We start from the raw sequence: 115,057 nt of genomic DNA on the forward strand, positions 1-115,057 counted from the left end.
CCCTCACAAGTAATCGAGAAATAGGAGAAATATGACTGCGAACATCTCAACCACACAGTCCGGCGCGCCCGTCACTTCTGACGCGCACGCACAGTCCGTCGGCGCCGACGGCGCCATCATCCTCACGGACCACTACCTGATCGAAAAGCTCGCCCAGTTCAACCGCGAGCGCGTGCCGGAGCGCGTAGTGCACGCCAAGGGCGGCGGCGCGTTCGGTACGTTCAAGGCCACCTCTGACATCTCCAAGTACACGAAGGCCGCATTCCTGCAGCCGGGCGTTGAGACCGAGATGCTGATCCGCTTCTCCTCGGTTGCCGGCGAAGCAGGCTCCCCGGACACCTGGCGCGACCCCCGCGGTTTCGCCGTCAAGTTCTACACCTCCGAGGGCAACTACGACCTCGTGGGCAACAACACCCCCGTCTTCTTCATCCGCGACGGCATCAAGTTCCCGGACTTCATCCACTCCCAGAAGCGCCTCCCGGGCACCCACCTGCGTGATGCCGACATGCAGTGGGACTTCTGGACCCTGTCCCCCGAGTCCGCACACCAGGTCACCTGGCTCATGGGCGACCGCGGCCTGCCCGCCTCCTGGCGTGAAATGCAGGGCTACGGCTCGCACACCTACCAGTGGATCAACGCCGCGGGCGAGCGCTTCTGGGTCAAGTACCACTTCAAGTCCAACCAGGGCGTCAAGACCATGTCCGGCGACCAGGCTGAAGAGCTGGCCGGCTCGGACGCGGACTTCTACATCCGCGACCTGCAGGACAACATCGCCGAGGGCAACTTCCCGTCCTGGGAACTCCACGTCCAGGTCATGCCGTACGAAGACGCCAAGGGCTACCGCTTCAACCCGTTCGACCTCACCAAGGTGTGGCCGCACACGGACTACCCGCTGATCCACGTGGGCACCATGGAGCTGAACAAGAACCCGGAGAACTACTTCGCGCAGATCGAGCAGGCCACCTTCGCGCCGTCGAACTTCGTGCCGGGCATCGCCGCTTCGCCGGACAAGATGCTGCAGGCCCGCATCTTCTCCTACGCCGACGCACACCGCTACCGCGTGGGCACCAACCACGCGCAGATCCCGGTGAACCTGCCGAAGAACCAGGTCAACAACTACAGCCAGGACGGCGCCGGACGTTACCACTTCAACGCCCCGTCCGTACCGGTTTACGCGCCGAACTCCTTCAATGGCCCCGCTGCCGTTGAGCCGGCTTCCCCGGCCGGCGGCTGGGAGAACGACGGCGAGCTCACGCTCTCCGCACACTCCCTGCACGCCGAGGACGGCGACTTCGGCCAGGCCGGCACGCTGTACCGCGAGGTGTTCGACGACGGCGCCAAGGCCCGCCTGCTGGACACCATCACCGGTGCTGTGGGCGGCGTGAAGCACGCGGAGATCAAGGAACGCGCCATTCAGTACTGGACCAACGTGGACGCCGAACTCGGCGCCAAGCTGCGCGCCAACCTGGGCGCGGGCTCCACCGACTCCGACGCCGAGGCTGCCAACAAGATCGGCTAGTCCGCCTCCCCCGGCCCTCGGGCCACGACACGAAACACCCCGCCACGGATTTTCCGCGGCGGGGTGTTTCGTTGGGTGCCGCCGGGGCTACTCGACGTCCGGACGGCTTGTTGACGTCGAGCCTGCCGCCGAGGGACGGTGGCCCTTCTTGGCGATCTGGATCTGCTCGTACACGTGGTGGCGGAGCTCGGTGAAGCGCGGCAGTGCCCTGGTATTGAGCTGGTCCCGGTCGTCTGGGAGGTCGATCACGATGTCCTCCTGGATAACTGTCGGCGAGGACGACAGGATGATGACGCGTTCGCCGAGGTAGATGGATTCGTCGATGTCGTGGGTGACGAAGAGAACGGTCACGCCGAGCTTCTTCCAGACCACGCGGATCAAGTCCTCCAGGTCCGCCCGGGTCTGTGCGTCCACGGCCGCGAACGGTTCGTCCATCAGCAGGACCTCGGGCTGGTAGGCGATGGCGCGGGCAATCGCCACGCGCTGCTGCATGCCGCCGGAGAGCTGCCAGGGGTAGGAGCGCGGAACGTGGGAGAGGCCCACGGACTCGAGGGCTTCGTCCACGAGCCTGTCGCGTTCAGCCTTCGGCACGCCCTGGTTCTTCAGCGGCAGATCAACGTTTTCCCGGACCCGCATCCAGGGGAACAGCGACCGGCCGTATTCCTGGAACACCACGGCCATCTTCTTCGGCGGTCCGGACACGCGTTTGCCGTCGAGGAGCACCTCTCCTTCGGTGGGGGCCATCAACCCGGAGATGCACTTCAGGAGTGTCGTCTTGCCGGAGCCGGAGGGGCCCACGAGGCAGGCCAGCTCGCCGGCGCGAAGATCGAAGGTGAGGTTACGCACCGCTTCGATGTCACCGCCGTCGGTTTGGTACACCTTCTTCAGGCCGCGGACCGAGAGGATCGCCTCTTGGGCCCGGCGGGTCGTGTCAGGCTGCATTTTCTACCTCTTTCTGGCCGTGGTACCAGCGCAGAATGTTCCGCTCGGCCCACTGGAAGATGAACGACAGGCCCACACCCAGCAGACCGAGCACCACGATGCCGGACCACATTTCCGGAATGGCGAAGGAACGCTGGAACTGGACGATGGTGAAGCCAAGACCCGAGGACGAGGCGAACATCTCGGAGATGACCATCAGGATCAGCCCCAGGGACAACGACTGGCGCACGCCGGCCATGATCTGCGGGCTGGCCGAAGGCAGCACCAGATACCTGATCCGGGCCCAGCCGTTGATGCCGTAGGTGTGCGCCGAATCCGAAAGGACCCCGTCGACGGCGCGGACCCCTTCGATGGTGTTCAGCAGGACCGGCCAGACGCAGCCGGAGATGATGACCGCCACCTTCATGGAGTCCGTGATCCCCATCAGCAGGATCAGGACCGGGACAAGGACGGGCGGCGGGATGGCGCGGAAGAACTCCAGCACCGGTTCCAGCAGGGCACGGAGCCATCTGACCGAGCCGATCAGGACCCCGCCCACGACGCCGATCACGATCGCCGCGGAGACGCCGGCCACCAGCCGGCCGATGCTGGGCAGCACGTCGGAGAGGAAGCGGGGGCCGAACCAGACCTCGCCGAATTTCCCGACCAGCGTGGCCGGGGTGGGAACAAAGAAGTTGACCGCCCCGAGGGTTGAGGCCCACCAGAGCAGGACTAGCAGGACTGGCAGTGCCAGGACGTAGCCGACGGTTTTCAGGGCTCTCACACGATCACCTCGGAACGGACGGAGGAGTGCCAGGACAGCGTCTTCTTCTCGATAAAGCGCATCAGGACGTTGATTAGCACGCCGATCAGGCCGGTGGCCAGCACGAGGGCATACATGCCGGAGATCGCGCCGCCGGACTGGGCCAGTGCGATTTCCCGACCGAGGCCCGGCGAGCCGATCACCAGTTCGGCTGTGATGGCGAGGACCAGCGCCACCGTGGCGGCAAGCCGGACGCCGGTCATCAGGTACGGCAGGGTGGTGGGGAAAACGACGTAGCGGATCCGCGCCATCCGGCCCAGGCCGTAGGTTTTCGCGGTGTTGTTGGCCACCATGTCGACGTCGGCCACACCGTAGAGGACCTGGATCAGCACCTGCCAGAAGGCGGCGTAGGTGATCAGCATGAGGGACGATTCAATCTTGACGCCGAAGAGCAGCACCGCAAGTGGGATCAGCGCCACCGATGGGATGGGCCGCAGGAACTCCACCGTGGAGTTGGTCGCCTTCCGCAGGAAGTCGCTGGAGCCGATGACGAAACCCAGCAGCACCGCAAAGGCTACGGCGATGACGAGGCCCAGGAACCAGGCCGTCATGGTCTCGCCGACCGAGATCCAGAATGCGGTCAGGCCGAAGTCCCGCATCAGAGCCACAATGACCTCGCTGGCCGGAGGGAGGAATCGTTCATCAATAATGCCCAGACGGGGAATGAGCTCCCACGTGGCCAGGAATCCCGCGATTCCGGCCAGGCCGAGCAACTGTTTTACCGGCAGCTTGCGGACCGACCTGCGGTCCCGTCCCACACGTGGGGCGGGACCGCTGGAAGCTGAGGCCTGGGAACTCACGGGAGGAGGTCGCCGGCGTTCGGTGCCTTGGACAGCGTGCCGTACTTCGCCGCGGCGTCACCGAGGGTCTTGAAGGCTTCCTTGTTGAATTCGACGCGGTAGCGCGGCAGGATCATCTTGCCGCGGGTGGCGTCGTCGATCTTGGTGTAGGTGCCCACGATGTCGCGAACCTCCTGTGGGTGCTCCTGTGCATACTCAAGGGACTTGTTCATGGCGCGGGTGAACTTCGCCGTCAGATCGGCTTTGCCCTTGATGGTGTCCGCCTTTGTGAAATAGCCGGCGATGTCCAGTTCCGGGCTCATCTCGACGAAGTTCGAGGAGACGATTGTGCCACCTTCGGCCACCGCCTTGGAAAGGAAGGGTTCCAGAATCCACGCTGCGTCCACCTGTTTGTTGGCCAGGGCCGCCGGGGCGTCAGGGAAGGCCACCTCAACAAACTTCACGCTGTTCGGATCGCCGCCGTCCTTTTCGATGACCGACTTGATGGTGGTGTCGCCGATATTGGAGAGGTTGTTCACCGAGACAGTCTTGCCGGCGAGGTCCTTTGCGGACTGGATACCCGACCCGGCTGGGACCACGACGCCGCCGACATCGTTCCCCTTTTCACCGGTGGTCGATACTCCGTTGGCGACAAACTTCAGGTCGAGACCCTTGTCCTTGGCAACCATGACCGAGATCAGGTTGGAGAACGCGAAGTCGAAGCTGCCGCTGACCACGCCCGGGACGATTGCCGCGCCGCCGGTGGCTGTCTGGATGTCCAACTCCAGGCCCTCATCCTTGAAGAACCCCTGCTTGCTGCCCAGGTAGATCGGTGCGCAGTCCACGATCGGGATGACCCCCACACTGACCTTGGTCAGCTCTCCGCTCCCGGCTCCACCGGCGGGGGCGGATCCAGTGCCGGTAGAACTCGGCGAACCGGACCCGCAAGCTGACAAGCCGAGGACCGATGCTGCGGCAAGCACGGCGATGACACTACGACGCTTCATGTTCACTCCTTTGTGAAGTGGCATGGGAGCGTGACGCCCCCACGCCCAGTTTGTTCGGCGTCCGAACAAACTTTCGAATTAAGTCTGGTTCAGAGAACGCCCGTGGTCAACCGGATTTGGCCATTGTTATCCTCCCGGTACGCGCGTACCGGATCGGGGAGCGACGCGGGGCACCGCGCCATAGGGAGGCTGGTGTCCACGCTTTCCACATAGGGGCCGTTCCCACTGGCTGGAGCTGTTGGCTGTCCCTAGGATCACTGCATGAGTACATTCCAGGGCATCCCTGCAGGGGCATTCGCGTTCTATGCCGAACTTGAGCACAACAACAACCGGGAGTGGTGGCTGGAGCACAAGGACAGCTACAACACCCTGGTGCGGGACCCGGTGACGGCGCTGCTGGCCGAGCTGGAGCCGCGGTTCGGGCCGGGCAAGATCTTCCGGCCCAACCGGGACATCAGGTTCTCCCCGGACAAATCGCCCTACAAGACTGCCCAGGGTGCACTCGCGTCGTCCCAGGAAGGCGTGGGATATTACGTCCAGGTGAGTGCCGATGGGCTGCTGGTGGGCGGCGGCTGCCACACCAGTACGCCGGCCCAGCTGGCCCGCTTCCGGAACTCCGTGGATGCATCCGGGACGGGCGAATCTCTGCGGCACATCGTGGAGACCGTGGCTGCCGCGGGCTTTGCCGTGGAGGGCGAAAAACTCAAGACAGTGCCGCGCGGTTTCGACAAGGACCATCCCCGGGCGGAGCTGCTGAAGCACAAATCGCTGTCCGCCGGCATCGAACTGGGCCAGCCGGAGTGGCTGGACTCACCCGCTGCGGTGCAGGAAATCGCGGCCTTGTGGGACCAGCTGAGGCCGTTGGTGGACTGGGTGGGCCGGCACGCGGCGCCCTGACGCCCACATTATCTATAGACCCTCCTCGACCACGCCACTGCGGGTGTCCACCGGCTCGAAGACGTCGCCAGCCTCCGGTCTCAGCTGCTCACGGGTTAAACGGCAGAGGCACCCTGCCACCAACTGGGGTGGACGGGTGCCTCTGTCGGGTTTTGCAGCGTTGGCAGCTGCGGGGTACGAGCCTACCGGCGGGTGAGTGCCTCGTCGTCGGCGGCATCACTGCCGGCCAGGCCGGCATCCGCATTGGAATCCGTGCTGGAATCAGCGCCGGATTCGGTGGCGTAGGCGCCATCCACGGAAGCCTTCGCCTCTGCGAACTTTTCGTTCAGGCGGGAATGCCGCTGGCCGTAGGCGAAGTAGATCAGGACGCCGATGACCAGCCAGCCGGCGAAGAAGATCCACGTCTGCACGGCGAGGTTCGTCATCAGGTACAGGCAGAGGACGGCGGAAACGACCGGGAGGACCTTGCCGAACGGGACACGGAAGGACGGCTTCAGGTCCGGGCGCTTCTTGCGCAGCACCAGGATTCCCAGGCTCACCACCACAAACGCGGACAGCGTGCCGATGTTGATCATTTCTTCCAGCAGGTCAACGTTGGTCAGGCCTGCCACCAGTGCCACTGCGGCGCCACAGATGATCTGGAGGCGGACCGGCGTCGAACGTTTTTCGCTGGTCTTGGACAGCGAGCGGGGCAGCAGCCCGTCGCGGCTCATGGCCAGCACCACGCGGGACAGTCCCATCAGCAGCACCATGATGACGGTGGTGAGGCCGATCAGGGAGCCGAAGGCTATGACCTTGGCTGCGGTGGTGTTGCCGACGGCCTCGAACGCGGTGGTGAGGGTGGGTGTTTCTGCTGCCGCGAGGTCCGTGTAGGACACCATTCCGGTGAGCGCGAGGGACACCAGGATGTAGAGGAGCGTCACCACGGCCAGACCGCCGAAGATGCCGCGCGGCAGCGTCTTCTGCGGGTTCTTTACTTCCTCCGCGGATGTGGCCACAACGTCAAAGCCGATGAACGCGAAGAACACCAGGGCCGCGCCGGCGAAGATGCCCAGCGTGCCGTACTGGGCAGGCGCGGCGCCGGTCAGGAAGCCGAAGAATGACTGCTTCATGACGTCCGCGGCACCGCCGGCGGTGGGTTCCGCGGCGGGCACGAACGGCGTGTAGTTCTCGAACTTCACATACGTGAAGCCCACCACGATCACAAACAGCACCACGGCGATCTTGATCAGGGTGAAGACGTTGCCCACCCGGGCGGAGAGCTTGGTGCCCAGCACCAGGAGCACGGTGAAGACCGCAACGATCAGGAACGCGCCCCAGTAGAGGTCCACCCCGCCGAGCGAGACCGCCGGCGGCACGTCGGCGCCCATCAGCGCAAACACCTTGCTGAGGTAGATGCCCCAGTACTTGGCGATCACAGCCGCGGCGGTGAACAGTTCCAGGATCAGGTTCCAGCCAATGATCCACGCAAGCAGTTCGCCCATGGTGGCGTACGTGAAGACGTAGGCCGACCCGGCGACTGGAATGGCGGTGGCAAACTCGGCGTAGCACATGATGGCCAGGGCACAGGTGACGGCGGCGATGGCGAAGGACAAGGTCACCGCGGGGCCGGAGAAGTTGGCCGCAGCCTTGGCGCCCACCGAGAAAATGCCGGCGCCGACAGCGACGGCGACACCCATGATCATCAGGTCCCAGCTGCTGAGCGACCGCTTGAGCTTGCGTCCGGGTTCATCAGCGTCGGCGATGGACTGCTCGATGGATTTGGTCCGGAGAAGGTTCATAAGGAGATCCACAATCCTGATAGGGGATGGAAACAGACTTATCAACTTTACTGTCCATCCACTGGACGGTTCCAACCGTTCCGTATCGTGAGACACCCATGATGCCGAAGTTAATTGCGGAAAAAACCTTGAGGCCCTCCGTTTGGAGGACCTCAAGGCTCAAGCATCGAACCAGCTAGACCGGCCAGTCCATCAGCTTTGACCGGATCAGGAACCGTTTGCCTTCCGGCGCCTCAACCGAGAACCCGCTGCCCCGGCCCTGGACCACGTCCACGGTCAGATGTGTGTGGCTCCAGTAGTTGAACTGCTCCCTGGACATCCAGAACTCGAGGGGCTGCGGCTCCAGGCCGTCGGCGATGTCGAACAGCCCCAGGAGGACGTCCGCTTCCGCGGTGATGAACTCCCCGGCCGGATAACACATGGGCGAGGACCCGTCGCAGCAGCCGCCGGACTGATGGAACATGAGGGGTCCGTGCTGGCCCCACAGCTTCCGGAGCAGTTCCAGGGCTTCGGCCGTGAGCGCCACGCGGGAGACATCTTCCCCGGGCAGCGTCACTGCCGCGTCAAGCCTCGCCTCCATCATCAGTACTTGATGACGACGCGGCCGTCGATCTTGGCGTGTTTCATCTCGTCAAGAACGGCATTGACCTCGGAGAGCTCGCGGGTGGATACCGTGGGATGGATCTTGCCCTCGGCGTAGAACTCAAGTGCTTCCTCCAGGTCCTGCCGGGTCCCCACGATCGAGCCGCGGACGGTCAGGCCCTTGAGCACAATCTCGAAGATCGGTGCCGGGAAGTCGCCCGGCGGAAGGCCGTTGAACACAATCGTCCCGCCCCGACGGGCCATGCCGATCGCCTGGCCAAAAGCAGACGGGTGCACTGCGGTGACCAGGACTCCATGGCAACCTCCGGTTTCGCGCTGGATGACTTCGGCGGGATCTTCGTGCAGCGCGTTGACGGTGAGCTCAGCACCGTGCTTCTTGGCCAGGGCGAGCTTGTCATCGGCGATGTCCACCGCTGCAACGCGCAGTCCCATCGCCACGGCGTACTGGACAGCAATGTGTCCGAGTCCGCCGATGCCGGAAATGGTGACCCACTGTCCGGGCCTGGCTTCGGTCATTTTCAGGCCCTTGTAGACCGTGACACCGGCGCAGAGCACCGGGGCGATTTCAACGGGGTCCGAGCCCGCCGGGATGCGGGCGGCAAAGCGAGTATCCACGATCATGTACTCCCCGAAGGAACCGTCCACGCTGTAGCCGGCGTTCTTCTGCACCTCGCACAGTGTCTCCCAGCCGGTGCGGCAGTACTGGCAGTCGCCGCAGGCGGACCAGAGCCAGGCGTTGCCGACGAGGTCGCCGACGGCAAGGTCGGTGACACCTTCACCCAAGGCGACCACTTCGCCTACGCCTTCGTGGCCGGGGATGAACGGCGGCGTCGGCTTGACCGGCCAGTCGCCCTCCGCCGCGTGGAGGTCTGTGTGGCAGACGCCGGTGGTGATGACCTTGACCAGCGCCTCACCCCGGCCCGGGGTGGGAATGGGGAGGGTCTGGATCTGAAGATCCTTGCCGAATTCGGTTACTACTGCTGCTTGCATTGTCGTCGTCATTGGCGAAATCCTTGCGTAGATAAAGCGCTGGTGCGGTGGGGTGGTGCTGCCTTCCTGAGGGGTGGCTTAGAAGAAGCCGAGCTTGTTCTCGTTGTAGCTGACCAGGAGGTTCTTGGTCTGCTGGTAGTGGTCCAGCATCATGGAGTGGTTTTCACGTCCGATGCCGGAGGACTTGTACCCGCCGAACGCGGCGCCGGCCGGGTAGGCGTGGTAGTTGTTGACCCAGACGCGGCCGGCCTGGATCTCCCGACCTGCGCGGTAAGCGACGTTGCCGTTCCGCGACCAGACGCCGGCGCCAAGCCCGTAGAGGGTGTCGTTGGCGATTTCCATCGCGTCGTTGTAGTCGCTGAACCGGGCGACAGACACAACAGGTCCGAAGATCTCCTCCTGGAAGATCCGCATCTTGTTGTGGCCTTCGAAGACGGTGGGCTGGACGTAGTAGCCGCCGGCCAGGTCGCCTTCCAACTCGGCGCGGGCGCCGCCGGTAAGCACCTTGGCGCCTTCCTGCTTGCCGATGTCGATGTAGGACAGGATCTTTTCAAGCTGGTCGTTGGAGGCCTGTGCGCCGAGCTGGGTTTCGGTGTCCAGCGGGTTGCCCTGGATGATTTTCTCCACCCGGGCCACCGCGTCGGCCATGAAGGAATCGTAGATGTCTTCCTGGACCAGGGCGCGGGACGGGCAGGTGCAGACCTCGCCCTGGTTGAAGGCGAAGAGCGCGAAGCCCTCCTGCGCCTTGTCATAGAACGCGTCATCGGACTCGGCAACATCGTTGAAGAAGATGTTCGGGCTCTTGCCGCCGAGCTCCAGGGTGACGGGGATCAGGTTCTGGCTGGCGTACTGGCTGATGAGGCGCCCGGTGGACGTCTCGCCGGTGAAGGCGATCTTGCGGATCCGGGGGCTGGACGCGAGCGGCTTGCCGGCCTCGACGCCGAAGCCGTTGACCACGTTGAGCACACCGGCCGGCAGCAGGTCACCGATGAGTTCCATCAGGACCAGAATGGACGACGGCGTCTGCTCGGCGGGCTTCAGGACCACGGCGTTGCCGGCGGCCAGGGCCGGGGCGAGCTTCCAGACGGCCATCAGGATGGGGAAGTTCCACGGGATGATCTGGCCCACGACGCCGAGGGGCTCGTGGTAGTGGTACGCGGTGGTGTCGTCGTCGAGCTGCGAAAGCCGGCCTTCCTGGGCGCGGACAGCCGAGGCGAAGTAGCGGAAATGGTCCGCGGCGAGCGGGATGTCCGCGTTCAGGGTCTCCCTGATGGGCTTGCCGTTGTCCCAGGATTCGGCGACGGCGAGCATCTCGAGGTTCTCATCAATGCGGTCGGCGATCTTGTTCAGGACCGCGGCGCGCTCGGCAACGGAGGTCTTGCCCCAGGACGGTGCGATCTTGTGGGCGGCGTCCAGTGCCAGTTCAATGTCTTCCGCGGTGCCGCGGGCCACTTCGCAGAAGACCTTGCCGGTGACGGGTGTGATGTTCTCGAAGTACTGGCCCTTGACGGGGGCAACCCACTCGCCGCCGATCCAGTTCTCGTAGCGGTCCTTGAACGTGACCTTCGAACCCTCGGTACCGGGCTGTGCGTAAACAGTCATTGCTAGCTCCTTTGCTGTGCATGAAAGGTGGCGCCTGATGATGGCGTCCGCCGTTGGTTTCAGCGTAGGAGTGTGAAGGTTGCAGTCAGGTTGCGCGGGTGTGAGCCAGCTCACGGTCGGCCCCCACCGGGGGCCGGGGTCAGGCGCTGAGTTCGGCTTCCAGCCGCTCAAGGTCCGCGACGACGGCGGCCCGCTTGGGCGAGCGCGGCGGCAGCAGCTTCAGGGCGGCAGTCCGGACGTCGACGTCGTCCCTGGCCTCCGGGAGGGCCGCGTACTTGAGCAGCGTTTCGGCACTGCCGTCCGTCAGCACCGCCTCGCGCATCAGCGAGGAGACCCTGTCCCGGAGGTCGATGATGCCTGGCGCTTCGGAGCGCGGGAGCACCGCTCCGCGGTAGATTTCCAGCGCAATCCGGTGGGCACCGCGCTGCAGGCAGTTCAGCACCTGCCCGGTGTCCGGGAGCAGGTCCATGGTGAGTTTGTACGGCCGGGATTCCGGGACGGCGGCCGGGTTGAGCTGCTGGAGGATCTTGCGCAGCCGAACCATTTCCGCGCGGAGCGTCATGGTGGGGCCGTCACCCGGGTAGAGCAGGAAGCTGAGCCCCTCGGCGCTCAGCCCGGCGGGGTGGGTGCTGAGCAGGGCGAGGATTTCACTGTGCCGGGCGGACAGCGCCACCGTTTTGCCTTCGATGCTGAGCAGCGCCTGGTCGCGGCCCAGAAGCTGCAGGCTGTTGCGGTACAAGCTCCCTTCCTTCGCGCCGCCCGCTCCCCCGGCCCGCGCCGAATCCGGCCCGGCAGACCGTGAACCTGACGCAGAGCTGGCGTTCCGCCGTCGGGCCGGCCGGCTGGCGAGGGTCGCCGCCAGCTGCAGCCGCTCCACACGGAGCTGCGCCTGAGCGGCAGCGACCGTCGCTTCGACGAGCGATAGGGTGTGGGCCGCCACCGCACTGGCCTTGCCCGTGATGTCCACAACGCCCAGCAGTGCACCCGAATCCGGATCATGGAACGGGACGGCCGTGCAGCTCCACTCGTGCACGGACCGCTGGTAATGCTCTGCCCCGGAAATCTGGATGCCGCGGCCCAGGGCCAGGGCAGTGCCGGGAGCGCTGGTCCCCACCGTGGCCTCTGACCAGTCGGCGCCGGGCACAAACATCATGCCTTCGGCACGGCGCTGCAGGGCGGGATCGCCTTCCACCCACAGCAGCCGGCCAACCTCATCACCCACGGCGACGAGCAGGCCACTGTCGTGGCTGGGCTGGACCAGGAGCTTGTGGATCACGGGCATGATGCTCGCAAGGGGGTGCTGCCGGCGGTATTCCTCGAGCTCGTCAGTGTCCAGAACGAGGGGCGCTTCGGGGTTGTCCGGGTTGGCCTGCAATTTGACGGACCGCTGCCAGGATTCCCGGATCAGCCTGCGCAGGCCGGGGATCTCCGGTGCGCCCGGAAACGCTTGGGCGTCGAGCTGCTCGTGGGCTGCCAGGGCATGACGCTGGGCCAGCGCAGTCGCTTCGCCGCCGGACGCCGGCGGCAGGATCAGGTTCCTCATCGAACTCCCCTCGGTCCTGCCAGTCTACGGGCCGCCGGCGCTGTTCGCTGTGCCAGCTGGAGCTAGGCCCAGCTTTCCGTCCGGTCACGGAGTTCGGCATAACGTGCGTAGACGTGCGGCTGCGGGGTGTCTTCAAAGACCGTGGACTCGGCGCCGCGCCACGCTGGCGGCTGGTCGGCGCCGCTGAGCGCCCAGGCCGCCTGACGGGCCGCGCCAAGTGCCACGTACTCCGCGGGCACCGGGACATTCACTGCGACACCGAAGACCTGCGGGGCAATTCGTCGCAGTGCCTCGGACTGGGATCCGCCGCCGATCAACATGATGCGCCGGGTGGGCACACCGGTTGCCGCTTCGAGGGCCTTCACCGCATCCTGCAGGGAGCACAGCAAGCCTTCGATGACGGCACGCGCTAGGTCATCCCGGTTTGTTGCGGAGGTCAGTCCATGCATGGTGCCGGTTGCGTCCGGACGGTTGGGCGTACGCTCCCCGTCCAGGTACGGCAGCATCACAGCACCGCCCGCACCGGACCGGGCGGACAAGGCCAGCCTGGCAAATTCAGCATGGTCCACTCCCAGCAGGCGTGCCCCGAACTCGAGCACGCGCGCGCCGTTCAGGGTACAGGCCAGCGGCAGGTTCCGTCCTGTGGCGTCCACGAATCCCGACACCAGGCCGGTGCCGTCATGCACGCTCGTATCAACGACGGCCGAGGCCACGCCGGATGTGCCGATGGACACGCACACATCACCGGGGCCAAGCCCCAGGCCGAGGGCGGCTGCCATGTTATCGCCGGTGCCGGCCGCGATGGCCGCGCCGTCGCGAGTAGTGCCGACAACTTCGTTCGGGCCCGCTACTCGGGGCAGGCCGACAGCGTGGCCCAGTGCCAGGTGGGCGAGTTCCGGCACAAACTCCCGTTCCGACGTCGAATAGTAGCCTGTGCCTGAGGCGTCGCCGTGGTCCGTGGTCATCTGCTGGCGGCCGCCCAGCTGCCACGTCAGGTAATCATGCGGCAGCAGCACATGCTCGGTGCGTGCTGCGCTCGCCGGCTCGGCATCCCGGAGCCAGCGCAGTTTGGACGCGGTCAGCGAGGCGACCATAACGCTGCCGACGGCGTCCGCGCACGCCTGCGGTCCGCCGAGTTCGTCGACCAACTGGCGCGCCTGCGGCGCGGAGGAGGTGTCGTTCCAGAGGATGGCGGGCCGGACCACGCGGCGGTCAGCGTCGAGCGCCACCATGCCGTGCTGTTGTCCGGCTACCGAGACGGCATCCGCGCGCGGGAGCAGCTCACCGGCGGAATCCGCCAGTGCCGCGCGCCAGGCTTCCGGATCCACCTGCGTGCTATCCGGGTGCGCCGCGCGGCGCAGGGTATGAACTTCTCCGGTCTCGGCGTCCACCAGCGCGGCTTTGCAGGACTGGGTGGACGAATCAATTCCAAGGACGAACTGGGGGCTCAAGGAAGCTCCTGAAGAATGAAGGGACACTCGGTCCAGACGGTGCCGGGCCTTTACAGTGCAGGCGCGGTATGAATTGTCAGGCCCAGCCGCTCAAGATGGGCCCGGTGCGAGGCAGGCAGGTCCGCCGCGATCACGATGTCGTCAAAAACTTCCAGATCAACCACGTGGTACAGGCCGTTGGATTCGAACTTGCTGGTGTCTGCCAGCAGGACCTTGCGTTCGGCCACTTCGATGATGGCCTTCTTGGTCAGTGCAGCCTCAGCATCCGGGTGGAAAAGAGCGCCGTTTTTCAATGCCGTGGTGGAGACGAACACCAGGTCCGCGGCAATGCGCTTGACCTGGTCCACCACCACGGTCCCAAGGAAACTGTCCGTTTCGGAGTAGTACTGGCCCCCCAGCCCGACAAGCGCGATCGACGGATGCTGCGCGACCAAGCCCATCAGGCCCAGCGAGTGTGTGATCACCGTGGACGGCTGGCGGTCCGCGATGTACTGGCCCATTGCCCCGACAGTGGTGGAATCGTCGAGGCACACGATGGCACCGCTGGGGATTAGCCCAGCGGCGGTGCGGGCAAGCAGGTCTTTCTGGCCCGAGTTCATATGACGCCGGAGCCTGACATCGCGTTCAGCGAACCTGCGCGGGATGGCTCGGGCGCCGCCACGGATGCGTTCCAGCCTTCCGTCCCGGGTCAGCTGATCCAAGTCGCGGTGGATGGTCATGACACTGACGCCGAAGGCCTCGGCCATTGCCTCCAACTTGGCACTGGCGTGCTCCTCCACGAACCGGGCCAAAGCGTGGCGGCGGGCGTCGGGCTGCAGGCCTTGGAGGGCTGTTCCGGCGTTGGATTCCACACCGTGCTGTTCGGTAGTCACATTCCAGATGGTAGATCCAAACCCGAAGTGAATCAAACATCGATGATTACTTCTCACTTCTAACATAATCTATGTTATCTTTGTGAAATTATTGTTAGATTGACCACACGGATTGCAAACGACGCAAGGGAGCGACATGAGATCTGATGCACTGGCCCGGGAGGCCTCCGACGCAACACCAACCACTTTCTTCGACCGGCTGGGGCTCCCCAGGCCGCTGATCTGGGGGTTCGTTGGCCTGACCCTGTTTATGATCGGCGATGGTGTCGAGACGAACATCCTGGCGCCCTACCTGACCGACGCACACGGATTCTCCATCCCGCTGGCAGGTTCGCTGGTCACCGTCTATGGGATCGCCGTCGCCATCGCCGCCTTCTTCTCCGCGGCCCTGTCGGACCTGTGGGGTCCGCGGAAGGTCATGATCATCGGAGCGGTAATCTGGATCGTGTTCGAGGTTCTGTTCCTCGGCGTGGCCCTGGCCGCCAGCTCCAACACGGTCCTGATCTTCATCAGTTACGGGCTCCGCGGCTTCGGATACCCGTTCTTTGCCTACGGATTCCTTGTATGGATCAGCGCCACGGCCAAAGCCAAGCGCCTGGCCATGTCCATCGGCTGGTTCTACGTCGCGTTCAGTGCCGGCCTGCCCACGCTCGGCGCCGCCACGGCCAGCGTCTCCCTGGAAATCTTTGGCCTCTCGTACTACCAAACCCTGTGGATCTCGCTGGTCCTGGTGGTGGCCGGCGCTGCAGTCGCGTTGATAGGCGTCAAGGAAAAGACAGGCCGCGCCCCGCTGGTGGAAAATTCCGATCAGGTCTGGGCCACCCTGACGTTTGGCCTGAAGCTGCTGGCCACCAATCACAGGGCCCTGCTGGTGATGCTCACCCGCATGATCAACTCGATCCCCACGTACGGCATGGCCATCTTCTTCCCGGCCCTGTTCCTCGAGCGTTTCAACTGGTCCGTTGGGCAGTTCCTGATCCTGACCACGGTGATCTACGCAGTGAACATCCCCTGCAACCTGTTCTTCGGCTGGCTCGGCGACCGCCTCGGCTGGAGCCGCACCGTCACATGGTGCGGTGCACTGGTGTGCGCCGTATCCATGCTGGGTCTCTATGTGGTGCCCGACTATGCGGTGGGCCATGGCTGGGCAGCCGCATACCCGCTCACCTTGCTGATCGGCGCCGTCTTCGGCATCGGCCTGGCCGGCTTCGTGCCGCTCTCCGCCATCGCCGTATCACTGGCCCCGAAGCACCCGGGCGCCGCCATGAGCTCCTACAACCTGGGCATCGGCGCTGCAGTGTTCGCCGGACCGTTGCTCGTGGCACTCCTGTACGGCACGCTGGGCGCAGCTGGAATGGTGTATCTCTTCGCGGCCCTCTACCTCGTGGCTGCCGTCTTCTCCCATGCCCTGCGCGGAACACAGCCCGGCTTCGACGGCGTTCCCGCTCCGGTCCCCGGCAGCATCAACACAACACCTCAGCCCGCGGCTACCAGCACCAACTGACCCACCCCACTTCCCATCAGAGGAGAGCACCATGGAACTCAGCAACAGCAACCTGCCACATCTCCCCGAAACGGTGGCGCCGCCGTCGTACGACCGATCCGCCGTTACGGCCGGCATCATCCACTTCGGCGTGGGTGGCTTCCACCGAGCGCATCAGGCCATGTATCTGGACCGGCTCATGAACGCCGGCAAGGCCCTGGACTGGGGTATCTGCGGTATGGGCGTAATGCCATCGGACACAAGAATGCGGGATGCCCTCAAGGCCAGTGACGGGCTGTACACCCTGGTGGTCAAGAACCCCGACGGCAGCCGCGACGTCCGCGTCATCGGTTCGATCATCGACTATGTGTTCGCTCCGGACGACCCGCGGGCCGCCGTCGAACGCCTGGCCGACCCCGCCATCCGGATCGTCTCCTTGACCGTGACCGAGGGCGGGTACAACGTCCATTCCGTTACCGGCGAATTCGACCTCCATAATCCGCAGGTGCAGGCGGACCTGGCCGCGCCAGCGCGGCCGCAAACCACCTTTGGGCTGGTCTGCGCCGGGCTCAGGCTGCGCCGCGAACGCGGGATCGCGCCGTTCACCGTGATGAGCTGCGACAACATCCAGGGCAACGGCGAGGTGGCGCATCGGATGTTCACCGCGTTCGCCACTGCCCTTGACTCGGAATTCGGGGCCTGGCTGGACGCCGAAGTGCCGTTCCCGAACTCGATGGTGGACAGGATCACCCCGGTCACCACCGATGCCGACCGCGCGGACGTTGAGGAGCGCTACGGCATTAACGATGCATGGCCCGTGGTCAGCGAGGACTTCGTCCAGTGGGTGCTGGAGGACAAGTTCGTCGCGGGTCGCCCGGACTTCGAGGACGCCGGTGTCCAGCTCGTGGAGGACGTGGTTCCGTACGAGCTGATGAAGCTGCGCCTGCTCAACGCCAGCCATCAGGGCCTGTGCTACTTCGGCCACCTGGCCGGGTACCGCGCGGTGCACGATGTTGTCCGGAACCCGCTGTTTGCCAGGTTCCTGCTGCGCTACATGGACGAAGAAGCCACACCCACGCTCTCAGCGCTTCCCGGCGTCGACCTGCAGGCGTACAAACACAAACTGATCGAACGCTTCAGCAACGAATACGTGGCCGATACCGTAGCGCGCCTGTGCGCCGAGAGTTCGGACCGCATCCCGAAGTGGCTCATGCCTGTGGTCCGCGAGAACCTTGCAGCAGGCCGGCCGGTGGAACTGTCCGCTGCGATTGTGGCCAGCTGGGCGCGCTACGCCGAAGGAGTGGACGAGGGCGGAGAGCCGATCGCCGTCGCCGACCGCTTGGCCGAACAGCTGACGGAAGCGGCGCAACACAACCGCGGGGACCTGGACGCGTTCATCGCCAACCGTGAGCTTTTCGGCGACATCGTGGACGATGAACGCTTCCGCAGCGCCTACCGTGGCGCGTTGTCTTCGCTCCACACCCAGGGCGCCATCGCCACGTTGGAGACGCTTCTGGGCGCACCGGCGCGCAGCCGGTAGCGGCCGGCCCCGTTGCGGGGGGGTGGTCAGGCGCGGGAGATGCTGATCATTTCCTCGCGCGGGACTACTTTGATGCGTTCACGCACGACGGCGGCGGTCCCGTCGGCGCCAGGCTCGCCTTCCGTCCACGCGGCGCCGAGGGCTGCTTCGTGCGCGTCCAGCTTGATCCAGCCCTCCCACGTGGTGAACTCGATGCCGCGCTCTTCCAGAAGATCGATGATGGCCTGCGGATCCGGGTTCTCGGCCGGGGGAAGCGTGAGCCGGTCCTCCAGCAGGAAGCCGATGGTTTCCAGGGCGTCACCCTTGGTGTGCCCGATCAGGCCGACCGGCCCGCGCTTGATCCAGCCGGTGGCGTAGATGCCGGCGACGGGGTTGCCGCCGGCGTCCAGTACGCGGCCGCCCTCGTTGGGGATCACTCCGCGTTTGGCGTTGTATTCCAGCTCGTCCAGGGGCGAGCCGTGGTAGCCGATGGCGCGGTACACGGCCTGGACGGGGTAGTCCACGAACTCGCCCGCGCCCTTGACGTTGCCGGTGCCGTCCAGTTCCATACGCTCAAACTTGATGCCGGCCACCTGGCCGGACCCGCCGTCGTCGGGGTTTGCATAGACCTCAACCGGGCTGTGCAGGAAGTGCAGGTGCAGGCGGCGCGAGGACGGCTCTTCTGCTTCGGCGTGTTCTTCCACGAGCCAGTTGGTCAGCGTGTTCACCATGGTTTTGATCTGGTTGTTGCTGCGGATGGCGTCGTCGGAGGCCTCGTCGAACTCGAAGTCCTCCGGGTACAGGACAATGTCCACGTCCTTCATGTGGCTCAGCTCACGCAGTTCCAGCGGCGTGAACTTGACCTGTGCCGGGCCACGGCGGCCGAACACGTGCACGTCAGTGACGGGCGAGTTCTTCAGGCCCTGATAGACGTTGTCCGGGATCTCGGTGGTGAGGAGTTCGTCGGCGTGCTTGACCAGCATGCGGGCCACATCCAGGGCCACGTTCCCGTTGCCGATCACGGCGATTTCCTTGGCCTCCAGCGGCCAGTCACGCGGCACATCGGGGTGGCCGTCGTACCAGGACACAAAGTCGGCGCCGCCGAATGATCCGGCCAGTTCGATGCCCGGGATAGCCAGATCGGCGTCCTTGATGGCGCCGGTGGAGAAGATCACGGCGTCGTAGAAGGCCCGGAAATCATGGAGGGTGAGGTCGCGGCCGTAGGTGACGTTGCCCAGGAAGCGGATGTCACCCCGGTCCAGGACCTTGTGAAGTGCGTTCACGATCCCCTTGATGCGCGGGTGGTCAGGCGCTACGCCGTAGCGGATCAGGCCGTACGGGGCGGGGTAAGCCTCGAAAAGGTCGATGCTGACCTCAAAATCGCCGTCCTTCACACCGTTGGACTTGGTCAGGATGTCCGCCGCATAAACACCTGCCGGTCCCGCACCCACAATGGCAACGCGGAGTGGACGCTTGGAGGTGGTTTCGCCTGGGTTGGACACCGGGAGCCCTTCTGGAAGGAGGATTTCGCGCCGGACGCGCTAAGTGCAGTTCGCAGCGCAGTTGCGCACGATGTCCCATTCTAAATGTGTTGCAGCGGCACCACGTCGCCTTCCCGGTACAGCAGCGCCCGGAGTTCGGCTTCGGCGGAGTCCAGGCGTTTGGGGTCGATGGTCTCCCCGGCGGCAAAATGGTCCAGCAGCCGGGGATCAACATAGCTCTTGCGGGCGATCGACGGCGTGTTTCCCAGCACCGCGGCGGCCTCCAGCATGGCCACACTGATGGCGCCCTTCCGCGCCGAGACAGTCTTCTGCGGGCCGCTGCGCGCCAGGCTTACGGCGGCTGAAACTGTTCCGCGCAGCGTGCGGAAGTCCTTGGCGGTGAAGTCCAGGCCCGTCCGCTCCTTGACGTACGCATTGATGTCCGCACTGGTAACGGGCCGCCAGGTCCGGCCGTCCTTGAACGCCAGCAGCCTGGCGTTTCCACCGCGGCGCTTAAGCGTCCGCACCAGGGCGGCGAGGTCGGCGTCGTGGATTTCCGATTCCCAGTCCTTGCCACTCTTGGCCGGAAACTTCAGCTCCAGGCACTCCTTGCGGACGTGGACGTGCGCACACAGCAGCGTGGCCAGGCCGCGGCTGCCGTTCTCGTTGGTGTACCGTTCGGAACCCACCCGCAGGGACCCGCTGTCCAGCATCCGGAAGGCCGCGGCCAACACGCGTTCGCGGCTGGGACCGTCACTGCGCAGGTCCAGGGTGACGAACCGGCGGGCGGTGGGCAGCGACTCCGCCAACTGCAGGGCGCGGTCAAACTTCACGCGGTCTTTCCGCTCGCGCCAGGCGGGGTGGTAAATGTACTGCCGCCGGCCCATCGCATCGAGGCCAGTCGCCTGGATGTGCCCGTTATCGAAGGGCGCAATCCACACGTCCGTCCATGCCGGTGGGATGCCGATGCTTTCCAGCCGGTCCCGGACAGGCCCCGGCGGCAGCGTGGAGCCGTCCAGGTCCCGGTAGCTGAACCCTGTCCCGGCGGGCACGCGACGGTAGCCGCGGCCGTTCGCGTTGCTGCGGCGGAGCCTCATGGGACGGCAACCTGGAGGTTCATCGGTTCCATAAAAGAAAGCGTACTGACTTTTGACTGGAATACGCGTCCAGCAACTGGTGTTATTGGTTAGGTGCCTACTCCCCCTGAAACGAACTCCCTGCCCAAGACCGCTGTCACCGCTCCATCCGGTCTTAAGGCTGTGGACAAGGAGACGACGGCGGGAGTCCTGTTCGGGTTCGGCGCCTACGGGTTATGGGGGCTGCTCCCGCTGTACTTCTTTGCGCTGATGCCCGCCGGAGCGGTGGAGATCGTGGCCAACCGTGTGGTGTGGTCCCTGATTTTCTGCGTCTTCCTCATCACCGTCACCCGGTCCTGGCGTGCGCTGGCCGGAGCCTTCCGAGACCGCTCGGTGTTCGGTTCATTGGCCCTTGCGGCGGCCCTCATTGCCGTGAACTGGCTGACGTACACGTATGGCGTCACCACCGGTCAGGCCGTCGAAGCCGCGCTGGGCTACTTCATCAATCCGCTGGTCTCGGTCCTCCTGGGTGTGTTCGTCCTGAAGGAGAGGCTGCGCCCCCTCCAGTGGGCCGCCGTCGGCATTGGGTTTGTTGCGGTGGGCGTGCTCACGGTGAGCTACGGCAAGCTGCCGTGGATCGCCCTGACGCTGGCCTTCAGCTTCGGCTTGTACGGGTTCGTGAAAAAACGCGTTGGCCCGAGGGTGGATGCGGTGACCAGCCTCAGCGTGGAAACCATGGTGCTGGCCCCGGTCGCCGCGGCCACCATGGTATTCCTGGGCGTCAGCGGCTCGGCCACCCTGGCCAGCCAGGGCCCCGGGCACTTCTGGCTCCTGGTGGCTTCCGGCGTGATCACCGCGGTGCCGCTGCTGTTCTTCGGCGCATCGGCCCGCCGGCTGCCCATGACGACCATCGGGCTGCTGCAGTACGTCGCCCCGCTCCTGCAGTTCATCGTGGCGCTGGTGGTGTTCCAGGAAGCCATGACCGCCAGCCGCTGGATCGGCTTCGGGGTGGTGTGGCTGGCCCTGCTGCTGCTGACCGTCGATATGCTGCGGATGGCAGGCAAGAACTCGAGGAACAGGAAGCGGGCCCGCACCTCATAAAACGGGCGCGCGAACGAACACTTGAGGCCCTGGAATCATCGATTCCGGGGCCTCAAGTGTTCGTTCGCGCCGTTGCGAGGGGACGCTAACTCTGTGGGGTGGGTCCTAGGCGTTGGCCTTGATGGCGGCGGCCAGAACGTCCAGGCCGTCGTTCAGCAGGTCGTCCGTGATGACCAGCGGGGGCAGCAGGCGGATGACGTTGCCGTAGGTGCCGCAGGTGAGGATGATGACACCCTCCTTGAGGCAGGCAGCCGCCACGGCCTTGGTCAGCTCGGGGTTGGGTTCCTTGGAGCCGGCCTGGACCAGTTCGATGGCCAGCATGGCGCCGCGGCCGCGGATGTCACCGATCACTGCGCTTCCGGAGGAGTCCAGCTCAGCCTGGAGTTCCTGCAGCCGTCCGGTTGCGAGCTGCTCGATGTGGCGTGCAGCTCCGGCGAGGTTGTATTCCTCCATGGAGCCGATGGCGGCCAGCGCGGCGGCACAGGCCACCGGGTTGCCGCCGTAGGTGCCGCCCAGGCCGCCCGGGTGGACGGCGTCGAGCAGGTCGGCGCGGCCGGTGATCGCGGACAGCGGCATGCCGCCGGCGATGCCCTTGGCCATGGTGATGATGTCCGGGACAACGCCCTCGTGGTCCACCGCGAACCATTCGCCGGTACGGCAGAAGCCGGACTGGACCTCGTCGGCGATGAACACCACGCCGTTGGCCTTGGCCCAGGCGGCCAGCGCGGGGAGGAAGCCCTCGGCCGGGACAATGAAGCCGCCCTCGCCCTGGATGGGTTCGATGATGATCGCGGCCACCTGGTCGCCGCCGATCTGCTTCTCGATCATGGTGATGGCGCGCTTGGCGGCCTCGGCACCGGTGATCGAGGGGTTCTCCTCGCGGAACGGGTAGCTCATGGGCATGCGGTAGACCTCGGGCGCGAACGGGCCGAAGTTGGTCTTGTACGGCATGGCCTTCGCGGTCAGCGCCATGGTCAGGTTGGTGCGGCCGTGGTAGGCGTGGTCAAAGGCGACGACGGCGTCACGCCCCGTGGCGAGGCGGGCCACCTTGACGGCGTTCTCCACAGCCTCGGCGCCGGAGTTGAACAGCACGGTCCGCTTCTCGTGGCTACCCGGGGTCAGGCGGTTGAGCTGCTCGGCGAGGGCCACGTAGCTTTCGTACGGGGTGACCATAAAGCAGGTGTGGGTGAAGTGCTCAACGGCTTCCTTCACAGCCCCGACGACGGCGGGATCGGACGCGCCGACACTTGTCACCGCGATGCCCGAGCCGAGGTCAATGAAGGAGTTGCCGTCGACGTCGTGGATGATGCCGCCGTCGGCGTCCGCAACGTAGACCGGAACGGTGGAGGCGACACCAGCGGCGACCACTGCCTTGCGGCGCTCGGTCAGGGCGATGGACTTGGGGCCCGGGAAGTCGGCCTGGACACGGCGCTTCTGTTCCAGGCGGAAGGTGATTTCACTTGCTGTGGTGCTCATGGGAGTCTTCTTTCTGCGTGGCGGGGTCTCGACAGGCTCGACCACCGGAACTCTTAATGCGGGGGTGGGGTCTCGACAAGCTCGACCACCGGGAGAGTCGTTAGGCGTCGAGTGCGCTCATGACGTGCTTGATGCGCGTGTAGTCCTCGACTCCGTACATGGAGAGGTCCTTGCCGTAGCCGGACTGCTTGAAGCCGCCGTGGGGCATTTCGGCGGTGAGGAGGATGTGGGTGTTGATCCAGACCGCGCCGAAGTCCAGGTCGCGGCTCATCCGCATGGCCGTGCCGTGGTCGGACGTCCAAACGCTGGATGCGAGGGCGTATTCGACGTCGTTGGCCAGTTCGAGTGCCTCCGCCTCGGAGGTGAACTTCTGCACGGTGATGACCGGGCCGAAGGTTTCCTGCTGGACGATGTCATCAGTCTGCTTGGCGCCGGTGACGATGGTGGGTTCGAAGAAGAAGCCCTTGTCCCCGGCGCGGTGCCCGCCCGTGACAATCTGGCAGTTCTCCGGGAGGTGCTCCACCACGGAGGTGACAGCGTTGAAGTGGTTCACGTTGTTCAGCGGGCCGAAGTAGTTGTCTTCGTCGTTCTGCGAGCCAGTGTGCAGGGTCTTGGTGTGCTCCACCATGGCTGCTACGACGTCGTCGTGGACTGAATCTTCAACCAGTACGCGGGTGATGGCGGTGCAGTCCTGGCCGGCGTTGAAGAAGGCGAACTCGGCGATGGCCGCGGCGCTCTTTTTGATGTCCGCGTCCTTGAACACGATGGCCGGGGCCTTGCCGCCGAGCTCCAGGTGGGCGCGCTTGAGGCCCTTCGCGGCCCCGGAGGCGACGGCGATGCCGGCCCGTACGGAACCCGTGATGGAGACCAGGCCGGGGACCCGGTGTTCCACCATCATCGCGCCGGTTGCGCCTGTTCCGAGGACGACGTTCAGGACGCCAGCCGGAAAGATCTCCCCGGCGAGACGGGCCAGCACCAGAGTGGATTCGGGGGTGGTGTCGGACGGTTTGAGGACCACCGTGTTACCGGCGGCGAGTGCCGGGCCGATCTTCCAGATGGCCATCAGGAACGGGTAGTTCCAGGGGGCAACCTGGGCCACAACGCCGATGGGTTCGCGGCGTACGTAGGAGGTGTGGCCTTCGAAGTACTCGCCCGCGGACTTGCCTTCGAGGATGCGTGCGGCACCGGCGAAGAAGCGGAGCTGGTCGGCGCCGGCGGCAACTTCCTCGGACGCGATCAGCGAGCGCACCTGCCCGGTGTTGCGGTGCTGGGCCTCCACCAGTTCGTCGCTGTTGGCCTCAACGGCGTCGGCGAGTTTGAGCAGCATCAGCTGGCGCTGCCCCGGAGTGACGTGCTTCCACGTCTTGAAAGCATCCTTGGCCGCGGTCATGGCAGCGTCGACGTCGGCCTGGATGGACACAGGCGACTGCGCCACCACCTCGCCGTTGGTGGGGTTGACGATGTCCAGCAGGTCGGTGCCCGCAGGCGTGACGAACTCACCGTTGATGAAGTTCTGCAAGGTTTGAACCACGGTGTACAACCTCTTTCATAAGGGAACATCAGCTGCGAAGCGGATGGTTGCGACTGCCTTGAGCCTATGCCAGCACCTTCACCCCGGGGAATAGCCACCTGCACACCCTTGGCCGCAATGTTTAGTGCGGTTGACCAGCGTCCGTCTATCCTTGGACCATGGCCATTTCCCTCGCCACCCTGCTCGGCGTGCACTCCCTCCACCTGTCCAATGCGGGCCTTGCCGAGACCACCTGGCACGAGGACATCAACTGGGTTGCCGTCACGGAGCTGGAAGACCCGCAGCGCTTCCTCAGCGGCGGCGAACTGGTGCTCACCACCGGCATGCGCCTGCGGTCCGCGCCCGAGCAGCGGCGCTTCGTCCGCCAGGTCCAGCGCGCCGGAGCCGTGGGCATAGGGTTCGGGACAGGGCTGACGCACGACGCCGTCCCGCCGGCCCTGATTGCCGAGGCCAACCGCTGGGGGCTGCCGATCGTCCAGGTGCCTTACGAGACGCCGTTCATTGCCATTGGCAAACTGGTCGCGGAAGCGCAGGCCGCTGATCACGTCGCCAAGCTGGAGCGCCTCATCGCGGGACACCAGATCCTTGCACGCGCCCTCCTCACCGGCGGCGGCCTCGCCCAGCTCCTGAAGCACCTGGGCGGCATGCTGAGGACAGAAATCGCCCTCACCCAGTTCACCGCCCACCTCTACAACAGCAGCGCCGAGCTCCCCTTCGCTGACACCTGGACCTCCTACCCCATCCCCACCGGCCGCCGCGATGCCTGCACGCTGTGGGTCCGCCAGCCCTTCGAGGATTCCGGCATCATCGGCTACGCCCAGAACCTGATCAGCGTGGAGCTGAACAACATGGTCAAGCAGCGCCAGGCCCAGCGCGCCCTGTGCGGCCAGGTGCTGGAGGACGTCATCCACGGGTCCCTGGAGACCAGCGAGGCCCAGCGCCGGCTCGCGGGCGTAGGCCTGAACAGCACGCGCAAGAACGTGGTGCTGCTGGCGGTGTCCGCCGCCCATCACAAGGCCCTGGTGAGCACCTCGGTGCCGCAGCCGCTGGAGAACGCGGTGGCCGCCGTCGTCGGGAAGGACCTGGTGGTGGTGATAAACGACGACGGCGGCGCGGCACCTGCGCTGGCCAGGCGCCTCAGCGACCACCTGGCTGAGGCCGGGATCCATGCGACGATCGGGATCGGCGGCGCATACACCAAGCCGAACGGCCTGCGCTGGAGCTACTTCGAGGCGCGCGATGCGGCCAGCCACGGCCTGCCGGTGAACGAGCCGGAACGCCTGAGCCTGACCTCCCTATTGCTGGCCAGCGAAGACGTTCCGCTGGCCGACATGGCCCACGAGTCGCTGAACCCGCTGCGCGCCTTCGACGCCGCCCACGGTGCGGAACTGGTGACCACCCTGGAAAGCTACCTGAACAACAACGGTTCCGTGGCAGCCGTCGCCGAAGCCCTGACCCTGCACCGGAACACGGTGCGGTACCGGCTGGCGCAGATCACCGAGCTCACCGGCTACGATCCTTCGGTCACCGCGGACCGCGTGCAGCTGTGGCTGGCGCTCGCCGTGTCGCGGCTCGGAGCGCGGCAAGCCAGGTAGCTCCCACAACTGCAACGCGGGGTCACTTCTCGCCCAATTCTCGGCCCCGGAAGGGCGTTGAGTGACCCCGCGTTGATGTGACCGGACTCCCCATCCCATCCGGATTCCGAACAGGTCCGAATACTCCTATGACACCTTCGTGGTGCGTGGAAACTATTTGGCTACCTAACTGGAGATGAACGTGAATAAGACCTTCAAGACCGCAACCCGGATCGCCGCAGGAACAGCACTGGCATTCTCTGCCTTCGCCGTGACGTCACTGCCCGCCCAGGCCGCAGAAGGCGGCCTGATCAACGGCGGATTCCTCAATGGCGGCGTGGTCAACGGCCCCGTCGTTGACGGCCCCCTGGTGGACCTGGGCGACACCGGCCCGTTCCAGTTCGGCCAGTTCCAGTAATCCTCAGGTGACAATCCTGTCCTGATCCTCCCGCAGGCCGGCCGAGACCGCCGGCCTGCGGGAGTCCCTTCCTGCCCAGCCCCGCAATGCGGGTCCATTTGGCGTGCCCGGATGCCCCCGTCCGCCTGCTTTGCCATGCCCGGCCGCCATCCCCTCGAGATACCCGAGAAGGAACATGTCCCCGAACTCCTTGAACTCCCCCGCCCACGACGCCGAAGCAAGGCTGGAACTGACCCCGGCCCAGCGCGGCATCTGGTACGCCCAGCAGCTGGCACCGGAGAATCCGATGTTCCAGATCGGCCAGTTCATCGAGATCGTCGGGCCCATGGACGTGGAGGTGCTGGCAGACGCCCTGCACCAGGCGGTATCCGAAACAGACGCCCTCAATATGGCCTTCGCTGAGGATGACCGCGGGCCGTTCCAGTACCACCGGCGCAAAGCGGCGGTGCTGGACATCACCGATCTGGGCAAGGCCAAGGACCCTGAAGCCGAGGCCAGGTCGCTGATGGACTCCGATCTGGGTCTCCCCCGCAACGCCGCCACGGATGAGCTGCTGCACACCGAGCTGATCAGGCTCTCTGCGGAACGCCACTACTTCTATCAGCGGGTGCACCACCTGATGCTGGACGGCTACTCGGCCGTGCTGGTCCTCAAGCGTGTGGCCGGGCTCTACAACGAACTGCTGGACAACGAACTGCTGGACAATGCACGTCCGGACGGCGCACTTCCGGACGGCGCAGGGACCGGCAGCACCGACGGCGAGCCCCGCTTCGGGCCGCTGCATGAACTCCTCGCCGCCGAAGCCAGCTACCCCGAATCCTCCGCGGCCGCGGCAGACCGCGCGTACTGGGACGCGCAACTGGCCGATGCCCCGCCGGCTGCCGGGCTGGCCGGCAGGCCCGACGCCGCCGCCACCTCATTGGTGCGCGCCAAGAGGGCGTTGCCCGCCTCAGCCGCTGCCGCCCTGGCATCGGCAGCCGGCAGCGCCCCCGCACTGGTCCTCACCGCGGCTGCCCTCTACCTGCACCGGATCACCGGCGAACGCGACGTCTCGGTGGCCCTGCCGGTGACCGCGCGGCGTGGCAAGCTGGCTAAGTCCACGCCGTCCATGCTGTCCAACATCGTGCCCGTCAGGCTGGCCGTGGATCCCGGGGCAACGGTCCGCAGGACCATCGAGGCCGTCGGCGCAACGTTGCGCGGCGCCCTTGTGCACCAGCGCTTCCGCTATGAAGACCTGGGCTCCCAGGGCGGCTACCTTGGGCCGTCGGTGAATATCCTGCCGGTCCTTGACGACGTCAGCTTCGGTGCCGCCCGGGGCACCATGAACATCCTCTCCACCGGACCCATCGATGACCTTTCGATCGTCATCCACGGGCTGAGCGCCAGCGCCGGCACCCGTGCCGGGAGAACGGACGACGGCGCCGGGCAAGCTACCGGAGCGCACGGCAACGCCGGGCAGGCGACCGTCCAGTTCGAAGGAAATACCGCCCTCTACAACACAAATCGGCTTGAGGACCACCTGGGCCGCTTCATCAGGCTCCTGGAGCACGTGGCCACCCAGCCGGACGCCCGCCTGGCCGATCTTGCCGTAACCACCGAGCAGGAGGAACGCGCCTTGCTGGCCGCCGGGGAAGCAGCTGACCTGGCCCTGCCGCGGCACACCATCGTGGAGGAGTTCCAGCTCAACGCCGCAGCGGACAGCTCCCGGACCGCCGTGGTGGCATCCGACGGCGAGCTCACCTTCGGCGAACTGGAGGCGCGTTCCAACCAGCTCGCCCGGTTCCTCCGCGGCCACGGAGCCGGCCCCGGAAGCACCGTCGCGGTCCGGCTGGACCGCGGCGTCCTGCTGCCGGTCGCCATCCTGGCGATCCTGAAGTCCGGTGCCGCGTACCTCCCGCTGGACCCGGACTACCCGGCCGGCCGGGTTGAGGGCATGCTCGACGACGCCGCCCCGGTCCGACTGCTGACCACCTCGGCCTTCACCGGCGAAGGCTCCAGCCACGAAGGACTCACCACCGATGTCCCCGTGTCCGTCCTGGACTCGGCCCTGGTGGCCGCCTGCCTGGCTGGCAAGGACGCCTCCGCGGTGGAGCCCCTGGCCGGCCAGCAGGACCTTGCCTATGTGATCTTCACGTCCGGTTCCACCGGGCGGCCCAAGGGTGTCGGCGTCGAGCACCTTGCCCTGCTGAACCTCTACACCTCCCACCGGGACAGCATCTTCCTCCCGGCGGAAACGCGGCTGCGCCGGAAACTTCGGGTGGCGCACACCGCCGGGTTGTCCTTCGACGCCTCGTGGGACCCCATCCTGTGGCTCATCGCCGGGCACGAACTCCACCTCGTGGACAACCAGACCCGCCGCGATCCCGAAGCACTCAGCAGCTACCTCGCCGGGACCGGCATCGACTCGATCGAAACCACGCCGTCCTTCGCCAAGGTGCTGCTGGCCGGCGGCCTGTTCGACCAGGAGACCCACCCATCAGTGGTGGCCCTCGGCGGCGAGGCCGTGGATGCCCCGCTCTGGAGCGCCCTGGCCGAAAAGGACGGAGTGGTGGCCTACAACTTCTACGGCCCCACCGAAACCACAGTGGATTCCCTTACCGCCGTGATGGAGCCCGGCACCGAACCAACCCTGGGCGGATCGGTCAGCAACAGCCGCCACTACATCCTGGATTCGGGACTGAACCCGGTACCTGTCAGCGCCGTCGGCGAACTGTACGTCGCCGGCGTCAACCTGGCCCGTGGCTACCTCGACCAGCCCGGCCTCAGCGCCGAACGTTTTGTGGCCGACCCGTTCGCCCTGGACGGCTCGCGCATGTACCGGACGGGCGACGTCGTCCGCCGCCTCCCCGACGGAACCCTCGAGTTCCGGGGGCGCATGGATGCCCAGGTCAAGATCCGCGGCTTCCGCATCGAGCTCGCCGAAATCGAGGAAGTCCTCCGCGCCCTGGACGGTGTGGAACACGCGGCCGTTGCGGTGAGCAAGAACCGCGCCGGCTACGACCAGCTGCTGGGCTACGTCACCGCGGCCGCCGGTGCGGGAACGACCGGTGCGGGAACAGTTGGTGGAGGAAGCACAGACGAAACCGGAGCCGCTCTGGACACGGTGGAACTCCGCAAGCAGGCGCGCCGGCAACTGCCGGACTACATGGTGCCTGCTGCGATCCAGCAGATCCCGGCCATTCCGTTGACGCCCAACGGCAAACTGGACACCCGTGCACTGCCCGCGCCGGCCCAGGAAACCGCCGCCACCGAACCACGGAACCGGCGTGAACGGATCGTGGCCGACGCCTTCACGGAAATCCTGGGGCTCCAGGCCGTGGGGCTGGACGACGACTTCTTTGACCTCGGCGGCCACTCACTGCTGGCCACGCGGCTCGTGGCGCTCCTCCGCGACAGGACAGGTGTGGCACCTGCGCTGCGCACCGTGTTTGAAAAGCCCACCGTGGCTGCCCTCGCCGAGTCGCTGGAGCTGGGCGCCGGCAACGCCCATCCGCTCGAACCGGCGGAACGCCCGGCACTGGTGCCGCTGTCCTTCGCCCAGCGGCGGCTGTGGTTCCTGAACCGGTTCGACCCCGAATCCGGTGCCTACAACATCCCGGTAGTACTGGACCTCAAGGGGTCCCTGGATGTGGCGGCGCTGGAGACTGCAATCGGCCGTGTCGCCGGCCGGCACGAGACCCTGCGGACCATCTTCCCGCTGGTGGACGGCGAACCGGCGCAACAGATCCTCCCCGCCGGCGAGCGCCCGCCGGGCCTGCTGGCTGTGCAGTGCACCGCGGACAGCCTGGCCGGTGCCCTCGAGGCCGAAACCACCCGCGGCTTTGACCTCAGCCGCGACCTGCCGCTGCGGGCTGTCCTGTTCCAGCTGGCGCCGGACCACCACGTACTGGCCATTACCCTGCACCATATTGCCGCCGACGGCTGGTCCCTTGCCCCGCTGGCACGGGACCTCTCGGAGGCCTACAACGGACTGGCCTCCGGCCACGACGTCCCGCCGATTCCCCTGCCGGTCCAGTACGCCGACTACACACTCTGGCAGCGCGCCGAACTGGGCAGCGAGGACGATCCCGAGAGTGCCATCTCACGGCAGCTCGAGTTCTGGACCCGCGAACTGCGCGGCGCCCCCGAAGAACTCCGGCTCCCGTTCGACTACAGCCGCGGCGCGCATGGCGAGACAGGGCCGGCGTCGTCCGTTCCCCTGGCCATCCCGCCGGAAACCAGCACCCGGCTCAACGCCCTGGCCCGGCAGCACAACGCCAGCCTCTTTATGGTCCTGCAGGCCGCGCTCGCGGCCCTCCTCACCAAGTCCGGCGCCGGTGACGACATCCCGCTGGGCACGCCTGTGGCCGGACGGACGGACACCCAGCTGAACGAACTGGTGGGCTTCTTCGTCAACACACTGGTGCTGCGCACGAACACATCCGGCAATCCCACGGCCGCCGAGCTGGTGGAGAGCGTCCGGTACACCAACCTGCACGCCTACGCCAACCAGGAAGCGCCGTTTGAACGTGTGGTGGAGGAGCTGAACCCCACCCGTTCCCAGCACCGCCACCCGCTCTTCCAGGTCATGCTCACCCTGCAGAACACTGCCGCGGCCGGACTCGCCATGGACGGGCTGGAAGCCACCGCAGACCTCAGCCAGGAACCCGGCGGGGCCAAGTTCGATCTGCTTCTGGACCTTGCCGAAACGGGTTCCGGCGGAGAAGGTGCCCCGGCAGCTGAAGGCAGCGCTGCCGGCATCCGCGGCTCGCTCGCCTACAACCCCGCACTGTTCACCCGCGCCACGGCCGAGCAACTGGTGGAAGGCTACCTCGCCGTCGTCGAGCAGTTCGCTGCTGATCCGGGCGTCACGCTGGACCGCCTCCGGATCCAGTCGCCCAGCAAGCAGCAACTCGCCCTGGAGCAGAGCCTCCGCAACGGACCCGCCAACACGCCCAACACCCAAGCCGAACAGCAAGGGACCGTGGTTGATGCCTTCTTTGCCACGTCGGCGCGGACACCCCGGGCGTCGGCGCTCATTGACGAGTCAGGGCCGGACCTCGGGATCAGCTTCGGCGAGCTCCACAGCCTGGTTGCCTCCGCCGCCAAGGGGCTCGTGGCCTCGGGGGTGGAACCTGGCGACCGCGTCGCCGTTTTGCTGCCGCGCACCGCCGACGTTGCTGTTGCAGCCCTGGCCGTCCTGGCTGCCGGGGCCGTCTATATTCCGGTGGACCTGAGCTATCCGGCGGAACGGATCGGAATGATCCTGGCCGACGGCGCCCCGGCCGTGGCGATCGTCGCGGCACCCGATGCCTCAGGATCTGAAGATTTTGGTTCCGATGGGTGGCGGACCTTCAGCATGCAGATGCTGCACGACGCCGGCACGGACGTCCCGGACGCGGCACTGGAGCGGCGGCTCCCGGCACCCTCGGATCTGGCCTACGTGCTGTACACGTCGGGTTCCACCGGGCGTCCCAAGGGTGTGGCCGTGGAACACAGTGCCCTGGCCAACCTCTATTTCCACCATCACCGCACGCTGTACGCCCCGCGGTTCGCGGCGGCAGGCGCTGCCCCGGGCACCAGCGCTGCCGCTGCCCCGGTGGCCGTGGCGCATATCGCCGGTCTGGGCTTCGACGCCGCCTGGGATCCGATGCTCTGGCTGGTGGCCGGGGCGGAACTCCACATGGTGGCGGACGAGGTCCGCGGCGATGCGGAGGCGCTGAGCAGCTACTGCCGCGAGCACGCCATCGATGTGCTGGAGACAACCCCGTCCTACGCCGCGCAACTGCTCCAGAGCGGCCTGCTCGACGCCGGTCGGGACCAGCCGCTGCTGCTGGCCCTGGGCGGAGAAGCGGTCCCGGCGGACCTCTGGACCCAGCTCGCGGCCACGCCGCAGGTGGAGGCCTACAACTTCTACGGCCCCACCGAGTTCACCGTTGATTCCGTCACGGCCAAGGTCACGGGCGGCTCGCCCACCATCGGCCGCGGCATCGCCAACACGGATACTTTTGTGCTGGACCAATACCTGGCACTGGTACCGGCCGGCATCCCCGGGGAGCTGTACCTCGCCGGACCGGGCATGGCACGCGGCTACGACCTGCGGCCCGCCGAGACAGCCTCCCGCTTTGTGGCCAATCCGTTCGCGGCCGACGGCAGCCGGATGTACCGCACCGGAGACCTGGTCCGGCGGGCCCACGACGGCTCGCTCGAATTCCTCTCGCGCACGGACGATCAGGTCAAAGTCCGCGGGTTCCGGATTGAACTCGGCGAGATTGAAGCCGTGCTTTCGGCGCACTCCGGCGTTGAGCGGGCCGTTGCCCTTCCCGACGGCGAACCGGCCCACCGCGTGGTGGCGTACTACACAGGAACCACCACTCCAGAGGACCTCCGCCGCGTGGCCGCGGACAGGTTGCCGGACTACATGGTCCCGGCCGTCCTGATGCAGATCCCCGAGTTGCCGCTGACGCCGCACGGGAAGCTGGACCGTACGGCCCTGCCCGCCCCAGTGACTGCCGGCAGTGGCCTGGGCACCGCTCCGGCCACCGCCGGCGAGCGCACCATGTGCGGGATCTTCGCCGAAATGCTGGGCGTGGAGAACGTCTCCATGGCCGACGACTTCTTCGTCCTGGGCGGCCACTCCTTGCTGGCCATCTCCATGATGGGCCGGATCAGGGCTGAATTCGGCACCGAGTTGCCGCTGCGCACCCTCTTTGACCAGCCCACCCCGGCGGGGCTGCTGGATGCCGTGCGCGGGCCCGTGGGTACCGCCGCGTCCGCGGCGTCCACAAGCTCCGAAGTGTCAGCCCCGTCCGACCCGTCCGCCGCATCCGCAGCAACCCTCACAACGCAGAGCGCCCTCGAAAGGGAGGACCTCCCCACTCCCCTCCCGGAGTGGCTGGCCGGCCCCGACGCCGTCCGTCCCGACCGCCTGGAACTGTCCTACGCCCAATCCCGGATGTGGTTCCTGAACCAGCTGGATCCGGGCGCCGCCGACTACAACATCTCACTCGCGGTCCGCCTGTCCGGCGAGCTCAACGAGCCGGCCCTTGCCGCCGCCGTCGAGTCCCTGTTCCAGCGGCACGAAGTCCTCCGCACCGTCTATCCGGCGACCGGCGGCGTTCCGGAGCAGCTGATCCTGGATCCTGAAACGGGAAGCGCCGGTATGGGCCTTTCAATGAGCACCGCGGCGTCGGACCACGACGTCCGGCGGTTCCTGCGGGAGGATGCAGAACGCGGCTTTGATGTCCGCACCGACCTGCCGCTCCGTGCCCGGCTGATCCGCATCGCGTCCGACGGCGGTGCGTCCGACGGCGGTGCGTCCCACGGCAGTCCGTCCCAATGGGTCCTGCACCTGGTGATGCACCACATCGCCAGTGACGGAGCCTCCCTGGCCCCGTTGGCGCGTGACCTCACAGCGGCCTACGAAGCCGCGCTCGGCACGGGTCCCGCGATCGGTACGGAACCGGCGGCCGAACCTGCCCCGCTTCCCCTGCAGTACGCGGACTTCAGCACCTGGCAGCGGCAGCAGCTTGATGGGAAAGCCCTCACGTCCCGGCTGGAACACTGGCAGCACACGCTGGCCGGGATCCCGGCCGAACTCACGCTGCCTGCGGACAACCGCCGCCCCCGCGAATCGCGCCAACCAGGCGCGCAGTTGGGGTTCCGGATCAGTGCCGCCAGCGTCACGGCCCTCCAGACCCTGGCCTCGGCGTCGAACGCGTCCCTTTTTATGGCGCTCCACGCCGGCCTGGCGTCGTTCCTGCACCGCACGGGCGCCGGCGACGACCTGGTGATCGGCTCCCCCACCGCCGGCAGGACGGAGCCTGCCCTGGCCGGGCTTGTGGGGTTCTTCGTGAACACCCTCCCGCTGCGGGTCAGTGCCGCCGGGGATCCCAGCCTCCGGACCATGCTCGGCCGGTCGAGGGAGAGCATCCTTGATGCCTTCGACCACGACGACGTGCCTTTTGAACGGCTCGTCGAAGCGGTCAACCCGGAGCGGGAACTGGGCCGGCACCCCCTGTTCCAGACCATGCTCACAGTGGACAACGAGGCACCGGCCGTCCCGCAACTGCCGGGCGTCATCGTGAGCCCGGAGCCGGAGACCGCGTCCGGGGAGGCCAAGTTCGATCTGTCCTTCACCTTCCGGCCAGAGGACGACGGCGGCCTGGCCGCCACCGTTGACTACAACGCCGCCATGTTCAGCACGGAAACAGCCCAACGGCTCGCGGACGACTTCGGCCGGTTGCTGGACCTCGCGTCCGCGTCCCCGGACAGTCCCCTCGCCGCACTCCCGCTGGTGGGGGAAGCGGAAGCGGCCCGCCTGATGGCCGCCACCGCCGGGTCCCGCTCGGGTTCCGCCGCTGCGGCCGCCGCCTGGGAAGACGAACCCAACATCCTGGCAGCCTTCGCCGCGACAGTCAGCGCAACGCCCGACGCAACCGCACTGGTCGCTGCGGGAACTGGCATTGCCGGATCTGGCAATTCAGGAACGTTCGGAAGCGAAGAAGCGTCCGACGGCGGGACCCTGACTTTCGCCGAGCTGGCAGCTTCGGCGTCCCAGGTCGCTGCCGGGCTCATCACGGCGGGAGTCGGCCGCGGCGACGTGGTCTCCGTTATGTTGCCTCGCTCGCTGGGAACGGTCCAGAGCCTGCTGGGCGTGCTGTCCGCAGGGGCCGTGTACAACCCCATCGATACCGAATACCCGGACCATCGAGCCTCAGCCATCCTTGAGGATGCCGCACCGCAGGCAATCCTGACCACCACGGCGCTTGCCGGCAGGGTGGCGCAGATCCTTGCCGGCCTCGCAGTTTCGCCGCGCGTACTCCTTCTCGAAGATCTGGCCGAGGCGCTGACCGCCGAAGCCCCGGTCCACAACCCGGACCCGCGCGATCTGGCCTACGTGCTCTTCACGTCGGGCTCCACGGGCCGGCCCAAGGGCGTGGAAGTCAGCCACGGAGCGTTGGCGGAGCTGCTCGCCTCGCATCGGGAGACGCTGCTATCAGGCGTTGGCCGCCGGCGGGTGGCACACACCACGGGCGTGGGCTTCGACGCGTCCTGGGATCCGATCCTGTGGATGGTGGCGGGCCACGAGCTGCACCTGATCTCCGACCACACGCGCCGGGACTCCAAGAATCTTGCCGCCTACTTCGCCGGGCACAGCATCAACGCCTGGGAAACCACGCCCGGCTACCTGCGCCAGCTCCTCACCGAACCGGAGTTCGCCGGTCTCCTGGCCGGACACGCCGGCGGCGCAGACGGCGCAGACGGCGCAGATGCCTTCAGCCTGGCCCTCGGCGGCGAAGCGTTCGACGCCGGGCTCTGGGAGACCGTCGCGGCTAACCCGGGAATCCGGGCCTGGAACCTGTACGGACCCACCGAGGCCACCGTGGACACTGCCCTGGCGCGCGTTGGCGACACGGAAGCACCTGTCCTGGGCAGGCCCACCGCGGGGACTCGGCTTTATGTCCTCGACACCAGGATGCAGCATGCCCTGCCGGGCGCGTCCGGCGAGCTCTACATCTCCGGCCGCCAGCTGGCCCGCGGCTACCGCGGCTTGCCCGGGCTGACCGCCGAACGGTTTGTGGCAGACCCGTTCGCGGGCGGCGGCGAACGGATGTACCGCACCGGCGACGTGGTCTCCCGGCACGCCGACGGCCGGCTCGTGTTTGGCGGCCGCAACGATGACCAGCTGAAGATCCGCGGCTTCCGGGTGGAGCCCGGCGAGGTGGAGAACGCACTGCGCAGCGCGCCCGGCGTCGTCGAGGCGGTGGTCCGTGCTGTCGGGAACGACGACGACGGCGGCCTCCGCCTGATCGCGTACGTTGTGCCGGCGGCGGGTGAGCAACCCAACGGCGGTGCCCTGCCCGACGTCGTCCGTCACCACGTGCGGGGGCTGCTGCCGGACTATATGGTGCCCGCCGCCGTCGTGGTCATCGCTGAGGTGCCGCTGACCCCGCATGGAAAGGTGGACACCGCGGCGCTGCCGGATCCCGGCACGGCAACGCGCGGTGCCGGCCGTGCCCCGCGGACCCCGCGGGAAGAAGCCGTGGCCGGCATCTTTGCCGAGGTGCTGTCCCTGGAGCGTGCCGGTGTGGACGAATCGTTCTTCGAGCTCGGCGGCCATTCCTTCCTGGCCCAGCCGCTGATTGCCAAGGTCAACGCCGCGCTGGGAACGGACCTGCAGGTCCAGTCGCTGTTCCGGGCCCCCACGGTGGAGGGGCTGCTCCGGGAGGCCTCGAAGGGGGCTGCCGAGAGCACCTCGGACAGCCTCCGGCAGCTGCTGCCGCTGCGGACCACGGGATCCCGGCAACCTCTTTTCGCGGTGCACCCCGCCTCCGGCATCAGCTGGGGCTATGCCTCGATGCTGGGCCGGCTGGACCCGGAACGTCCCCTGATCGGGCTGCAGATGCCCGGGATGGAGCCGGGCCGGACCCATCCGGTCAAGGCCGCCACGTTGACCGGACTGGCCGATGACTACATCGCGAAGATCCGCTCCGTGCAGCCCCAGGGGCCCTATCACCTGATGGGCTATTCGTTCGGCGGGTCCCTGGTCCACCGGCTTGCTACCAGGCTGCAGGAGCTCGGCGAGGACGTGGCGTTCCTGGCCATCCTGGATGCTTTTCCGGGCCAGGAGGACAACGCCGACGTCGGCACGGGACCGGAACTTTGGGCCAGCTACCTCGACGCCCAGGGCTACGATCTGTCCGGCGAGGACCTGCCGGCCCTGGACGCCGCACGCACCCAAGAAATCCTGCGCGAAAACCACAATCCGTTGGGCAACGTTCCGCTGGATTCGGTCCAGGCCATGGCGGGTAACTTCCCGGCGTTGGCCAGGCTGATCCGCCAGGACCAGCCCCAGGTCTTCGCCGGCGACCTGCTGTTCTTCCGGGCCACCGACGAGGTGCCGGCAGGTACCCCCGGGAGTACGGCCTGGGTGCCCTACGTCACCGGGACCATCACCGACGTCGCCGTGGATGCGCGCCATTCGGAGCTCTTAAGTGACCGGGCTCTCAGCACAATAATGCCGGCGTTGGCCATCCGGCTTGGCAGCGGAGCCGAATAACCAGTGATGCTCCTGTTGCACAAGGGGAGCCAACCCACCCGCCAGAACAGACAGGAAAGTCACCATGACGAATCCATTCGATGACAAGTCCGCAACGTTCTCCGTCCTCGTCAACGACTATCAGCAGCACTCCCTCTGGCCGGCTTTCGCCGCCGTTCCGCAGGGCTGGGTCACCATGTTCGGCCCGGACAACCGTGAGGCCTGCCTCGACTACGTGTCCCGCACCTGGACGGACATGGCTCCGCGCAAGGTCGCCGAGCTCGCCGCCGCGCATTGATCCGGGTCGAGAACGTCACCAAGAGTTTCGGCAGCTTCAAAGCCCTGGACGGCCTTTCCCTGCACGCCCGGGAGGGGACCGTCCTGGGCCTGCTGGGACCCAACGGCTCCGGCAAAACCACCACGGTCAAAATCCTCACCACGCTGCTGTCCCCGGACGGCGGAGACGCGCGGGTGGCCGGGCACTCAGTGCTTTCTGACCCCGACCTGGTGCGCCGGAACCTGGGCTTGTCCGGCCAATACGCCGCTGTGGACGAGAAACTTACCGCCTTCGAAAACCTGCACATGGTGGGCAGGCTCTACGGGATGACCAGGCGCAACGCCTCGGCCCGGGCGAACGAACTGCTGGAAAACTTTCGGCTGACCGACGTCGCGGGCAAACGTTCCGGAACCTTTTCCGGCGGCATGCGCCGGCGGCTGGACCTTGCCGGCGCCATCGTGGCCCGGCCCAAAGTGGTGGTGCTGGATGAGCCCACCACCGGGCTGGATCCGCGCGGCCGGCTGGACACCTGGGACGTGGTGTCCCGCCTCGTGGCAGACGGCACCACAGTCCTGCTGACCACCCAGTACCTTGAGGAAGCGGACCGGCTGGCGGACCACATCGCCGTCATCAACCACGGCCGCGTCATTGCCGAGGGGACCGCCACGGAACTGAAGCAAAACGCCGGTTCGGAACGGATCGACGTCGTGATGCGCAACGCGGCGGACCTCACCGCTGCCGCCGCCGTGCTGGAGCAGGCGGCCGGACCGGGTTGCCGTCCCGAACTGGATTCGCAGAACCTGCGCGTCTCCGTCGCAGCCGTCGGTGGCCACCGTCTCCTGGTCCGGGTCCTCTCCGAACTTGACGCCCGCGCGCTGCCGGTGGAGGAAGCATCGTTGCGCCGTCCCACCCTGGACGATGTGTTCCTGCAGCTCACCGGCCACGCGGCCGCCGCGAAGGATGCGGCCGGGACCGAAACGGATGAAAACCAAGCGGCCGGGACCGAAGCGGCCGCCCGGACGGAAGGGGTGCCGGCATGAGCGCCATCACCGCAGCCGCCAGGGACAGTTCGGTCATTGCCCGGCGCAACCTCCTCAACGTTCTTCGCACACCCGGCGCGCTGGTCACAGGAATCGTGCAGCCCGTTATGTTTGTGCTGCTGCTGGGGTTCGTCTTCGGCGGCGCCCTGGGCGGGGACCAGTACCGCAGCTACCTGATCGGCGGCATCCTGGCGCAGACCCTGACCTTCAACGCGTCCTTTACGGCCGTGTATTTGGCCAAGGACCTGCAGCTGGGGCTGATTGACCGGTTCCGGTCCCTGCCGATGTCTCGCGTGGCCGTCATTCTGGGCCGCACCTCCTCGGACCTGTTCACTAGCGTGCTGTCCGTGATCGTGACGCTGATCTGCGGTCTGGCCATCGGCTGGCGGATCACCACCGGCCTGGCCCCGGCGCTGGCGGCCCTCGCGCTGCTGTTGCTGTTCGCCTTCGCCGTTTCGTGGATCGGGGCCGTGATTGCCCTGACCGCCCGGAGTGTTGAAGTGGCGCAGAGCCTGGGCCTCGTCTGGCTGTTTCCGGTTACGTTCGTTTCCGGCGCCTTTGTGTCCGTGACCTCGCTGCCCGGCCCGCTGCGCACCATCGCGGAATGGAACCCCGTCACCGCGGTGGCGACGGCCACGCGCGAGCTCTTCGGCAATCCTGCCCCGGCCGGCTTCGGTGTGCCGAGCGGCTGGCCCGCGGAGAATGCGGTGCTGTATTCGGTGCTGTGCAGTGTGGGCATCATTGCCGTCTTCGCCCCGCTGGCGATCGCCCAGTACCGGCGCATCAGCAAACGGTGACGGCCGACGACGGCGGTACAGGCTCCGGCGTCGGCGCCAGGTCCGACGTCGGCGGCGGCGCCCCGTTTAGTGTAAGCAGCGGTGCCCGGTCCGGCGCCGACAGCGACGCCCCGTCCGGCGTCGCCAATGGCGCGCGGTCCGGCATCGTATACCTCTGCGTCCCTTCAGGCGACCTTGAGGCGGCCTGCCCTGCCGAGGGCGGGCTGGCCGCCTACCTCTCCGCTGACGAGGTCGGCGCCGCTGGCCGCTTCACCCGGGCCAGCGACCGCCTTGACTACGCAGCCTCCCATGCTCTCTTCAGGCTGCTGGCCGCCTACCGTCTGGGCCTGCCACCGGCTGACGCTGCCAGCTTGGCCGTTGCCCGGCTCTGCTCCGGCTGCGGCAGCCCGGAGCACGGAAAACCGGGCGTGCCTGGCGTCAGCCTCAGCCTGTCCCGCAGCCACGGTGTGGTGATGGCGGCAGCCGCCCCGGCCGGGATGCCAGTGGGCGCCGATATTGAACTGGTTCCGGACACCCTGTTTAAGGCGTTCGACGACTACGTTGCATCCCCTGGCGAGCGTGCCGGGCTCCAGCACCGTGACGTGGACCCACGCCTGGCACTCTGGACGGCCAAGGAGGCTGTGCTCAAAGCCGCCGGGCTGGGCCTGGCCGTGGCTCCGGCCGCGGTGCACCTCGCGCCGGCCGGTGGCCCCCTGCTCCGGGCCGACTGCCCGGACGTTCCCCAGGTCGACGGGCTTTTGGCCACGGCGGTTCCGGCGCCGAAAGGGTACAAAGCGGCGGTCTCGGCCGGTTCGGGGTTCCCTCCGGTCCAGCTCGCCATGTCCGAGGTTTTCGGGTCCGAGGTGTTCGGGTCCGACGCGTTTGGCTCCGACGCGTTTGGCCCTGGCCGCAGCCCTAAATGACCTTGCCCCGGAGGACCTTGCGGGACTTCTTGCGTTCCTTCCGGTAGCTGGCTTCGGCCTCGGCCGCGAGCTGCACCTGCCGGGTATGAAGCGACACGTAGGCCGCCGCGACGTCCTCGGGCAGGTCCGGCGCCGCCGCCAGCTTGGCCAGCAGGTCCCGGGCCACCACGCTGTCATGGAAATCTCCAAGGACCTGCTGCTGGCGGTGCGCGGCCTTGGCGATCTTGGCGGCCCGCTTACCGTGCACCGGCGCTGCGGACTCCGCCACGTGCCGCAGCCGTTTAGCGTCCTTGCGCACGTCGTGAAGGGCTGTCTCGTGGTCCGCTCCCCGGCGTGCACGTTTGGCCGCCCTGGCTGCGCGCTGCAGCCGTTTGGCGGCCTTGGCCACCAGCTTGCCCGCCGCCTTACGGGCGGGGGCTGCACCTTCGGGCCGGACCGGCGGGTGGTCACGGAAGGCTTCCAGGTCATCCAGGAGCCGGAAGTACCGTTCGGACAGCAGTGCCTTCTGGAGTTTCCGGTAGGCGGTGTTCAATGTGTCGCCGAGTTCATCGTCCAGCCGGCCCTTCACTGCCGAGGCCAGTCCGGTCGGCAGTTCGGCCGTGTGCCCTAGCAGGCGAGCCAGCATCACTTCGGCGTCGCGCGGCGATCCCAGCACGCTGCCGAGCCACTTCAGTTCGTCCCTCAGCCGGCGCACAGCCACGGCGCTGTAGAGCCGGCGGTAGGCTGCGAGCGCGGAACGGGAACGGCGGGTGGCCGACCGCAGATCGTGCACAGCCTCCGGTTCCTCCAGGCGGACGCCGGGGTCAAGCGCCAGGATCTCGCGGATCTGAGCGCCCAGGTAGGCGGTCAGGAGATCCGACACCGGTCCCTTCTTGCCAGGACTTACAGGCGCGTCAGCTGCGCCCGGCTCCCGGGCAGGCAGCGCCAGGACTTTAGCCAGCTTGGAGCCGTGCTTCGCCGGGAGCGCCCCGGCGGCGGCCAGGATTTCCGCCGCCGCCGGGAACAGGTCAGCGCTGCCGTGCACCAGCTCGAGTTCCCATTCGCGCCACTGCCGGGTGCGGCCCGCACCGTCAGCCGCGCCGAGCAACTCTGCGCTCACGCGGTCATCGGCCAGGTCCGCCAGGTGGACTCCGTCCGCGCCGTATAACGGATAGGTGGTGCGCCGGGTTTCCAGCCGGACCACCGGGGCGGCATCCTCGCCGCGGAGGTATGCGAGCACGTGCGCCAATAGGCTGTCGGGAACGACGCCGGGCTGGCCCAGGGGGGCGTGCAGCTCACGGCGACGCTGGGGTTCCGAGCCGGAGCCGCCTGACGCGCCAGCGGCCCCGCCGCCGTCGCCGGACGGGGGGCCTTCCGCGGTCAGTTTCAGGTGCCAGCCGGCGTCCACTCCGCCGGTGCGTCGGCGAAGGGTGATATCGCGGGCGGCGAGCGTGTGACCTGCCGTGTCGAAGTACACCGCTTCCAGGGTGTCCACGTGGGGCTCCCCCACGCGGGCCACCCCGGGGATGTCCGCGAGCGCCGGCACCTCGGCGTCCGGACCGACGTCGTACTTCTTTTCGACCTCAACTGCCTGCGAAGCCATGACCGGCCGTCCTTCCATAGTGATGGGCGCCAGATCCAGCTGGACAAGTTCTTACGAGCCCGGGATTGAACTCTCGTGGCCCGAGTCTATGCCCGCAACATTAATAGCCGGGAGAGGTTCGCCACAGAACCCTAGACATCAAACGTCTAACGTCTAACGTTAAGGACATGACTGTTGCCCCTTCCGACACCCCGGCGCTGTCCGACGCGCCGCCCAAGCCGCGGACCGCCGTCGTGTTCGGCGTCATTGCGCTGGTGCTCATAGGGCTGAACCTGCGCGCGGGAATTGCGGCGGCGTCGGCCCTCCTCCACGATTTTCAGCAAGTCCTTGGCTACGGGCCGCTGGTGGCAGCGATCATTCCGTCCATCCCCACGCTTTGTTTTGCGGTGGCGGGGGCCGCGACGTCATGGCTGACTTCACGGCTGGGCGTCGAGAAGGCAATCCTGCTGGCGCTCGGATTCCTGGCCGGCGGGCTGCTGCTCCGGGGGATCCCGGCAACCGGCATGCTGGTCGCGGGCACCGTGGTGGGGATGTCCGGCCTGGCGGTCTGCAATGTGGCCATGCCGTCGTTCATCCGCGAGCACTTTGCCAACCGCACCTCAGCGATGACCGCGCTCTACACCGTCACCATGACCACCGGCGCCACCGTGACCGCGGTCGCCGTCGTCCCGCTGGCGTTGGCACTCGGCTCACCGTCCGCCGCGGTGGGCACGATCGGATTCCTGGCCGTGGCCGCGTTCCTGGGCTTCCTGCCCGTTGTCCTGCATGCGCACCGCAACAGCGTCCGGAACACTGCTGCCCGCATCTCGCCGTGGCCCCTGCTCCGCACCCGGAAGGGCCAGCTGCTCACTGCCCTCTTCGCTCTCCAGGCGCTGCTCGCGTACTCGCTTATCAGCTGGTTCCCGTCGATGTTGATCAACATGGGCATCAGCTCAGCCGACAGCGGCCTGATGTACGGGCTGATGCAGCTGGTCTCGGTGCCGGCCGGCATGGTGCTGATCGCCATCGGCTCGCGGCCCCGGATGCTCCGGCCGGCGCTGTATCTGGTCAGCACCACCATGGTGGCCGGCCTGGCAGCGCTGATGCTCCTGCCGGTGGGCCTGGCCGTCATCCCCACCGTCCTGCTTGGCTTCGGCCTGGGCATTTTCCCGCTGGTCATGGTGATGATCAGCCGGAGCGGGACGAGCACCGCCGAGACCACCGCCCTGTCCACCCTGGCTCAGTCCACCGGCTACCTGCTGGCCACGGCCGGCCCTTTCGGTGCCGGGCTGCTGTTCAGCGGTACCGGCGGCTGGACGCTTCCCCTCGCACTGCTGCTGGGCCTCGCCGTGGTCCAGGTTGGGGTGGCCCATCTGATCTCACGCGCCCCATTGTCCGGCCTGAAGAAGTAGGACGCCATGACCTTGAGCACCTCACACCGCCAGCCCCTCGCCGACGAAGTCACCGCCAAACTCCGGCAGATGATCCACTCCGGCGAGTGGCCCCTGGACCAGCGCATCCCCTCCGAACCGGAACTGATGCAGGGCCTGGGCGTCTCGCGCGGCACATTGCGCGAAGCCGTCAAGGCCCTGGCCCACAGCGGGATGCTGGAGGTCCGCCGCGGCGACGGCACCTACGTCCGCGCCACCAGCGAGATGTCCGGTGCCGCACGGCGGATGTACCAGGACCACACAGACGAACACATCCTCGAGGTCAGGCTCGGCCTGGACACGCAGGCGGCGCGCCTGGCTGCCCGTAATGCAACGCCCGACGACGTCGCCGTCCTGCGTGCCGTACTCGCCACCCGGGAAGTCGCCTGGCACGCCGGTGACTTCGAGGGTTGGGCCCGCGCGGACTGGGACTTCCACGCGCGCGTTGCCCAGGCGTCCGGGAACCCGCTGCTGCACGAGCTCTACGTCAGTTTCGGTGACGTGTTCCACCAGGACTTGCTCAAGCAGCAGCGCAAGGGCCGGTTGGACGGTCTCACGAATGAAGGCCATGGTGCCGTGGTGGACGCCATCGAGGCCCGCGACGCCGACGCCGCGGTGGCAAGCGTCAACCAGAACCTGAACACCTGCGCGGAGTGGCTGCGGGCGTAGGTCCTGCCCTGCGGTTTCGGCACTGACGGGGACATCAGTAGGCTTACTATCTGATGTAAGCAGTCAAGCCCCGGGTGCCATCCGCATCCTGGGTGCACGCCGATGACCAGGAGCTTCCATGTCGCGAGCAACCCACCAGACCCCCAGCGAAAAGACCCCGAGCGAAGCGACCCCAGCGACGCAGCCGACGCGGAAGCCGCCAGCCGCACTGTGGGCCGACGGGCTGGGAAGGGTGGGGATCCGCTCCGCCCAGATCCTGCTGATCCTGGCGGTGGCCGTGGTCTCCGTCTACGCCCTGATGCAGATCAAGCTTCTGGTCATTCCGGTTCTGATCGCATTGATTCTTGCCGCTGCCATCGGCCCGTTCGTCAACGTGCTCCGCCGCCGCGGCCTGCCGGGCGGCGCGGCCACGGGGCTGGCGTTTGTGGCACTCCTGCTCCTGCTGGCCGGCGTTGGTACGGTCATTTACTTCTCCGTCCGGAGCCAGTGGGCCGAGCTGGCACAGCAGGCCTCCTCGGGACTGGACGAGTTGGAGCAGTTCCTGCTCACCGGTCCGGTTCCGATCGACCGGGAGCAGCTGGACCAGGCACGCGAGGGGATCATCCAGTTCGCCACCAGCAGCCAGGTCCGCTCGGGCGCCATCACCGGGCTGTCCGTGGTGACGGAGTTCCTGGCCGGGAGCGCCCTGGTGGTGGTCATCCTGTTCTTCTTCCTCAAGGACGGCGCCAAAATCTGGAACTTCTTCCTGCGGCCCTTCAACGGGCAGCGGGAAGCGAAACTCCGCCGTGTGGGCAGCCGCACGCTCGAAGTGCTGGGCGGCTACGTCCGCGGCACCGCCATCGTGGCCCTGGTGGATGCCGTGGCCATCGGCGCGGCCCTCCTGATCCTTCAGGTTCCGCTGGCGTTCCCGCTGGCCATCATCATCTTTATGACAGCCTTCATCCCGCTGGTGGGAGCCACGGTTGCCGGCATCCTCGCAGCCCTGGTAGCCCTCGTGGCCAACGGTCCGGTGGTGGCGCTGATAGTGGTGGCCGTGGTGGTCGCGGTCAACCAGCTGGAGGGCGACCTGCTGCAGCCCATCGTGATGGGCAAGTCGCTCCAGCTCCACGCACTGGTGATCCTGATGGCACTGACTGCCGGCACGATCCTGGCCGGCATCATTGGTGCCGTCCTGTCCGTTCCCATCGCGGCCGTCATCTGGGCAGTCATTCAAGTGTGGACCGCTGAGGATCCCCACCTCGAGGACATGAATCCGGACCTCCCGCCGCCAAACAGCCAGCCCGTCTGATCTCCCCGATTTCGCCGCACCTTCAAAATCGACGCGCGTATTCCAAGGCGCACTGGAAATATCAGGTGCGCCAAGGAACCTGCGCGTCGCAGGCTGCTTTGCGCGTCGCAAGCCGCAAGGACAGCGCCCGACGGCGGTCCGGCACCTGGGCGCCGAACCGCCGTCGGGCGTTAATGCCGTTAGCTGCTGCCGGGGTTTCCGGGATTAGGAGCGGAGGCCCTGGAAGACGTTCTTGGGCCGCTGCATTTCACCGTGCTTGGCTCCGAGGATAATCACGGCAGCGGCGAAGGCGGGGATGGCCCACTGCAGGATCTTGAGCTGCTGCTGGGCCGACTGCAGTTCCTCGGACGCACCGGGATTCGGCTCAGTTGCCCCCCGCGCTCCCTCGTCCGCGAGCTTCTCCACCTTCTTGCCAAGGACGCCGGCGTACAGCGTCACGGCAGCCCCAGCCACGGTCACGGCCGTTTTGATCACCGTGTCCCGGGCCACGCCGTCCTGCTTCGCGATGCGTCCCTTGTTCTCCCAGGCGATTGCGAGGTCAGCCACGAGGTGCGAGGCGAACGCCGCCGTCTGGATCGGAGCCCATTTCATCCAGCCCGCGCTGGACAGACGGGTTCGTTCAGCTGGGTCCTTGGCGTCCGCAGCCGCGCCGTTCAACCCGATGGCGCCCATCAACGCGCCGCCGAACCACGCCGCAGCGCTCAGATCGTGAACGGACCGGGCAACAAGATTTCCTGCCATGATGTGGATTCCTAACGTCGAACTGGTTCCGAAATGCCGCTGGTGCGGCCTGTACTGGCCTGTCCCATAAGGGTCATGGACATGCCATGGTAAGCACACTTACCAATGTTACGAAACCCCGACTTGCACCGCGGTTGCGCGTAATATCGTCGCCATGGAAACAGGGACTTTGTTCGGCTGGGCATTCGGAGACCCCGCCCGGGAAGATGACGGCGCATACATGGCGGGCCTGAAGAAGGATGCCCTCGAGAACGCCAGGGAGACTGCTGAAGCCAAGGGCGTCACAGTGGTTGCCGGTTCCGAGGTTTGCACGGTTTTGAGCGCAAAGGACAGCCTGGTGGAGCTGGATCACGCTCCGGGCAAGCTGGTGGTCCGCTGCACGGTCCACGTTGAAGGCCCTGGCGCGGGAAAGCTGCACGCAGAAGGACCCATGAACGGTTAAAACATGGCAGACGGGGAATCCAGCATCAGTGAGGCGGCAGACGCCGTCGAGGAGGCGTCCGACACCAAGGCGCTGGACGTTGTGGCGCGCTCCGGATTCGCCGTGATGGCCCTGCTCCACATCATCGTTGGTGGGATTGCCATCGCCCTGGCCTTCGGTCAGCCGGGGCAGGCGGAAGCCACCGGTGCCATCGAGCACCTGGGCGCCAACCCGTGGGGACCGGCCGTGCTGTGGTCCTGCGTGGTGGCGTGCACCGGCCTGGCGTTGTGGCAGCTCAGTGAAGCCACCCTCCGCGCGCGGCATCTTGCCCGGGGGAAGCGGCTGGGGAAGCTGATCTCGTCCGGCTTCCTGGCCGTGGCGTACGGAAGCGTCGGGCTCAGCTTTGCCGGGTTTGCCGTTGGAATGCGCGGCGACTCCGGCGACACCACCCGAGACTTCAGCACCGCACTCCTGGACGCTCCACTCGGGCTGCCTGTACTGGTGGCTGTGGGCCTGACCACCATGGGCGTGGGCGTCTACTTTGTGGTCAAGGGGCTGCGGCGCGGGTTCAAGGAGGAACTCTTCCGCTTCGAGGGCACCCGCCGCGGCAGGCTTATCGACTCCTTGGGCGTCACCGGGCACGTGGCCAAGGGCATTGCGCTGAACCTGGCCGGGCTCCTGTTTGTGATCGCCGCCGGGAAGCAGAGCCCCGAGGAATCCACCGGGCTGGACGGCAGCCTGAAGGCGCTCCGCGACCATCCGTTCGGCCCGCACCTGCTCGTCGCGATCGGGGCGGGCTTCATCTGCTACGGCCTGTTCGCGCTGGTCCGGGCCCGGTTTGGCAGGATGTAACCATCAAGGGAAAGGAAAGCCATGTCAACCGTGAGCCAACTGTTCAACTCCCCTGCCGTTGACGTCTGGACGGTGATCGCCGACGGCTGGCTGTACTCGGGTTGGGTGGTGGGAGCATCCCGCATCCGGGCCGTCGACGCGCACTGGCCCGAGACCGGGTCCAGGCTGCACCACTCCGTGGGCGCCTGGCCGCTGGTGATCAACGACAGCACCAGGGTGGCCGCCGTCGAACCCGGCCGCTCCCTGGAACTCGTGGCGCGCGGCTGGCCGCTGGGCGAGGCCAAGGTGGTGATCACGCTGGAGGATCTGGGCACACAATGCCGCGTGTCCATCGCCGAGGACGCCATCCGGGGCCCGGGCAAGCTGGTCCCCAAGGTGCTGCGCGACGCCCTGATCGGCGCCCGGAACCGCGAAACCCTGGACCGGCTGGAACTCATGGCCGCCGGTGGGGCCGGGAGTTGAGCCGGGGTAGCGCCGCATTCTTCTAGCGGAACGCTGACACACCCGTGATGTGGTTTCCAAGGATCAGGGTGTGCACTTCGTCTGTTCCCTCGTAGGTGCGGACGGATTCGAGATTATTGGCATGCCGCAGCGGTGAATAGTCGAGGGTGATGCCATTGCCGCCAAGAATGGTCCGCGCCTCCCGGCAGATGGCAATGGCTTCGCGGACGTTGTTCAACTTCCCCACGGAGACCTGGACCGGTTCCAGTGCGCCCGCATCCTTCAGCCGGCCGGTGTGAATGGCCAGCAGCGTGCCCTTCTGGATTTCCAACAGCATGTTCACCAGCTTTTCCTGCGTAAGTTGGTAGCCGGCCAGCGGTTTGCCGAACTGCATTCGCTCCTTCGAGTAGCCCAATGCGACTTCGTAGGCATCGCGGGCAGCACCCATGGCGCCCCAGATAATTCCGTAGCGCGCCTCGTTGAGGCAGGAAAAAGGCCCCCTGAGTCCTTTGACTCCCGGCAGTATTGCCGTTCCCGGCAACCGGACGTCGTCGAGGGTGATGTCGCATTGGATCGAGGCCCGCATGGAGAGCTTCGATCCAATGGCGGTGGCGGTAAACCCGGGAGTGTCCGTGGGTACGATGAACCCGCGGATCCCGTCTTCGGTATTAGCCCAGATGACAGCAATCTGAGCCACGGACGCGAGGCCAATCCAGCGCTTTGCACCGTTGATGATCCATCCGCCGTGACCGTCCGGTCTGGCCACCGTAGCCATGCTGGAAGGATCCGAACCCGCACTGGGTTCGGTAAGTCCGAAGCAGCCGATCAGTTCACCGCGCGCCATCGGCGGCAGGTTCTCGTTCTTCTGTTCCTCGGATCCCCACTTGTGGATGGCGGTCATGGCCAGGGATCCCTGGACGCTGACGAAGGTTCGCAGACCGGAATCGCCGGCTTCCAGTTCCATCGCGGCGAGGCCGTATTCGACGGCGGTCCGGCCGGGACAGCCGTACCCTATCAGATGCATGCCCAGGACGCCGAGCTCTCCCAGCTCAGGTACAAGGTCCAGCGGAAAATGGGCTTCTTCGTACCAGGCGTTGATGTTGGGTCTGATGCGCTCTGCCACAAAACCGCGGACTTTGCGGCGGAGTGCCAGCTCGTCAGTGGTCAGCAAGCTGTCCAGGTTGAGGACGTCATCGTTCAGCATCGCGGTCGCAGCTGTGGTCACAGAATTCTCCTGGGATGGGGGCAGCCACCCGGTCGACTCCGGGTAGCCAGCGAGTGCTCACCACTGTGCCAGCCCAATTACTACAGATCCAATACTTAATGGGACATCAACTGATACCGCGAAGTCATGAATCGGGTGAGGAATCGGGTGTCGGCAGCACTTCTTCTGAGAGCCTGAGCACTTCGCGCAGCGCGGGACTGTTATTGTCTTTGCGCCAGGCCAGCCTCAGCTGAATGGGTTCCACGGGGTCGTCCAGCGGCAGAAACACCACCCCGGGGTACTGGAAATTATCCGGAACCGAGGAAACCGTCAGCGCCACTCCGATTTCTGCGCCCACAAGTGCCATCAGCGTCTGGGAATCCGGGGCCATCTGCACTATTGCCGGAGCGTAGCCGGCACCATTGGCAAGACGGTGCAGAAAGTCGTGCAGGATGGCTCCCGGATGCTGGGGCAGCGTGACAAAAGGCTGTCCCTCCAGGTCAGACATCAGCAGCGAAGTACGCTGGCTCAGCGGGTGCCCCTCATGCAGGGCAATGACCAGCCGCTCATTGGCCACAATGCGTGATTCCAGGGCTGCCGGAATGAAGTTCCACCGGCCGAGTCCGACTTCCATGGCGCCACTGATCACCTTGTCCATGGCCGGCAAAGCGAAATTTGAACTGTAGAGCTGAAACTCGATTCCGGGATGCGTCTCCCGGACGAGCTTGGCGAGTTTGCCAATCAAAACGTGCGATGAAACTCCTGCGAACGCCACCCGCACGCGTCCCGTTTCCCCCTTGCCCACGGATGCCACTGCCAGGGCGGATCGCCGGCAGGCATCCAGGATGTCCCGGGCAGGTGCCAGCAGCGCCTCGCCTGCTGCCGTCAAATGGACGGTCCGGGTGCTGCGGATAAAAAGCGGAGCCTTGAGCTCGTGCTCCAGCCGCTGGATTGCGCGGCTCAGGGGTGGCTGCGCCATGTGCAGCTTCGCTGCTGCTCTGCCAAAATGCAGCTCTTCGGCGACGGCCAGGAAGGCCCGGATTTGGTGTAATTCCACTGCCTGGCTAGCTCCGGGCCCGGCAAACGACATTGTTCATGTGCCCAACATACCGAACAGTCCGCCGTCGTCGTAATGACTCTGGGGTATCAATCCAACACCGAATATATATTGGACGTGTATCAATAGCCTTGCGAGGGTAGGTGACGTAGACCACACACCGGAGGAGACAGATGAAACAGCCGAGCACCTACCCAACGAGCCGCGAAGGTGCGGGCCTTGGCGGCCCGCGAAGCAGACGGGGAGTTGATGAGGTTTTCGGCCGCTCGGGTTCCGGTCCGCTCAGCGGGATCGTCATCGCGGATTTCAGCCGTGTACTGGCCGGCCCATACGCCACCATGCTCCTGGCAGACATGGGGGCCACAGTGATCAAAGTCGAGGGCCCGGACGGTGATGACACGCGCACCTACATGCCACCGGTACGCGATGGTGAAGCCACCTTCTTCCTGTCCGTAAACCGCAACAAGCACTCCATTGCCCTTGACCTGAAGGACCCCAAAGACCTTGAGGTTGCACGCGATCTGGTGAGGGCCTCGGATGTGATGATTGAAAACTTCAAGCCCGGCAATATGGAACGGCTTGGGCTGGACTATGACACGGCGGCGGAGCTGAACCCGGAGATCATCTACACCTCGATTACCGGCTTCGGTACTGGCGCCGGAGCCCACATCCCCGGCTACGACCTGCTGGTGCAGGCAGCCTCGGGCATGATGAGTCTCACCGGGGATCAGGACACTCAACCGTTTCGGGCGGGAGTGGCTCTCTTCGACGTCATCACGGGCCTGCACGCGGCCATCGGAATTCTGGGCGCCCTGCACCACAAGGACCAGACGGGCGAAGGCCAACTGGTGGAACTGAACCTCCTGAACTCCGCCCTTTCCGGCATGGTGAACCAGTCCGCGGCCTACGTCACTGGCGGCGTGGTGCCAACCCGGATGGGAAATGAACACCCCAGCATGTACCCATACGCCCCTATGCAGACCGGCGACGGCATGATCATCATTGCCACCGGCAATGACGCCCAGTTCGCGAGACTCTGTGCAGCGTTGGCAATGCCGAAAGTGGCCAGGGACCCCAAGTTCGCCAAGACGCTGCAGCGCAATGCCAACCGGGACGAGCTCCGCGACATACTCCACGGTCGGCTGGCCAGCCAGTCTGCCGATCAGTGGTTCACGCAGCTCTCCGAGGCAGGTCTGCCGTGCGCCCCCATTCAGGATGTCCGCGGCGGCATCGAATTTGCAGAGCGGCTCGGCCTGCAGCCAGTGGTTTTGGCGGGCACGGGATCGCGCAGGATTCCAACGGTCCGGCATCCAGTGGCATACTCCCGCACACCAGTTGACTATGAGCTGGCGCCGCCGGAGCTGAACAACGGCTCGGAACTGGTCCGCGGCTGGCTCCAGTCGCAGAAAGCCCTGGCCCATGCCTGAGCCGTTCCGAACCATGGTCTCCCCGCGCTGGTCCGACCAGGATCCCAACGGCCATGTCAACCATGCCGCCGTTGTCACACTACTGGAGGAATCGAGGATTCGCTGGCGATCGGGCATGCCGGGGCATCCGTGGACGGCGGGCGCTCCCACAGTGGTGGCAGCGCTCGAGCTGAACTACCGCAGACCCGTGATCCATGGCGAGGACCTGACCGTGGACCTTTGGGTTACCAGGATCGGTTCGTCTTCCTTCACCCTCAACAGCGAAGGTAGGCAAAACGGCCTCCTTGCTGTCGACGGACGTACGGTACTCGTTTCGGTCACCCCGGAAACCGGAGCTCCGCGGCCACTTGAGGAACCAGAACGGCGTTGGCTTGAAGACTTCCAGACGGAAGCTCACCAACATTCCACCCGCAATCCAATGGAGCAGATGTGATCACACCCGACCAAGCCGAAAGCGGCACGGATTTCTACCTGATGGACGAGTTCCTCACCGCCGAGGAGCGCGAGCTGAGGGGCAGGGTCCGGAATTTCGTGGACAAGGATCTGTTGCCTGTCATCAATGGCTACTGGGAACGGGCAGAGTTCCCGTTCGAACTCATTCCCAAACTGGCGGCGCTCGGAATCATCGGGTCCACCATCCAGGGCTTCGGCTGCCCAGGACTGAGCCGGCTCGCCGCCGGTATGGTGGCCACCGAAATTTCCCGTGGTGACGGGTCAGTTAACACCTTCCTTGGAGTCCAGTCCGGTCTGGCCATGGGCACCATCAACATGCTGGGAAGCCAGGAACAGAAGGAGCGCTGGATCCCGGAAATGGCTGCGCTGGGAAAAATCGGCGCCTTCGCCCTGACTGAACCGGACCATGGGTCAGATTCGGTGGCCCTGGAAACGAGCGCCCGGCGAGAGGGCGACAGCTACATCATCTCCGGGCGCAAACGCTGGATCGGCAACGCCAGCATGGCCGACGTCGTGATTATTTTTGCCCGGGATGAGGCCGATTCGAAGGTCAAGGCCTTTGTGATGGAAAGGAACGACGACGGCACGTACCCTGCGGGGTACAGCACCGAGGTGATCACCGGCAAGATCGGCAAGCGCGCCATCCTGCAGCCGGACATCACCCTGGACAATGTCAGGGTGCCCGCACGGAACCGGCTCACTGAATGCCACTCCTTCAAGGACGTGACACGGGTGCTGACGTCCACCCGCAGCGGGGCCTCCTGGGAATCGCTCGGTCACGCCATTGCGGCGTACGAAGCGGCCGTGGCGTATTCAAAATCCCGCGAGCAGTTCGGCAAGCCGATTGCCAGTTTCCAGCTCGTGCAGAACAAGCTGGCCAACATGCTGGCTGAGCTCACCGCCATGCAGCTGATCTGCTTTAGGTTGGCGGCGCTGGCCGAGGACGGCCGCATGACCGGCCCGATGGCCTCGCTGGCCAAAATGCACACGGCACAAAAGGCGCGGTGGATCTGCTCAGAAGCGAGGGACATGCTGGGCGGAAACGGCGTGCTGCTGGAAAACCACGTGGCACGGCATATGACGGACATGGAAGTGGTCTCCACCTACGAGGGCACTGATTCCATCCAGTCCCTCCTGGTGGGCCGAGAAATCACCGGAATCTCAGCTTTCAGCTAGACCCGGTCCGAACGCAATCGAAGGAAAAAGCCATGAGCAGATTCAACAACAGGGTGGCAATTGTCACCGGCGGCGCGCAGGGAATCGGCGCCGCCACCGCACTGAGGCTCGCCACCGAGGGCGCAACCGTTGTAGTGCTTGACCTCAACGCGGACGGCGCTAAGGCAACAGCGCAACAGATATCCGCCCACCACGAGGTGGTGACAGCAGGCGGCCAGGCCGTTGCCGCCATCTGCGACGTAACGGACGAACCCGCCGTTGACCGTGTTTTCGAAGAAATCCACAACGAGTTCGGCCGCCTGGACATCCTGGTGAACAATGCCGGCATCACCCGCGACAATCTGTTCTTCAAGATGAACCTCAGCGAATGGGACGCAGTGGTCACCACGAACCTGACCAGCGCCTACCTGTGCTCCCGGGCCGCGCAGCGTTACATGGTGCCGGCCAAATACGGCAAGATCGTCTGCCTGAGCAGCCGCAGCGCACTGGGAAACCGGGGACAGGCCAACTATGCCGCGGCCAAGGCCGGCATCCAGGGCCTGACGTCCACGCTTGCCATTGAGCTGGGCCCGTTCAACATCAATGTCAACGCGGTGGCGCCCGGCTACATTGCCACATCCATGACCGCAGCAACAGCGGAGCGCGTTGGCGCCAGCCCGGCCCAGCACCAGGAAGCAGTGGCCGCCCGGACTCCCCTGGGACGCGTCGGCCAGCCCGAGGAGATAGCGGCTGCCGTCGCCTTCTTTGCCAGCGACGACTCCTCTTACGTTTCGGGGCAGACCCTATATATCAATGGCGGTGCCCGCTGATGACGGAAGCGTTTCTTGTCGGCGGGGCCCGCACCCCTGTCGGCCGCTACGGAGGCGTTCTCTCCGGAGTCCGGCCGGATGATCTGGCCGCCCTGGTGCTTCGCGCAGCCGTCGCCAGGGCCGGATTGGATGCATCGTGCGTCGACGAAGTCATCCTCGGTTGTGTGAATCAGGCGGGAGAGGACAACAGGAACGTCGCCAGGATGGCCGTACTGCTGGCCGGATTCCCGGACACGGTCCCCGCCGTGACGGTCAATCGTCTCTGCGCCTCCGGACTGACCGCCATCAGCATGGCCGCCCAGTCTGTGCGCAACGGTGACGCAGACATCGTGGTGGCCGGAGGTGTGGAATCCATGACCCGGGCACCCTGGGTGATGGCCAAACCAGAGAAGCCCTTCGCCAAACCCGGTGAACTCGCGGATACCTCCATCGGTGCACGGTTCGTCAATCCGCGAATGAAGGAGCGGCCTAACGCCACCATGACCATGCCGGAAACAGCTGAGGAAGTCGCGGAACGGGAGTGCGTCTCCCGGGCGGACGCGGACGCCTTTGCGCTGCGCTCGCATGACCGCGCGCTCGCCGCGATCGACGCCGGCCGGTTCCGGGATGAGATTGTGCCCGTACCCGTACCTGGCCACCGGGGTGGGCCGACGCTGGTTGATACGGATGAGGGGCCGCGGCGCAGTTCCGACCTGGATGCCCTCTCCGCGCTGCGACCAATTGTGAAGCCTGGCGGCATTGTGACGGCCGGGAATTCGAGTTCCCTCAACGATGGCGCCTCGGCCATTGTGGTGGCCAGTGGCGAGGCTGTTGCGCGCTGGGGGCTGACGCCGCGGGCAAGGATAGTCACCAGCCAGGTGGCCGGCGTTGCCCCGGAAGTCATGGGCATAGGGCCGGTACCGGCAACGCAGAAGGCACTGGCGAAGGCGGGGTGGACGCTGGACGGTATTGGCGCCGTCGAACTTAATGAGGCTTTTGCCTCCCAGTCGTTAGCCTGCATGCGTCTGCTGGGACTGGATGCAGGAACGGTAAATATCGACGGCGGCGCGATCGCTTTGGGCCACCCGCTGGGTTCCTCCGGATCACGGATCGTGGTCACGCTGCTGGGCCGGATGGAACGCGAAGGCGCCTCCCGGGGCCTGGCCACGATGTGCGTGGGCCTTGGCCAGGGCGTGGCCATGCTGCTGGAAAGGGTATGAGATGAGGATTTTCGAGAACACCGCGGAGCTCGAGGATGCGGTGGGCCAGGAGCTCGGGGTGAGCGGCTGGCACCAATTGCAACAGGATCAGATCCAGGCGTTTGCGGACGCCACGCTGGATCATCAGTGGATACACGTTGATGCGGAGCGCGCCGCCAGCGGACCCTTCGGTGCCACGGTGGCCCACGGATACCTGAGCCTGTCCATGCTTCCGTATCTTGCGGCCCAGGTGTATAGAGTCCAGGGCGCGGCGATGGTGATCAATTACGGGCTGAACAAAGTCAGGTTCCCGGCTCCGGCCAGGGTCAATTCGCGCATCCGGGACCGGCTCACCCTGAAATCCGTGACCGCCACGGCACACGGGCGGCAGCTGGTCTTCCTGCATGAGATCGACCTTGAAGGCTCGGCCAAACCTGCCTGCATCGCAGAGACAGTTGCCTTGCTGAGGCGCTGACCCGGCGGCAGGACCGCAAGACAGCAAAACATTACTACTGCCCGCGAGGTGGAATTTCCTCTCTCCCGGGCAACATCCGAACAATGACGTTACGGCAGAGCCTGCTAACTGGCTCGTCGCTAAGGAGATCCTCCGTGGCTACAGAACACCTGCAGTTAAGGGATGCGGCCTCAACACCGCAGACCACCATCCAAGAACCGAACGTGTCTCCGGCTGAACTTCGCCGCACTTCCATCTCCTCGTGGCTTGGCTCGGCGCTGGAGTACATGGATTTCACGCTTTACACGCTGGCGGCCGCCCTGGTTTTCGGGCCGCTGTTCTTTCCGAACGCGGACCCGGCCATGGCGTTACTGGCCAGTTTTGCAGCCTACGGTTCGGGCTTCCTGGTCCGGCCCCTGGGTGGCATCTACTTTGGCTATCTGGGTGACAGGTACGGCCGGAAGTTCGTCCTGATCATCACGCTGGCCATGATGGGGGTGGCCACCCTTGGCATGGGCCTGTTGCCAACGTACGCCCAGATCGGCGTCGGTGCGCCGATCATGCTGGTGTTGCTGCGTTTGATCCAGGGGTTCGGCGCGGGCGCGGAGCTCTCAGGCGCTTCGCTGCTGTTGGTGGAGTCCGCACCCAATGGACGCCGCGGCTTTTACGGTGCTGTGGTGGCCATGGGGACCGCCACGGGTGTCCTGCTGGCCAGCTCCATGTGGCTGTTGCTTTCACAACTGCCCAAAGACCAGTTCCTGAGCTGGGGCTGGCGCATTCCGTTCCTGCTGAGCATCGTCACTACCCTGATGGCCCTGTATCTGCGGCGCTCCATCAGCGAATCCCCGGTCTTCGAGAAAATCAAAGAACGCAGGGCGGCGCTGCGTGCGGAAGAAAAGCAGCAGAGCGTGTGGCGGGATGTGGCGGCTGCCCGGAAACCGTTCCTCGTGTCTTTGGGCATCAAGCTGGGTGAGAACGGCTCGGTGTACCTGGTGAAGGGCTTCCTGATCGGATGGACCGTGTCTGTGGTCAAGATGGACGCCAACGTCGTCACCACGGGCGTCATGCTCGGTTCGATAATGGGCATCGCCACTGTCCTGCTGACAGGCAAGCTCACGGACAGGTTCGGCCGCAGAAGAGTATGGCTGTGGCTTTCAGCGTTCCAGTTTGCGTTCACCATTCCGGCCATGCTCCTCATTGAAACCCGGAACCCCATACTGGTGGCACTGGTGTTCGTGATCTACATTGGCGGCCCCATTCCCAATATGTACGGCGTTGAGTCCACGTGGCTGGTGGAAATGTTTGGTTCCAAGCGCAGGTTCTCATTTATGACCACAGTCAAGGAAGTGGGATCGGTGCTCTCCGGCGGGCTTGGCCCCATCATTGCCGCCGCTGTGGTGGCTGCCACCGGCCCCGGCTGGATTCCGGTAGCTGCCATCCTTATGAGCTACGCCGCAATCGGCTGGATATCCGGGTACTTTGCGCCGGAAACCAGGGGGCGAGACCTCAACTCGGAAGCGGACGCCTGCTGAGGTCTCACCTGTGAAACGAAGCAGCGCGGGGCCGGTGTGGCCCCGCGCTGCTTGCATGTTCAGAAACTAGACGTTCGCTGCTACGCCGTCGCGGGAGATGGCAACCATGTCCTCGCGAGGCACAACCTTGATGCGCTCACGCTTGACCTCAACGCCATGTGATCCGCCGGCCTCCGTGGCCGCGGCACCGAGCGCGAGTTCGTGCGCGTCCAGGGCCAGCCAGCCTTCCCAGCTGGTGAACTTCACGCCACGCGTGTCGAGGAGTTCGACGACGGCGTCCGCCTCGGGAACAGCGGCGACCGGAAGGTTTTCGCGGTCTTCGAGCAGGTACGTCACGGTCTCGAGGGCGTCGCCCTTGGTGTGGCCGATGAGGCCTACCGGTCCGCGCTTGATCCAGCCGGTGGCGTAGATGCCCGGCACGTGGGTGCCGGCGGCATCCAGGACGCGGCCGCCGTCGTTCGGTACGACGCCCTTCTTGTGGTCGAACTCGATCTCCGGCAGCGCCGAACCGAAGTAGCCGATCGAGCGGTAGACGGCCTGGACCGGGTAGTCCACGAACTCGCCGGTGCCGCGGGCGTTGCCCGTGCCGTCCAGCTCGGTGCGCTCGAACTTCATGCCGGCAACCTTGCCCGGCGTCGCGGCGTCATCGTAAATTTCAACCGGGCTGTGCAGGAAGTGCAGGTGCAGGCGGCGCGAAGCAGTCAGCTCGGAGAGGTCCTCGGGCTGCTCGGCGATCCAGTTGGTGAGTGTGCCCACCATGGTCTTGACCTGGTTGTTGGTCTGGATCAGGCGGTCCGATTCCTCGTCGAACTCGAAGTCCTCGGCGTAGAGGATGATGTCCACGTCCTTGGAGTGGGACAGCTCGCGGAGCTCCAGCGGGGTGAACTTCACCTGGGCGGGGCCGCGGCGGCCAAAGACGTGCACGTCCGTGACCGGCGAGTTCTTCAGGCCGGCGTAGACGTTGTCCGGGATTTCGGAGACCAGCAGGTCGTCGGCGTGCTTGGACAGGACCCGGGCCACGTCCAGGGCCACGTTGCCGTTGCCGATCACGGCGATTTCCGTGGCGTCCAGCGGCCATTCGCGGGAAACGTCGGGGTGGCCGTCGTACCAGGAGACGAAGTCGGCGCCGCCGTAGGAGCCGTCCAGCTCGATGCCCGGGATGTTCAGGTCCGCGTCCTTGATGGCGCCGGTGGCGAAGATGACGGCGTCGTAGTGGGTGCGGAGGTCCTCGATGGAGATGTCCGTGCCGTAGTCCACGTTGCCGAAAAAGCGGATGTCGCCGCGGTCCAGGACCTTGTGCAGGGCGTTGACGATGCCCTTGATGCGCGGGTGGTCCGGGGCCACGCCGTAGCGGATCAGGCCGTAGGGTGCCGGGTAGCGGTCGAAGAGGTCGATGCTCACGGTCAGCTCGCCGCTCTTGACGGCTTCACTCTTGGTGAGGATGTCCGCGGCGTAGACGCCGGCCGGGCCGGAGCCCACAACGGCAACGCGCAGCGGACGGTCGGCAGATCCTACGGAGGTGCTTGATGACACGGCTGTGTTCCTTTTGTTCGTACCGGCCCAACTAGGTAGCACTAACTGTCGTTTTGAGGGCTCATAACGACAGATAGCGCTACTGAGTTGGGTGGGTGGCTAGGTGGTGAGGGCTCTTGCGGTGGTGCGGGGGCTGTTCGGGGTGGTGGTGCTGTAGTCCGCTGTCCTGAAGTGCGACGGCGCGAACGGGCTGACGCGGACAACGTCGCCGATCACAATCACGGCAGGATTTGCGACGCCGGTGGCTTCCGCCTGGTCGGCGATGGTACCGAGCGTGCCGATCGTCACGCGCTGATTCGGCAGATAGCCGTTCTCAACGATGCCAACTGGAGTGTCCAGAGGCAAACCGGCGCCGGCCAGGGCAGCGGCGGAATCGCGGAGTGCGGCGACGCCCATCAGCAGGACGATGGTGTGGTCTGCCCGGGCGGGGACCTCGGACAGCTCTTCATGGCCGGTGACAACGCTGAAGCCCTTGGCCAGGCCACGGTGCGTCACGGGGATGCCGGCGGCGGCCGGGACAGAGATCGCGGACGTGACGCCGGAGACCACTTCAACCTCGACGCCGTGCTGCCGGCAGTATTCGGCTTCCTCGCCGCCGCGGCCCAGGACGTACGGGTCGCCGCCTTTGAGCCGGACCACGCGGTGCCCCTTCAGGGCTTCGTCCACAAGGATCCGGTTGATCTCGGCCTGCGGTACGGGATGGTGGCCGGGGGTCTTGCCCACTTCGATGACGCGGACGTCGGGCGCCAGTTCGTTGAGCAGTTCGCGCGGGCCGAGACGGTCTGCCACCACGACGTCGGCCTGGCCCAGGAGCCGGCGGCCACGGACGGTGATGAGGCCGGTGTCGCCGGGCCCACCGCCAACCAGTGCTACGGAGCCAGCAGTCGCACGACGGCGGCGTAGCGGGAGGTCGCCGGTTTCCAGGGCGGTGGCGACCGCGTCACGCAGGGCCATGGCGCGGCGCGGGTCTCCCCCGGCGTTCACGGCGATCTGCACGTCATCAACCACGGCAACGGCGGGCGTCCACGCGGCTGAGGCTTCATGGTCGGAGGCATTGACGCACCAGATGCGCTGCGCCTCGGCATCCTTTGAGACCTGGGTGTCCACGGTGGGATCGCCGGTGGCGGTCTGGACGAACCAGACGCCGTCGACGTCGGACGGAAGGTAAGTGCGCGGCTCCCAGGCGAGGAGACCGGCGTCGGACAGTTCTCGGAGCGCGGCGGAGACAACGGGAGCCACGACGGTGACCTGTGCACCGGCGTCGAGCAGCCCTTTGGCGCGGCGGGAGGCCACGGGGCCGCCGCCCACCACCAGCACGGGGCGGCCGAGCAGCCGCAGTGCTGTGGGGTAAATATCCTGAATTGCCATGAATCAACGGTAGGGCCACGCAGTTTCACCAACAACGGCAGCGGAAACACCAGTTCACGTAAGGTAACCCTGCGTCACATAGGCTCAGTCAAACTGCGGGCGGGGGCCCCTGCGTCAAGGCCTGGCGGAGCAGGGCGCGTGCGGTCCATCGCTGCGATGCAACGGCCTCGTCGCGGCTCAGGCCGGCGATGTCCGTCAGCCAGACCAAGGATTCAACGCCGGTGGCGCTGCGGATGGCCAGGACCAGCCGGTGGATGTCCTCCTCCGTCATCTGCCCCTGGAGCGGCGACAGTGCCTCGGCGATCCATGCGATCGCCCGGCCCTGCCGCAGCGGCAGGCTTCGGCGCTCGTCGGCCGTCTGCTCCAGGGAGAGCCTCAGCATGGTCCGCTGCTGCGCTTCGGTTTCGAGAATCATCCGGGTGAACTGCTCAACCACGGCGTCCAGCCGCTCCGTGACGTCGGCTGGCGGATTTTCGGGCAGCAACGATGTGGCGGCAGTTTCCGGGTGGGCGGCAGCCAGCAGTTCCCGCTGCCCTGGGAAGTACCGGTACGCGGTGCTGCGCGCGACCCCGGCGACCAGCGCGGCATCGTCCACTGTAGGCGCGGCGCCGTCCGCCACGAGCTGCCGCGCCGCAGCAACCAGTGCATCAAGGGTGCGGCGTTTCTGGCCGGTGCGGCCGACGTCTATATAGGGTCTTGACATGCTCTTCATGGTACTCCAGTCTTGTTATGGGACGCTAGTCCCATAAGTCTTCCGACCATTATCGAGGCGATCACCATGAAGACGAAGAACTCAGCGTCCGCAGTAGTCCTGCAGCCAGGCGAAGGGGCCAGGCGTTGGTTCTTCGGCGGCGGAGTGCAGACCTGGAAGGCCACGGAGGAAGACACCGCGGGGGCCTTCCTGCTCTTCGAAGATGAGATGGGCTTGAACAAGGTGACGCCGATGCACACCCATCCGGACTCCGACGAAACGATGTATGTGCTCGCCGGCGAGATCCTGATGAACATGGACGGCACAGAGCACCACGTCGCAGCGGGTGGCGTGACCATTGCGCCGCGGGGAGTACCGCACGCATTCAAAGTCGTCCAGGAGGGGACCCGGGTGCTGTGCCTGCACACCCCCGGCGGCGCGCAGGCCTTCTACTTCGGCGCAAGCGAACCGCTCATCGACGGCGAAGATTCAGGTGTTGTGGATTTCGACCGCATCCGAGAATCAGGTCAGCTGAACGGCGGTATCGAGATCCTGGGGCCGCCGCCATTCCCTCAGGCTTAACCGCGGTCTATTCTTCAATGCCGGCCACGAACCGGCCACGGTCGGTGATGAGCCGCTGCAGGTAGCGGCGCAGGACCAGGTCCTCCGCCAGACGGCCCAGGATCCCGAACGGAGCCGTGAACTCCACCCGGTCAGTCATGATGCTGCCGGTGGCCGTGGCCTCGAACTCGTGGACGTGGCGGAACGTTTTGAACGGGCCCTTGACTTGCTCGTCCGTGAAGCTGCCGGGGAAGTCCAGTGTGGTGATGCGGCTGGTCATCCTCAGCGGGACGCCGAAATGCCGGGCCTGCCAGGTTACCTCCTGACCCTCGCCGATCAGGCCCGACGTGACCCCGGCTACGGCCCGTTCACCGGCGGCTTTCTGGGAATCCAGGTGCGCTTCAATGCTGCGGGCGAGATCGAACAGGCGCTCCCGCGGGAGGGCGGACGCGGTGCGGCACACGAAGCTGACAGTCATGGCGCCAGTCTGCCAGACCCAGGCCAGCTGACTGACCCACGGAACCGCTGACCTATCCGTACAGCCCAGTGCTCAGATACCTGAACCCGGAATCAACCATGATGGTGACAACGGTCGCGTCCGGACCAAGTTGTTCAGCGACACGCAAGGCCGCAACAACATTTCCTCCTGAAGAGGTGCCGGCGAAGATGCCTTCCTCGTGGGCAAGGCGACGGCTCATCTCCATCGCTTCCTCGGACGAGACCTGTTCTATGGCCTCCACTTCCTCGGGTTCCCAAAGGGGCGGCACAAACCCGATCCCGATTCCTTCAATCCTGTGGGAGCCAGTAGGGCCGCCGGAAAGTACGGAAGACTCAGCCGGCTCGACTGCTACGACCTTCAGCCCAGGCAGGTGCAGGCGCAGAGCACGGGCTACTCCGTGAATGGAGTGGGCTGTACCGACGGACTGCACGAAGGCGTCCACCCGGCCGTGGGATTGCTGCCAGACTTCTTCCCCGAGCGCGAGGTAGCCTGTGACCGCGTCCTTGTTGTTGAGCTGGTCACACGCCCAGTAGTTTGGTTGCGCACTGAGCTCTCCGGCCCGGGCCATCATCGCTTTGATCAGTTGCTCCGTGATCCGTCCATGGTCGCTGGGGACGTCTTCCACAAATCCGCCCAGAGCCTCCATGGTCCGGCGTTTCTCATCGCTGAACGCATCGGAAAATACGACGTGGAGCCCGTAGCCTTTGGCGGCACAAACCAAGGCGAGGGAGATGCCTGTTGTCCCCGCCGTGTACTCAACCACAGTGTCGCCGGGGGTGATCTCGCCCCGCGCTTCGGCTCGCGCTATCGCTGCCAGCGCCATGCGGTCCTTCATGCTTCCCGTGGGGTTCGCGAACTCAAGCTTGGCTAAAATTCTGGCTGACCCCGCCGGCACGACTTTGCTGAGTTCGATAAGCGGTGTTGATCCGATGCCTGCCAGTACCCCACTGCCTGGTTCCAATGCATATTCCATAATTTCCCTCACACAGAGCAATCCAGGCCCGCAAGGCTTGAGGTAATCAAGGTATACCCGGCAGAAACAGGGCGCCATCAAAAGTTTCTGCACACCAGAGAGCCCGACGGCGGGACTCGCTGTCGGGCTCTGCTGTGCACTAAGAAACCAACGCGGGGTCAGATCCTGCCCAATCCACGAGGGTTATTGGGCAGGATCTGACCCCGCGTTGGACGGAGCGTTGGAGAGAGAGTGGGAGGGAGAGTTAGCGGGTGCTGCCGGCGAGGAGGCCGCGGCTGCGGAGCAGGCGCTTCTCGATCGGGGCAAACACCAGCAGCTCGATCAGGATGCCGACGGCCAGGATCATCAGGATCGCGGACATCACAATGGTCATGTCGGCCAGGTCGCGGCCCTGGTTCAGCATGGAGCCGAGGCCGAAGCCGATGGTGCCGCCCACGGCGATGATTTCCGCGGCCATGAGCGACCGCCAGGAGAACGCCCAGCCCTGCTTGAGCCCGCTGAGGTAGCCGGGAAGCGCGGCAGGCAGGATGATCTGCACGGCCATCTGGAAACGGTTGGCGCCCAGGACCGTGCCGACGCGGCGGTACTGCGGCGGGATCTGGTCCACGCCGGAGATCAGCCCGTTGATGATGGACGGGATGGCTCCCATAAACACCACGAAATAGACGGTGGCGTCCGTGAGTCCGAACCAGATGATGGCGGCGGGAACCCAGGCCACGGACGGCAGCACCTGGAGGCCCGAAATCAGCGGCCCGAAGGCACGGCGCAGCGGCGCAACCTGGGCCAGCAACAGCCCCACCGGCGTGGCGATGGCAACGCTGATCAGGAACCCGACCAGCCCGCGCTGCAGCGAGGTCCATACCGCTTCCTGCAGTTTGGCCTCGCCCCAGAGGACACCGATCTGGCCCAGGACGTCGAGCGGACCCGGAACCAGGTCGCGGCGTTTGAGGCCCAGGGATACGTAGAACTGCCAGATCAGGACCAGGACCACCAGGGCGGCGACAGGCAGGAGCACGCGGCTCCAGTCGATCCGGTGCTTGCGCGCGGCGTCCGACTGAAGCGAATCCAGCCCGGCCTCAAGCTCGCGCAGGTCCTCGTTTCCGGTGGAAGAGCGGGTCAGGGCAGCATGGACCTTGCGGGTTTCCGGCTGTCCAGTGTTTGAGCGTGTCGAAATCCCGGTCTCGTCAGCCTCGACCAGCGGGTCGCTCTCGGCGACGGGCGTGGGTTTATTTGGCATGGCGGCGAATCTCCTCCCGCAGCCGGGCTGTGATGACCCCGGTCAGCTGTCCGGCCAGGCCGGCGTCGGTTCGGTGTTCCTCGGAAACAGCCCACTCCTGGACCACGCGGCCGGGACGGGACGACAGCAGCAGCACACGCTGGCCCAGCCGCACGGCCTCGCGGACGTTGTGGGTGACAAAAACGATGGTGCGCCCGGTTTCCTTCCAGATGCGTTCCAGTTCATCGTGCAGGAGGTCGCGGGTGATGGCGTCCAGGGCAGCGAACGGCTCATCCATGAGCAGCAATTGCCGGTCCTGTGACAGCGCCCGGGCCAGTGCCACGCGCTGGCGCATGCCGCCGGACAGCTCGTGCGGACGCTTGTCCCCCGCCTCGCCCAGGTGCACAAGGTCCAGTAACTCGTTGGCTTTGATCCGGCGTTCTGCTTTCCCCACACCGCGCAGCTTCAGGGCCAGCTCGATATTTTCCCGGGCCGTCAGCCAGGGGAAGAGGGCGGCGTCCTGGAACATAAATGCTGCTCCGTCGCTGGGTACTTCCAGGGCGCCCGACGTCGGGACCTCCAGTCCCGCCATGATGTTCAGCAGGGTGGATTTGCCGCAGCCGGACGCACCGAGGAGGGCAACGAATTCGCCCGCGCCGATGGCGGCGTTGACGTCGTCCAGCACCGGGGCGCCGTCGCCGAAGCGTTTGCCCAGGTTTTCCAGTACGACTGGCATGGTCCCGTCCTTAGGTAGTTGGTGGCAAGTTTGTAAAGTCAGTCCTGGCCGAGTCCGGCGGCGGACACGCGGCCGGCAGACCCGGTGACTTCGTTCAGGGCACGGAGGTCGAACAGTCCGGTGATGTCCGCCTGCTTGGTGGTGCCGGCTTTCACCCCGTCCTCGAGGAGCTTGGGGTAGGTTCCCGCGAGCGGATCCACCGTGAACACCACGTTCTGCAGGGCTCGATCCAGGACATCGGCGGGAAGCGCCGCACCTGCCGATTCCTGCAGGGCGCCGTTGATGACGCTGGTCTTCTCCGCGGCAGGCGCGTCATTCAGCCACGCCACGGACTCGGCGTGGCCCTTGAGCAGCGCCTTCACGGTGTCCGGGTGCTCAACGGCGAACTTCTTGTTGACGATCAGGATGGTGGTGGGGAACTCGCCGGCCTTGCCGGAGAGTGAGCCGTCCCAGAGGTCCTTTTCGTCCACCAGGACTTTGGCTCCGGCCTGGAGCACCAGACGGGACGCCCACGGCTCAGGCAGCCACGCGCCGTCGAGCTTTCCATCCTGGAACAGTTTCAGCGTCTGGGCGTTCTCCGTGGGGTTGATGGCGACGTCGCCGCTGCCGTCCACATTGGTCTTGTAACCCTGCGAACCGAGCCACGCGCGGAGCGCAACATCCTGGGTGCCGCCCAGCTGCGGTGACGCGAGGGTCTTGCCCTTCAGGTCCGCCGCCGCGTTGATTTCCGGACGAACAACCAATTGCGCGCCACCCGCAGCAGCGCCCGCGATGACGCTCACGGACTCCCCCTCGCTCTTGACAAACGAGTTGATCGCGGGGTTCGGGCCGATGTAGGTGGCGTCGATGGCGCCGGCATTCAATGCTTCGATCGCGGCGGGTCCGGCGTTGAAAGTTTCGGTGCTGAGCTTGGTGTCACCCAGGTTACGGGCCAGGATCCCCTGTTTCACGCCCACCAGAGCGGGGGCATGGGTCAGGTTTCCGAAATAGCCCAGCTTCAGTTCTGCGGCCGGCGTGGGCGCCGGGATGGCTGCCTCGGCCGCCGTATTACGGGAAATGGACGACGCCACCAGGGCGCCGGCAGCGATCAGGAAGACGAGCCCGATCGCCAAGGCTGCCTCGATGGCACGCTTGCGCTTGGGTACTGCGCTCTCACCTGCCACGATGCGGGTCATCCCGGGCTTGGAACTAGTCATTGTTTCACCATAGGGAGTGACATAAACCCATTCAATGAAGCAGAAACGGGGGGTCACGCGGGTTCATGCAGCGTCACATTCCGGCCCGGTTCAGTCCCCCGTGACGTTTGCTGCCAGGCAGCAGGACTGACTTCTTCGGGTGGCCCCGGTCCAAGCCGCTTGCGTCACCCTCTCGACACCTGCCGTTATTTGTCTTGCCATCCCGGACCCCTACGTTTGATCGCGCCCGGACAGCGGGCACCCTAATCACGCACTTGGAGTAGACATGAAGATGAAGCGCGTCCTGGCCATCGCAGCAGTCGCTGCGGCCACCCTGACAGCCGGAACTTCCGCCGTGGCCACCAATTCGAAAACCCCGAATGGCCTCACAGCAGAAGCAGAGGCCTTCACCAAGGTGGACCGCAACACCCAGTGGGACCAGGTCCAGAAGCTCAAGCTGGACTTTCCGACCTTCCACCCGCAGGGCATGTCGCTGGTGGGCGACAAAATCTTCCTCAGCAGCGTCGAGATCCTCGAACCGACAGTGCGCTACCCCTCGCCCGTCGACGGTTACGACCGCAGCACTGGCAAGGGTCGGGGCCACGTCTTCGTCATCGACCGGCAGGGGAAGCTGCTGAAAGACATCGTCCTGGGCGAGGATAGTATCTATCACCCGGGAGGCACGGACTTCGACGGCGGGAAGGTCTGGGTCCCCGTGGCCGAGTACCGGCCCAACAGCCGCTCCATCGTATATACGATCGACCCGGACACCTATGAGGTCACAGAGCAGTTCCGTCAGGCCGACCATGTTGGCGGCGTCGTCGCCGACCGCAAGACCAACCGAATCAGCGGCGTCAGCTGGGGTTCGCGCAAGCTGTTGACCTGGAACAGCCAGGGCAGGCTCCTGGGGACGCAGGCGAACCTTAGCCACTTCATCGACTACCAGGACTGCGAATACGCAGGCGCCGGGCACCAACTATGCTCGGGCATTACCGGCCTCAAGACTGCTGACGGGAAGCCGTTCGAGCTCGGCGGCCTCGCCCTGACGGACCTCACGGACGGAACGATCGTCCATGAGGTTCCCTTCCAGAAGTTCTCCACCGCCGGGCACTCCATGACCCGTAATCCGGTTGCCCTGGAGTCGGACGGCGGTGTGCTGCGCCTGTTCGCCGCACCTGACGACGGCGAAGAAGTTGCGGGTACCGAACTCTTCGTGTTCGAAGCCCGCCCCTGAGCCGCTAAGAATCTGTGGCCGCGTGACGGGACCGAGCTCCACGTGCGGATGGATGAACGGCAGCGAGGCATGCCCCAAGCCCCAGGGACGGCTCTGCCCCGCATAACCGGTGTGGGGCAACACCGTTCATGCGGGGCAGGGCAGCTCATGCTGAGGCTTAGATCGAGTAGCGCTCGTCCTCGTGGTCGCCCGGGTGGTCCTTGACCAGGCCCGCGGCCAGCGTGTTGCCGTCCTGCGGATCGATGACCAGGAACGCGCCGGTGCGGCGGTGGTGCAGGTAGTTCTCCAGCGGCAGCGGCGCGGAAAGCCGAAGCTGGGCGTGGCCGATGTCGTTCAGCTCCAGGCTGGACGCGCCTTCGAGCTTGAAGGTGGCCAGGTCCAGCTTGCCGCTGACGCTGCGGACCAGCGCCTGGACGGTGCGGGTGCCGTGCTTGACCAGTACCTTGGCGCCTTCGCGCAGCGGTTTCGGAGAGAGCCAGCACAGCGCGGCGTACAGGTCGGCGGTGGACTCCGGGAAGGTACCGGCGGCGGCAATCGTGTCACCGCGGGCGACGTCGAATTCCTCGGCCAGGCGGATCGCCACGGACTGCGGGGCGAACGCTTCCTGCAGCGACTCGCCGGCGAAATCAATGCCGGTCACCGTCGTGGTGCGGGCAGCCTGGCCGGGGGTCAGTACTGACACGGAGTCCCCCACCTTCACGGAACCCTCAGTGATCTGGCCGGCGTACGCGCGGTAATCACGGAAGGCCTCCACGTCCAGGCCACCGGCAACGGCGTCCGGAGCCAGCGCACCCTGCGGCCGGATAACCAGCTGCACGGGGAAACGGAAGCTCTCCAGCTGCGTGTCGATCTCGTCCGCGGCCGGCAGGGTCTCGAGGACCTCCAGCAGGGCCGGGCCGTCGTACCAGGGGGTGCGCTCGGAACGGTCCACCACGTTGTCGCCGTCGAGGGCGGACACCGGGATCACCAGCAGGTCATCGATGTGGTCCGCGCTGCCCAGCTCGGCAGAGCCGATGCCCAGTTCGCGGGCCACCTGCTGCACGTCCGCCTGGATCTCACGGAACACGGACTCGCTGAAGTCCACCAGGTCGATCTTGTTCACGGCCACAATGACGTGCGCCACCCGCAGCAGCTGCAGCACGGACAGGTGCCGGCGCGTCTGCTCCAGGACACCCTTACGGGCGTCAATGAGTACGACGACGGCATCCGCCGTGGACGCGCCGGTCACCGTGTTTTTGGTGTACTGGACGTGCCCGGGGCAGTCGGCCAGGATGAAGCTGCGCTGGTCCGTGGCGAAGTAGCGGTAGGCGACGTCGATGGTGATGCCCTGTTCCCGCTCGGCGCGCAGGCCGTCGGTCAGGAGGGCCAGGTCAATCCCGCCCTTCTCGCCGCCAAAGCCGCGGTCGGAGGAGGTCCGGGCAACGGCGTCGAGCGTGTCGGCAAGAATCGCCTTGGAGTCGTGCAGGAGGCGGCCCACCAAAGTGGACTTCCCGTCGTCGACCGATCCGGCGGTGGCGAAGCGGAACAGCGTGGTGGGCAGGGCCGTTTCCAGCTCGGCGGCCAGGAGTGAAGTTTCGGTGCTCATTTAGAAGTAACCATCCTTCTTGCGGTCTTCCATGGCGGCCTCGGAGATGCGGTCATCTGCACGGGTGGCGCCACGTTCGGTGATGGTGGAGGCGGCAACTTCGATCACAACGTCGCTCACGGTAGCTGCGTCCGACTCCACGGCACCGGTGCAGGACATGTCGCCCACGGTGCGGTAGCGGACGGTTTTGACGATGACTTCCTCGTGCGGCAGCGGCTGCGAAACTTCGCCGACTGCGCGCCACATGCCGTCACGGGCAAACACTTCGCGGTCATGGGCGTAGTACAGGCCCGGCAGCTCGATGTTTTCGCGTTCGATGTAGCGCCAGATGTCCAGCTCGGTCCAGTTGCTGATGGGGAACGCGCGGACGTGCTGGCCCACGGTGTGGCGGCCGTTGTAGAGGTTCCAAAGTTCCGGGCGCTGGTTGCGCGGGTCCCACTGGCCGAATTCGTCGCGGAGGCTCAGGATGCGCTCCTTGGCGCGGGCCTTGTCCTCGTCACGGCGGCCGCCGCCGAAGACGGCGTCGAACTTGTTCTGCGAGATGGCGTCCAGCAGAGGGACGGTCTGCAGCGGGTTGCGGGTGCCATCGGCACGCTCGGCCAGTTCACCGCGGTCGATGAACTCCTGGACGCTCCCGACGACGAGCTTGAGTCCCAGCCGCTCCACCGTCCGGTCGCGGAAGTCGATGACCTCGGGGAAGTTGTGGCCGGTGTCCACGTGCAACACGGGGAACGGGACCTTGCCCGGCCAGAAGGCCTTGGTGGCCAGGTGCAGCATCACCACGGAGTCCTTGCCGCCGGAGAACAGCAGCGCAGGCTTCTCGAACTCAGCCACGACTTCGCGGATGATATGGATCGCTTCGGACTCGAGGGCGTCCAGGCTGGAGAGGCGCGTGGATACGGCGGCTTCAGTCACCTGGGGGGTCTCCTCAGTTAGGAAAGTGCTCATACGTGTAGTCCGCATTCTGTCTTGTCGGTGCCTGCCCAGCGGCCGGCGCGGGGGTCGTCTCCGGGCGCCACCTTGCGGGTGCAGGGCTGGCAGCCAATGGAGGGGTAACCCTGGGAGAGCAGCGGGTTGACGGGTAGGAGGTTGTCGTCGGAGTACTGGACCAGCTGGTCGAACGTCCACGCGGCCACCGGGTTGACCTTGACCAGGCCGTTGACGTCGTCCCAGGTCACCAGCGGGGTGTTGGTCCGGGTGGGGGCTTCGTCGCGGCGGACGCCGGTGAACCAGAGTTCGTAGCCGGCCAGGGTGCGGCGCAGCGGGGCCACCTTGCGGAGGGCGCAGCACTGGGCGGCGTCGCGGGCAAAGAGGTCCTTGCCCAGGAGCCGGTCCTGCTGTTCCACGGTGTTCTCGGGAAGCACGTCCACCACGTTGACCCGGAGGTTCGCGGCCACCTCATCACGTGTGGCGTAGGTTTCCGGGAAGTGGTAGCCGGTCTCCAGGAACAGGACGTCGACGCCGGGCATCTGGTCCGCGACCAGGGCCGGCAGGACGGCGTCGGCCATGGAGCACGCGACGGCCACCGCGGACAGGTCGAAGTTGCGCTCCACCCAGGCGATTACGTCGCGGGCGGGGGCGTCCCAGCCGAGCTCGGCAGCACCGGACTCGGCGATGACCTTGAGCTCGTCATGGGTGCGGAGGTTGGTCACTGGAGTGCCTCCTCGTCTGCTGCGTGGGCCCATTCGGCGAAGGTCTGCCCTTCGGCGCGCTGGGCGACGAATGTGCGGACGACGCGTTCCACGTAGTCCGGCAGGTCCTCGACGTATACCTTCAGGCCGCGGACGGTGCGTCCCAGGCCTGCTTCTTCGCGGCTGTTGGAAGCCAGCCCGCCGCCCAGGTGGACCTGGAAACCCGGGGAGGGGTCGCCGTCGGGCGTTGGGAGCATCATGCCCTTCAGGCCGATGTCCGCGGTCTGGATGCGGGCGCAGGAGTTGGGGCAGCCGTTGATGTGCAGGGACAGTGCGTGCGGCAGTTCGCCGGACTCCGCGAGGTCCGCCAGGCGGCGTTCCAGGTCCGCGACGGCGGTGGCGGCCGTGACCTTGGTTTCCACGATGGCCAGCTTGCAGTATTCGATGCCGGTGCAGGCGATGGTGCCGCGGCGGAACACGGACGGGCGGGCGGAGAGGCCCAGGGCGTCCAGCTCGGCAACCAGCGGTTCCACGTGGTCCTTGGCAACGTCCAGCACCACAAGCTTCTGGTGCGGGGTGGTGCGCAGGCGGTAGGAGCCGTGGGCCTCGAGGGTGTCCGCGAGCTTGATCAGCTGCGCACCGGACAGGCGGCCGGCCAGCGGGGTGGCGCCGATGAAGAACTTGCCGTCCTTCTGCTCGTGCACACCGATGTGGTCGCCCGGGGTGGTGGGCTTGGGCGCGGCGGGACCGTCGGCCAGCTTGTAGCCAAGGTATTCGTCCTCAAGGATCTGGCGGAACTTCGCCGGCCCCCAGTCGGCCATCAGGAACTTCAGGCGGGCCTTGGTGCGCATGCGGCGGTAACCGTAGTCGCGGAAGATGCTGGTGACGCCGAGCCAGACTTCGGCGGCTTCCTCGGGGCGAACGAAGGCACCGAGCCGCTTGCCGAGCATCGGGTTAGTGGACAGTGCGCCCCCGGCCCAGAGGTCGTAGCCGACACCGAGTTCGGGGTGGCGGACACCCACCAGGGCGAAGTCGTTGATCTCGTGGACCACGTCCTGGCTGGGGTGGCCGGTGATCGCGGTCTTGTACTTGCGCGGCAGGTTGGACAGCAGCGGGTTGCCGATGAAGCGCTCGCCCAGCTCCGCGATCAGCGGCGTGGGGTCGATGATCTCGTCCTTGGCGATGCCGGCCACGGGCGAGCCCAGGATGACGCGGGGCACGTCGCCGCAGGCCTCGGTGGTGGACAGGCCAACACCCTCAAGCCGGTTCCAGATCTCGGGGATGTCCTCCACCCGGATCCAGTGCAGCTGGATGTTCTGCCGGTCCGTGAGGTCGGCGGAATCCCGGCCGAAATCAACGGAAATTTGGCCGATGACGCGCAGCTGCTCGGTGGTCAGCGCACCGCCGTCGATCCTGACCCGGAGCATGAAGTACTTGTCTTCGAGCTCGTGCGGCTCGAGCGTGGCGGTCTTGCCGCCGTCGATCCCGGGCTTGCGCTGGGTGTACAGGCCCCACCAGCGGAAGCGGCCGTGCAGGTCCTGGCTGGGGATGGCGTCGAAGCCGTCCTTGGAGTAGATGGTCTCGATACGCTCGCGCACGTTGAGGCCGTCGTCTTCCTGTTTCCAGGTTTCGTTGGCGTTCAGCGGGGTTTTGCCGTCCACTTTCCACTGCCCGTGCGGCTTTGCAGCGGGGCGGGAGGCGCGTGCGGGGCGCTTGGCGGGGTCCACGGACGCTCCGGCTAGAGCTGTATCAGTCATGCATCGACTGTAAGTGCCTGCCGAAGTGCGTCACAAAGGTCCGGAAACGCGAGGTCACCTAGGGAAACAATTCGTCACGAACCGCCGGAGAGCCTTGAAGAAGGCCGCCCGCTGTGCTTGGTTGCGGTTCCCTGGCGGGCCGCTATTGACCGCGTGCGACGGCGGCGTCGAACCGTTCCAGCGCGATCTCGGCGAGCACCGGCGACGGCAGCAGTGGTTCCGTCAAGAGATCGGCACCGGCTCTGGCCAGCTGGTCGTGGAAGAACCCCGGCGCGAGCAGGTAGGAGGCAATCACCACGCGGCCGCCGTCGTCCACGGCCCCTGCGGACTCCCCCGCCCCGGCGCCTCCTTCCAGTTCCTGGCGGAGGATGGCGACGGCGTCGGGCACCGACGGCTGGGCAGAGGCACCGTAGGCGGGCAGAATCCGGTTGGGGCGCAGCGCCCTGAGCTGGGCGGCGAGCTCTTCCACGCTGACGGCGGCGTTGGGATTGGAGGACCCGGCTGCGGCGAGGACGATCGCGTCGCGGTCCGTGACGCCGGCTTCGCGGAGGCGCTGGTCCAGCAGGGCCGCGAGCCGCGGGTCAGGGCCGAGCGGCGGTGCGGCCATGCTGCCCGGACGGCTTTTCACGGCACGGGCGATGTCCACCTTGACGTGATATCCGACGCTCAGCAGGAGTGGCACAACGACGGCCTGTTGTTCGTCAGGCAGGCCCGCCACCACGTCCACGAGGTCCGGCTGCTGGACGTCCACGTAGGCTTCGCGCACGTCCAAGCCCGGGCGCAGGGCCGCGATGTTTGCGCGCAGGGCGTTGACCTCCGCGGCGCCCTGAGTGCTGGACGTCCCATGGGCGCAGGCGATCATGATCGGGTTGTTCATAGGGGCTAGCGTAACGTTGGAGCCGCCCTGTCCGCCCACCATGAAACCGCCGGGACGCCACATGACATCGCCGTTCGACTCATTGCCGTTCGACATCGACCTTGTATGGCTTGACCTAGCCGGCGTCTTCTTTTTCGCCGTCTCCGGATCGTTGCTGGCGGCACGGAAGCAGTTCGATCTGGTGGGCTCGCTGCTGCTGGCGTCCCTGGTCTCCCTCGGCGGCGGCGTCATCCGCGACATCATCCTGAACACCACGCCGGCAGCCTTCTCTAACCCCGCGTACCTGGTTCCCCCGGTGCTGGCCACCGTCCTGGTGTATTTCCTGTACTCCAGCGTGCAGCGGTACACCTCGCTGCTGGTGCTGTTCGACGCCGGTGGGCTGGCCCTCTTCTGCATCACCGGAACGCTGAAGGCCCTGGCGCTGGGCATGAATCCGGTGGCCGCCGTGCTGCTCGGCGTAACAACGGCGGTAGGCGGCGGCCTGCTGCGGGACATCACCGCCAACGAGGTGCCCCAGCTCTTCAACCCCCGGGACCTCTACGCGCTGCCGGCCTTCAGCGGGGCGGCGTTGACGGCGCTGCTCTGGGTAACAGGGGCCTTCAACGTGCTGACGGCATGCGCCGTGGCGGCCGTGGTGTTCGCCTTCCGCGTAGTTGCCTGGCGCCGGTCCTGGTACGTTCCGCTGGCCGTGCATGGCTTGCATCGGCGGGGCTCCGGCGGCGGCCCCTGTGGCGGCCCCCGTGGGAGCTAGGGCTGTGGCTGCGGCAGCTTTGGGGGCGGTGGGGCCGGTGGGGCTGGCAGCGGCTCGGGAGCAGGCCGCAGTTAGCTAGGATATGAGCATGACTGACATGTTCCTCGAGAAGTTCCGCGCGCTTGTTCCGACCTATCTCGAGGACGAATGGCAGGAAGAAGATGGCCTGCCCGCGGACGAACTGGACGCGGCCCTCGCCGAACACCAGTTCCAGGTTCCCCTGGTCCTCCGCGAGTTCTACCTGGCGGTGGGCGGCTGTGAGGACATCATGGAGGCGTACCACTACTTCTGGGATCCCGAAGAGCTCGAAGTTGATGACGAAGGCTTCCTGATGTTCCTTGAGGACGAGGAAGAACAGTTCACCTGGGGCTTCCGTGTAGGCGACCTCGGCATCCCGGACCCCATCGTGTACCGCCGCAACAACGCCCGCGGCCAGTGGAAGAGCGAAGAGGGCACCTTCTCCGAATTCGTCTTCGACATGTTCGAGTGGGCCTTCAACGACGAGGAAGAAAACTAGGGTCCTCCCGCCGCGCTCTGTTTTCGGCCGCCGGCCGCTGGAATTCCCCAGGTTTGGCCGGTCCGCCCGGCGAGTCTCCCCGATCTGCCGGAGCGTCGACGCGTTCTCGAAGCGAAGCCGGGGAATCTCAGCGCACCACCCGGCCACGTAGAACCTGCCAAACCTCGTCCACGATCTTCTGCGGGTCGTAGACCACCTGCGCGTAGCCGTACCTGAGCACGGCGTAACCATCCAGGGTGCTCGCATTGTTCCGCAGCCTGTCCTTCTTGACCTGCTTCGGCTCCAGATGAGTGCCGCCGTCGAGTTCCACAATAAGGAAGCCCTCCAGCAGGAAGTCCACGATTCCGATACCGGGCAAGTCCACCTGGGTCTGGACGAAAATGCCCTCACTGCGGAAAAGGAGCCGGGCCACCACCTCGATGGGCGATCCGGCCGTGCCATCCACCAGGTCCAGGACCCTGCGGGCGGCTCCGTTTCGGTTGCCCGGCAGGTGTCCGCGCAGGTAATCCAGGGTGGTCCTGCCTTGCAGCAGTGCACTCTCTACCATGATGGCGGCTTCCACCTCCGGCAAACACCGCAGGCCATGAAGCAGTACATCAGTCAGGCCGGCCACGGGCCAGGGCATATCCTGGGGCACCACAGTCTCACGATGAACCACAACATCCTTGGCGGCCCCGTGCCGGCAGAGCAGGTGGAGGGCCGTAGGTTGGTGCAGTCGCCACAGCCGGTGGTGCGTGCTGGCCGAGCCGCAACTGAGCAGACCGTTGGCCAGGACCGCACCCACCAGATCGGGAGCGGCTCCGGGCAGTGCCACGACTCCATGCCGGAGACGCGATATCTGGCCGGACCCGATGGCCACGCGGATGTTCCGATCCGAGAATCCGGCCTTGCGCAATGTCGCCGTCCTGGCGACGGATCCTGCGTACTTGAGGTAAGAAGTGACGTCCATGTTCCCAGCAGAGCCGACCAAGCCTCTCGCCGGCAGGGTCGAAATCACCTATGTGCACAACCGGGCCGCTGAGTCTCCCCTGGTTTGGGCATCGTCCCCGGCGTGGCGGCAGAACTCGCCGGACAGAGAGCGGCATCTCCAGGCAAACAAGGGGAAATCCAGCGAGCGGGAGACAGAAAGCGTGTGACATGCGCAGTAACAGCGGACTTGCATCCTGTGACAAAGCTGTCATAGACTGTTCACGGATCCGCTAAACGCCTCCGGCGGGTCTGATGCGAACGGAGATATAGCCCCGGTTCGACGCAACGTGTGATTCGTTTCGTTGCTGAGAACCGGGGCTATTGCATTTAAGCCAACAACACGCAAAGGGGCCCCGGCCAGGTTCAAACCCCGCCGAGGCCCCGCTGCTCAACAAGAGAATCAGCTGGCGCGGTCCACCACAGCCAGGGCGAAGTTGGCCAGCGACGACTTCACAACACCCTCAGGAAGCGGCGCCAGTGCGGCAATGGCTTCGTCGGCCCAGCGGCGGGCAATCACCCAGGACTCAGCCGTGACCGGATGCTCGCGCAGCCCGGCAACAGCGGCAGCCAGAGCTTCATCAGAGGTCAGGTCCCCATCAATGAGCTTTAAGAGGTCGACGGCGGACTGGTCGCCGGCTGCGGCATCGCGCCGCAGGAACAGGACCGGCAGGGTGGGGACACCTTCGCGGAGGTCCGTGCCCGGGGCCTTGCCGGACTTCACCTTGACGCCGGTGACATCGATGACGTCGTCGGCGAGCTGGAAGGCCACGCCCACCTTTTCGCCGTATTCCACCAGCAAGTCCTCGTAAGCCTCGTCGGCACCGGCGAAGATGGCCCCGAGCTGGCCGGAGGCGGCCACCAGGGAACCGGTCTTGTCCGCGATGACGGACAGGTAGTGCTCCACCGGGTCCTCGTCCGGGCGCGGACCTACCGTTTCGTGCAGCTGGCCCAGGCACAGGCGCTCGAACGTCCGGGCCTGGATGCCCAGCGCGCGCGAACCCAGCTCGGACACCAGGATGGACGCACGGGCAAAGATGAGGTCGCCGGTAAGGACTGCCACGGAGTTTCCCCACACCTCGTGGGCGGTGGGGGCGCCACGGCGGAACGGGGCCGAGTCCATCACGTCGTCGTGGTACAGAGTTGCCAGGTGGGTCAGTTCCACCACCACGGCCGCCTGCACCACGGCAGGCAGGGACGCGTCACCGAGGTGGGCACACAGCAGCGTCAGCAGCGGACGGATGCGCTTGCCGCCCGCTTCCACGAGGTGACGCGACGTTGCGTCAGCCAGCGGATCGGAGTTGGCAATGGCCTCACGTAGTTTCTTCTCCACCCGGGCCAGGTTATTGGTAATGGCGGGGCCCAGCTCGGCGTCCTCCGCGATGGCCGCAAAGCCGGCGGGCAGCTGCAGACCCGTGGCAATGGCGGTGGTGTTGAGGCTGGGTTCGGAGTCCGGCAGGCCGTGCCCGGCGTGCGTCCAGCTGTGGTCTGCGGAGTTAGTCACTGGTTAACCCTAGCTTTTTGTTGCGGATACCGCTGGTTCGATGCCGGTGGGGTATGCGTGGATGTGTTGGATGTTGCCGGAACCAGCGATTCCAGGACGCGGATGGCCCGGTCCTCGAAGCCCTTCGCGGCCGGGTCGGTCAGGTTTGCGAGCAGCCGCACCACAAAGCGCATCAGCACGGGAATGGGCATCCCGGTCCGTAGCGCGAGCTTCATAACCGAGGGTTTTCCGATCAGCGCGGCAAATGCCCGGCCCAGCGTGAAGTGCGATCCCCACTGGCCCCGCACATAGGCCGCGTACCCCGCGAGGTGCGCGTCGGCGTCGTACGTTCCGGAGGAAGCGGAACGGGAGGACGCGTCGATGATGAACTCCGCCGCGAACCGCGCCGATTCCATCGCGTAGGAGATGCCCTCGCCGTTGAACGGGGAGACCATACCGCCGGCGTCGCCCAGGAGCAGGAGGCCGGGCGAGTAGTGCGGGGTGCGGTTGAAGCCCATGGGCAGCGCGGCGCCGCGGATTTCGCCCACCTGGTTGTCCGGGCTGAAGCCCCATTCGGCGGGCATGGCGGCGGTCCATTCGCGCAGGACCTGCTTGTAGTCGAGTTTGCCGAATTCCCTGGACGAGTTCAGGATGCCCAGGCCCACGTTGGAGGTACCGTCGCCCACGCCGAACACCCAGCCGTAGCCGGGGAGGAGCTTTCCGTCGCGGCCGGGGAGCTCCAGCCAGCCTTCCATCCAGTCGTCATCGTGGCGGGGCGAGGTGAAGTAGGTGCGGACGGCGACGCCGAGGGGGCGGTCGTCGCGCTTCTGGATGCCCAGCGACACGGCTGTTCGGGTGGAGTTGCCGTCTGCGGCGAGTACGACGTCGGCGCTGAAGTCGCGCGTCTCCCCCGTCTTGCGTCCGGACTCGTCCAGGAGCGCTGCGCGGACACCGGTCACGCGGCCGTCCTCCGAGCGCAGGGCTTCGGTGACGCTGTGCCGCTCGAGGATTTGCGCGCCGGCGGTCTGGGCGTGGCGGGCCAGTTCCTCGTCGAAGCCCAGGCGCGTGCGGATCAGGCCGTACTGCGGGAAGTCAGAGACCTCGGGCCAGGGCAGTTCGATGGTGCGGCCGCCGGCAATGAGGCGGAGGCCCTTGTTCCGGCGCCAGCCGTCCGCTTCGGGGTGCGGCAGGCCGAGCTTCTGGATTTCACGGACTGCCCGTGGGGTGAGGCCGTCCCCGCAGACCTTCTCCCGCGGGAAGCTGGTTTTTTCCAGGACGGTCACGCTGATGCCGGCTTTGGCAAGGTAATACGCGGCGGTGGAACCGGCTGGTCCAGCGCCGACAATCAGAACATTCACGCCGTTCAGCGGACGATGTTGCGGCGAAGCTTGGCGACAGGGCCCTTGTGCGCGGCGATGGCTTCCGCAGCCCCCTCCGGCGTGGATTCCAGCGGTTTGGTGGCGCGGTGTACGGCCACGATCCCGCCGGTCAGGTTGCGGTACGTGACCTTTTCCCAGCCGGATTCCTGCAGCCAGGCGGCCAGGTGGTCCTGGTCGGGCCAGGCGCGGATGGACTCGGCGAGGTACACGTAGGCGTCCGGGTTGGAGGCCACCTTGACGGCGATGGCCGGCAGGGCACGCATGAGGTATTCCGTATACATGGTGCGCCACAGCGGAACCACGGGCTGGGAGAACTCGGCGATGACCAGCTTGCCGCCGGGCTTGGTGACGCGGAGCATCTCGGCCAGCGCCTTCTTGGGCTCATTGACGTTGCGGAGACCGAACGAAATGGTGCTGGCGTCGAAGCTGTTGTCCGAGAAAGGCAGGTTGGTGGCATCGCCGGCAACGAAGTTGATGTCCGGGCGGCGGCGCTTGCCCACTTTGAGCATGCCGAGGGAGAAATCGCAGGCGATGACATCTATGCCTGCATCGGCATACGGCTCGCTGGAGGTGCCGGTTCCCGCGGCCAGGTCCAGCACCCGCTGGCCCCGTTTCATGTCCATGGCATCCACCACTATCCTGCGCCAACGGCGGGTTTGCCCCATGGAGAGGACATCATTGACGACGTCGTACTTAGGTGCGACGTCGTCAAACATCGTGGCTACTTCGTCCGGACGCTTTTCCAAGGATGCTCGGTTCACCATGCAATTGTCTCAGACAAACTTGGGAAGGACTTTCGGCGAGCCCGTCCACCGGTCCGAAGCAACGGCAAACGCCTCTCCCGCCGCGCCCCTCACCCGAGCCGCAGGGCCCAACGCGGACGCACGCATACGCGGGAGTAATGTTGTCTCATCATGACGAGCACGTTCCGCACCCTCACAGTCCCCCTGGATGGCAACGCATCTGCCGGCGGACTGCCGCAGTTCCTGCTCCGGGACGACGTCCTCTGCTGGACCCGCCGCGAAGCCGGCCTGGTGGGGTTCGGCGAGATCGCTCGCTTCACGGCCACCGGCCCTGAGCGCTTCCTGGAGGCCGACATATGGTGGCGGCACCTGGTCATCGAAGCGGACATCACCGACTCCGTGGAGCTGCCCGGCACTGGCCCGGTGGCTTTCGGCTCCTTTGCATTCTCCAAGAAGTCCACCCACGTATCGCGCCTGATCGTGCCGGAGATCGTAGTGGGCGTCCGGGACGGCCAGTACTGGCTCACCCAGTTAACGGTCGACGACGGCGAACTCACCGAAGCGGGCGCCCTCGCCGCGCTGGACGGCTGGCTAAGCGGTGGCAGCTTCGCTGGTGAGGCCGGCACCGCTGGTGAGTCCCCCACTGCCGGGGACGGCACGCCCGGCGCCGTCCCCACCGAACGGGGCGGCGCCGTCGTGCGTCCCGTACCTTCGGCTGATGGAGCCACGCTGCACACCGGCTCGCTCAGCGAGGAAGACTGGATGGCCGCCGTCGCCGCGGGCGTGGCGGAGATCCGAACCGGTGCGCTGGAGAAGCTGGTGCTGGCCCGGGACATTGTGGCCACGGTGCCGGCGGGCGTGAACGCCGCGCAGGTGCTGCGCGAGCTGGCCGTACGCTACCGCGAATGCTGGACGTATGGCGTGGACGGGCTGGTGGGCGCCACCCCCGAGATGCTGATCCAGGTGGAGGGCCGCACTGCCCAGGCGCGCGTGCTGGCCGGTACGCTGGACCGCCGCGATGCTCACGGCGAAGACGGGATTCCGATGGATTATGCGGAGCGGGTGCTGGCCGGGTCCGAGAAGCAGCGGCATGAGCACGAGATCGCGATCCAGTCCCTGACGTCGCAGCTGGCACCGTTTTCCGAGGCCATGAACGCGCACGACGAGCCTTTCATTTTGGAGCTGCCGAACGTTTGGCACCTGGCGTCGGACGTCAAGGCAGAGCTCGCCGAGGTGGAGGGCCATGTGCCCACCTGCCTCGCACTGATCAACGCGCTGCACCCAACGGCCGCGGTCTGCGGCACACCCACGTTGGTGGCCGGCGCCCTGATCCGCAAGCTTGAACACCTGGACCGCGGACCGTACGCGGGGCCGGTGGGCTGGCTGGACGCCGCCGGCAATGGCGAGTGGGGCATCGCGCTGCGCGGAGCTGTGATTGAGGATCCTCATACCGTGCGGTTATATGCCGGTTGCGGCATAGTGGATGGCTCCCAGCCGGAGGCCGAACTGGCCGAGACGTGGGCCAAATTCCGGCCGATGCTGGAGTCGCTGGGGATTTCCAACTAGGTAGCATGGGCGAAGTGTCCGGAGTTCCAGACATGATCCGCGCCCTAAGTCTTGATTTAGGCTGTGGTTTAGTTATCCAATAGTGAAACTAAGTTTCGTGTGATGCACATCTCTCATTCGGCGATACACTATGAACCGATTTAGTACCGCATACCCCTGCAACAAAAGGTAAAGAACATGCAGCTCAAGTCCCTGGCCCAGGCCAAGTTCGCCGCCAAGGCAGCAGCAATCCTGGCCGCCGGCGCGCTCACCCTCACTGCCTGCGGCGGCAGCACCACCCCGGCAGCGTCCGAAGGCGGCATCCAGCTCATCAACGCAGGCAAGCTCACGGTCTGCTCCGACGTCCCCTACGAGCCCTTCGAATTCCAGAAGGACGGCAAGATCGTTGGCTTCGACATGGACATCGCCAACGAGATTGCCAAGGACCTCAAAGCCGAACTCAGCGTCGTGGACAGCTCCTTCGAGGCCATCGAGACAGGAACCGCCCTCACCGGCTGCGACCTCTCCATCTCCTCGGTGTCCATCACCGACGTCCGCAAGTCCGTTATGGACTTCTCCAACCCGTACATGGACGATGACCTCACCCTCGTTGCCACCACGGCATCCGGGATTACGGACATCAACAGCGCCAAGGGCAAGAAGGTTGGCGTCCAGCAGGCCACCACCGGCGCCAAGTACGCAGCGGAGAAGGGCATCGACGCGCAGCAGTTTGAGGACAGCGGCCTCCTGGTCCAGGCCATCCAGGCCGGCACCATCGACGCAGCCCTGGGCAACCAGTCCATCCTGGCTTATGCCATCAAGGATGACCCCAAGTTCAAGCGCGTGGAGGACTACGCGTCCGGTGAGAAGCTGGGCGTTTCCATCAAGAAGGGCAACACCGCCATGGCCGAGAAGGTCAACGCAACCCTGAAGCGCATCACCGACGACGGCAGCCTGAAGAAGTTCGAAACCACCTGGTTCGGCGAGACCGCCAAGTAACCTGCCCTTCGGACTGACCCTTCACAGCCCTGAGTACTACGCCGCTGGGGCCCCTGACGAACTGCACCGCAGCCCGTCCGGGGCCTCAGCCACGCAAATGAATGTGAGCACCCCATGGCAATGACCGCACGTCAACGGGCCAGAGTGAGCCTGTATGTCCAGATCGGCATCTTCGTTGTGGCCGTGGCCGCGCTGGTCCTGGCCACCGACTGGAAGACCATCGGCACCAGCGTCTTCAACTTCGCCAAGATCGGCCCGATGTTCCCGGACATCTTCCTGGTAGGCCTTAAGAACACCCTGATCTACACGTTCCTTGGGTTTGTGGTGGGCCTCTCCGGCGGCCTCCTGCTGGCCCTGATGAAGCTCTCCACCTTCCCGCTTTACCGTTGGATCGCCACAGGCTACATCGAGTTCTTCCGCGGAGTTCCGGCGCTGCTGGTGTTCATCGCGTTCGGCTACGGTGTCCCGCTGGCGTTTGGCGTTCAGTGGAACGTCACCGTGATCGTCATGATTTCACTGGGTATGGTGGCCTCGGCATATATCGCCGAAACTCTCCGCGCCGGCCTGCAGGCTGTGCCCAAGGGACAGCTCGAGGCCGCACGGTCGCTGGGCATGCCGCAGTGGCGGGCCATGGTGTCCATCGTGATTCCGCAGGCGTTCAAGATTGTCCTGCCGCCGCTGACCAACGAGGTCATCCTGCTGACCAAAGACTCCTCGCTGATCTACGTCCTGGGCCTGACGGCATCGCAGTACGAGCTTACGAAGTTCGGCCGTGACGGCATCTCCAGCCTGGGTGCCGGCCTGACGCCGCTCCTCGTGGCCGGTGCCTTCTACCTGGTCATCACCATCCCGCTGAGCCTCCTGGCCCGGAAGTTCGAAAGCCGCTCCGCGCGGACCAAGCGATAGGCAGGGAACCATGAACGACGTCGTAAATTCCTCCGCCAGCAACACCGGCACCATCAACGCGGCCGGAGTCTCCATCAAGGACCTGCGCAAGTCCTACGGCAGCAACGAGGTCCTCAAGGGCATCAGCCTGGACGTGGCCCCCGGCGAAGTGGTGTGCCTGATCGGCCCCTCCGGTTCCGGCAAATCCACCCTCCTGCGCTGCGTCAACCTCCTGGAACAGCCCAACGAGGGAGCCATCCATGTGGGCGGGTTCGAGGCTACCGACCCCGACGTGGACATCGACAAAATGCGCCGAAAGGTGGGCATGGTGTTCCAGCAGTTCAACCTGTTCCCGCACCTGGACGCCAAGCGGAACTGCACCATTGCGCAGACGAAGGTGCTGAAGCGGTCCCAGGAAGAGGCCGATCAGGTGGCCCAGCACAACCTGGAGCGCGTGGGCCTGGGGCACTTGTCCGACCGTTTCCCGGACCAGCTTTCCGGCGGCCAGCAGCAGCGTGTTGCGATTGCCCGCGCCCTGAGCATGGACCCGGAACTGATGCTCTTCGACGAGCCAACCTCCGCCCTGGACCCCGAGACTGTGGGCGATGTCCTTTCGGTCATGCGGAACCTGGCCAAGGAGGGCATGACCATGCTGGTGGTGACCCACGAGATGGGCTTCGCCCGCGAAGTGGCGGACCGCGTGGTGTTTATGGATGGCGGTGTGGTGGTGGAGGAAGGCGTGGCCGAGCAGGTCATTTCCGCACCCACCCAGGCCCGCACCAAGGAGTTCCTGCGCCGTGTCCTGGACCCGACGCACATCGAGATCGAAGAGTAAGCCAGGCGCCGCCCGCCGCTACCGGCGCGCAGCCCTTTCGACGCGCTGATCACCTGCTGACGCGCAGATGCCCTGTCGCTACCCAAATACGGGCGCGACAGGGCATCTGCGCGTCGCGGGGACTTTTGCGCGTCGTGAACTACCCTGCCAGGACTCCCGCGACGGCGGCGGACACGGCGGCCTTGATGCGGGCGTGGAGGGCACGGAGGGCAACACGGTCCGTGCGCACCTCGATGATGCTGCGGCCCTTCAGCGGCGCGGCGAGCGCCTCGGCGAGTCCCGCCGTCGTACTTACCGAGCAATGCCCGACGCCGTACGCTGCGGCGAGTGCCGCGATGTCCACGGTGTGGGGGGTGCCGAAGAGTCGCTCGACGGCGCCGCCGTATGCTCCCGCCGAGCGCACGGCCCCGTGCTCCAGCAGATCGAAGATGGCCCCGCCGGCGTCGTTCAGCACCACTATCCGGAGCCCGGGTTCGGCTTCGCCGGAACCCAGGAGCAGGCCCCCGGCGTCGTGCAGGAACGTGACGTCGCCCAGCAGCAGCGTGGTGTCCTGGCGGCCGCCGAGGGCGATCCCGGTGGCCGTGGAGATAGTGCCGTCGATCCCGGCAAGGCCGCGGTTGGCGTAAACCGTCGCGGCAGGCTCGGCGGCGGGCAGGCCGGCCAGGTCAACGTCGCGGATGCCGTTGGAGGAGCCCAGCATCAGCTGGCCGCGGGCATGCCGCCAGACCATTGCTCCCACGGACGGGCCGGTGGCGGCGGGCTCGGCGGCCAGGACGCCGTCGAGCGCGTGCTGCGCTGCGGCCCCGGACAGCAGCCAGGTATCGAGCCAGTCGGACGGGCCGCGGCCGGCGAAATCCGCGAGGTCGGCGAGGTTCTCGAGCGGAAGTTCGGTGCGCCGGCCCGGCTGGTACCAGGCCACGGGGACCGGCTGGTACAGCGCGGACGGCACGTCGGCCCGCTCCAGCAGTGCGGCAACCGGCCTGGACAGTGTGGGCCGGCCGAACATCACCACGCGTTCGATGGGCTGGGCCGCGGACGGTCCGAAGTGTTCCAGCAGCAGCCGGTAGGGGCCCACAGCGTTGGGACCGAACCGGGCGTTTGAGGACGGTTCGGCGAGCAGCGGCAGGCCGTGGGCACGGGCGAACGCCTCGGCAACGGGCCCGGCGTCGTGCCCTGCCAGCACCACGGTGCGCCGTTCCTCGAGCGACGCAGAGGCGGGCGGCAGGTTCATGGTGAGCGGGTCGGTGCCGATCCGGAACCTGGGATGCGCGGCCGCCGTCGGAAGCTCTTCCCCCGGCGCGGGAACCAGCGGGTCGCGGAACGCCAGGTTCAGCTGGACTGGCCCGGGCGCGAGGTCGGAAAACGCGCCGGTGGCTGCGGCCAGCGCCGTTTCCACCGCGCGCAGTGGGCTGCTGCCGGCCGGGACATCGGCGGCGAACCGGACGTGCTCCCCGAACAGGTCCAGCTGGATGGTGGTCTGGTTGGCGCCGGTCCCCTGCAGTTCCTCGGGCCGGTCAGCGGAAATCACCACCAGCGGGACGGCCGCGTGGTTGGCCTCCATCACGGCGGGCATGAGATTCCCGACGGCGGTGCCTGAGGTGGTGAGGACGGCCGCCGGGGAGCCGGTGGACAGTGCCAGGCCAAGGGCCGTGAAGCCGGCGGAACGTTCGTCGATGCGGACCAGGAGGTCCACGCGGCCGGCCGCTTCGGCCTCGGCGAGGGCGTAGGCCATGGGGGCGGAACGAGAGCCGGGCGAGACCACCACGTACTGGACGCCGCCGTCGATCAGTGCGTCGACGGCGATCCGCGCGGCGGCGATTGCGGCCAAAGGAGCCGAGGCAGAGGAGGAAGCGATGGGGTCTGGGGAAGTCTCAGAAGTCACCGACCCAGTCTCCCACCCCCAATCGCTCTCTCACTTAAAGTCGCTTAAAGCCGAACGCTCTATCACTTCCCGGCGCCGGAGCATTAGGAAGGGATAGAGCGTTGGCGAAAAACCCACCAAAAGTGAGAGAGCGTCCTGGTGGAGTGGGAAATAACCTAGCCGCGGAACACCTGGACCACTGCCGGACGCGGGGCGCGCACCTGGCCGCGGGCCGGCGTCGTGCCTTCCGCAACGTAGTCCGGGAAGAAGGAGTTCGGCGCGTCGAACGAACCATCTTCGCCCGGGTGCTGGACCGAGACGAAGACGGTGCGCTCGTCGTCGTGGACGATGGGGCCGCAGGTTTCGCCGTCGCGCGGCACGGCCAGGAACTGCTCCACCTTGCCGCGCTCGGCGCCTTCGAGGGTGACCTTGAAGAGCCCGTCGGCCTTACCAATTCCGGCGGGGGCACCATCGGTGGAGATCCACAGGTTGCCCACGGAGTCGAAGGCGAGGTTGTCCGGGCAGGAAATGGGCGAGACCTGGTCCACCGGGAAGCCGGAGAAGTAGGTGACGTCGCCGGTGGAGGGATCGCCGCAGACCATCAGCAGGTTCCAGGTGAAGCGGGTGGAGGTCTGGTCGCCGGTTTCGGTGATCTCCACGATGTGGCCGTCGCGGTTGGCGTTGCGCGGGTTGATCTCCGTGGCGCCTTCCTTGCCGGCCTTGCCACGGTCCGAGTTGTTGGTGCAGGCCACGTAGACCTTGCCGGTGTGCAGGCTGGGCTCAACGTCCTCGCAGCGGTCCATCTTGGTGGGGCCCACCTTGTCCGCGGCGAGGCGGGTGTAGACCAGGACCTCTTCCACGGTCATGCCCGGAACGGCGGACGCGCCGTCCACCACCAGCGGCAGCCACTCGCCGGTGCCGTCGAACGAACCGTCGGCGGGAACGTTGCCAACCCCGGTGATCTCCGCGGCGGGCGAGTTGCCCGTGAACTTGGCGACGTAGAGGTTGCCGGCCGAGAGCAGCGTCATGTTGTGCGCCCGGTCGCCCTCCTTGTACTTGTCCTTGGAGACGAACTTGTACAGGTAATCGAAGCGTTCGTCGTCGCCGGAGTAGGCAACCACGTGCCCGGACTCGGCGATGATCACGTTGGCGCCCTCGTGCTTGAAGCGGCCCAGCGAGGAGTGCTTCTTCGGCGTGGATGTGGGATCGAACGGGTCAACTTCCACGATCCAGCCGAAGCGGTTGGCTTCGTTTTCGTAGCCGGCGTTGCGGGTGTCGAAGCGGGGGTCGTCCAGTTCCCACTTGCGCGCAGTGGCCGACGCCGACAAGCCGTAGCGCTTATCGCTGGCGGACGTGCCCGGCGACACGAAGTAGCCGTTGAAGTTTTCCTCGCCGGAGAGGATGGTGCCCCACGGAGTGGTGCCGCCGGAGCAGTTGCCCAGGGTGCCCTTGATCTTGCGGCCGCTCGGGTCGGCGACGGTCTTGACCAGGGCGGAACCCGCGGCGGGTCCGGTCAGTTCGTAGACCGTGTTGTTCAGGTACCGGCGGTTCAGCGGCGCGCCCTTGACATAGGTCCACGGCTTGGTGGTGTTCTTGCGCTCCAGCTCGACGACCGTCAGCCCGTGTGCAGCGGCCCCCACCGCGCGGACGTCGGCCGCCGGCATCGTGGCCGGGAACATGATGCTTTCGTTGGTGTATTCGTGGTTTGCGAACAGCACGGCGCGGCGGCCCTTGGTGTTGGGCATTTCCAGGATGTCCGTGTAGTCGTTGTTGTAACCGAACTGCTTTTCCTGCGCGGCGGCCGTCTGGTTGTTCAGATCGAGGTCCGGCGTGCCGTTGAAGATCGGGTCGCCCCAGCGGATCACGGGCTGCCAGGTGAAGCCTTCCGGCACGGTGAAAGCGTCGACGGCGGCATCCACCGGAGCGATCGGCGTGAACTTCAGCTTCGACTTGGCAAAGCCCTCCTTCGCGGCGGGTGCCAGGCCGGGACCGCCGGCAACGGCCGGTTCGGCGGAGGTAATGGCGCTGCCGAGCACGACGGCGAGCGCACCGGCGGCGCCGAAGCCCAGGGCGGCGCGGCGGGACATGGTGGCGGACGCGATGTCCCGGAAGTAGCTGTTGGAGCTGGTGTTGCAGACATCGCCGGCGCAGGCGTTGTCGCATTTCAGGGCGCAGGTGACGGCGCTGCGCTTGCCCTTGGTGTGGCCAAGCATGGGCAGCAGGGTGAACTTGCGGGCTGTCGTTTCAGACAAGGGGAGCCTCCAGATTTACGATCGGGTCCCAGCCACTTTGTCAGCCGCTTCCGACGCCAAGCCGTCCGCCGGGTGAAGTTCGGGTTAACCGGCGGTGACCTGCAGGGATGTGCGAGAGGGTTCCCCAAAAACCTGCATTTACTGAGAGAGCGTCAGTAGAAAACCCGCTTTAAGTGAGAGAGCGTTGCGTCAGGGGGCGAGCAGGGCGTGGACGCGGCGCAGGCGGGCCAGCCACCAGTCGCGGCGTTCCGCGGAAGCCGCAAACTGCTCCAGCAGCCCGGCGTCGGCGGCGACGTCGCGGAGGCGGATGGCGCCGTCGTCGGCCACTAACGGATCCAGCGTGATATCCGAGGCGAACAATGACACCGTCCCCAGCCCGCACGCGTACGGCAACTCGGGCAAGGCAGCAGCCAAAGCCAGCCCGCCGCGGATGCCCACGGAGGTGTCCAGCGCGGAACTCACGACGGCGGGGAGCCCAGCCTGCGCGACGATGTCCAGCGCGCGCCGCACTCCCCCGAGCGGCGCGACCTTAATAACCAGCAGATCGGCCGCGCCGGACCGCGCCACACGAAGCGGATCGGATTCCTTGCGCACGCTTTCGTCGGCCGCGATCAGGACCGGCGTTCCGGCGGCGCGCAGTTGGCGGCGGACCTCGGCGAGCCCCTCGATGGTGGGCACCGGCTGCTCGGCGTATTCAAGCCCGACGGCGGCGAGCCGGGTGAGCGCCTCGACGGCCTTCGCGACGTCCCACCCGCCGTTGGCGTCGACGCGGATGGCGGCGTCCGGCAGGGCGGCACGGACGGCAGCGACCCGGGCGGCGTCGTCGTCGAGCGTTTGCCCTTGCTCGGCCACCTTGATCTTAACGGCGTCCACGCGGCCGAACCGGGCCAGGACGTCGGGTACCCGGTCCGCGGAAACGGCGGGCACGGTGGCGTTGACGGGGATCATCGAACGGAGAGGTGCGGGGAACCCGTGCCAGCCGGCCTCGATTGTGGCGGCGAGCCAGCGGGAGGCCTCGGCATCGGCGTATTCGGGAAACGGGCAGAACTCGCCCCAGCCGAGCGGGCCGCGCAGCAGCAGCGTTTCGCGTTCCATGATGCCGCGGAACCTCACACGCATGGGCAGGCTGACCACATGCGCGGTGGCGAGCAGTTCGTCCAGGGCGGGGAAGGTGGCGGGCGGCAGGGCGGCGTCGGCGGGCATGCCCTTCACTGTACAAGCGGTCAGGCCCTGGCAGGTCAGGGCATCGGCGCGGAGACGGTCACCAGGAGGTCCCCCACCTGGCAGCCGAGGGCGTCGCAGATTGCTGTCAGTGTGGAGAACCTGATGGCCCTCGCGCGGTCGTTCTTGAGCACGGACAAATTCACCAGGCTGACTCCGACGATCTTGCTGAGTTCGGTCAATGTCATCCCCCGTGCTTCGAGGAGTTCATCGAGCCGGCAGTGGATGTCCGAGTCTTCGGCTGGCATCAGACCAGCCCCTCCGTGTCTGCCTGGAGCCGGCGGCCGTACTGGAAGACGCCTGCCACCAGAACCAGAACCAGGCCGGTCATCAGGGGTGCGAGGTTAAACTCGGCGGAGAAAGCGAAGGATTCACCCGGTGTGCGCCCGTTTGCCGCGATCATTTCCGCCACTCTGGCGCGGCCCCACCCGTCGACGATCTGGCCCACCGTCCCGGCCAGCGCCAGCACCGCGCCGCAGGCACCCACAATCCACACCGATCCGGGCGTGAACAGGATTGCACTGCGGAGCCGGTAGGCCAGCACGAACACCAGTGCCAGGACGGCAAGGATGCCCCCCTGGTTCAGGGCCGCACCCCAAGCCAGAAGTTCGCCTGGGCCGGCGGGCAGAACAGGAACTGTGGCTTCCAGGGCAGTGAAGTGCCCGCTGGATTCCAATTCCAATCCGCTGACAGCCCGCTGCGTTGAGGCAATGGGAAGCACGAGCGTTACCGGCCCAGTGAAATAGCCGACAATTCCTGCCACTGTCAGGACGGTGGTCAGTACCGCCGCGGCGGACGCGGCAACCATGAGGAGAATCGCGTCCGCCCTAGAGACGAATTTCTTCCCGCTAGTCTGCGGCCCTGCAGTGTCCTTGGTCAGTTTCATGGCTCCCCCAAAAAGCATTATCGACATTCGTTAATAACGACAATCGATAAGCTACCCCGACACAACACTGCCCGTCAATGCCCACCTAGATCCACTTGTTGCGCTTGAAGGTCCAGTAGAGGCCCAGCCCCATGGCAACCATCAGGGCCAGGGCAAAGGGGTAACCGAAGACCCAGTTCAGCTCGGGCATGTCAGTGAAGTTCATGCCGTAAATGGTGCCCACCAGCGTGGGTGCAAACAGAATGGCCGCCCAGGAAGAAATGCGTTTCACCTGCTCGCTCTGGGCGAAGCTGGATTCGGTGAGCCTGCGCATTTCGTCGTTCTGCCGCTGCGCCACCAACGCCGCATTTACCGCCAGGGCGTTCTGCAGCAGAGCTCGGAAGGACGCCACCCGTTCGTTCAGCCGGATCACGTGGTCCAGCACGTCGCGGAAGTGGTCCTGCAGCTCGGGGCCGGGTTCGCGCTCCGGTGTTCCGGCGGTGAGGGCCTGGAGGATGCCAACCAACGGGCTGGTGGCGCGCTGGAAGGTGATGACCTGGCGGGAAAGCTCGTAGATCCGGCGCGACACGTCCGGATCGGCGCCGAAGAGGTCGTCCTCGATCTCGTCCACATCGTTCTCCAGCCCCGCGGCCACGGGTTCGTACTCGTCCACCACCTGGTCCAGGATCCCGTACAGCACGGCCTCCGGGCCCAAGGCGAGGAACTCCGGCGTGGATTCCATCCGGTGGCGCACCCTTGCCAGGTCCGGTGATTCGGCGTGGCGGACGGTGATCACATAGTCCGCGCCGACAAAAACGTGGATCTCGCCGAAGTCCACTTTCTCCACGTCGTCGAGGTAGCGGGCGGGGCGGAGTACCAGGAAGAGGCATTCGCCGTAGTGCTCCAGCTTGGCCCGCTGGTGTCCGGCCAGGGCGTCCTCCACCGCCAGGGGGCTCAGGTCGAATTCCTCGGCCACCGACCTGATTTCCGGGGGGTCCGGGCGGTACAGTCCGATCCACGCCATTCCTTCGCGCTGCCTCAGGACGAAGTACGTCTCGTCCAGGCCTTCGGGGTCCGCCGTCCTGACCCCGTCCACGTACACCGCGTTGTCGATGATGGTCATGGCCGGGCCTCCTCGTCGGAACGTCTTGACCCCAGTGTTCCTTTCCCGCTCCCAACCGTCCAGCAGTGCGGGCAGGCTGGCGTCCAGGAAGCGCTAGCCCTCCACGGAAGCGGCAGCCCTCCACGGAGGCGGCAGCGTTCACTTGGCCCGCTGTTTACGCATGGTGTTGCTGCCCCTAGGCTGAGGCTCAACGCAGAATCCTGGAAAGTGGGTATGGCCGTGGCTGAAGGAATAAAGGCTGATCCTTGGGAGCTGGTGACGGCTCCGGGATCGTCCGGGTACACCATGTACCGGGACCCTGAAGCAGACCCACCGGCGCTGGTCTGCCAGGTCGGCTCGACCACGCTGAAGTACCACATTAAGGCCATAGAGGACCTTCACTCGTGGCTGCTGGAGCAAGGTGACTGGGTTCCGCTGGGGGCTGCCGATGAAAGCAAGCCGGCGCCGGAGGGCAGTGTCGAGGCCTGGGGCAGGGACGCTGACAACCCTATGGGCGGCTGGTACGGGCTGAGGAAGGGCTATCGCGGCCGGTTTGGGATGTATCTCCCGCCGCTCCTGGAGGCCCTGGGCCTGGCCGAACTCACGCACGAGAAGCGGAACAACGCTGTTCGGGCCCTGCCGAAACCCTGATCACCCTCCCGGAGCCAAGGCTCCCAAAACCCGGGACGGGGCCGCAGCATGGCCTCACCCGGAATGCAGGTACCGCTGCAAAAGGTATGTGGTCTGCCGGGCGCAGCGAATGATCGGGCGCAGGCGGTCCGCCGCCAGCCGGGGAAGGACCCGGGCCGGCTCAACGTCGATGCTCTCGTCGCGCAGCGACCGTTCCAGATCCATGGCTAGCCGCGCCAGCCGCTCGGCGCCCACCATCTGGCTGGAAGTCTTCAGGCTCAGGACCGCATCCATCGCACCGGTCAGGTCTCCGGTGGTCAGCGTCAGCCGCAGCTTTTCAGTCCTGTTGGGCAGGTGCTCGATGAAGTTCTGCACGAACACCTTCCACACACCGTCTTCGTCATCGAGTTCGGTGCGCAGCCTGTCCAGCACTTCCGGATCCAGGAGGGGCAGGGCGTTGCCGTCGTCCGGCGCCATGACTGTCCTTCCTGCCCCGAGAAGCGGTATACCGATGGACGTCCCGTGAGTCCCCCATTCGAAAGCTATGCGTTCGGGGATGCCGAAAGCATCAGTAGTCAGTACTCGACTTTCATCTCAGGTGGCACTGGGTGCCGTCCAGCGACCCTTCCAATGCATATCCATATGGGTATACAATTGCGGTATGGCAAGGGCAGCAACCACAACAGATGCGTTCAACGCGGTGGCTGAGCCCCGCCGTCGGGAAATCCTGGACGCCCTCACCCAAGGCGAGCGCCCGGTCAACGAACTGGTGGACCTCCTGGGCCTGGCGCAGCCGCACGTATCACGGCACTTGCGGGTGCTGCGCGAGGTGGGCGCCGTCGTCGTGCGTGACGAAGGCCGGCAGCGCCTCTACCGGCTCAATCCGCAAGCCCTCAAGCCCATCCACGACTGGGTGGCCAGCTACCAGCACCTCTGGGAGGAGCGTTTCGATCTCCTGGAGGACGTGCTGGAGGACCTCAAAGAAGAGCACTGAAAAGGAGCAGGACAATGGCACAGGCAAGCAGCACCATGGACGTGACGTTCCCCAGCGACACGGAAATCCTGATCACGCGGACCCTCAACGCACCCGCGCACCTCGTCTACCGGGCCTGGACCACCCCGGAACTCGTCAAGAAATGGTGGCCCGGCCGGCGGGGCGAGATGACGGTGGCGGACATCGACTTCCGGGTCGGCGGCGCGTGGCGGTATGTCATGGTGGCGCACGGAGAATTCGAGGTGGCCTTCCACGGCACGTACCGCGAGATTGTGCCGAACGAACGGATCGTGCACACGGAGGTCATGGAGATGCCGGGCACCGCGCCGGACAGCGTGGAGGGCGCTGTGCTCAATACGGTCACCTTTGACGAGGCCGACGGCGGCGGCACCACGGTGCGGATCCGCACCGATGCGGGGAGCAAGGAAGTCCGGGACATGATTGCGCAGTCCGGCATGGAAGGCGGCGTGCGCGAGCAGTTCGAGATCATCGAGGAGCTGGCGGCGTCCCTCACCTGACGCCTCCCCTCCCCCTCACAAAGCAACGCGGGGTCACTTCGTGCCCGATAAACGACAATTATTGGGCGGGAAGTGACCCCGCGTTTACACTTCACGGTGTGACAACCCCAACCCGCCTCGCCACTCGCCCCTCGTCAACGGTCCCCCTGTATGCGGCCGGTTTCGTCACCGCGTTCGGCGCCCACAGCATTGCCGCCGGCATGGGCGCACAGAGCGAGAACATCGGCCTGACGCTGCTCAACCTGGGCATCCTGCTGGCCCTCTACGACGTTTCCGAGGTCTTCCTCAAACCGGTCTTCGGCGCCCTGAGCGACCGGGTCGGAACCAAACCCGTGATCGTCGGCGGCCTCCTGGCCTTTGCTGTGCTGTCGCTGATCGGCCTCTGGGCGGCGGATCCGCTGATGCTGGGACTGGCACGGCTCGGGCAGGGCGCTGCGGCTTCGGCCTTCTCGCCGGCGTCGTCCGCGATGGTTGCGCGGCTGGCGGCGGGCAAGAAGGCAGGGACCTACTTTGGCCGGTACGGTTCGTGGAAGAGCCTGGGCTACGTCATCGGCCCGCTGCTGGGGGCGGGCCTGATCCTCGCGGGCGGGTTTGCCCTGCTATTCGGGGCCCTCTCGGTATTGGCGGCCGCGACCGCCTTGTGGGTGCTGGTGTCCGTTCCGCATCTGGCGCCGCTCCCCCGGCAGCGGTACACCGTTTTGGACCTTGCCCGCCAGGTCACCGAGCGGCGCTTCCTGGTTCCCACCTTGGTGCTGGCCGCCTCGACGGGAGCGCTCGGCGCGGCGATCGGATTCATCCCCGCCCTTGCCATCCGGCACGGCCTGGGCCCGGTCGCCGGCACGGCAGCAGTCAGCGTCCTGGCCATCACCTCGGTGCTCACCCAGCCCTGGATCGGCAGGCTGCGCGACGCGCACCGCATCAGCGATAACCGCGGGACGACGGCGGGACTCCTCCTTACTGCCGCCGGCGTTGCCCTCATCGCCCTCACCCCGGGTCCCGTCACGCTGTTTATTGCCGCGGCAGCCATTGGCGCGGGAGTCGGCCTGGCCACGCCGCTCGGCTTCGCGCATCTGGCCGACACCACACCACCGGAGCGCATGGGCCGGACCATGGGTTCGGCGGAGCTCGGGCGTGAACTCGGCGACGCCGGCGGGCCCCTGCTGGTGGGCGGCATCGCCACCCTCACGGCCCTGCCGTTCGGCCTCGGGGCCCTGGCGCTGCTGGTCGCAGCGGCCAGCTTGCCACGCCTTCCTGAAGCGCACCCCACAAGCAACGCGGGGTCACTTCCTGCCCGATAAACGAAGGATATTGGGCAGGAAGTGACCCCGCGTTGGATTGCTCAGTTGGGGGGAAAGGCGCGGCAGCCCCCAGGTCCGGGCACACCTCACACGCGTTAGGTAGACTGCTGAAAAGACCGCACGCGGGAGGAAACCCAGCATGAACCGCAAAGCCACAGCTCTCGACGTCGCCAAGCTCGCCGGGGTCTCCCGCAGCGCGGTGTCCCTGGTCCTGAACGGCCGCGGCGACGGGAACGTGGCCAAGGAGAGCCAGGTCCGGATCCGTGAAGCGGCCGCCACGCTGAACTACACGCCCAACGCCATCGCCGTGAGCCTGCGGAACCGCCGGTCGCGGATCATCGGAATCGTCTCGGACCAGGTGGTCACCAGCCCGTTCGACGGCAACATCATCGCCGGCGCGGATGCCGTGGCCAGGTCCCAGGGCTTTGTCACCGTGGTGATGGATACGGAGCTGGACGAGACCCGTGACGAAAGTGCCGTGGCCACGCTGCTGGACCGCCAGGTGGACGGGCTGATGTATGTCACCGTGGGCCTGCGTCCCCTGCACGTGCCGCTCAACATGCTGCGCGTGCCGTCGGTGCTGGCCAACTGCTTCGATGACCGTCCCGAGGCAGGCGTTCCCGCCGTCATTCCGGATGAGGTCCGCGGCGGCCGGGAGGCGGCAACGCACCTGCTGGAGCTTGGCCACCGGGACATCGCATTCCTCGCCGGTGACAGCATCAATCCCGCCGCCCCGCGCCGGATCCAGGGCCACCGGGACGCTTTTGAAGCCGCCGGGTTGCCGGTTCGGCCGGGCCGGATCCTTGAGGCTGGCTGGGACATCGATGCCGGGTTCCACGGCGCCATGAAACTCCTGGACGGCGTGGCTGCGCCGGACCGCCCCACCGCGATCATGTGCGCGAACGATCGGCTGGCCATCGGCGTGGTACTCGCGGCCAACCGGCTGGGCCTGGCTGTGCCTCAAGATGTCTCCGTCATGGGATACGACGACGAATTCCGCATCGCCTCCACCATGGTCCCGGCACTCACCACCATGGCCCTCCCGCTGCGGGAAATGGGCGCTGCTGCCATGACCGGGCTGCTCCATGAACTGTCGGAGGAGCCGGAGGACAACGACGACGACGGCGACGCACCCGCCGAACGCCGCCGCCCCGGCCAGACACTGGTCCCCTGCCGGCTCGTGGTGCGCGAGTCAACCGGCCCGGTCCCCGCAGGCCGGGCCTGACCCCGGCCCTGACCCAAGAGACGAACAGCGCGAACGTACACTTGACGCCCTGATTTGTTTGGAAAACAGGGCCTCAAGTGTACGTTCGCGCTTATCCCTCGGCCGGTGAGGGCCTCAAGTGTACGTTCGCGCCAAACCGTTCCCTACCGAGGCTGTTCCAGCTGCCAGATGTCCGCAGCTGCACCGTCGGGAAGCCGCAGCACCCACCGCTCGCCCGGCGCAGGATAGGCGCGCAGCGTGGTGGCCACCGAACCGCTCCGGTACACCTCCACCAGCGATGCGTCCACAAACACCCGCAGCTCCTCCCCCACAGCCAGATGCCCGCTGAACACCACTTGCTGGGCACCATCAGCAACCAGGGAAAGTTCGACGACGGCGTCCGCGGCCAACGCCGCCGGCCCACCGGAGCGGGCGGTCACCACAGCCTCGGCATACGGCGGCAGCTCAGCGCTCCCGGCAGCCTGGGACGCCAGTTGCGTGCCACGGTAGGCATCCACCTCCGGCGCGGGTGCCACGGCAAGGGAACCGTCCACCACGGACAGCAGACGCGGATGGGTGAGCACTCCGGCCCAGCCCGCGGCGTCGATCTGTTCCTGGCTGCGGCCCCGGCGGCCGTCCCGCCCCGGTCCTTCATTGGCCCAGCCCCACAGCAGTGCCTTGGGCTCCGCGAGGGCAGCAAGAGCAGAAGAAGAAGCAGGAACACCGGGAGTACCGGCGCCGGCACCGTCCTGCAGCTGCATGATCTGGGGCGCGTAGAAGTCGCGGCCCAGGTCAGACTTTCCGCCGGTCTCCGGGGAGAAGACCGGCAGCCCGGTGGCGGGATCCTCGGTCAGGGAGCCGATGAGGTGGCCTACACCGTTGGCGTGCTCGTGGTCGTCGCCGGAGAGCCACAGGGAGAACATCATGACCCACGCGTCGCCGTCGTCCCCGGAGGGCACCCGGACCAGCTGCGGGCATTCCCAGATCTCGGCCGGCGTCCGGACAGCAGCGACCGGGTTCTCGGACGTGAGCCAGATGCCCTGGTACTTCCAGTCGGACAGGTCCTCCACCGTGTACAGCAGGAGGGCCGCGTGGCCGGAGGCCAGCCCGGCGCCCTGCATGGCGTAGCGCTTGCCGTTGAAGCGGAAGATGAACGGGTCGCGAACCGCCGTGACCATGGGGTCGGCCGGCATGGACGCCGCGACATGACCGTCCTGCTTCCACGAAACGAGGTCAGCGGAACCGCGCGAGATGACCACCTGGGAGTGGCCGCCGTCGCCGCGGACGCCCGAATACGCGGCGGTGGGGACGCCGCCGTCGTCCGTCACCACACCGGTCCAACAGCCATACTCATCCGGCCCACCGGCCTGGGGACGAAGCGCCACGGGGTGCTCCTCCCAGCGGACCAGGTCCGTGGAGCTGACGTGGCCCCACGCGATCCTGTGGTGCCGTGCGGACTCGGGGTTGTACTGAAAGAAGACGTGGTACCGGCCGTTGATGTGACTGATGCCGTTGGGGTCGTTGATCCAGCCCTGCGCGGGGCGGGGGTGGAAGTGCGGGAACGCGGCGTCGGGGTGGGCGGCGGCCACATGGGCGAAGCCGGCGGCGGCGAGGTCCGGGGATGACATGGAGGAAGCCTCTCAGAAGTGTGGGTTATTTGCCGCTGCCGGCGGTGAGGCCGTCCTGCAGCGCGCGCTGGCCGAAGATGAAGACCACCAAGGCGGGGATCATGGACAGGACCACGCCGGCCAGCACCACGGAGATGCTGCCCGTGCCCAGGTTGCCCTGGAGGGAGACGAGGCCCAGCGGCAGGGTGAAGTTCTGTTCCGAGATGGTCATGATGAGCGGACGGAAGAACTCGTTCCAGTGGAAATTGAAGGCGAGGATGCCCACGATCGCCATCCCCGGGACAGCCAGCGGGGCGTACACCGAGCGGAAGGTCCGCCAGGGTGAGGCGCCGTCGATCGCTGCCGCTTCCGCAAGGTCGGTGGGCAGTCCCAGGAAGTACTGCCGCATCAGGAAGGTGCCGAACGCCGTCGGGATGGCCGGCAGGATCAGTGCCAGGAGGGTGTCCGAGAGCCCCATGCCGCGGATCAGCATAAACACGGGCACGATGGTCACCTGCACCGGCACCATCATGGTGGCCAGCACGATGGAGAACAGGGCGCCGCGGCCGCGGAACTTCAGGTTGGCGAAGGCGTAGCCGGCCATCGCGGCGGTGACCATCTGCCCCACGGCGATGAGCCCGGTGACCAGGGCGCTGTTCAGCACCAGGAGGACGATGTCCAGCTGCCGGAAGACCTGCCCGTAGGACGTGAAGTCCGGATTCCAGGGGAAGAACGACGGCGGCAGCTTGAACGATTCCGACGGCGACCGCAGCGACGTGGACAGGGTCCACATCACCGGGCCCAGGGTGAGGACGGCCGCGACCGTCAGCAGGACGATTCGGAGGACCAGGTTCCAGTTCGGCTTCCGCCGGGACCGGGCAGGCACCGCAGGGGTGCGGGTGGAGACACGCTCTGTAGTGGTAGTCATGGCTGGCCTTACTGGTAGAAGACGAATCGTTTGCTGAGCCGGAACTGCGCGGCGGTGATGGCCATGATGATGAGGGTCAGGATCACACCGATGGCCGAGGCCTCACCGAATTCCAGGCGCTGGAACGCGGATTCGAAGATCACCATCACGGCGGTGCGGGTGGAGTCCCCGGGCCCGCCGCGGGTCAGGACGTAAGGCTGGTCGAACACCTGGAGCGCGCTGATGATGGCCATCACGGACGCCAGCAGGGTGGTGGGGCTGAGCAGCGGGAACGTGACGTAGACGTGTTTGCGCCAGCCGGTGGCGCCGTCCAGCGCGGCAGCTTCATAGGTTTCCACGGGGATCGACGCCAGTCCGCCGAGGAACAGCAGGAACGAGAACCCGAAGTTCTGCCACACGTAGACAAGGATGACGACGGCGGCGGACCCGCCGGGGGTGGTCAGCCACGGCACCGCGGGGATGCCGGCGAGAGAGAGGAACCAGTTGACCACGCCGAACTGCTCGTTGAAGAGGTAGCGCATAAAGATTGACACCGAGGCGGCGGAGAGGATCAGCGGGAAGAAGAAGGCCGAGCGGAAGAAGGTCCGCAGCCAGGCGGGCATCTTCTCCTGGACCATGACGGCGAGCGCCAGGGCCAGGCCCAGCTGGAGTGCTACAGCCACAATCACAAACACGATGGTGTTCAGGAACGACACCCGGACCGTGGGGTCCTGGACCACTTCGGCGAAGTTGTCGAAGCCCACGAACGTCGGGGCGGAGATGATGTCCCAGCGGAAGAACGCCAGGACCACCGACGCCGCGATGGGCACCAGGGTGAACAGGCCCATGCCCAGGATGGTGGGGGCCAGGAAGATCCAGGCGAGCCAGCGCTGGCTGTGCCGGCCGGACGCGGTCTGCGACGTGGCGGGCGTTCCCGGTTTGGCGGGCTTGGCGGCTTTATTCGGCCGGTCCCGGCGAGGGGTGGTGGTACTCATGACTGCCTCCTCAGGGCCAGTTCAAGATCGCGCTGCATGGACTCGAGGGCCTGCTTGAGCTGGCGCTCATCGCCGCTGACGGCCAGCGAGACGTTTTTCATCAGGGCCGTTTCGACGGCGGCCTGCTGGGGCGGCGCCGGAATGGGGCCGGTGGTGGGGTACTTGTCCAGCGTGTCGTAGAAGACCTTCCAGTGCGCCGGACCTTTGCCCGCGTACAGGGCCTCGTTGACCATGGAGCGGCGGGCCGGGGTGGTGACCGGGTTGGGGAAGATCAGTTCCATGGCTTCACGGCTGGCACTGAACTTGATCCATTCCCAGGCGGCGTCCTTGTCCTTGGCGGTTTTCATAATGGCGTAGCCGGCGGTGCCGAACTGGTGCCGCTGGCCCCGCCACTTGGGGAAGAACGCCACGTCGTAGTCGTTCTCCTTCATGCCGGCCTCGTGCAGGCCCTGGACCCAGTAGCCGCCGGCCGGGGTGGTGCCGATCCGGTTGGAGGCGAAGAGCCCCACCAGGGAACTGCCGCCGCCTTCTTCGGGCCGGACGCCGAGGCCGTCCTTGACCAGGCCGCGGAGGTAGTCGAAGGTTTCGAACACGCGCGGGTCGTCGGCGTTGGGTTCCAGCCATTGGTAGCCGCCGGAGCGCAGGTTGCGGGAGGGATCGTTGGCGTAGAAGGAGTCCCAGAGCCAGTCCCCGCCGGTGGAGCGGGTTTCCTTCAGGAAGCTGGTGTCGTTGGCGTAGAGCCAGGGCACCACGCCGCCGAAGAGCCGGTTGGTCCAGTAGTACGGGGTGAAGTCGGACGGCCGGGCCTTGCGCATCGCGGCGAGGTTGTTGCGGAAGTCCACGTTGGTCCAGTCGTCCGCCGGGCGCTCCAGTCCTGCCTGCGCGAAGGCGGTGGTGTTGTAGTACATGTTGGCGGCGTTCCAGTCCATGGGGAGCTGGAAGAGGCTGCCCTTGTACATAAAGGCTTCCACCAGGCTGGGGTGGACGTCGTCGAAGAACTCGGCCATGTCCGCGGCGTCGCGGCGCAGGTATTCGTCCAGCGGGTGGGCCAGCTTGTCCGCGAAGAGCTGCGCGCCCTCGGTGGCCACGTAGACCACGTCCGGCGGTGTGCCCGCGGCCACCATGGTGAGGATCTTGGTGAAGAAGTCTTTCCAGTCCACGGCCTGGATGGCCTGGACCTTGACCCGGATGTCCGGGTGGAGGCGGGTGAACGCGTCGATGGCACGCTGGCGCGCGGCGGCATCGGCGGCGGTCCCCATGATGGCAATGCTGAGGCTGTTGTCGCCCCGCCCGGGAATGTCGGCTCCGGAGAGCCGGGGCCACGATGCCGCCGTCGCTCCCACAATTCCTACTCCCAGGGCACCCAGGGCGGTCCGGCGTGAGAATTCACGCAGGCGGCCAGTTGTGGCACCGGTCATGTCAATTTCCTTCCTAACACGTGCGAGGCAGCTTAGATCGCGGACCTAACACGTGTCAAGTGTCACGTTTATTCTGGCGCGGGCTCCGAAACAACCTCCCAGTTTTCTGTGACACCCTTAAACGATGACCATTCCACGCCAGGCACCACCGCGGACCCCTGCCCGCCCCACCCCGGGCTCCGGCTTTATGTTCGCGTTCGCCTGGCTCGCCTGTGTGGTGGGCCTGATCGCCACCTACTACTACTTCGTCCAGACCACCACGGGCCAGTTCATCGATGAATCCGCGCTGGTCGAGGCCGTGGACATCCACGGACCTGCGGGCAAGGCAGCCACCGAGTTCCTGGACTGGCTGCCCACCATCTCACTGGTGGTGGCCGCCGTCGTGCTCCTGTTTGTCACGGTCATCCGACGGCGGTGGACGGCTGCGGGGATTGCCGTCGCCGCGTGCATCGGCGCGAATGTCGCCACTCAGGTCCTGAAGGAAGTGCTGCCCGTGCGTCCGGACAAGGGCGTAGTGACGCTGGAGCTGAACTCCCTGCCGTCCGGTCACACCACGCTGGCGGCGTCGGCTGCGGCGGCCGTGTTCCTGTTGGCTTCACCGCGGTGGCGTCCGCTGGCCGGTTTTGTGGGCGGCACCTTCGCAATCGCCTCCGGCGTATCTACCTTGATCAACCAGTGGCACCGCCCGGCCGACGTCGTCGCGGCTTTCCTTCTGGTGGGCGCGTTTATGATCCCCGCCGGCTGGCTGATCATCCGGAATGGCGCCGCATGGAACGTGTGGGACGGCTTTGGCACGCACCTGGGCTCGGCCAAGATATGGCTCACGCTGCCGGTGGTGATCGGGCTCGTGTCGGCGGGGGTCGCCGTTTATTCGCTGGCCAAGATCGCCCCGGGGCCGCTTCAGGAGGACAGCACCACCAACTACTTCTGGGCCGGGATCTCGCTCATCGTGATCGCCGGGTACCTGGCCACCGTGGCCACCACGTCACTGTTCGCATATGCCGCACGACGGCGGGCCTCACCAACGCGCTGAGCGCGCCTGTCAACGGACTACTTCGGCGGCGCGCCCGGCCTCAGTGGCCAATCAGTACCCGCTCAGGCCACTGGGAAGCGGAACCTACCGCCGGAAGTATCCCCCAACATCGGCCAGCAAGTGGGTCGGTGCGGAGGACCTGTTGAACAAGATCACTTTGCCGTCCGCGCCCACGGGCACGGTGACAGAGTTAGCAACGATCTCCCCGGCTGCGAAGTTCACGTTGGACGCGTTCGGCAGGGACGTCCCGGAGGCGTAGGCCGTGGCGAAGCCGAAGGATTTCGCTTCCGCCACGGTCATATTGAACACGACGGCCGAGACCCCATTCGGGATCCCGTTCACGCCGGCCACCTGGAAGGACACGGACGAATCCGGGGCCACGCTGGTGGATTTCCGGGTGTCAAGGAACCGGGACGGCACCACGGACTGGAATGTTCCCGGCGCCACGGCAGTCCCCGCCAGATAGTACCCTGCCACGTCCGCCAGCAAGTGTGTGATCCCGTCGGAACGGCTGAACAGGGTGACTTTGCCGTCGGCCCCCACGGGAACAGTCACCAGGTTCGGCACAATTTGGCCGCCTGCGAAGTTCACGTTGGAGACGTTCGGACGGGTTGTTCCGGACGGATAGGCCGACACAAATCCGGAGGTGGCGGCGTCGGCCACGGTGAGGTTGAACACGACGGCGGATACCCCGGCGGGGATGCCGTTCCGGCCTGCCACCTGGAAGGAGATCTCCGTGTCGGGCGCCACGGGAGCGTAGGTCCGGGTGTCTAGGAAGCGTGCGGGTGCGGTGGACACAAAAGCGCCTGGCGTGGTCGGTGCCACTGGCATGTAGTACCCGGAAATGTCAGCCAGCAGGTGGGTGGTGCCGGAGGACCTGTTGAAAAGGGAGATCTTGCCGTCGGCGCCTAGCGGAACAGTCACCGCGTTCGCCACGATCTCGCCGGCACTGAAGTTCACGTTGGAGGCGTTGGGCCGGGACGTACCGGAAGCATAGGCCGTCACGAAGCCGTAGGACTGCGCTTCGGCCACGGTCAGGTTGAGCACCACAGCGGTAGCGTTGGCCGGGACCCCGCCGACGCCGGCCAGCTGGAGAACCGCAACAGAATCCGCAGCCACTGCGGGTCCGTTCCGTGTGTCCATCGCGCGGAACGGCGTAACCGGTTTGAAGACGCCGGCCAGCACCGGAGCAGGAGGAGGCACGCCGGCTGCCAGGGCTGCGGCCGCATTGACCAGGCCAGCTCCGCAGCCGCCGGTGCAGCCTGCAGGGAGCGCGCGGGCGGTGTCCTTCAGCCGTTGCTCCACAGCGACCGGCGAAAATTTCGCGCCAAGCTGGGACATGAGCAGGGCGGCGGCTCCCGAGACGTGCGCCGCTGCCATCGACGTTCCCTGGAGGTACTCGTAGGCGTTGTCCTCCGGCGTCGTGCTTCCACTGTTCGATGTGGAGAGGATGCCGTCGGCTAAGCCCGCGGTCGTATCGCCGCCGGGGGCAGTGACGTCGACGGCGGATCCGTAGTTGGAGTACGGAGCCCGGCCGCCGTTGCGGCCGCTGGCCGCCACGGCGATGACGTTCTGGCAATTGGCAGGGCTTACATCGGACGCGGGCCGGTTGGCGTTGCCGGCGGCCACGACCACCGCGGCGCCTGCGCTGGTGGCAAAGTCGATGGCCCGCTGGTAGGTGGTTGAGCATGGCACCAAGCCGCCCAGGCTCATGTTGATGACGCGGGCCGGGTTGGGGTTCAGCGGGGAGCCCGGCACCGTGCCGCCGGCGGCCCAGATGATCGAGTCCGTGACGTCGGAGGAGTACCCGCCGCACGAGCCCAGGGCACGCACGGGGAGGATTTTGGCTTTCGGGGCAACCCCGCTCATCACGGCGTTACCATTGACGGCTGCGGCGATGGTGCCGGCAACGTGCGTTCCGTGCCACGAGGAGATGCCGGCGGGAGTGCCGGTTCCGCAAAGATCTGGGGTGGCCCAGTCGCCTTCGTCACGGGGGTTGGCGTCCCGGCCGTCGCCGTCGCGGGAGTGGGCTGTGCTGGAGATCATGTCGTAGCCCGGCAGCACGTTGGCGTCGAGGTCCATGTGCGGGGTGATTCCGGTGTCCACCACGGCCACCACCACGCCTTCGCCGCGGCTGATGTCCCAGGCATCGGGCGCCCGGATTCCGCCGGTTTCCTCCCAGAGGCCCCACTGGTAAAGGTAGCCGCCGGTCTGGGGGTCCGTCGCCGCGACGTGCATGCGGGTGTCGGCTTCGGCGTACTCCACTGCGGGATCCGCCCGGAGGGCGGCGAGGAAGGTCTCCGCATCGGAAGCGGGCAGCATCCGGTCGGTCTTAACGATCCGGGCGCCGCTGGCGGTGGCGCGCATATCTCTGGCACGGACTCCCAGCCGCATCGCGGACTCAGCGGCCGCTGTTCCGGGAGCGGCCGACGTCGGGTCCTCTTTTTGCTTGAACCCGACGATGAACTGGTCGGTGGGCTCAGCCGTAGCCGCTGTGCGTGCGGGTTCTGTCCGGGGGTGGAGACCGACGGCGGTGGCCGAGGCAGGGAGTGCCGCCACTCCCCCGGTGGCCAGGGCAGCCACCACGGCGATGGTGGCGGCTTTGAGGGCCATGGCACCCACTGTTCCAAGCATGTCGTGGCGTCCTTTGAGACGGGTGCCGGCCGCGATGGGGGCCAACACGCAAACGGCTGGGAATCCCAGCCGACCCCCGCGCTTAGTGTAGCCGGGGGCTGCAGGGAAGGCACCTCCCCTTCGGCCCCTAACTGCGGCGCGGGGCCACGATGCTACGGAAGGAAGTACCCGGACACGTCAGCAAGCAGATGCGTCGGTGCCGAGGACCTGTTGAACAACGTCACCTTGCCGTCGGCCCCCACCGGCACCGTCACCGAGTTCGCCAGGATCTCGCCTGCACCGAAGTTCACGTTGGAGGCATTGGGCCGGGACGTCCCGGACGCGAAGGCCGTCGCGAAGCCGAACGACTTCGCCTCCGCCACGGTCATGTTGAACACCACGGCGGACACCCCGTTCGGGACCCCGTTGACGCCACCCACCTGGAAGGACACGGACGAATCCGCTCCCACACTGACCGAATTGCGGGTGTCCAGGAACCGGGACGGCACCACGGACTGGAACGTTCCCGGGGCCGCTGCGGTGCCCGCCAGGTAGTAGCCGGAGACGTCTGCCAGCAAATGCGTCGGTGCCGATGACCGGTTGAACAGGGTGACTCTGCCGTCAGCGCCCACCGGAACGGTCACCGAGTTCGGCACGATCTGGCCGGCCCCGAAGTTCACGTTGGACGCGTTTGGCCGGGCGGCCCCCGACGGGTACGCCGTGACGAACCCGAACGACCTTGCCTCGGCGACCGTCAGGTTGAACACCACGGCCGAGACCTGCGCCGGAATGCCGTTGGCCCCGGCCACCTGGAAGGACACGGACGAGTCCGCGTTCACCGGGACGGAGTCCCTGGTATCGAGGAACCGCTTGGGTGCTACGGCTTGGAACGCCCCGGCTGCGGACGGCGTCCCGGGGAGGTAATACCCGGACACATCGGCCAGCATGTGCGTGGTCCCGGAGGACCGGTTGAACAGGGTGACTCTGCCGTCAGCGCCCACCGGAACGGTCACCGAGTTCGGCACGATCTGGCCGGCCCCGAAGTTCACGTTGGACGCGTTTGGCCGGGCAGCCCCCGACGGGTACGCCGTGACGAACCCGAACGACTTCGCCTCAGCCACCGTCAGGTTGAACACCACCGCCGAGACCTGTGCCGGAATGCCGTTGGCCCCGGCCACCTGGAAGGACACGGACGAGTCCGGACCCACCGGGGCACCGCTGCGCGTGTCAAGGGCACGGAACGGTGCCACCGGCTTCAGGGCCCCGGGCACTGGAGCCCACGTCGTCTTGAACGTGTGGGACCACTCCGCTGACGCACCAGACGCCAGCACATAATCGGTCTTCGCCCGCGCCGACACCGTCACCGAGCCGGAGCCCCGGTGAGCGCCGGCTGCTTTGACGGAGCCGCCGACCAGATACTCCACACCCTCAGTCGAGGGAACCGTATAAGAGTCCGACGCCGTCCCATCGTTATCAGCAAACGTCACCACAGCCGGGGTCACCGGATACGGGGTCGTCTTGAACGTGTGGGACCACTGCGCTGACGCACCAGACGCCAGCACATAATCCGTCTTCGCCCGCGCCGACACCGTCACCGAGCCGGAGCCCGGGTGAGCGCCTACTGCTTTGACGGAGCCGCCGACCAGATACTCCACACCCTCAGTCGAGGGAACCGTATAAGAGTCCGACGCCGTCCCATCGTTATCAGCAAACGTCACCACAGCCGGGGTCACGACTTCCGCATCCGATGTGAACGTTTTGCTCCACTCGGCCACGGCCCCTTCGGGGAAGAAATAGTCGGCCTTGGCCCGAGCAGTGACGGTCACCGTCCCTGCACCTGGGTATGTCCCGGCGTCTACGACAGCACCACCAACGGCGTACTCAACTCCGTCAACGGCGGGGATGGTGTATGTGTCGCGGGATGTTCCACCTAAGTCCGAAAACCCGACAGGAGGCGGCGTGGCGCTAAAGGGCGACGCCTTGAAAGTGGTCCACCAGCTACGGGTAGCTGATGAATATAGTTCGTAATACTGAAAAGCCCGCGCGTTCACCAGTACCGTACCTTCGCCGGGATAGGTTCCGGCGTCAATCACAACGCCGTCGCGGTAATAGACAGCTCCCGGCGACGACGGCACAATAAATTGATCCTCGGCGGTACCGTCTTGGTCGATGAAAGTCACGGGTTCGGGTATCACGTTCGCGTTCCAACGTATAGATACCGGCCCAACCGCGGGGGAAAGCCGTGATTCGGTTGTGTAGCCTTGCAGGCTCCCGGTAACTTCTACGCTGATGTTATCGCCGACTTCATAAATTGTGGGCGAAAAATTGCGTCCTGTGGCCCCAGCAATCGGGCTACTATTCGCGAACCATTGGTACGAGAAGTCAACTTCAGTGGGACTCCATTCCCCATGCTGTGCGGTGAGTTGGCCTTCGTAGGACAAAGTGCCAGTAATAAATGGGCTGCCGGCTTCGATGGGGAGAGTGGGGACGGACGTCGCGTCAAACGTGTGTGACCACTCCGTTACGGCTCCTTCGGCGAAGACGTACCCCGGGGAAGCGCTCGCCCGTACCATGACTGTCCCCGTGCCGGAATACGTGCCTGCCGAAGTGGCCATGGCGCCGACAGAATATTGGGCGCCGTCTGACGTCGGAACGGCAAATGTGTCGTTGAGTGTTCCATCGGCGTCGTTGAACGTTACGGGCAAGGGCGTCACCCGGATATCGGGAACGTCAACGGCTACGGCTGCCGCCGCGTCAACCAGGCCTGAACCGCAGCCCACCCAGCAAAAAGTAGGCAACGGCCGCGAGGTCTCCTTCAACCTGGCCTCGATCTTCGCCGGCGTCATCGTGGCGCCCATCTGGGATTTCAGGAGGGCAGCAACGCCCGCCACGTGCGGGGCGGCCATGGACGTTCCCTGCAGGAACTCATATGCCTCTTCTTCAGCCGTTGTCGATCCAAAGTTGGAGGTGGAAAGGATCCCGCTGTAGGTGTCCGATGACATGTCACCGCCCGGGGCCGTCACATCCACAGCAGTGCCGTAGTTGGAGTAAGGAGCACGGGCGCCGGTTGGGCCACTGGCAGCAACGGTGATGACATTCGGGCAGTTCGCCGGCGTTGAATCCGCTGCAGGCCGGTTGGAATTCCCGGCGGACACCACAACGGCTGCGCCGGAGTTAACGGCGAAGTTGATGGCATTCTGGTAGCTGATGGAGCAGGCGTTGATCCCGCCCAGGCTCAGGTTGATCACCTGCGCGGGGTTCCGATTGACAGGGGCACCGGCCACCAGGCCTCCCGCCGCCCAGACGATGGCATCCGCGATGTCCGACGAGTAGCCGCCGCACGCACCCAGCGCCCGCATTGGAAGGATTTTCGCCTCGGGGGCAACCCCGGTCACACCGATTCCGTTATTGCCGATCGCCGCGATGGTGCCTGCAACGTGGGTTCCATGCCACGAGGAGATCCCGCCTGCATTGGTCGACGTGCATTGGCCGGCGTCGACCCAGTCACCTTCGTCGGTGGGGTCCGCATCCCGTCCGTTGCCATCCCGGGCGGCAGCAGCGCTGGCGATCATGTCGTAGCCGGGAAGCACATTTGCATCCAGTTCGCTGTGGCTCGTGATGCCGGTATCCACAACGGCCACAACAACGCCTGCGCCGCGGGTGACGCCCCAGGCGCCCGGCGCGCGCAAGGAGCCCGGTTCCTTCCACAGGTCCCACTGGAGCGAGTAGAGTCCGTCGTTCGGCTCCACTGATGTGGGATGCATGATGGCGTCAGGTTCGGCGTACTCGACGTCGGGGTCAGACCTCAGTGCGGCCAGGAAACCTTCCGCCTCTGCCTGGGGAAGGGGCCGGTCCGTCTTGACCACCTGGGCACCGGCGGATGTCGGACGGAGTCGCTGCGCGCCAACCCCGGTCTTGGCAGTCGCTTGGCCGGCGGCGTTGCCAGCTTCAACGGAAGCTGTGCCCGCGTTGGCCTTGATCCCCACAATGAATTGGTCAGTGGCCACGTCGGCGGGGGCCGCGACCGAATGCGGGACGCTCGGCTTGATACCGTCTGCGTCTGCGCGGGCCGGGAGTGCGGCAATTCCGCCGCCAACAAGAACTGTGGCTACGCTGAGCCCGAGGACGGCAAGAGTCCGGGCACGTAAATATGAAGGCATCTCGGGAATCCCTATGAAGCGGCTCCCGCAACATACGGGGGGAGCGGTCGTCGGAGACCACCAACTGACCCCCGGAGCGATTCTAACCAGAACTTGCAGGTTCAATGAACTAAGACGCGCTGCCCTGGATGACCAGACGATGCGTCGCCCTGTTGCCGCGTGCCCGTCCTGCCACTAGCCTCACTGCATGAGGCAACCGGATCCCGGGTCTGAGAGCGCGCCGTTGCCCTCTGCGTCGGCGCCCGAACAGATACCCCAGGCCGGTGGAAAGCGCCGTTCTGATGTTGCGTATCGCCGGCTCAATCTTTTCCTGGCACTTGGCCTGGTTGCCGCCGTCGCATATGTCTTCCGGACACTGGCCCCGTCCTCCACTGCGGGCATCGAGGGCGCCGCCCGGGACTTCTTCACCCTCTCGATCAGCGTGATTATCGAGTCGCTGCCTTTTGTGTTTCTCGGGATCCTGGTCTCGATTCTCGTGCAGGTCTGGTTGCCTCCGGATTTCCTGTTCCGCCGGCTCCCTGCCCGCCCGGTCCTCAGGCGGATGGTTCTCTCGCTGTTGGGAATGCTCATGCCGGTGTGTGAGTGCGGGAACGTGCCCATGGCGCGGGGGCTGATGCTGAAGGGGCTCAGCGTCGGAGAGTCCATGACGTTCCTCTTCGCGGCGCCCATCCTGAACCCCGTCACCATCATCACCACCCAGCAGGCGTTCGGCTGGGACAGCGGCATTCTCGCCTGGCGGATCGCCGGCGGATTCCTCATCGCGAACCTTATCGGCTGGATCTACAGCCGCCACAGGGAACCCCACCGCCTGCTCACGGCAAGGTTCGAAGCGGCCTGCAAGTCGGACGAACATCTACATTCACCCCAGGGGAAGCTGCGGCAAAGCGTTGACCTCTTCCAGCGCGAAGCGAACGCCATGATGCCGGCGCTCTTCATCGGCGCCGGCCTGGCCGGGCTCATCCAGGTGGGCATCCCGCGGAACATTCTGGTGGCCCTCGGCAGCGATCCGCTGTGGTCGGTGCTGGCCCTCATGCTGCTGGCCTTTGTGGTCTCGATCTGCTCCACCGTTGACGCCTTCTTCGTCCTCTCCTTCGGGGCCACGTTCCTGCCCGGATCGATCGTGGCGTTCCTGGTCTTCGGCCCGATGATCGATGTGAAGATGCTCGCCCTGCTGCGGACCACCTTCACGGCCCGCACCCTCCTGCAACTGACCGTACTCATCGCGCTCTGCGCTGCGGTACTCGGCTGGGGGGTCAACCTTGCTTTCTAAAGGGTTCGCGGGGCGGCATGGTGTGATGCTGAGCCTGATCGGAATCACTGCCACGCTGTGGCTGGCCGTCACCGGCAAGCTGGAGCTCTACATTCACCCGCGCTATGTTCCGTTCACCGTGGCCATGGCCCTGATCGCGGCCACGGTGTCGGTTGCCGGCTTTGTCCTGACCCCTCCCGAGCACAACGGGCATCCGGAGGAGGCGCCGAAGCCCGGCCGGCTGCGGGCCGCCGGCAGCCTCCTCACGGTGACCGCCGCCGTCGTCGGCCTGTTGTTCCTTCCCCCGGCAGCGCTCTCGGCCGATGCCGCCAACCAGCGGGATCTGAACGTCTCCGGCACGCTGAGCCGGCACCAAACCAACGAACTTCTCGACAAAGCGCCCGGCGGCTTCAGTGTCCGGGACTGGGCTTCACTGCTCCGCTACAGTCCCGGTGAGGAATACTTCGCGGGGAAAGTGCCCACGGTCACCGGCTTCATCACCGCCGATCGGCAGGACCCGGCTGACGTTTTCTATGTGACCCGCTTTGTGGTCAGCTGCTGCACCGTGGATGCTCAGCCAGTTGGCGTCCCCGTCCGCAAACCCGGCTGGCAGAAGGAATACAAATCCGGGGCCTGGGTCACTGCGACCGGCGGATTCGGCCGGAATCCGGACCAGGACAGCGCCAGTCCCATCCTCATGACGGACGCGCAGGTCACTCCCGCCGCCGAACCGGAACGCCCTTACCTTCATTAGGGCGGCACTCCATTGAAGGAGCACACGGACGACGGCGGGGCGCGCCACTGTGCTGAGCCCACCACCGTCGTCGGGCAGGCGCCGCCGTCCGCCACTCCCCCTCCGTTATACACGATTGCCTGAATACAGGCTTCGATGTACTTTAGGTGAATGGAAACCCTCACCCACGCCCCGGTGCTTGCGCGCTTCGGGTACGCGGTCTCAGATCCGACCCGTGCCCGGATCCTGCTGGCCCTTACTGATGCCCCCTCGTATCCATCAGACCTGGCGGAGTCGCTGGGCGTGTCCCGGCAGAGCATGTCCAATCATCTGACCTGCCTGCGCGGCTGCGGCCTGGTGGTTGCCGTACCGGACGGCCGCCGCAGCCGGTATGAGCTCGCCGATGCCCGGCTGGGCCATGCGATCGGGGATCTGCTGGCCGTGGTCCTGGCCGTGGACCCGGAATGCTGCGCACCCGACGGGACCTGTCTGACATGACGGCAAGCATCCAGACTGCGCCGTCCGTTTCCAGCCGGGCCGTACTGTCCCGGCGCATCCGCCTGTTCGCCGCGGCCACCATCACCTACAACGTGATCGAGGCCGCCGCGGCACTTTGGGCCGGGGGCGAGGCCGATTCATCCGCGCTGATCGGCTTCGGGCTGGATTCGGTGATCGAAGTAGCATCCGCTCTTGCCCTGTCCTGGCAATTCTCCGCCAAGGACCCCGAACGGCGGGAGCAGCTGACCCTGCGGATCATTGCCATATCCTTCTTTGCCCTGGCCGCTTTTGTCGCCGTGGATGCGGTCCGCTCGCTGGTCGGCGCCGGCGACCCCCGGCATTCCCCCATCGGGATTGTCATCGCGGCCCTGAGCCTGGCCATCATGCCGGTACTGTCCTGGCTGCAGCGCAGGGCCGGACGGGAACTGGGTTCACGAACCGCGGTGGCCGATTCAAAACAGACCCTGCTGTGCACGTACCTCTCAGCGGTCCTGCTGGCCGGCCTGCTGCTGAACAGCACCCTGGGTTGGTGGTGGGCCGACGCCGGCGCTGCCCTCGTGATTGCAGCAATCGCAGTGCGCGAAGGCATCAACGCCTGGCGCGGCGAGGCCTGCTGCACAGTCCCCCACGCCGCTGAGCCCGACGAATTGGAAACGGGCGGCTGCTGCACTGACTGCTGACTGCTGACCCTGAGGCCCCCCCATGAGAGGGGTCCGGGGCGGACAGGATCGCCGCAATAGAAGGCAGAGACGAGCCGCCCGGTCCACGGTGCCGTTAAGACCGCGTCAAGATTCCGTACGGACGTATTAAGGATTCGTCAGGAACGCGTTGCCGCCAGTTTGCCGGGGGTTGACTGGGATCAGCCCTACACGGGGTGCGTTCGAAAGGAACCTGCAATGGCCGACGCGGCTGTACTTGGAATTCTCATGGTGTCCATGGGATTCGTGATGTGGATCGGCCATCTTCTGGCCGGAGTGGTCAGCGGTGCAAGTGATGGCGGTGAAGACGGACTATGAGTCTGGACGCGATCATTTGGCTGGCGCTGGCCGTTGCTGGCGTGTGCCTGTCCGGCTACCTGTTGGCGGCCCTGATCCACCCCGAAAAGTGGTGACCGGGACATGACATTCAACACCGCATCATTCCTGATCCAGGTCTCGGCGCTGCTGCTGGCCCTGGCCGCTTTGCATAAGCCGCTCGGCGTCTACCTTGCCCGCGTGTTTGAAGGCACCACCTCCACCAGGCCGGAGCGGCTGTTCTACCGATTCGCCGGCGTCGACGCCGGCACGGAACAGACCTGGGCCGTCTACCTCCGCAGCGTCCTGGCGTTCTCCGCGGTGTCCATCCTGGTGGTGTTCCTGCTCCAGCGGCTCCAAGGCGTGCTTCCCGGCAGCGGAGCACTCACGGGGGTGGACCCCTGGGTTGCCATGAATACGGCCATCTCCTTTGTCACCAACACCAACTGGCAGACCTACGTGCCCGAGACTACCGTTGGGATCTTTGTCCAGATGGCCCTGCTCGCGGTCCAGAATTTTCTGTCCGCGGCGGTCGGCATCGTCGTCGCTGTCGCGCTGATCCGTGGCATCGCCCGGACGAAGACCGACAGGCTGGGGAACTTCTGGGTGGACCTGGCCCGGACAACGTTCCGCGTCCTGTTGCCGATGGCCGTGGTCGCGGCAGTTGTGATGGTCGTTGGTGGCGTAGTGCAGAACTTCTCGCCCACCGATGTCATCAACCATGCAACCGGCACCTCTCAGAGCATTCCGGGCGGTCCGGTGGCCTCCCAGGAAGCGATCAAAATCCTGGGCACCAACGGAGGCGGCTATTTCAACGCCAACTCCGCCCACCCGTTTGAGAACCCCAATGTCTTCATCAGCCTGTTCCAGGTGTTCCTGCTGCTGCTGATTCCCTCTGCCCTCCCCTACGCGTTCGGCCGGATGGTGGGCGACCAGAAGCAGGGCTACACCGTGGCCGCCGTGATGGGAACACTCTGGCTGACCTCCGTTTCCCTGACAGGGTGGGCCGTCGCAGCCGGACAGGGAACCGCGACGGCGGCTGCCGGCGGACTCGGCGAAGGGTTCGAGCAGCGCTTCGGCGCGGCTCCGAGCGCCATCTTCGCCGCCTCCACAACGCTGACCTCCACGGGCGCCGTCAATGTTGCCCACGATTCGCTGCCGCCGCTGGCGGGCGGGGTCACCATGGTGAACATGATGCTCGGTGAAGTGGCCCCCGGCGGAACCGGTTCCGGGCTGTACGGGATGCTGATCCTGTCCATCATCTCCGTCTTCATCGCCGGGCTCATGGTGGGCCGGACACCCGAGTACCTGGGCAAGAAAATCGGCCCACGCCAGATGAAGCTCTCCGCCATGTACATCCTGGTCACCCCTATCCTGGTGCTGACCCTGGCCGGCATCACCGTCCTGCTGCCGGACGTGATGACCAACGTGCCGGCGTCCGGGCCGCACCAGTTCAGCGAACTGCTCTACGCCTTCACCTCCGGGGCGAACAACAACGGCTCCGCGTTCGGCGGGATCACCAGCTCGGGACCCTACCTCTCCGCCATGCTCGGCATCGCCATGCTGCTGGGGCGGTTCCTGCCGATCGTCCTGGTTCTGGCTTTGGCCGGATCGCTCGCCCGGCAAGGCAAAATCCCCGCATCCGCCGGGACGGTGCCTACCCACGGGCCCCTGTTCGGCGCCCTGTTGCTGGGCGTGACCGTCATCCTCACAGCCCTCAGCTATTTTCCTGCCCTTGCCCTGGGCCCCCTCGCAGAAGGACTCCTCCAATGACCCGCACCCAGACGGGCCTCGCCACCGTCCCCGAAACCCTGGCCGACGGCAACCCGCTCGGCACCCCAGGCGACCACAAACACCACACCAAGGCCCCGGCGAAGCTGACCGCCGCCAGCGTGGCGGCAGCCCTTCCGGTGGCCATCAGCAAACTTGCGCCACGCCAGATGATTCATTCACCGGTCATGTTCACCGTGCTGGTGGGCGCAGGCCTGTGCACGGCCATCTGCGTGGTCCGTCCGTCCGTGTTCAGCATCGCGGTAACGGCCTGGCTGTGGCTGACCGTCCTGTTCGGCACACTTTCCGAAGCCATCGCCGAGGGCCGGGGCAAGGCCCAGGCCGACAGCCTCCGGGCCAGCCGGCAGGGCGTCCACGCGAAGCTCCGGCTCCCCGACGGCGGCACCAAACAGGTCCCCGGCACGGAACTGCGCCTCAACGACGTCGTCATCTGTGAGGCCGGGGACGTGATCCCGTCCGACGGCGAGATCATCGAGGGCCTGGCCAGCGTTGACGAATCAACCATCACTGGCGAATCCGCACCGGTCATCCGCGAATCCGGCGGAGACCGCTCCTCGGTCACCGGCGGCACCAAGGTCCTCTCAGACCGCATCGTGGTCCGCATCACCGCTGAACCCGGGCAGACCTTCATCGACCGGATGATCAAACTCGTCGAAGGCGCCGTGCGGCAGAAGACCCCTAACGAGATTGCCCTGCACGTCCTGCTCGTCTCCCTGACCATCGTGTTCCTGGTGGTCACGATGTCCCTGGCACCGTTCGCGTCCCTCGCGGGGGCAACACCGTCGCCCATCGTGCTCGTGGCGCTGCTCGTGTGCCTGATCCCCACCACCATCGGCGCCTTGGTCCCGGCCATCGGCATCGCCGGGATGGACCGCCTCGTCCAGCACAACGTCCTGGCCACCTCCGGCCGGGCCGTCGAAACAGCAGGTGACATCACCACACTGCTGCTGGACAAGACCGGAACCATTACCTACGGCAACCGCCGCGCCGTCAACTTCTTCCCCGCCAACACCGTCGGCATGACCGAACTCATTGAAGCGGCCCGGCTCTCCAGCCTCGCAGACGAAACCCCCGAAGGGCGGTCAGTGGTGGACCTCGCGGCCGAGAAGGGCGTCAGCGGGCCCGAACTGGCGGAGCTCGGCCGCGGCCCGGAACAGCTCACCGTGGTCGAATTCAGCGCCGGCACCCGCATGAGCGGCCTGGATCTGGACGGCCGCCAGGTCCGCAAGGGCGCGGCAGCCGCCGTAGCCGCGTTTGTTGCAGATCTCGGCGGCCACACCCCGGCCGAGGTGAACCACCGGGTGCAGGAAATCTCGGCCCAGGGCGGCACCCCGCTGCTGGTTGCCACAGCAACCATGGACGGCGCCCGGGTCCTGGGCACCATCCACCTCGCCGACGTCGTCAAACCAGGCATGCAGGCCCGCTTCGCCGAGCTGCGGAAAATGGGCATCCGCACGGTGATGGTCACCGGCGATAACCCCGTGACCGCGAAGGCCATCGCTGCCGAGGCCGGCGTTGATGACTTCCTCGCCGAGGCCACCCCCGAGGACAAGCTCGCCGTCATCAAAAAGGAGCAGGCCGCCGGACGCCTCGTGGCCATGACCGGGGACGGCACCAATGACGCCCCCGCACTGGCCGCCGCGGACGTCGGCGTCGCGATGAACTCCGGCACCCCGGCAGCCAAAGAGGCAGCCAACATGGTGGACCTGGACTCGGACCCGACGAAGCTCATCAACATCGTGGGCATCGGCAAGCAGCTGCTGATCACCCGGGGCGCCCTCACCACGTTCTCCATCGCCAACGACGTCGCGAAGTACTTCGCGATCGTCCCTGCCCTGTTCACCGCGACGTATCCCGGCCTGGGGCTGCTGAACATCATGGGGCTCACCAGCCCCGCCTCCGCCATCCTGTCCGCCGTCATCTTCAACGCCCTGATCATCATCGCCCTGATTCCCCTGGCGCTGCGCGGCGTGAAATACC

96 protein-coding genes (2 of these 96 cut by a window edge) are annotated in these 115,057 nt (G+C 66.2%); 47 read left to right on the forward strand and 49 right to left on the reverse strand.

Annotated elements, in window-relative coordinates; genetic code table 11:
- Both ACZY0Q_RS07400 and ACZY0Q_RS07405 read left to right on the forward strand, forming a co-directional pair.
- Positions 1 to 24 carry the final stretch of a Fur family transcriptional regulator gene (locus ACZY0Q_RS07400; RefSeq protein ID WP_463915506.1) on the forward strand. Its footprint begins 462 nt before the window's first position, so the window shows 24 of its 486 coding nt (coding positions 463–486); its start codon lies beyond the left edge, outside the window; its stop codon occupies positions 22 to 24.
- 7 nt (positions 25 to 31) lie between these two features.
- On the forward strand, positions 32 to 1,519 hold the full coding sequence (locus tag ACZY0Q_RS07405; protein WP_463915509.1) for a catalase: 1,488 nt from the start codon (positions 32 to 34) through the stop codon (positions 1,517 to 1,519).
- A gap of 87 nt (positions 1,520 to 1,606) precedes the next feature.
- Here ACZY0Q_RS07405 and ACZY0Q_RS07410 read toward each other — a convergent pair whose 3' ends face one another.
- Genes ACZY0Q_RS07410 through ACZY0Q_RS07425 form a run of 4 tightly spaced genes read right to left on the reverse strand, consistent with a single transcriptional unit; the run spans position 1,607 to position 5,049 of the window.
- On the reverse strand, positions 1,607 to 2,461 hold the full coding sequence (locus ACZY0Q_RS07410; RefSeq protein WP_463915512.1) for an ABC transporter ATP-binding protein: 855 nt from the start codon (positions 2,459 to 2,461) through the stop codon (positions 1,607 to 1,609).
- Positions 2,451 to 3,224, reverse strand: coding sequence for an ABC transporter permease (locus tag ACZY0Q_RS07415; protein ID WP_463915514.1), 774 nt, complete (start codon positions 3,222 to 3,224; stop codon positions 2,451 to 2,453). The genes ACZY0Q_RS07410 and ACZY0Q_RS07415 overlap by 11 nt, the downstream gene beginning before the upstream one ends.
- Entirely contained in the window at positions 3,221 to 4,063 is an 843-nt protein-coding gene (locus ACZY0Q_RS07420) for an ABC transporter permease (protein WP_463915516.1), read from the reverse strand. The genes ACZY0Q_RS07415 and ACZY0Q_RS07420 overlap by 4 nt, the downstream gene beginning before the upstream one ends.
- Positions 4,060 to 5,049 (reverse strand): ABC transporter substrate-binding protein, encoded by a 990-nt coding sequence (locus tag ACZY0Q_RS07425; protein WP_463915518.1) that lies wholly within the window; start codon positions 5,047 to 5,049, stop codon positions 4,060 to 4,062. Before ACZY0Q_RS07425 ends, ACZY0Q_RS07420 begins: the two co-directional genes overlap by 4 nt.
- 261 nt (positions 5,050 to 5,310) lie before the next feature.
- On the opposite strand from ACZY0Q_RS07425, the gene ACZY0Q_RS07430 reads away from it, so the two are divergent.
- Positions 5,311 to 5,946, forward strand: a complete 636-nt coding sequence (locus ACZY0Q_RS07430) for a DUF2461 domain-containing protein (RefSeq protein WP_463915520.1) — start codon at positions 5,311 to 5,313, stop codon at positions 5,944 to 5,946.
- 182 nt (positions 5,947 to 6,128) lie between these two features.
- Here the strand turns inward: ACZY0Q_RS07430 and ACZY0Q_RS07435 are convergent, their stop codons facing one another.
- The 7 genes from ACZY0Q_RS07435 to ACZY0Q_RS07465 all read right to left on the reverse strand — a co-directional run bounded on the left by ACZY0Q_RS07435 (position 6,129) and on the right by ACZY0Q_RS07465 (position 14,788).
- Positions 6,129 to 7,727, reverse strand: a complete 1,599-nt coding sequence (locus tag ACZY0Q_RS07435) for an APC family permease (protein WP_463915522.1) — start codon at positions 7,725 to 7,727, stop codon at positions 6,129 to 6,131.
- 175 nt (positions 7,728 to 7,902) lie between these two features.
- Positions 7,903 to 8,310 carry a DUF779 domain-containing protein gene (locus tag ACZY0Q_RS07440; protein WP_463915524.1) on the reverse strand — a complete coding sequence of 136 codons (408 nt, stop codon included), beginning with the start codon at positions 8,308 to 8,310 and terminating at the stop codon, positions 7,903 to 7,905.
- Entirely contained in the window at positions 8,310 to 9,332 is a 1,023-nt protein-coding gene (adhP, locus tag ACZY0Q_RS07445) for an alcohol dehydrogenase AdhP (protein ID WP_463915527.1), read from the reverse strand. The genes ACZY0Q_RS07440 and adhP overlap by 1 nt, the downstream gene beginning before the upstream one ends.
- 66 nt (positions 9,333 to 9,398) lie before the next feature.
- The gene (gene exaC, locus ACZY0Q_RS07450) at positions 9,399 to 10,922 is read right to left on the reverse strand and encodes an acetaldehyde dehydrogenase ExaC (RefSeq protein ID WP_252569778.1); all 1,524 of its coding nucleotides are present in this window, start codon (positions 10,920 to 10,922) and stop codon (positions 9,399 to 9,401) included.
- 139 nt (positions 10,923 to 11,061) lie between these two features.
- Positions 11,062 to 12,465, reverse strand: a complete 1,404-nt coding sequence (locus ACZY0Q_RS07455) for a GAF domain-containing protein (protein ID WP_463915531.1) — start codon at positions 12,463 to 12,465, stop codon at positions 11,062 to 11,064.
- 62 nt (positions 12,466 to 12,527) lie between these two features.
- A complete protein-coding gene (xylB, locus tag ACZY0Q_RS07460) occupies positions 12,528 to 13,916 on the reverse strand; it encodes a xylulokinase (protein WP_463915534.1) in 1,389 nt (462 codons plus the stop codon).
- Between the two features lie 50 nt (positions 13,917 to 13,966).
- The gene (locus ACZY0Q_RS07465) at positions 13,967 to 14,788 is read right to left on the reverse strand and encodes a DeoR/GlpR family DNA-binding transcription regulator (RefSeq protein WP_463915536.1); all 822 of its coding nucleotides are present in this window, start codon (positions 14,786 to 14,788) and stop codon (positions 13,967 to 13,969) included.
- Between the two features lie 136 nt (positions 14,789 to 14,924).
- Here ACZY0Q_RS07465 and ACZY0Q_RS07470 point away from each other — a divergent pair, with 136 nt between their 5' ends.
- Positions 14,925 to 16,292, forward strand: coding sequence for an MFS transporter (locus ACZY0Q_RS07470; protein WP_463915537.1), 1,368 nt, complete (start codon positions 14,925 to 14,927; stop codon positions 16,290 to 16,292).
- A gap of 31 nt (positions 16,293 to 16,323) precedes the next feature.
- Positions 16,324 to 17,811 carry a mannitol dehydrogenase family protein gene (locus ACZY0Q_RS07475; RefSeq protein WP_463915540.1) on the forward strand — a complete coding sequence of 496 codons (1,488 nt, stop codon included), beginning with the start codon at positions 16,324 to 16,326 and terminating at the stop codon, positions 17,809 to 17,811.
- Positions 17,812 to 17,837: 26 nt separating this feature from the next.
- Here the strand turns inward: ACZY0Q_RS07475 and ACZY0Q_RS07480 are convergent, their stop codons facing one another.
- Complete coding sequence (locus tag ACZY0Q_RS07480) at positions 17,838 to 19,292, reverse strand: FAD-dependent oxidoreductase (RefSeq protein ID WP_463915542.1); 1,455 nt, start codon at positions 19,290 to 19,292, stop codon at positions 17,838 to 17,840.
- An 80-nt stretch (positions 19,293 to 19,372) separates the two neighbouring features.
- The gene (locus ACZY0Q_RS07485; protein WP_463915545.1) at positions 19,373 to 20,368 is read right to left on the reverse strand and encodes a DNA topoisomerase IB; all 996 of its coding nucleotides are present in this window, start codon (positions 20,366 to 20,368) and stop codon (positions 19,373 to 19,375) included.
- Positions 20,369 to 20,461: 93 nt separating this feature from the next.
- Between ACZY0Q_RS07485 and rarD the strand changes: the two genes are divergently transcribed.
- Positions 20,462 to 21,448, forward strand: a complete 987-nt coding sequence (gene rarD / locus ACZY0Q_RS07490) for an EamA family transporter RarD (RefSeq protein ID WP_463915547.1) — start codon at positions 20,462 to 20,464, stop codon at positions 21,446 to 21,448.
- 105 nt (positions 21,449 to 21,553) lie between these two features.
- On the opposite strand, the gene gabT is transcribed toward rarD, so the two are convergent.
- A complete protein-coding gene (gene gabT / locus ACZY0Q_RS07495) occupies positions 21,554 to 22,924 on the reverse strand; it encodes a 4-aminobutyrate--2-oxoglutarate transaminase (protein ID WP_463915548.1) in 1,371 nt (456 codons plus the stop codon).
- Between the two features lie 100 nt (positions 22,925 to 23,024).
- A complete protein-coding gene (locus tag ACZY0Q_RS07500) occupies positions 23,025 to 24,455 on the reverse strand; it encodes a gamma-aminobutyraldehyde dehydrogenase (protein ID WP_463915550.1) in 1,431 nt (476 codons plus the stop codon).
- 158 nt (positions 24,456 to 24,613) lie between these two features.
- On the opposite strand from ACZY0Q_RS07500, the gene ACZY0Q_RS07505 reads away from it, so the two are divergent.
- From ACZY0Q_RS07505 to ACZY0Q_RS07535, 7 genes are all read left to right on the forward strand, one after another.
- On the forward strand, positions 24,614 to 26,050 hold the full coding sequence (locus tag ACZY0Q_RS07505) for a PucR family transcriptional regulator (RefSeq protein WP_463915551.1): 1,437 nt from the start codon (positions 24,614 to 24,616) through the stop codon (positions 26,048 to 26,050).
- Between the two features lie 181 nt (positions 26,051 to 26,231).
- Positions 26,232 to 26,447: a hypothetical protein gene (locus ACZY0Q_RS07510; protein WP_463915553.1), complete on the forward strand. Its 216-nt coding sequence runs from the start codon at positions 26,232 to 26,234 to the stop codon at positions 26,445 to 26,447.
- 175 nt (positions 26,448 to 26,622) lie between these two features.
- Positions 26,623 to 37,488: an amino acid adenylation domain-containing protein gene (locus ACZY0Q_RS07515; protein WP_463915554.1), complete on the forward strand. Its 10,866-nt coding sequence runs from the start codon at positions 26,623 to 26,625 to the stop codon at positions 37,486 to 37,488.
- A 64-nt stretch (positions 37,489 to 37,552) separates the two neighbouring features.
- The gene (locus ACZY0Q_RS07520; RefSeq protein WP_111906740.1) at positions 37,553 to 37,765 is read left to right on the forward strand and encodes an MbtH family protein; all 213 of its coding nucleotides are present in this window, start codon (positions 37,553 to 37,555) and stop codon (positions 37,763 to 37,765) included.
- Positions 37,762 to 38,784, forward strand: a complete 1,023-nt coding sequence (locus ACZY0Q_RS07525; protein ID WP_463915558.1) for an ATP-binding cassette domain-containing protein — start codon at positions 37,762 to 37,764, stop codon at positions 38,782 to 38,784. Before ACZY0Q_RS07520 ends, ACZY0Q_RS07525 begins: the two co-directional genes overlap by 4 nt.
- A complete protein-coding gene (locus tag ACZY0Q_RS07530) occupies positions 38,781 to 39,581 on the forward strand; it encodes an ABC transporter permease (protein ID WP_463915560.1) in 801 nt (266 codons plus the stop codon). The genes ACZY0Q_RS07525 and ACZY0Q_RS07530 overlap by 4 nt, the downstream gene beginning before the upstream one ends.
- A complete protein-coding gene (locus tag ACZY0Q_RS07535) occupies positions 39,578 to 40,483 on the forward strand; it encodes a 4'-phosphopantetheinyl transferase family protein (protein ID WP_463915562.1) in 906 nt (301 codons plus the stop codon). Before ACZY0Q_RS07530 ends, ACZY0Q_RS07535 begins: the two co-directional genes overlap by 4 nt.
- On the opposite strand, the gene ACZY0Q_RS07540 is transcribed toward ACZY0Q_RS07535, so the two are convergent.
- On the reverse strand, positions 40,476 to 42,065 hold the full coding sequence (locus ACZY0Q_RS07540) for a CYTH and CHAD domain-containing protein (protein WP_463915565.1): 1,590 nt from the start codon (positions 42,063 to 42,065) through the stop codon (positions 40,476 to 40,478). The two genes, ACZY0Q_RS07535 and ACZY0Q_RS07540, sit on opposite strands and share 8 nt — an antisense overlap.
- A gap of 167 nt (positions 42,066 to 42,232) precedes the next feature.
- Between ACZY0Q_RS07540 and ACZY0Q_RS07545 the strand changes: the two genes are divergently transcribed.
- From ACZY0Q_RS07545 to ACZY0Q_RS07555, 3 genes are all read left to right on the forward strand, one after another.
- Positions 42,233 to 43,456 (forward strand): MFS transporter, encoded by a 1,224-nt coding sequence (locus tag ACZY0Q_RS07545; RefSeq protein WP_463915568.1) that lies wholly within the window; start codon positions 42,233 to 42,235, stop codon positions 43,454 to 43,456.
- Between the two features lie 6 nt (positions 43,457 to 43,462).
- Complete coding sequence (locus ACZY0Q_RS07550; protein ID WP_463915571.1) at positions 43,463 to 44,143, forward strand: FadR/GntR family transcriptional regulator; 681 nt, start codon at positions 43,463 to 43,465, stop codon at positions 44,141 to 44,143.
- A 118-nt stretch (positions 44,144 to 44,261) separates the two neighbouring features.
- Complete coding sequence (locus ACZY0Q_RS07555; protein ID WP_463915573.1) at positions 44,262 to 45,431, forward strand: AI-2E family transporter; 1,170 nt, start codon at positions 44,262 to 44,264, stop codon at positions 45,429 to 45,431.
- A 204-nt stretch (positions 45,432 to 45,635) separates the two neighbouring features.
- On the opposite strand, the gene ACZY0Q_RS07560 is transcribed toward ACZY0Q_RS07555, so the two are convergent.
- The gene (locus ACZY0Q_RS07560; protein ID WP_463915576.1) at positions 45,636 to 46,172 is read right to left on the reverse strand and encodes a hypothetical protein; all 537 of its coding nucleotides are present in this window, start codon (positions 46,170 to 46,172) and stop codon (positions 45,636 to 45,638) included.
- A 154-nt stretch (positions 46,173 to 46,326) separates the two neighbouring features.
- Here ACZY0Q_RS07560 and ACZY0Q_RS07565 point away from each other — a divergent pair, with 154 nt between their 5' ends.
- From ACZY0Q_RS07565 to ACZY0Q_RS07575, 3 genes are read left to right on the forward strand one after another with little or no spacing between them, the layout of a single operon-like run.
- On the forward strand, positions 46,327 to 46,614 hold the full coding sequence (locus ACZY0Q_RS07565; RefSeq protein WP_463915578.1) for a hypothetical protein: 288 nt from the start codon (positions 46,327 to 46,329) through the stop codon (positions 46,612 to 46,614).
- Between the two features lie 3 nt (positions 46,615 to 46,617).
- On the forward strand, positions 46,618 to 47,445 hold the full coding sequence (locus tag ACZY0Q_RS07570) for a DUF1206 domain-containing protein (protein WP_463915581.1): 828 nt from the start codon (positions 46,618 to 46,620) through the stop codon (positions 47,443 to 47,445).
- A gap of 21 nt (positions 47,446 to 47,466) precedes the next feature.
- On the forward strand, positions 47,467 to 47,907 hold the full coding sequence (locus ACZY0Q_RS07575; RefSeq protein WP_463915582.1) for an SRPBCC family protein: 441 nt from the start codon (positions 47,467 to 47,469) through the stop codon (positions 47,905 to 47,907).
- Between the two features lie 22 nt (positions 47,908 to 47,929).
- On the opposite strand, the gene ACZY0Q_RS07580 is transcribed toward ACZY0Q_RS07575, so the two are convergent.
- Positions 47,930 to 49,090, reverse strand: a complete 1,161-nt coding sequence (locus ACZY0Q_RS07580) for an acyl-CoA dehydrogenase family protein (RefSeq protein WP_463916277.1) — start codon at positions 49,088 to 49,090, stop codon at positions 47,930 to 47,932.
- Positions 49,091 to 49,235: 145 nt separating this feature from the next.
- Complete coding sequence (locus ACZY0Q_RS07585; RefSeq protein ID WP_463915584.1) at positions 49,236 to 50,147, reverse strand: LysR substrate-binding domain-containing protein; 912 nt, start codon at positions 50,145 to 50,147, stop codon at positions 49,236 to 49,238.
- Between the two features lie 173 nt (positions 50,148 to 50,320).
- On the opposite strand from ACZY0Q_RS07585, the gene ACZY0Q_RS07590 reads away from it, so the two are divergent.
- The 7 genes from ACZY0Q_RS07590 (at position 50,321) to ACZY0Q_RS07620 (ending at position 57,176) form a co-directional block, all read left to right on the forward strand.
- The gene (locus tag ACZY0Q_RS07590; RefSeq protein ID WP_463915587.1) at positions 50,321 to 51,574 is read left to right on the forward strand and encodes a CaiB/BaiF CoA transferase family protein; all 1,254 of its coding nucleotides are present in this window, start codon (positions 50,321 to 50,323) and stop codon (positions 51,572 to 51,574) included.
- Positions 51,567 to 52,007: an acyl-CoA thioesterase gene (locus ACZY0Q_RS07595; protein ID WP_463915590.1), complete on the forward strand. Its 441-nt coding sequence runs from the start codon at positions 51,567 to 51,569 to the stop codon at positions 52,005 to 52,007. Before ACZY0Q_RS07590 ends, ACZY0Q_RS07595 begins: the two co-directional genes overlap by 8 nt.
- 41 nt (positions 52,008 to 52,048) lie before the next feature.
- Positions 52,049 to 53,203, forward strand: coding sequence for an acyl-CoA dehydrogenase family protein (locus ACZY0Q_RS07600; RefSeq protein ID WP_463916279.1), 1,155 nt, complete (start codon positions 52,049 to 52,051; stop codon positions 53,201 to 53,203).
- Between the two features lie 32 nt (positions 53,204 to 53,235).
- Positions 53,236 to 54,012, forward strand: coding sequence for a 3-oxoacyl-ACP reductase FabG (fabG, locus tag ACZY0Q_RS07605; protein WP_463915593.1), 777 nt, complete (start codon positions 53,236 to 53,238; stop codon positions 54,010 to 54,012).
- Positions 54,012 to 55,211, forward strand: coding sequence for a thiolase family protein (locus ACZY0Q_RS07610; RefSeq protein WP_463915596.1), 1,200 nt, complete (start codon positions 54,012 to 54,014; stop codon positions 55,209 to 55,211). Before fabG ends, ACZY0Q_RS07610 begins: the two co-directional genes overlap by 1 nt.
- Before the next feature lies 1 nt (position 55,212).
- Positions 55,213 to 55,665, forward strand: coding sequence for a MaoC family dehydratase (locus ACZY0Q_RS07615; protein ID WP_463915598.1), 453 nt, complete (start codon positions 55,213 to 55,215; stop codon positions 55,663 to 55,665).
- A gap of 134 nt (positions 55,666 to 55,799) precedes the next feature.
- Positions 55,800 to 57,176 carry an MFS transporter gene (locus tag ACZY0Q_RS07620; protein WP_463915600.1) on the forward strand — a complete coding sequence of 459 codons (1,377 nt, stop codon included), beginning with the start codon at positions 55,800 to 55,802 and terminating at the stop codon, positions 57,174 to 57,176.
- 66 nt (positions 57,177 to 57,242) lie between these two features.
- Here ACZY0Q_RS07620 and ACZY0Q_RS07625 read toward each other — a convergent pair whose 3' ends face one another.
- The 3 genes from ACZY0Q_RS07625 to ACZY0Q_RS07635 all read right to left on the reverse strand — a co-directional run bounded on the left by ACZY0Q_RS07625 (position 57,243) and on the right by ACZY0Q_RS07635 (position 60,780).
- Positions 57,243 to 58,709, reverse strand: a complete 1,467-nt coding sequence (locus ACZY0Q_RS07625; protein ID WP_463915603.1) for an FAD-dependent oxidoreductase — start codon at positions 58,707 to 58,709, stop codon at positions 57,243 to 57,245.
- A gap of 99 nt (positions 58,710 to 58,808) precedes the next feature.
- Positions 58,809 to 60,077, reverse strand: coding sequence for a uroporphyrinogen-III C-methyltransferase (cobA, locus tag ACZY0Q_RS07630; protein ID WP_463915605.1), 1,269 nt, complete (start codon positions 60,075 to 60,077; stop codon positions 58,809 to 58,811).
- 88 nt (positions 60,078 to 60,165) lie between these two features.
- On the reverse strand, positions 60,166 to 60,780 hold the full coding sequence (locus tag ACZY0Q_RS07635) for a TetR/AcrR family transcriptional regulator (protein ID WP_463915607.1): 615 nt from the start codon (positions 60,778 to 60,780) through the stop codon (positions 60,166 to 60,168).
- Positions 60,781 to 60,855: 75 nt separating this feature from the next.
- On the opposite strand from ACZY0Q_RS07635, the gene ACZY0Q_RS07640 reads away from it, so the two are divergent.
- Complete coding sequence (locus tag ACZY0Q_RS07640; protein ID WP_463915609.1) at positions 60,856 to 61,350, forward strand: cupin domain-containing protein; 495 nt, start codon at positions 60,856 to 60,858, stop codon at positions 61,348 to 61,350.
- 7 nt (positions 61,351 to 61,357) lie between these two features.
- On the opposite strand, the gene ACZY0Q_RS07645 is transcribed toward ACZY0Q_RS07640, so the two are convergent.
- From ACZY0Q_RS07645 to ACZY0Q_RS07665, 5 genes are all read right to left on the reverse strand, one after another.
- Complete coding sequence (locus ACZY0Q_RS07645; protein WP_463915612.1) at positions 61,358 to 61,807, reverse strand: SRPBCC family protein; 450 nt, start codon at positions 61,805 to 61,807, stop codon at positions 61,358 to 61,360.
- Between the two features lie 52 nt (positions 61,808 to 61,859).
- A complete protein-coding gene (locus ACZY0Q_RS07650) occupies positions 61,860 to 62,801 on the reverse strand; it encodes a PLP-dependent cysteine synthase family protein (RefSeq protein ID WP_463915614.1) in 942 nt (313 codons plus the stop codon).
- Between the two features lie 244 nt (positions 62,802 to 63,045).
- Positions 63,046 to 64,038, reverse strand: coding sequence for an ABC transporter permease (locus ACZY0Q_RS07655; protein WP_463915616.1), 993 nt, complete (start codon positions 64,036 to 64,038; stop codon positions 63,046 to 63,048).
- The gene (locus ACZY0Q_RS07660; protein ID WP_463915618.1) at positions 64,028 to 64,753 is read right to left on the reverse strand and encodes an ABC transporter ATP-binding protein; all 726 of its coding nucleotides are present in this window, start codon (positions 64,751 to 64,753) and stop codon (positions 64,028 to 64,030) included. The genes ACZY0Q_RS07655 and ACZY0Q_RS07660 overlap by 11 nt, the downstream gene beginning before the upstream one ends.
- Before the next feature lie 38 nt (positions 64,754 to 64,791).
- Entirely contained in the window at positions 64,792 to 65,928 is a 1,137-nt protein-coding gene (locus ACZY0Q_RS07665; protein ID WP_463916280.1) for an ABC transporter substrate-binding protein, read from the reverse strand.
- A 286-nt stretch (positions 65,929 to 66,214) separates the two neighbouring features.
- On the opposite strand from ACZY0Q_RS07665, the gene ACZY0Q_RS07670 reads away from it, so the two are divergent.
- Positions 66,215 to 67,162 (forward strand): DUF6454 family protein, encoded by a 948-nt coding sequence (locus tag ACZY0Q_RS07670; RefSeq protein ID WP_463915621.1) that lies wholly within the window; start codon positions 66,215 to 66,217, stop codon positions 67,160 to 67,162.
- Between the two features lie 157 nt (positions 67,163 to 67,319).
- On the opposite strand, the gene ACZY0Q_RS07675 is transcribed toward ACZY0Q_RS07670, so the two are convergent.
- From ACZY0Q_RS07675 to ACZY0Q_RS07695, 5 genes are all read right to left on the reverse strand, one after another.
- Positions 67,320 to 68,747 (reverse strand): sulfate adenylyltransferase subunit 1, encoded by a 1,428-nt coding sequence (locus ACZY0Q_RS07675; protein ID WP_463915624.1) that lies wholly within the window; start codon positions 68,745 to 68,747, stop codon positions 67,320 to 67,322.
- Positions 68,748 to 69,695, reverse strand: a complete 948-nt coding sequence (gene cysD / locus ACZY0Q_RS07680; RefSeq protein WP_463915627.1) for a sulfate adenylyltransferase subunit CysD — start codon at positions 69,693 to 69,695, stop codon at positions 68,748 to 68,750.
- Positions 69,692 to 70,432 (reverse strand): phosphoadenylyl-sulfate reductase, encoded by a 741-nt coding sequence (locus ACZY0Q_RS07685; protein ID WP_463915629.1) that lies wholly within the window; start codon positions 70,430 to 70,432, stop codon positions 69,692 to 69,694. The genes cysD and ACZY0Q_RS07685 overlap by 4 nt, the downstream gene beginning before the upstream one ends.
- Positions 70,396 to 72,135 carry a nitrite/sulfite reductase gene (locus ACZY0Q_RS07690; protein WP_463915631.1) on the reverse strand — a complete coding sequence of 580 codons (1,740 nt, stop codon included), beginning with the start codon at positions 72,133 to 72,135 and terminating at the stop codon, positions 70,396 to 70,398. The genes ACZY0Q_RS07685 and ACZY0Q_RS07690 overlap by 37 nt, the downstream gene beginning before the upstream one ends.
- A 142-nt stretch (positions 72,136 to 72,277) precedes the next feature.
- Positions 72,278 to 73,012 carry a sirohydrochlorin chelatase gene (locus tag ACZY0Q_RS07695; protein ID WP_463915633.1) on the reverse strand — a complete coding sequence of 245 codons (735 nt, stop codon included), beginning with the start codon at positions 73,010 to 73,012 and terminating at the stop codon, positions 72,278 to 72,280.
- Between the two features lie 61 nt (positions 73,013 to 73,073).
- Between ACZY0Q_RS07695 and ACZY0Q_RS07700 the strand changes: the two genes are divergently transcribed.
- On the forward strand, positions 73,074 to 73,763 hold the full coding sequence (locus tag ACZY0Q_RS07700; RefSeq protein WP_463915635.1) for a trimeric intracellular cation channel family protein: 690 nt from the start codon (positions 73,074 to 73,076) through the stop codon (positions 73,761 to 73,763).
- 88 nt (positions 73,764 to 73,851) lie between these two features.
- A complete protein-coding gene (locus tag ACZY0Q_RS07705) occupies positions 73,852 to 74,280 on the forward strand; it encodes a hypothetical protein (protein ID WP_056344779.1) in 429 nt (142 codons plus the stop codon).
- 127 nt (positions 74,281 to 74,407) lie between these two features.
- Here ACZY0Q_RS07705 and ACZY0Q_RS07710 read toward each other — a convergent pair whose 3' ends face one another.
- The 4 genes from ACZY0Q_RS07710 to ACZY0Q_RS07725 form a co-directional block, all read right to left on the reverse strand.
- Positions 74,408 to 75,229 carry an endonuclease domain-containing protein gene (locus ACZY0Q_RS07710; RefSeq protein WP_463915637.1) on the reverse strand — a complete coding sequence of 274 codons (822 nt, stop codon included), beginning with the start codon at positions 75,227 to 75,229 and terminating at the stop codon, positions 74,408 to 74,410.
- Between the two features lie 420 nt (positions 75,230 to 75,649).
- Complete coding sequence (locus ACZY0Q_RS07715; RefSeq protein WP_463915638.1) at positions 75,650 to 76,750, reverse strand: polyprenyl synthetase family protein; 1,101 nt, start codon at positions 76,748 to 76,750, stop codon at positions 75,650 to 75,652.
- Positions 76,747 to 78,087, reverse strand: a complete 1,341-nt coding sequence (locus ACZY0Q_RS07720) for a geranylgeranyl reductase family protein (protein ID WP_463915640.1) — start codon at positions 78,085 to 78,087, stop codon at positions 76,747 to 76,749. The genes ACZY0Q_RS07715 and ACZY0Q_RS07720 overlap by 4 nt, the downstream gene beginning before the upstream one ends.
- Positions 78,088 to 78,092: 5 nt before the next feature.
- Complete coding sequence (locus ACZY0Q_RS07725) at positions 78,093 to 78,869, reverse strand: demethylmenaquinone methyltransferase (RefSeq protein ID WP_463915641.1); 777 nt, start codon at positions 78,867 to 78,869, stop codon at positions 78,093 to 78,095.
- Between the two features lie 153 nt (positions 78,870 to 79,022).
- On the opposite strand from ACZY0Q_RS07725, the gene ACZY0Q_RS07730 reads away from it, so the two are divergent.
- The 4 genes from ACZY0Q_RS07730 to ACZY0Q_RS07745 all read left to right on the forward strand — a co-directional run bounded on the left by ACZY0Q_RS07730 (position 79,023) and on the right by ACZY0Q_RS07745 (position 83,115).
- Complete coding sequence (locus ACZY0Q_RS07730; protein WP_463915642.1) at positions 79,023 to 80,417, forward strand: isochorismate synthase; 1,395 nt, start codon at positions 79,023 to 79,025, stop codon at positions 80,415 to 80,417.
- A 177-nt stretch (positions 80,418 to 80,594) separates the two neighbouring features.
- The gene (locus ACZY0Q_RS07735) at positions 80,595 to 81,395 is read left to right on the forward strand and encodes an ABC transporter substrate-binding protein (protein WP_463915644.1); all 801 of its coding nucleotides are present in this window, start codon (positions 80,595 to 80,597) and stop codon (positions 81,393 to 81,395) included.
- Positions 81,396 to 81,509: 114 nt separating this feature from the next.
- On the forward strand, positions 81,510 to 82,301 hold the full coding sequence (locus tag ACZY0Q_RS07740; RefSeq protein ID WP_463915646.1) for an amino acid ABC transporter permease: 792 nt from the start codon (positions 81,510 to 81,512) through the stop codon (positions 82,299 to 82,301).
- Between the two features lie 10 nt (positions 82,302 to 82,311).
- Positions 82,312 to 83,115, forward strand: coding sequence for an amino acid ABC transporter ATP-binding protein (locus ACZY0Q_RS07745; protein WP_463915647.1), 804 nt, complete (start codon positions 82,312 to 82,314; stop codon positions 83,113 to 83,115).
- 139 nt (positions 83,116 to 83,254) lie between these two features.
- On the opposite strand, the gene menD is transcribed toward ACZY0Q_RS07745, so the two are convergent.
- The 6 genes from menD to ACZY0Q_RS07775 form a co-directional block, all read right to left on the reverse strand.
- The gene (gene menD / locus ACZY0Q_RS07750) at positions 83,255 to 84,997 is read right to left on the reverse strand and encodes a 2-succinyl-5-enolpyruvyl-6-hydroxy-3-cyclohexene-1-carboxylic-acid synthase (protein WP_463915648.1); all 1,743 of its coding nucleotides are present in this window, start codon (positions 84,995 to 84,997) and stop codon (positions 83,255 to 83,257) included.
- 155 nt (positions 84,998 to 85,152) lie between these two features.
- Entirely contained in the window at positions 85,153 to 87,228 is a 2,076-nt protein-coding gene (locus tag ACZY0Q_RS07755; protein ID WP_463915649.1) for a PhoX family protein, read from the reverse strand.
- Between the two features lie 189 nt (positions 87,229 to 87,417).
- The gene (locus tag ACZY0Q_RS07760; protein ID WP_463915650.1) at positions 87,418 to 88,431 is read right to left on the reverse strand and encodes an o-succinylbenzoate synthase; all 1,014 of its coding nucleotides are present in this window, start codon (positions 88,429 to 88,431) and stop codon (positions 87,418 to 87,420) included.
- Between the two features lie 35 nt (positions 88,432 to 88,466).
- Positions 88,467 to 88,697 carry a helix-turn-helix domain-containing protein gene (locus ACZY0Q_RS07765; protein ID WP_463915651.1) on the reverse strand — a complete coding sequence of 77 codons (231 nt, stop codon included), beginning with the start codon at positions 88,695 to 88,697 and terminating at the stop codon, positions 88,467 to 88,469.
- Positions 88,697 to 89,335, reverse strand: a complete 639-nt coding sequence (locus ACZY0Q_RS07770; RefSeq protein WP_463915652.1) for a hypothetical protein — start codon at positions 89,333 to 89,335, stop codon at positions 88,697 to 88,699. Before ACZY0Q_RS07770 ends, ACZY0Q_RS07765 begins: the two co-directional genes overlap by 1 nt.
- 85 nt (positions 89,336 to 89,420) lie before the next feature.
- Complete coding sequence (locus ACZY0Q_RS07775; RefSeq protein WP_463915653.1) at positions 89,421 to 90,437, reverse strand: magnesium and cobalt transport protein CorA; 1,017 nt, start codon at positions 90,435 to 90,437, stop codon at positions 89,421 to 89,423.
- A gap of 219 nt (positions 90,438 to 90,656) precedes the next feature.
- Here ACZY0Q_RS07775 and ACZY0Q_RS07780 point away from each other — a divergent pair, with 219 nt between their 5' ends.
- Complete coding sequence (locus ACZY0Q_RS07780) at positions 90,657 to 91,067, forward strand: DUF6855 family protein (protein WP_463915654.1); 411 nt, start codon at positions 90,657 to 90,659, stop codon at positions 91,065 to 91,067.
- Positions 91,068 to 91,121: 54 nt separating this feature from the next.
- Here ACZY0Q_RS07780 and ACZY0Q_RS07785 read toward each other — a convergent pair whose 3' ends face one another.
- Positions 91,122 to 91,523 (reverse strand): Hpt domain-containing protein, encoded by a 402-nt coding sequence (locus ACZY0Q_RS07785; protein ID WP_463915655.1) that lies wholly within the window; start codon positions 91,521 to 91,523, stop codon positions 91,122 to 91,124.
- Between the two features lie 184 nt (positions 91,524 to 91,707).
- Between ACZY0Q_RS07785 and ACZY0Q_RS07790 the strand changes: the two genes are divergently transcribed.
- The 4 genes from ACZY0Q_RS07790 (at position 91,708) to ACZY0Q_RS07805 (ending at position 95,081) form a co-directional block, all read left to right on the forward strand.
- On the forward strand, positions 91,708 to 92,040 hold the full coding sequence (locus tag ACZY0Q_RS07790) for an ArsR/SmtB family transcription factor (protein ID WP_463915656.1): 333 nt from the start codon (positions 91,708 to 91,710) through the stop codon (positions 92,038 to 92,040).
- A gap of 14 nt (positions 92,041 to 92,054) precedes the next feature.
- Entirely contained in the window at positions 92,055 to 92,558 is a 504-nt protein-coding gene (locus ACZY0Q_RS07795) for an SRPBCC family protein (protein WP_463915658.1), read from the forward strand.
- Between the two features lie 98 nt (positions 92,559 to 92,656).
- A complete protein-coding gene (locus ACZY0Q_RS07800) occupies positions 92,657 to 93,856 on the forward strand; it encodes an MFS transporter (RefSeq protein ID WP_463915660.1) in 1,200 nt (399 codons plus the stop codon).
- Positions 93,857 to 93,995: 139 nt separating this feature from the next.
- On the forward strand, positions 93,996 to 95,081 hold the full coding sequence (locus ACZY0Q_RS07805; RefSeq protein WP_463915661.1) for a LacI family DNA-binding transcriptional regulator: 1,086 nt from the start codon (positions 93,996 to 93,998) through the stop codon (positions 95,079 to 95,081).
- A gap of 143 nt (positions 95,082 to 95,224) precedes the next feature.
- Here ACZY0Q_RS07805 and ACZY0Q_RS07810 read toward each other — a convergent pair whose 3' ends face one another.
- Genes ACZY0Q_RS07810 through ACZY0Q_RS07825 form a run of 4 tightly spaced genes read right to left on the reverse strand, consistent with a single transcriptional unit; the run spans position 95,225 to position 99,987 of the window.
- Positions 95,225 to 96,688 (reverse strand): glycoside hydrolase family 32 protein, encoded by a 1,464-nt coding sequence (locus ACZY0Q_RS07810; RefSeq protein WP_463915662.1) that lies wholly within the window; start codon positions 96,686 to 96,688, stop codon positions 95,225 to 95,227.
- 25 nt (positions 96,689 to 96,713) lie between these two features.
- The gene (locus ACZY0Q_RS07815; protein ID WP_463915664.1) at positions 96,714 to 97,595 is read right to left on the reverse strand and encodes a carbohydrate ABC transporter permease; all 882 of its coding nucleotides are present in this window, start codon (positions 97,593 to 97,595) and stop codon (positions 96,714 to 96,716) included.
- A gap of 8 nt (positions 97,596 to 97,603) precedes the next feature.
- The gene (locus ACZY0Q_RS07820; RefSeq protein ID WP_463915665.1) at positions 97,604 to 98,569 is read right to left on the reverse strand and encodes a carbohydrate ABC transporter permease; all 966 of its coding nucleotides are present in this window, start codon (positions 98,567 to 98,569) and stop codon (positions 97,604 to 97,606) included.
- Entirely contained in the window at positions 98,566 to 99,987 is a 1,422-nt protein-coding gene (locus ACZY0Q_RS07825; protein ID WP_463915666.1) for an extracellular solute-binding protein, read from the reverse strand. The genes ACZY0Q_RS07820 and ACZY0Q_RS07825 overlap by 4 nt, the downstream gene beginning before the upstream one ends.
- Before the next feature lie 124 nt (positions 99,988 to 100,111).
- Here ACZY0Q_RS07825 and ACZY0Q_RS07830 point away from each other — a divergent pair, with 124 nt between their 5' ends.
- On the forward strand, positions 100,112 to 101,020 hold the full coding sequence (locus ACZY0Q_RS07830) for a phosphatase PAP2 family protein (protein ID WP_463915667.1): 909 nt from the start codon (positions 100,112 to 100,114) through the stop codon (positions 101,018 to 101,020).
- 84 nt (positions 101,021 to 101,104) lie between these two features.
- On the opposite strand, the gene ACZY0Q_RS07835 is transcribed toward ACZY0Q_RS07830, so the two are convergent.
- Both ACZY0Q_RS07835 and ACZY0Q_RS07840 read right to left on the reverse strand, forming a co-directional pair.
- Positions 101,105 to 103,654, reverse strand: a complete 2,550-nt coding sequence (locus ACZY0Q_RS07835; RefSeq protein ID WP_463915668.1) for a S8 family serine peptidase — start codon at positions 103,652 to 103,654, stop codon at positions 101,105 to 101,107.
- 152 nt (positions 103,655 to 103,806) lie between these two features.
- Positions 103,807 to 107,793, reverse strand: coding sequence for a S8 family peptidase (locus tag ACZY0Q_RS07840; RefSeq protein WP_463915670.1), 3,987 nt, complete (start codon positions 107,791 to 107,793; stop codon positions 103,807 to 103,809).
- Between the two features lie 187 nt (positions 107,794 to 107,980).
- On the opposite strand from ACZY0Q_RS07840, the gene ACZY0Q_RS07845 reads away from it, so the two are divergent.
- From ACZY0Q_RS07845 to kdpB, 7 genes are all read left to right on the forward strand, one after another.
- Positions 107,981 to 109,063, forward strand: coding sequence for a permease (locus ACZY0Q_RS07845; RefSeq protein ID WP_463915671.1), 1,083 nt, complete (start codon positions 107,981 to 107,983; stop codon positions 109,061 to 109,063).
- 25 nt (positions 109,064 to 109,088) lie between these two features.
- Positions 109,089 to 109,796, forward strand: a complete 708-nt coding sequence (locus ACZY0Q_RS07850; RefSeq protein ID WP_463915672.1) for a TIGR03943 family putative permease subunit — start codon at positions 109,089 to 109,091, stop codon at positions 109,794 to 109,796.
- 150 nt (positions 109,797 to 109,946) lie between these two features.
- Entirely contained in the window at positions 109,947 to 110,273 is a 327-nt protein-coding gene (locus tag ACZY0Q_RS07855; protein WP_463915674.1) for an ArsR/SmtB family transcription factor, read from the forward strand.
- Complete coding sequence (locus ACZY0Q_RS07860) at positions 110,270 to 110,953, forward strand: cation efflux transmembrane domain-containing protein (RefSeq protein WP_463916282.1); 684 nt, start codon at positions 110,270 to 110,272, stop codon at positions 110,951 to 110,953. The genes ACZY0Q_RS07855 and ACZY0Q_RS07860 overlap by 4 nt, the downstream gene beginning before the upstream one ends.
- Positions 110,954 to 111,285: 332 nt before the next feature.
- The gene (locus tag ACZY0Q_RS07865) at positions 111,286 to 111,384 is read left to right on the forward strand and encodes a potassium-transporting ATPase subunit F (RefSeq protein ID WP_131135243.1); all 99 of its coding nucleotides are present in this window, start codon (positions 111,286 to 111,288) and stop codon (positions 111,382 to 111,384) included.
- 7 nt (positions 111,385 to 111,391) lie between these two features.
- Positions 111,392 to 113,059 (forward strand): potassium-transporting ATPase subunit KdpA, encoded by a 1,668-nt coding sequence (kdpA, locus tag ACZY0Q_RS07870; RefSeq protein WP_463915675.1) that lies wholly within the window; start codon positions 111,392 to 111,394, stop codon positions 113,057 to 113,059.
- Positions 113,056 to 115,057, forward strand: the 5' portion of a protein-coding gene (gene kdpB, locus ACZY0Q_RS07875) for a potassium-transporting ATPase subunit KdpB (protein WP_463915677.1). The gene runs 128 nt beyond the window's last position; the window shows 2,002 of its 2,130 coding nt (coding positions 1–2,002); it begins with the start codon at positions 113,056 to 113,058; its stop codon lies beyond the right edge, outside the window. The genes kdpA and kdpB overlap by 4 nt, the downstream gene beginning before the upstream one ends.

Source organism: Pseudarthrobacter lactosi (genome assembly GCF_055412785.1).

Excerpts from the sequence above, each read along its gene's own strand:
- ACZY0Q_RS07790 (WP_463915656.1), top strand. The coding sequence starts at position 91,708 with ATGGCAAGGGCAGCAACCACAACAGATGCGTTCAACGCGGTGGCTGAG.
- ACZY0Q_RS07540 (WP_463915565.1), bottom strand. The coding sequence starts at position 42,065 with ATGGCTTCGCAGGCAGTTGAGGTCGAAAAGAAGTACGACGTCGGTCCG.
- ACZY0Q_RS07845 (WP_463915671.1), top strand. The coding sequence starts at position 107,981 with ATGAGGCAACCGGATCCCGGGTCTGAGAGCGCGCCGTTGCCCTCTGCG.
- ACZY0Q_RS07515 (WP_463915554.1), top strand. The coding sequence starts at position 26,623 with ATGTCCCCGAACTCCTTGAACTCCCCCGCCCACGACGCCGAAGCAAGG.
- ACZY0Q_RS07690 (WP_463915631.1), bottom strand. The coding sequence starts at position 72,135 with ATGACTGATACAGCTCTAGCCGGAGCGTCCGTGGACCCCGCCAAGCGC.
- ACZY0Q_RS07830 (WP_463915667.1), top strand. The coding sequence starts at position 100,112 with ATGACCATTCCACGCCAGGCACCACCGCGGACCCCTGCCCGCCCCACC.
- ACZY0Q_RS07410 (WP_463915512.1), bottom strand. The coding sequence starts at position 2,461 with ATGCAGCCTGACACGACCCGCCGGGCCCAAGAGGCGATCCTCTCGGTC.
- ACZY0Q_RS07565 (WP_463915578.1), top strand. The coding sequence starts at position 46,327 with ATGGAAACAGGGACTTTGTTCGGCTGGGCATTCGGAGACCCCGCCCGG.
- ACZY0Q_RS07455 (WP_463915531.1), bottom strand. The coding sequence starts at position 12,465 with ATGAGGAACCTGATCCTGCCGCCGGCGTCCGGCGGCGAAGCGACTGCG.
- ACZY0Q_RS07840 (WP_463915670.1), bottom strand. The coding sequence starts at position 107,793 with ATGCCTTCATATTTACGTGCCCGGACTCTTGCCGTCCTCGGGCTCAGC.
- ACZY0Q_RS07860 (WP_463916282.1), top strand. The coding sequence starts at position 110,270 with ATGACGGCAAGCATCCAGACTGCGCCGTCCGTTTCCAGCCGGGCCGTA.
- ACZY0Q_RS07655 (WP_463915616.1), bottom strand. The coding sequence starts at position 64,038 with ATGCCAAATAAACCCACGCCCGTCGCCGAGAGCGACCCGCTGGTCGAG.
- ACZY0Q_RS07555 (WP_463915573.1), top strand. The coding sequence starts at position 44,262 with ATGTCGCGAGCAACCCACCAGACCCCCAGCGAAAAGACCCCGAGCGAA.
- ACZY0Q_RS07435 (WP_463915522.1), bottom strand. The coding sequence starts at position 7,727 with ATGAACCTTCTCCGGACCAAATCCATCGAGCAGTCCATCGCCGACGCT.
- ACZY0Q_RS07765 (WP_463915651.1), bottom strand. The coding sequence starts at position 88,697 with ATGCCAGCCGAAGACTCGGACATCCACTGCCGGCTCGATGAACTCCTC.
- ACZY0Q_RS07560 (WP_463915576.1), bottom strand. The coding sequence starts at position 46,172 with ATGGCAGGAAATCTTGTTGCCCGGTCCGTTCACGATCTGAGCGCTGCG.
- ACZY0Q_RS07710 (WP_463915637.1), bottom strand. The coding sequence starts at position 75,229 with ATGGACGTCACTTCTTACCTCAAGTACGCAGGATCCGTCGCCAGGACG.
- ACZY0Q_RS07675 (WP_463915624.1), bottom strand. The coding sequence starts at position 68,747 with ATGAGCACCGAAACTTCACTCCTGGCCGCCGAGCTGGAAACGGCCCTG.
- ACZY0Q_RS07575 (WP_463915582.1), top strand. The coding sequence starts at position 47,467 with ATGTCAACCGTGAGCCAACTGTTCAACTCCCCTGCCGTTGACGTCTGG.
- ACZY0Q_RS07740 (WP_463915646.1), top strand. The coding sequence starts at position 81,510 with ATGGCAATGACCGCACGTCAACGGGCCAGAGTGAGCCTGTATGTCCAG.
- ACZY0Q_RS07785 (WP_463915655.1), bottom strand. The coding sequence starts at position 91,523 with ATGGCGCCGGACGACGGCAACGCCCTGCCCCTCCTGGATCCGGAAGTG.
- adhP (WP_463915527.1), bottom strand. The coding sequence starts at position 9,332 with ATGACGACGACAATGCAAGCAGCAGTAGTAACCGAATTCGGCAAGGAT.
- ACZY0Q_RS07520 (WP_111906740.1), top strand. The coding sequence starts at position 37,553 with ATGACGAATCCATTCGATGACAAGTCCGCAACGTTCTCCGTCCTCGTC.
- ACZY0Q_RS07825 (WP_463915666.1), bottom strand. The coding sequence starts at position 99,987 with ATGACCGGTGCCACAACTGGCCGCCTGCGTGAATTCTCACGCCGGACC.
- ACZY0Q_RS07405 (WP_463915509.1), top strand. The coding sequence starts at position 32 with ATGACTGCGAACATCTCAACCACACAGTCCGGCGCGCCCGTCACTTCT.
- ACZY0Q_RS07670 (WP_463915621.1), top strand. The coding sequence starts at position 66,215 with ATGAAGATGAAGCGCGTCCTGGCCATCGCAGCAGTCGCTGCGGCCACC.
- ACZY0Q_RS07835 (WP_463915668.1), bottom strand. The coding sequence starts at position 103,654 with ATGCTTGGAACAGTGGGTGCCATGGCCCTCAAAGCCGCCACCATCGCC.
- ACZY0Q_RS07775 (WP_463915653.1), bottom strand. The coding sequence starts at position 90,437 with ATGACCATCATCGACAACGCGGTGTACGTGGACGGGGTCAGGACGGCG.
- ACZY0Q_RS07635 (WP_463915607.1), bottom strand. The coding sequence starts at position 60,780 with ATGTCAAGACCCTATATAGACGTCGGCCGCACCGGCCAGAAACGCCGC.
- cobA (WP_463915605.1), bottom strand. The coding sequence starts at position 60,077 with ATGGCAATTCAGGATATTTACCCCACAGCACTGCGGCTGCTCGGCCGC.
- fabG (WP_463915593.1), top strand. The coding sequence starts at position 53,236 with ATGAGCAGATTCAACAACAGGGTGGCAATTGTCACCGGCGGCGCGCAG.
- ACZY0Q_RS07505 (WP_463915551.1), top strand. The coding sequence starts at position 24,614 with ATGGCCATTTCCCTCGCCACCCTGCTCGGCGTGCACTCCCTCCACCTG.
- ACZY0Q_RS07545 (WP_463915568.1), top strand. The coding sequence starts at position 42,233 with ATGACTGTTGCCCCTTCCGACACCCCGGCGCTGTCCGACGCGCCGCCC.
- cysD (WP_463915627.1), bottom strand. The coding sequence starts at position 69,695 with ATGAGCACTTTCCTAACTGAGGAGACCCCCCAGGTGACTGAAGCCGCC.
- ACZY0Q_RS07820 (WP_463915665.1), bottom strand. The coding sequence starts at position 98,569 with ATGAGTACCACCACCCCTCGCCGGGACCGGCCGAATAAAGCCGCCAAG.
- ACZY0Q_RS07815 (WP_463915664.1), bottom strand. The coding sequence starts at position 97,595 with ATGACTACCACTACAGAGCGTGTCTCCACCCGCACCCCTGCGGTGCCT.
- ACZY0Q_RS07590 (WP_463915587.1), top strand. The coding sequence starts at position 50,321 with ATGAAACAGCCGAGCACCTACCCAACGAGCCGCGAAGGTGCGGGCCTT.
- ACZY0Q_RS07855 (WP_463915674.1), top strand. The coding sequence starts at position 109,947 with ATGGAAACCCTCACCCACGCCCCGGTGCTTGCGCGCTTCGGGTACGCG.
- kdpA (WP_463915675.1), top strand. The coding sequence starts at position 111,392 with ATGACATTCAACACCGCATCATTCCTGATCCAGGTCTCGGCGCTGCTG.
- ACZY0Q_RS07685 (WP_463915629.1), bottom strand. The coding sequence starts at position 70,432 with ATGGGCCCACGCAGCAGACGAGGAGGCACTCCAGTGACCAACCTCCGC.
- ACZY0Q_RS07430 (WP_463915520.1), top strand. The coding sequence starts at position 5,311 with ATGAGTACATTCCAGGGCATCCCTGCAGGGGCATTCGCGTTCTATGCC.
- ACZY0Q_RS07730 (WP_463915642.1), top strand. The coding sequence starts at position 79,023 with ATGACGAGCACGTTCCGCACCCTCACAGTCCCCCTGGATGGCAACGCA.
- ACZY0Q_RS07475 (WP_463915540.1), top strand. The coding sequence starts at position 16,324 with ATGGAACTCAGCAACAGCAACCTGCCACATCTCCCCGAAACGGTGGCG.
- ACZY0Q_RS07695 (WP_463915633.1), bottom strand. The coding sequence starts at position 73,012 with ATGAACAACCCGATCATGATCGCCTGCGCCCATGGGACGTCCAGCACT.
- ACZY0Q_RS07440 (WP_463915524.1), bottom strand. The coding sequence starts at position 8,310 with ATGATGGAGGCGAGGCTTGACGCGGCAGTGACGCTGCCCGGGGAAGAT.
- exaC (WP_252569778.1), bottom strand. The coding sequence starts at position 10,922 with ATGACTGTTTACGCACAGCCCGGTACCGAGGGTTCGAAGGTCACGTTC.
- ACZY0Q_RS07705 (WP_056344779.1), top strand. The coding sequence starts at position 73,852 with ATGACTGACATGTTCCTCGAGAAGTTCCGCGCGCTTGTTCCGACCTAT.
- gabT (WP_463915548.1), bottom strand. The coding sequence starts at position 22,924 with ATGAGCACCACAGCAAGTGAAATCACCTTCCGCCTGGAACAGAAGCGC.
- ACZY0Q_RS07615 (WP_463915598.1), top strand. The coding sequence starts at position 55,213 with ATGAGGATTTTCGAGAACACCGCGGAGCTCGAGGATGCGGTGGGCCAG.
- ACZY0Q_RS07760 (WP_463915650.1), bottom strand. The coding sequence starts at position 88,431 with ATGCCCGCCGACGCCGCCCTGCCGCCCGCCACCTTCCCCGCCCTGGAC.
- ACZY0Q_RS07485 (WP_463915545.1), bottom strand. The coding sequence starts at position 20,368 with ATGAGGCTCCGCCGCAGCAACGCGAACGGCCGCGGCTACCGTCGCGTG.
- ACZY0Q_RS07660 (WP_463915618.1), bottom strand. The coding sequence starts at position 64,753 with ATGCCAGTCGTACTGGAAAACCTGGGCAAACGCTTCGGCGACGGCGCC.
- ACZY0Q_RS07550 (WP_463915571.1), top strand. The coding sequence starts at position 43,463 with ATGACCTTGAGCACCTCACACCGCCAGCCCCTCGCCGACGAAGTCACC.
- ACZY0Q_RS07595 (WP_463915590.1), top strand. The coding sequence starts at position 51,567 with ATGCCTGAGCCGTTCCGAACCATGGTCTCCCCGCGCTGGTCCGACCAG.
- ACZY0Q_RS07745 (WP_463915647.1), top strand. The coding sequence starts at position 82,312 with ATGAACGACGTCGTAAATTCCTCCGCCAGCAACACCGGCACCATCAAC.
- ACZY0Q_RS07650 (WP_463915614.1), bottom strand. The coding sequence starts at position 62,801 with ATGGAATATGCATTGGAACCAGGCAGTGGGGTACTGGCAGGCATCGGA.
- ACZY0Q_RS07640 (WP_463915609.1), top strand. The coding sequence starts at position 60,856 with ATGAAGACGAAGAACTCAGCGTCCGCAGTAGTCCTGCAGCCAGGCGAA.
- ACZY0Q_RS07425 (WP_463915518.1), bottom strand. The coding sequence starts at position 5,049 with ATGAAGCGTCGTAGTGTCATCGCCGTGCTTGCCGCAGCATCGGTCCTC.
- ACZY0Q_RS07580 (WP_463916277.1), bottom strand. The coding sequence starts at position 49,090 with ATGCTGAACGATGACGTCCTCAACCTGGACAGCTTGCTGACCACTGAC.
- ACZY0Q_RS07795 (WP_463915658.1), top strand. The coding sequence starts at position 92,055 with ATGGCACAGGCAAGCAGCACCATGGACGTGACGTTCCCCAGCGACACG.
- ACZY0Q_RS07865 (WP_131135243.1), top strand. The coding sequence starts at position 111,286 with ATGAGTCTGGACGCGATCATTTGGCTGGCGCTGGCCGTTGCTGGCGTG.
- ACZY0Q_RS07665 (WP_463916280.1), bottom strand. The coding sequence starts at position 65,928 with ATGACCCGCATCGTGGCAGGTGAGAGCGCAGTACCCAAGCGCAAGCGT.
- ACZY0Q_RS07470 (WP_463915537.1), top strand. The coding sequence starts at position 14,925 with ATGAGATCTGATGCACTGGCCCGGGAGGCCTCCGACGCAACACCAACC.
- ACZY0Q_RS07600 (WP_463916279.1), top strand. The coding sequence starts at position 52,049 with ATGGACGAGTTCCTCACCGCCGAGGAGCGCGAGCTGAGGGGCAGGGTC.
- ACZY0Q_RS07770 (WP_463915652.1), bottom strand. The coding sequence starts at position 89,335 with ATGAAACTGACCAAGGACACTGCAGGGCCGCAGACTAGCGGGAAGAAA.
- ACZY0Q_RS07530 (WP_463915560.1), top strand. The coding sequence starts at position 38,781 with ATGAGCGCCATCACCGCAGCCGCCAGGGACAGTTCGGTCATTGCCCGG.
- ACZY0Q_RS07810 (WP_463915662.1), bottom strand. The coding sequence starts at position 96,688 with ATGTCATCCCCGGACCTCGCCGCCGCCGGCTTCGCCCATGTGGCCGCC.
- ACZY0Q_RS07570 (WP_463915581.1), top strand. The coding sequence starts at position 46,618 with ATGGCAGACGGGGAATCCAGCATCAGTGAGGCGGCAGACGCCGTCGAG.
- ACZY0Q_RS07700 (WP_463915635.1), top strand. The coding sequence starts at position 73,074 with ATGACATCGCCGTTCGACTCATTGCCGTTCGACATCGACCTTGTATGG.
- ACZY0Q_RS07850 (WP_463915672.1), top strand. The coding sequence starts at position 109,089 with ATGCTGAGCCTGATCGGAATCACTGCCACGCTGTGGCTGGCCGTCACC.
- ACZY0Q_RS07735 (WP_463915644.1), top strand. The coding sequence starts at position 80,595 with ATGCAGCTCAAGTCCCTGGCCCAGGCCAAGTTCGCCGCCAAGGCAGCA.
- ACZY0Q_RS07610 (WP_463915596.1), top strand. The coding sequence starts at position 54,012 with ATGACGGAAGCGTTTCTTGTCGGCGGGGCCCGCACCCCTGTCGGCCGC.
- ACZY0Q_RS07805 (WP_463915661.1), top strand. The coding sequence starts at position 93,996 with ATGAACCGCAAAGCCACAGCTCTCGACGTCGCCAAGCTCGCCGGGGTC.
- ACZY0Q_RS07645 (WP_463915612.1), bottom strand. The coding sequence starts at position 61,807 with ATGACTGTCAGCTTCGTGTGCCGCACCGCGTCCGCCCTCCCGCGGGAG.